Source organism: Glaciecola punicea, assembly GCF_001756615.1.
GTDB lineage: Bacteria > Pseudomonadota > Gammaproteobacteria > Enterobacterales > Alteromonadaceae > Glaciecola > Glaciecola punicea.
On record NZ_LZXY01000002.1, the window covers coordinates 173,015 to 288,357 of the forward strand.

The 115,343-nt window shown below is 43.3% G+C and carries 108 protein-coding genes, 1 tRNA gene and 4 pseudogenes (1 of these 113 cut by a window edge); 54 read left to right on the forward strand and 59 right to left on the reverse strand.

Going from position 1 to position 115,343, the window contains the following annotated elements; all coding sequences use genetic code 11:
- Positions 1 to 541 precede the first annotated feature (541 nt).
- From BAE46_RS03035 to BAE46_RS03070, 8 genes are all read left to right on the forward strand, one after another.
- Positions 542 to 1,264 carry a DUF1499 domain-containing protein gene (locus BAE46_RS03035; protein WP_070111714.1) on the forward strand — a complete coding sequence of 241 codons (723 nt, stop codon included), beginning with the start codon at positions 542 to 544 and terminating at the stop codon, positions 1,262 to 1,264.
- A 75-nt stretch (positions 1,265 to 1,339) separates the two neighbouring features.
- Positions 1,340 to 3,718 carry a TonB-dependent receptor gene (locus BAE46_RS03040; protein WP_070111715.1) on the forward strand — a complete coding sequence of 793 codons (2,379 nt, stop codon included), beginning with the start codon at positions 1,340 to 1,342 and terminating at the stop codon, positions 3,716 to 3,718.
- A gap of 12 nt (positions 3,719 to 3,730) precedes the next feature.
- Entirely contained in the window at positions 3,731 to 5,884 is a 2,154-nt protein-coding gene (locus BAE46_RS03045) for an FAD-dependent oxidoreductase (RefSeq protein ID WP_070111716.1), read from the forward strand.
- 4 nt (positions 5,885 to 5,888) lie between these two features.
- Positions 5,889 to 6,713 carry a DUF547 domain-containing protein gene (locus BAE46_RS03050; protein WP_083256791.1) on the forward strand — a complete coding sequence of 275 codons (825 nt, stop codon included), beginning with the start codon at positions 5,889 to 5,891 and terminating at the stop codon, positions 6,711 to 6,713.
- A gap of 21 nt (positions 6,714 to 6,734) precedes the next feature.
- Complete coding sequence (locus tag BAE46_RS03055) at positions 6,735 to 8,036, forward strand: ABC transporter substrate-binding protein (protein WP_425307094.1); 1,302 nt, start codon at positions 6,735 to 6,737, stop codon at positions 8,034 to 8,036.
- Complete coding sequence (locus BAE46_RS03060; protein WP_070111717.1) at positions 8,033 to 9,739, forward strand: ABC transporter permease; 1,707 nt, start codon at positions 8,033 to 8,035, stop codon at positions 9,737 to 9,739. The genes BAE46_RS03055 and BAE46_RS03060 overlap by 4 nt, the downstream gene beginning before the upstream one ends.
- A 3-nt stretch (positions 9,740 to 9,742) precedes the next feature.
- Entirely contained in the window at positions 9,743 to 10,405 is a 663-nt protein-coding gene (locus BAE46_RS03065; RefSeq protein ID WP_006007666.1) for an ATP-binding cassette domain-containing protein, read from the forward strand.
- The gene (locus BAE46_RS03070; protein WP_070111718.1) at positions 10,399 to 11,037 is read left to right on the forward strand and encodes a CDP-alcohol phosphatidyltransferase family protein; all 639 of its coding nucleotides are present in this window, start codon (positions 10,399 to 10,401) and stop codon (positions 11,035 to 11,037) included. Before BAE46_RS03065 ends, BAE46_RS03070 begins: the two co-directional genes overlap by 7 nt.
- A 13-nt stretch (positions 11,038 to 11,050) precedes the next feature.
- Here the strand turns inward: BAE46_RS03070 and BAE46_RS03075 are convergent, their stop codons facing one another.
- Positions 11,051 to 12,145, reverse strand: a complete 1,095-nt coding sequence (locus BAE46_RS03075) for an FAD-dependent oxidoreductase (RefSeq protein ID WP_070111719.1) — start codon at positions 12,143 to 12,145, stop codon at positions 11,051 to 11,053.
- A gap of 402 nt (positions 12,146 to 12,547) precedes the next feature.
- Here BAE46_RS03075 and BAE46_RS03080 point away from each other — a divergent pair, with 402 nt between their 5' ends.
- From BAE46_RS03080 to BAE46_RS03150, 15 genes are all read left to right on the forward strand, one after another.
- Complete coding sequence (locus BAE46_RS03080; RefSeq protein ID WP_070111720.1) at positions 12,548 to 13,444, forward strand: glycosyltransferase; 897 nt, start codon at positions 12,548 to 12,550, stop codon at positions 13,442 to 13,444.
- 12 nt (positions 13,445 to 13,456) lie between these two features.
- Positions 13,457 to 14,413, forward strand: a complete 957-nt coding sequence (locus BAE46_RS03085; protein ID WP_070111721.1) for a GumC domain-containing protein — start codon at positions 13,457 to 13,459, stop codon at positions 14,411 to 14,413.
- 1 nt (position 14,414) lies between these two features.
- On the forward strand, positions 14,415 to 15,665 hold the full coding sequence (locus BAE46_RS03090; RefSeq protein WP_070111722.1) for an O-antigen ligase family protein: 1,251 nt from the start codon (positions 14,415 to 14,417) through the stop codon (positions 15,663 to 15,665).
- Positions 15,666 to 16,075: 410 nt separating this feature from the next.
- Positions 16,076 to 16,999, forward strand: a complete 924-nt coding sequence (locus BAE46_RS03095) for a glycosyltransferase family 2 protein (protein WP_171901004.1) — start codon at positions 16,076 to 16,078, stop codon at positions 16,997 to 16,999.
- A gap of 122 nt (positions 17,000 to 17,121) precedes the next feature.
- A complete protein-coding gene (locus BAE46_RS03100; RefSeq protein ID WP_070111724.1) occupies positions 17,122 to 18,000 on the forward strand; it encodes a hypothetical protein in 879 nt (292 codons plus the stop codon).
- Between the two features lie 51 nt (positions 18,001 to 18,051).
- On the forward strand, positions 18,052 to 18,726 hold the full coding sequence (locus BAE46_RS03105) for a CatB-related O-acetyltransferase (RefSeq protein WP_070111725.1): 675 nt from the start codon (positions 18,052 to 18,054) through the stop codon (positions 18,724 to 18,726).
- A 248-nt stretch (positions 18,727 to 18,974) separates the two neighbouring features.
- Positions 18,975 to 19,946 (forward strand): GDP-L-fucose synthase, encoded by a 972-nt coding sequence (gene fcl / locus BAE46_RS03110; protein ID WP_070111726.1) that lies wholly within the window; start codon positions 18,975 to 18,977, stop codon positions 19,944 to 19,946.
- Positions 19,947 to 20,052: 106 nt separating this feature from the next.
- Positions 20,053 to 21,243, forward strand: coding sequence for a UDP-N-acetylglucosamine 4,6-dehydratase (locus tag BAE46_RS03115; protein WP_070111727.1), 1,191 nt, complete (start codon positions 20,053 to 20,055; stop codon positions 21,241 to 21,243).
- A gap of 20 nt (positions 21,244 to 21,263) precedes the next feature.
- Positions 21,264 to 22,424 (forward strand): LegC family aminotransferase, encoded by a 1,161-nt coding sequence (locus tag BAE46_RS03120; protein WP_070111834.1) that lies wholly within the window; start codon positions 21,264 to 21,266, stop codon positions 22,422 to 22,424.
- The gene (neuC, locus tag BAE46_RS03125) at positions 22,414 to 23,577 is read left to right on the forward strand and encodes a UDP-N-acetylglucosamine 2-epimerase (RefSeq protein WP_083256779.1); all 1,164 of its coding nucleotides are present in this window, start codon (positions 22,414 to 22,416) and stop codon (positions 23,575 to 23,577) included. The genes BAE46_RS03120 and neuC overlap by 11 nt, the downstream gene beginning before the upstream one ends.
- Before the next feature lie 103 nt (positions 23,578 to 23,680).
- Positions 23,681 to 24,757 carry an N-acetylneuraminate synthase gene (neuB, locus tag BAE46_RS03130; RefSeq protein WP_070111728.1) on the forward strand — a complete coding sequence of 359 codons (1,077 nt, stop codon included), beginning with the start codon at positions 23,681 to 23,683 and terminating at the stop codon, positions 24,755 to 24,757.
- Entirely contained in the window at positions 24,750 to 25,391 is a 642-nt protein-coding gene (locus tag BAE46_RS03135; protein ID WP_070111729.1) for an acetyltransferase, read from the forward strand. Before neuB ends, BAE46_RS03135 begins: the two co-directional genes overlap by 8 nt.
- A 1-nt stretch (position 25,392) precedes the next feature.
- Positions 25,393 to 26,448, forward strand: a complete 1,056-nt coding sequence (locus BAE46_RS03140; protein WP_070111730.1) for a nucleotidyltransferase family protein — start codon at positions 25,393 to 25,395, stop codon at positions 26,446 to 26,448.
- On the forward strand, positions 26,441 to 27,145 hold the full coding sequence (locus BAE46_RS03145; RefSeq protein ID WP_070111731.1) for an acylneuraminate cytidylyltransferase family protein: 705 nt from the start codon (positions 26,441 to 26,443) through the stop codon (positions 27,143 to 27,145). Before BAE46_RS03140 ends, BAE46_RS03145 begins: the two co-directional genes overlap by 8 nt.
- Before the next feature lie 250 nt (positions 27,146 to 27,395).
- Positions 27,396 to 28,643, forward strand: a complete 1,248-nt coding sequence (locus tag BAE46_RS03150) for a lipopolysaccharide biosynthesis protein (RefSeq protein ID WP_141729313.1) — start codon at positions 27,396 to 27,398, stop codon at positions 28,641 to 28,643.
- 12 nt (positions 28,644 to 28,655) lie between these two features.
- Here BAE46_RS03150 and gmd read toward each other — a convergent pair whose 3' ends face one another.
- From gmd to BAE46_RS03280, 27 genes and pseudogenes are all read right to left on the reverse strand, one after another.
- Positions 28,656 to 29,777 carry a GDP-mannose 4,6-dehydratase gene (gene gmd, locus BAE46_RS03155; protein ID WP_070111733.1) on the reverse strand — a complete coding sequence of 374 codons (1,122 nt, stop codon included), beginning with the start codon at positions 29,775 to 29,777 and terminating at the stop codon, positions 28,656 to 28,658.
- A gap of 189 nt (positions 29,778 to 29,966) precedes the next feature.
- On the reverse strand, positions 29,967 to 30,524 hold the full coding sequence (locus tag BAE46_RS03160) for a sugar transferase (RefSeq protein ID WP_070111734.1): 558 nt from the start codon (positions 30,522 to 30,524) through the stop codon (positions 29,967 to 29,969).
- 27 nt (positions 30,525 to 30,551) lie between these two features.
- A complete protein-coding gene (locus tag BAE46_RS03165) occupies positions 30,552 to 31,484 on the reverse strand; it encodes an NAD-dependent epimerase/dehydratase family protein (protein ID WP_070111735.1) in 933 nt (310 codons plus the stop codon).
- A 12-nt stretch (positions 31,485 to 31,496) separates the two neighbouring features.
- The gene (pssE, locus tag BAE46_RS03170; RefSeq protein WP_070111736.1) at positions 31,497 to 31,952 is read right to left on the reverse strand and encodes a PssE/Cps14G family polysaccharide biosynthesis glycosyltransferase; all 456 of its coding nucleotides are present in this window, start codon (positions 31,950 to 31,952) and stop codon (positions 31,497 to 31,499) included.
- The gene (gene pssD / locus BAE46_RS14245; RefSeq protein ID WP_083256780.1) at positions 31,949 to 32,458 is read right to left on the reverse strand and encodes a PssD/Cps14F family polysaccharide biosynthesis glycosyltransferase; all 510 of its coding nucleotides are present in this window, start codon (positions 32,456 to 32,458) and stop codon (positions 31,949 to 31,951) included. The genes pssE and pssD overlap by 4 nt, the downstream gene beginning before the upstream one ends.
- Positions 32,452 to 33,606 carry a glycosyltransferase family 4 protein gene (locus tag BAE46_RS03180; RefSeq protein ID WP_070111737.1) on the reverse strand — a complete coding sequence of 385 codons (1,155 nt, stop codon included), beginning with the start codon at positions 33,604 to 33,606 and terminating at the stop codon, positions 32,452 to 32,454. Before BAE46_RS03180 ends, pssD begins: the two co-directional genes overlap by 7 nt.
- A 175-nt stretch (positions 33,607 to 33,781) precedes the next feature.
- Complete coding sequence (locus BAE46_RS03185) at positions 33,782 to 34,927, reverse strand: polysaccharide pyruvyl transferase family protein (RefSeq protein WP_070111738.1); 1,146 nt, start codon at positions 34,925 to 34,927, stop codon at positions 33,782 to 33,784.
- A gap of 32 nt (positions 34,928 to 34,959) precedes the next feature.
- A complete protein-coding gene (locus tag BAE46_RS14905) occupies positions 34,960 to 35,442 on the reverse strand; it encodes a nitroreductase family protein (RefSeq protein WP_244884977.1) in 483 nt (160 codons plus the stop codon).
- Positions 35,388 to 36,035, reverse strand: coding sequence for a hypothetical protein (locus tag BAE46_RS14910; protein ID WP_216094979.1), 648 nt, complete (start codon positions 36,033 to 36,035; stop codon positions 35,388 to 35,390). Before BAE46_RS14910 ends, BAE46_RS14905 begins: the two co-directional genes overlap by 55 nt.
- Positions 36,036 to 36,038: 3 nt before the next feature.
- Positions 36,039 to 36,965 (reverse strand): Wzz/FepE/Etk N-terminal domain-containing protein, encoded by a 927-nt coding sequence (locus BAE46_RS03195; protein ID WP_070111739.1) that lies wholly within the window; start codon positions 36,963 to 36,965, stop codon positions 36,039 to 36,041.
- A 337-nt stretch (positions 36,966 to 37,302) separates the two neighbouring features.
- Positions 37,303 to 37,368: pseudogene (locus tag BAE46_RS15175) on the reverse strand (hypothetical protein); the annotation flags it as partial.
- Between the two features lie 338 nt (positions 37,369 to 37,706).
- Positions 37,707 to 38,885 carry a hypothetical protein gene (locus BAE46_RS03200; protein ID WP_342341482.1) on the reverse strand — a complete coding sequence of 393 codons (1,179 nt, stop codon included), beginning with the start codon at positions 38,883 to 38,885 and terminating at the stop codon, positions 37,707 to 37,709.
- Complete coding sequence (locus BAE46_RS03205; protein ID WP_070111741.1) at positions 38,789 to 39,067, reverse strand: hypothetical protein; 279 nt, start codon at positions 39,065 to 39,067, stop codon at positions 38,789 to 38,791. The genes BAE46_RS03200 and BAE46_RS03205 overlap by 97 nt, the downstream gene beginning before the upstream one ends.
- A 565-nt stretch (positions 39,068 to 39,632) precedes the next feature.
- Entirely contained in the window at positions 39,633 to 41,732 is a 2,100-nt protein-coding gene (locus BAE46_RS03210) for a type II secretion system protein D (protein ID WP_070111742.1), read from the reverse strand.
- A complete protein-coding gene (locus BAE46_RS03215; RefSeq protein ID WP_070111743.1) occupies positions 41,729 to 42,391 on the reverse strand; it encodes a hypothetical protein in 663 nt (220 codons plus the stop codon). Before BAE46_RS03215 ends, BAE46_RS03210 begins: the two co-directional genes overlap by 4 nt.
- Complete coding sequence (locus tag BAE46_RS03220) at positions 42,391 to 42,951, reverse strand: hypothetical protein (protein ID WP_070111744.1); 561 nt, start codon at positions 42,949 to 42,951, stop codon at positions 42,391 to 42,393. The genes BAE46_RS03215 and BAE46_RS03220 overlap by 1 nt, the downstream gene beginning before the upstream one ends.
- Position 42,952: 1 nt before the next feature.
- Positions 42,953 to 44,059: a hypothetical protein gene (locus tag BAE46_RS03225; protein WP_070111745.1), complete on the reverse strand. Its 1,107-nt coding sequence runs from the start codon at positions 44,057 to 44,059 to the stop codon at positions 42,953 to 42,955.
- A 105-nt stretch (positions 44,060 to 44,164) separates the two neighbouring features.
- Positions 44,165 to 45,088, reverse strand: a complete 924-nt coding sequence (locus tag BAE46_RS03230; RefSeq protein WP_006007727.1) for a type II secretion system protein GspK — start codon at positions 45,086 to 45,088, stop codon at positions 44,165 to 44,167.
- Positions 45,089 to 45,832, reverse strand: a complete 744-nt coding sequence (locus tag BAE46_RS03235; RefSeq protein WP_006007729.1) for a type II secretion system protein — start codon at positions 45,830 to 45,832, stop codon at positions 45,089 to 45,091.
- Positions 45,829 to 46,320, reverse strand: coding sequence for a PilW family protein (locus tag BAE46_RS03240; RefSeq protein WP_040521164.1), 492 nt, complete (start codon positions 46,318 to 46,320; stop codon positions 45,829 to 45,831). The genes BAE46_RS03235 and BAE46_RS03240 overlap by 4 nt, the downstream gene beginning before the upstream one ends.
- On the reverse strand, positions 46,307 to 46,774 hold the full coding sequence (locus BAE46_RS03245) for a type II secretion system protein (protein ID WP_006007740.1): 468 nt from the start codon (positions 46,772 to 46,774) through the stop codon (positions 46,307 to 46,309). The genes BAE46_RS03240 and BAE46_RS03245 overlap by 14 nt, the downstream gene beginning before the upstream one ends.
- Before the next feature lie 57 nt (positions 46,775 to 46,831).
- A complete protein-coding gene (locus tag BAE46_RS03250) occupies positions 46,832 to 48,034 on the reverse strand; it encodes a type II secretion system F family protein (protein WP_040521165.1) in 1,203 nt (400 codons plus the stop codon).
- Positions 48,034 to 49,707: a GspE/PulE family protein gene (locus BAE46_RS03255; protein WP_070111746.1), complete on the reverse strand. Its 1,674-nt coding sequence runs from the start codon at positions 49,705 to 49,707 to the stop codon at positions 48,034 to 48,036. Before BAE46_RS03255 ends, BAE46_RS03250 begins: the two co-directional genes overlap by 1 nt.
- A gap of 26 nt (positions 49,708 to 49,733) precedes the next feature.
- The gene (gene gspG / locus BAE46_RS03260; RefSeq protein WP_083256781.1) at positions 49,734 to 50,201 is read right to left on the reverse strand and encodes a type II secretion system major pseudopilin GspG; all 468 of its coding nucleotides are present in this window, start codon (positions 50,199 to 50,201) and stop codon (positions 49,734 to 49,736) included.
- 51 nt (positions 50,202 to 50,252) lie between these two features.
- Positions 50,253 to 51,575: a flippase gene (locus BAE46_RS03265; RefSeq protein ID WP_070111747.1), complete on the reverse strand. Its 1,323-nt coding sequence runs from the start codon at positions 51,573 to 51,575 to the stop codon at positions 50,253 to 50,255.
- 320 nt (positions 51,576 to 51,895) lie between these two features.
- The gene (locus tag BAE46_RS03270) at positions 51,896 to 52,549 is read right to left on the reverse strand and encodes an alternative oxidase (protein ID WP_006007752.1); all 654 of its coding nucleotides are present in this window, start codon (positions 52,547 to 52,549) and stop codon (positions 51,896 to 51,898) included.
- A 537-nt stretch (positions 52,550 to 53,086) separates the two neighbouring features.
- Positions 53,087 to 55,030 (reverse strand): aconitate hydratase, encoded by a 1,944-nt coding sequence (locus BAE46_RS03280; RefSeq protein WP_070111749.1) that lies wholly within the window; start codon positions 55,028 to 55,030, stop codon positions 53,087 to 53,089.
- A 352-nt stretch (positions 55,031 to 55,382) separates the two neighbouring features.
- On the opposite strand from BAE46_RS03280, the gene cysK reads away from it, so the two are divergent.
- The 6 genes and pseudogenes from cysK to BAE46_RS03310 all read left to right on the forward strand — a co-directional run bounded on the left by cysK (position 55,383) and on the right by BAE46_RS03310 (position 61,123).
- Positions 55,383 to 56,303 (forward strand): cysteine synthase A, encoded by a 921-nt coding sequence (gene cysK / locus BAE46_RS03285; protein WP_006007760.1) that lies wholly within the window; start codon positions 55,383 to 55,385, stop codon positions 56,301 to 56,303.
- A gap of 392 nt (positions 56,304 to 56,695) precedes the next feature.
- Complete coding sequence (locus BAE46_RS03290; protein WP_006007762.1) at positions 56,696 to 57,076, forward strand: hypothetical protein; 381 nt, start codon at positions 56,696 to 56,698, stop codon at positions 57,074 to 57,076.
- Between the two features lie 110 nt (positions 57,077 to 57,186).
- On the forward strand, positions 57,187 to 58,833 hold the full coding sequence (ushA, locus tag BAE46_RS03295) for a bifunctional UDP-sugar hydrolase/5'-nucleotidase UshA (protein WP_070111750.1): 1,647 nt from the start codon (positions 57,187 to 57,189) through the stop codon (positions 58,831 to 58,833).
- Between the two features lie 286 nt (positions 58,834 to 59,119).
- Positions 59,120 to 59,420, forward strand: a pseudogene (locus BAE46_RS15180) (tyrosine-type recombinase/integrase); the annotation flags it as partial.
- Between the two features lie 585 nt (positions 59,421 to 60,005).
- Positions 60,006 to 60,518, forward strand: a complete 513-nt coding sequence (locus tag BAE46_RS03305) for a mobile mystery protein A (protein ID WP_070111751.1) — start codon at positions 60,006 to 60,008, stop codon at positions 60,516 to 60,518.
- Positions 60,515 to 61,123: a mobile mystery protein B gene (locus BAE46_RS03310; protein ID WP_006007769.1), complete on the forward strand. Its 609-nt coding sequence runs from the start codon at positions 60,515 to 60,517 to the stop codon at positions 61,121 to 61,123. The genes BAE46_RS03305 and BAE46_RS03310 overlap by 4 nt, the downstream gene beginning before the upstream one ends.
- A gap of 34 nt (positions 61,124 to 61,157) precedes the next feature.
- On the opposite strand, the gene BAE46_RS15185 is transcribed toward BAE46_RS03310, so the two are convergent.
- A complete protein-coding gene (locus BAE46_RS15185) occupies positions 61,158 to 61,253 on the reverse strand; it encodes an Arm DNA-binding domain-containing protein (RefSeq protein WP_081483983.1) in 96 nt (31 codons plus the stop codon).
- Between the two features lie 337 nt (positions 61,254 to 61,590).
- On the opposite strand from BAE46_RS15185, the gene abiEi reads away from it, so the two are divergent.
- The 6 genes and pseudogenes from abiEi (at position 61,591) to BAE46_RS14720 (ending at position 64,560) form a co-directional block, all read left to right on the forward strand.
- Positions 61,591 to 62,130: a type IV toxin-antitoxin system AbiEi family antitoxin gene (abiEi, locus tag BAE46_RS03315; protein WP_006007771.1), complete on the forward strand. Its 540-nt coding sequence runs from the start codon at positions 61,591 to 61,593 to the stop codon at positions 62,128 to 62,130.
- Positions 62,127 to 63,023 carry a nucleotidyl transferase AbiEii/AbiGii toxin family protein gene (locus BAE46_RS03320; protein WP_051987359.1) on the forward strand — a complete coding sequence of 299 codons (897 nt, stop codon included), beginning with the start codon at positions 62,127 to 62,129 and terminating at the stop codon, positions 63,021 to 63,023. The genes abiEi and BAE46_RS03320 overlap by 4 nt, the downstream gene beginning before the upstream one ends.
- Before the next feature lie 225 nt (positions 63,024 to 63,248).
- Positions 63,249 to 63,473: pseudogene (locus tag BAE46_RS14970) on the forward strand (IS6 family transposase); the annotation flags it as partial.
- A gap of 142 nt (positions 63,474 to 63,615) precedes the next feature.
- The gene (locus tag BAE46_RS03325) at positions 63,616 to 63,945 is read left to right on the forward strand and encodes a type II toxin-antitoxin system PrlF family antitoxin (protein ID WP_006007776.1); all 330 of its coding nucleotides are present in this window, start codon (positions 63,616 to 63,618) and stop codon (positions 63,943 to 63,945) included.
- A gap of 20 nt (positions 63,946 to 63,965) precedes the next feature.
- Positions 63,966 to 64,397: a type II toxin-antitoxin system YhaV family toxin gene (locus tag BAE46_RS03330; RefSeq protein ID WP_006007779.1), complete on the forward strand. Its 432-nt coding sequence runs from the start codon at positions 63,966 to 63,968 to the stop codon at positions 64,395 to 64,397.
- 7 nt (positions 64,398 to 64,404) lie between these two features.
- Complete coding sequence (locus tag BAE46_RS14720) at positions 64,405 to 64,560, forward strand: hypothetical protein (RefSeq protein WP_006007780.1); 156 nt, start codon at positions 64,405 to 64,407, stop codon at positions 64,558 to 64,560.
- A gap of 27 nt (positions 64,561 to 64,587) precedes the next feature.
- On the opposite strand, the gene BAE46_RS03335 is transcribed toward BAE46_RS14720, so the two are convergent.
- Both BAE46_RS03335 and BAE46_RS03340 read right to left on the reverse strand, forming a co-directional pair.
- Positions 64,588 to 64,923 carry a helix-turn-helix domain-containing protein gene (locus BAE46_RS03335; RefSeq protein ID WP_070111753.1) on the reverse strand — a complete coding sequence of 112 codons (336 nt, stop codon included), beginning with the start codon at positions 64,921 to 64,923 and terminating at the stop codon, positions 64,588 to 64,590.
- Positions 64,920 to 66,239, reverse strand: a complete 1,320-nt coding sequence (locus tag BAE46_RS03340) for a type II toxin-antitoxin system HipA family toxin (RefSeq protein ID WP_006007785.1) — start codon at positions 66,237 to 66,239, stop codon at positions 64,920 to 64,922. The genes BAE46_RS03335 and BAE46_RS03340 overlap by 4 nt, the downstream gene beginning before the upstream one ends.
- A 329-nt stretch (positions 66,240 to 66,568) precedes the next feature.
- On the opposite strand from BAE46_RS03340, the gene BAE46_RS03345 reads away from it, so the two are divergent.
- The 7 genes and pseudogenes from BAE46_RS03345 (at position 66,569) to BAE46_RS03385 (ending at position 71,899) form a co-directional block, all read left to right on the forward strand.
- Positions 66,569 to 66,645, forward strand: a tRNA-Arg gene (locus BAE46_RS03345).
- 286 nt (positions 66,646 to 66,931) lie between these two features.
- Positions 66,932 to 67,294 carry a DUF4145 domain-containing protein gene (locus BAE46_RS15190; RefSeq protein WP_070111754.1) on the forward strand — a complete coding sequence of 121 codons (363 nt, stop codon included), beginning with the start codon at positions 66,932 to 66,934 and terminating at the stop codon, positions 67,292 to 67,294.
- A gap of 19 nt (positions 67,295 to 67,313) precedes the next feature.
- Positions 67,314 to 67,985 (forward strand): annotated as a pseudogene (locus tag BAE46_RS15195) (DEAD/DEAH box helicase family protein); the annotation flags it as partial.
- Between the two features lie 988 nt (positions 67,986 to 68,973).
- Entirely contained in the window at positions 68,974 to 69,174 is a 201-nt protein-coding gene (locus tag BAE46_RS03365) for a hypothetical protein (RefSeq protein WP_070111757.1), read from the forward strand.
- Positions 69,175 to 69,599: 425 nt separating this feature from the next.
- Entirely contained in the window at positions 69,600 to 69,851 is a 252-nt protein-coding gene (locus BAE46_RS03375) for a hypothetical protein (RefSeq protein WP_141567177.1), read from the forward strand.
- Between the two features lie 487 nt (positions 69,852 to 70,338).
- Entirely contained in the window at positions 70,339 to 70,599 is a 261-nt protein-coding gene (locus BAE46_RS03380; RefSeq protein WP_006002116.1) for a helix-turn-helix transcriptional regulator, read from the forward strand.
- A gap of 1 nt (position 70,600) precedes the next feature.
- Entirely contained in the window at positions 70,601 to 71,899 is a 1,299-nt protein-coding gene (locus BAE46_RS03385; RefSeq protein WP_070111759.1) for a type II toxin-antitoxin system HipA family toxin, read from the forward strand.
- A gap of 602 nt (positions 71,900 to 72,501) precedes the next feature.
- Here BAE46_RS03385 and BAE46_RS03390 read toward each other — a convergent pair.
- Entirely contained in the window at positions 72,502 to 72,795 is a 294-nt protein-coding gene (locus tag BAE46_RS03390; protein WP_070111760.1) for a hypothetical protein, read from the reverse strand.
- Between the two features lie 384 nt (positions 72,796 to 73,179).
- Positions 73,180 to 75,486 (reverse strand): DNA topoisomerase IV subunit A, encoded by a 2,307-nt coding sequence (gene parC / locus BAE46_RS03395; RefSeq protein WP_006002124.1) that lies wholly within the window; start codon positions 75,484 to 75,486, stop codon positions 73,180 to 73,182.
- Positions 75,487 to 75,660: 174 nt separating this feature from the next.
- Between parC and BAE46_RS03400 the strand changes: the two genes are divergently transcribed.
- Complete coding sequence (locus BAE46_RS03400) at positions 75,661 to 78,831, forward strand: hybrid sensor histidine kinase/response regulator (RefSeq protein WP_171901005.1); 3,171 nt, start codon at positions 75,661 to 75,663, stop codon at positions 78,829 to 78,831.
- Here BAE46_RS03400 and BAE46_RS03405 read toward each other — a convergent pair.
- The 3 genes from BAE46_RS03405 to BAE46_RS03415 form a co-directional block, all read right to left on the reverse strand.
- The gene (locus BAE46_RS03405; RefSeq protein WP_006002129.1) at positions 78,828 to 79,529 is read right to left on the reverse strand and encodes a DUF2982 domain-containing protein; all 702 of its coding nucleotides are present in this window, start codon (positions 79,527 to 79,529) and stop codon (positions 78,828 to 78,830) included. The two genes, BAE46_RS03400 and BAE46_RS03405, sit on opposite strands and share 4 nt — an antisense overlap.
- A 94-nt stretch (positions 79,530 to 79,623) precedes the next feature.
- Positions 79,624 to 82,788, reverse strand: a complete 3,165-nt coding sequence (locus BAE46_RS03410; protein ID WP_070111761.1) for an efflux RND transporter permease subunit — start codon at positions 82,786 to 82,788, stop codon at positions 79,624 to 79,626.
- A gap of 3 nt (positions 82,789 to 82,791) precedes the next feature.
- Complete coding sequence (locus tag BAE46_RS03415) at positions 82,792 to 84,051, reverse strand: efflux RND transporter periplasmic adaptor subunit (protein WP_070111762.1); 1,260 nt, start codon at positions 84,049 to 84,051, stop codon at positions 82,792 to 82,794.
- A gap of 174 nt (positions 84,052 to 84,225) precedes the next feature.
- Here BAE46_RS03415 and BAE46_RS03420 point away from each other — a divergent pair, with 174 nt between their 5' ends.
- A complete protein-coding gene (locus BAE46_RS03420) occupies positions 84,226 to 84,867 on the forward strand; it encodes a TetR/AcrR family transcriptional regulator (RefSeq protein ID WP_070111763.1) in 642 nt (213 codons plus the stop codon).
- Positions 84,868 to 84,904: 37 nt separating this feature from the next.
- Here BAE46_RS03420 and BAE46_RS03425 read toward each other — a convergent pair whose 3' ends face one another.
- Positions 84,905 to 85,807 carry a DMT family transporter gene (locus BAE46_RS03425; protein WP_216094980.1) on the reverse strand — a complete coding sequence of 301 codons (903 nt, stop codon included), beginning with the start codon at positions 85,805 to 85,807 and terminating at the stop codon, positions 84,905 to 84,907.
- 222 nt (positions 85,808 to 86,029) lie between these two features.
- On the opposite strand from BAE46_RS03425, the gene BAE46_RS03430 reads away from it, so the two are divergent.
- Positions 86,030 to 87,055: an aspartate carbamoyltransferase gene (locus BAE46_RS03430; protein WP_006002139.1), complete on the forward strand. Its 1,026-nt coding sequence runs from the start codon at positions 86,030 to 86,032 to the stop codon at positions 87,053 to 87,055.
- A gap of 74 nt (positions 87,056 to 87,129) precedes the next feature.
- Positions 87,130 to 88,416, forward strand: coding sequence for a glutamate-1-semialdehyde 2,1-aminomutase (gene hemL, locus BAE46_RS03435; protein WP_006002140.1), 1,287 nt, complete (start codon positions 87,130 to 87,132; stop codon positions 88,414 to 88,416).
- A gap of 311 nt (positions 88,417 to 88,727) precedes the next feature.
- On the opposite strand, the gene BAE46_RS03440 is transcribed toward hemL, so the two are convergent.
- Together BAE46_RS03440 and ggt are read right to left on the reverse strand one after the other, a co-directional pair.
- Entirely contained in the window at positions 88,728 to 89,684 is a 957-nt protein-coding gene (locus tag BAE46_RS03440) for a Dyp-type peroxidase (RefSeq protein ID WP_006002142.1), read from the reverse strand.
- A complete protein-coding gene (ggt, locus tag BAE46_RS03445) occupies positions 89,684 to 91,378 on the reverse strand; it encodes a gamma-glutamyltransferase (protein ID WP_006002144.1) in 1,695 nt (564 codons plus the stop codon). The genes BAE46_RS03440 and ggt overlap by 1 nt, the downstream gene beginning before the upstream one ends.
- Positions 91,379 to 91,549: 171 nt before the next feature.
- On the opposite strand from ggt, the gene BAE46_RS03450 reads away from it, so the two are divergent.
- Together BAE46_RS03450 and BAE46_RS03455 are read left to right on the forward strand one after the other, a co-directional pair.
- On the forward strand, positions 91,550 to 91,834 hold the full coding sequence (locus BAE46_RS03450; RefSeq protein ID WP_006002146.1) for a hypothetical protein: 285 nt from the start codon (positions 91,550 to 91,552) through the stop codon (positions 91,832 to 91,834).
- A gap of 94 nt (positions 91,835 to 91,928) precedes the next feature.
- On the forward strand, positions 91,929 to 92,372 hold the full coding sequence (locus BAE46_RS03455; RefSeq protein WP_070111765.1) for a VOC family protein: 444 nt from the start codon (positions 91,929 to 91,931) through the stop codon (positions 92,370 to 92,372).
- Positions 92,373 to 92,521: 149 nt separating this feature from the next.
- On the opposite strand, the gene BAE46_RS03460 is transcribed toward BAE46_RS03455, so the two are convergent.
- From BAE46_RS03460 to mrcB, 3 genes are all read right to left on the reverse strand, one after another.
- A complete protein-coding gene (locus BAE46_RS03460; protein ID WP_006002150.1) occupies positions 92,522 to 93,754 on the reverse strand; it encodes an ammonium transporter in 1,233 nt (410 codons plus the stop codon).
- 24 nt (positions 93,755 to 93,778) lie between these two features.
- Entirely contained in the window at positions 93,779 to 94,117 is a 339-nt protein-coding gene (gene glnK, locus BAE46_RS03465; protein ID WP_006002153.1) for a P-II family nitrogen regulator, read from the reverse strand.
- 182 nt (positions 94,118 to 94,299) lie between these two features.
- A complete protein-coding gene (gene mrcB, locus BAE46_RS03470; protein ID WP_141729314.1) occupies positions 94,300 to 96,654 on the reverse strand; it encodes a penicillin-binding protein 1B in 2,355 nt (784 codons plus the stop codon).
- A 318-nt stretch (positions 96,655 to 96,972) separates the two neighbouring features.
- On the opposite strand from mrcB, the gene BAE46_RS03475 reads away from it, so the two are divergent.
- The 4 genes from BAE46_RS03475 (at position 96,973) to BAE46_RS14555 (ending at position 101,707) form a co-directional block, all read left to right on the forward strand.
- Positions 96,973 to 98,265: a lytic murein transglycosylase gene (locus tag BAE46_RS03475; protein ID WP_070111839.1), complete on the forward strand. Its 1,293-nt coding sequence runs from the start codon at positions 96,973 to 96,975 to the stop codon at positions 98,263 to 98,265.
- Positions 98,266 to 98,314: 49 nt separating this feature from the next.
- Positions 98,315 to 99,166, forward strand: a complete 852-nt coding sequence (gene purU, locus BAE46_RS03480) for a formyltetrahydrofolate deformylase (RefSeq protein ID WP_040519890.1) — start codon at positions 98,315 to 98,317, stop codon at positions 99,164 to 99,166.
- 124 nt (positions 99,167 to 99,290) lie between these two features.
- Entirely contained in the window at positions 99,291 to 101,477 is a 2,187-nt protein-coding gene (locus BAE46_RS03485) for a M3 family metallopeptidase (RefSeq protein WP_006002164.1), read from the forward strand.
- Between the two features lie 83 nt (positions 101,478 to 101,560).
- Positions 101,561 to 101,707 (forward strand): type II toxin-antitoxin system prevent-host-death family antitoxin, encoded by a 147-nt coding sequence (locus BAE46_RS14555; RefSeq protein WP_141567178.1) that lies wholly within the window; start codon positions 101,561 to 101,563, stop codon positions 101,705 to 101,707.
- Here the strand turns inward: BAE46_RS14555 and BAE46_RS14725 are convergent.
- From BAE46_RS14725 to rpsJ, 14 genes are all read right to left on the reverse strand, one after another.
- Positions 101,657 to 101,824: a hypothetical protein gene (locus tag BAE46_RS14725; protein WP_006002166.1), complete on the reverse strand. Its 168-nt coding sequence runs from the start codon at positions 101,822 to 101,824 to the stop codon at positions 101,657 to 101,659. The genes BAE46_RS14555 and BAE46_RS14725 overlap by 51 nt on opposite strands.
- 72 nt (positions 101,825 to 101,896) lie before the next feature.
- Positions 101,897 to 103,342, reverse strand: a complete 1,446-nt coding sequence (locus BAE46_RS03495; RefSeq protein ID WP_006002168.1) for a 3-deoxy-D-manno-octulosonic acid transferase — start codon at positions 103,340 to 103,342, stop codon at positions 101,897 to 101,899.
- Positions 103,342 to 104,310 (reverse strand): GTP 3',8-cyclase MoaA, encoded by a 969-nt coding sequence (gene moaA / locus BAE46_RS03500; RefSeq protein ID WP_040519892.1) that lies wholly within the window; start codon positions 104,308 to 104,310, stop codon positions 103,342 to 103,344. The genes BAE46_RS03495 and moaA overlap by 1 nt, the downstream gene beginning before the upstream one ends.
- A gap of 178 nt (positions 104,311 to 104,488) precedes the next feature.
- A complete protein-coding gene (gene rpsQ / locus BAE46_RS03505; protein ID WP_006002171.1) occupies positions 104,489 to 104,746 on the reverse strand; it encodes a 30S ribosomal protein S17 in 258 nt (85 codons plus the stop codon).
- Between the two features lies 1 nt (position 104,747).
- A complete protein-coding gene (gene rpmC / locus BAE46_RS03510) occupies positions 104,748 to 104,939 on the reverse strand; it encodes a 50S ribosomal protein L29 (protein ID WP_006002172.1) in 192 nt (63 codons plus the stop codon).
- Positions 104,939 to 105,352: a 50S ribosomal protein L16 gene (rplP, locus tag BAE46_RS03515; RefSeq protein ID WP_040519839.1), complete on the reverse strand. Its 414-nt coding sequence runs from the start codon at positions 105,350 to 105,352 to the stop codon at positions 104,939 to 104,941. Before rplP ends, rpmC begins: the two co-directional genes overlap by 1 nt.
- A gap of 2 nt (positions 105,353 to 105,354) precedes the next feature.
- Positions 105,355 to 106,059, reverse strand: coding sequence for a 30S ribosomal protein S3 (gene rpsC / locus BAE46_RS03520; RefSeq protein ID WP_006002174.1), 705 nt, complete (start codon positions 106,057 to 106,059; stop codon positions 105,355 to 105,357).
- A 9-nt stretch (positions 106,060 to 106,068) separates the two neighbouring features.
- Positions 106,069 to 106,401, reverse strand: coding sequence for a 50S ribosomal protein L22 (gene rplV, locus BAE46_RS03525; RefSeq protein ID WP_006002175.1), 333 nt, complete (start codon positions 106,399 to 106,401; stop codon positions 106,069 to 106,071).
- 12 nt (positions 106,402 to 106,413) lie between these two features.
- Entirely contained in the window at positions 106,414 to 106,689 is a 276-nt protein-coding gene (gene rpsS / locus BAE46_RS03530; protein ID WP_040519841.1) for a 30S ribosomal protein S19, read from the reverse strand.
- A gap of 15 nt (positions 106,690 to 106,704) precedes the next feature.
- Positions 106,705 to 107,529: a 50S ribosomal protein L2 gene (gene rplB, locus BAE46_RS03535; RefSeq protein ID WP_006002177.1), complete on the reverse strand. Its 825-nt coding sequence runs from the start codon at positions 107,527 to 107,529 to the stop codon at positions 106,705 to 106,707.
- Positions 107,530 to 107,540: 11 nt separating this feature from the next.
- Positions 107,541 to 107,840, reverse strand: coding sequence for a 50S ribosomal protein L23 (rplW, locus tag BAE46_RS03540; RefSeq protein ID WP_006002178.1), 300 nt, complete (start codon positions 107,838 to 107,840; stop codon positions 107,541 to 107,543).
- Positions 107,837 to 108,442 (reverse strand): 50S ribosomal protein L4, encoded by a 606-nt coding sequence (gene rplD, locus BAE46_RS03545; RefSeq protein WP_006002179.1) that lies wholly within the window; start codon positions 108,440 to 108,442, stop codon positions 107,837 to 107,839. Before rplD ends, rplW begins: the two co-directional genes overlap by 4 nt.
- A gap of 14 nt (positions 108,443 to 108,456) precedes the next feature.
- A complete protein-coding gene (gene rplC, locus BAE46_RS03550) occupies positions 108,457 to 109,095 on the reverse strand; it encodes a 50S ribosomal protein L3 (RefSeq protein ID WP_006002181.1) in 639 nt (212 codons plus the stop codon).
- Positions 109,096 to 109,113: 18 nt separating this feature from the next.
- The gene (gene rpsJ, locus BAE46_RS03555) at positions 109,114 to 109,425 is read right to left on the reverse strand and encodes a 30S ribosomal protein S10 (protein ID WP_006002183.1); all 312 of its coding nucleotides are present in this window, start codon (positions 109,423 to 109,425) and stop codon (positions 109,114 to 109,116) included.
- A gap of 573 nt (positions 109,426 to 109,998) precedes the next feature.
- On the opposite strand from rpsJ, the gene BAE46_RS03560 reads away from it, so the two are divergent.
- Positions 109,999 to 112,227 (forward strand): GspE/PulE family protein, encoded by a 2,229-nt coding sequence (locus BAE46_RS03560; RefSeq protein WP_006002185.1) that lies wholly within the window; start codon positions 109,999 to 110,001, stop codon positions 112,225 to 112,227.
- A 32-nt stretch (positions 112,228 to 112,259) separates the two neighbouring features.
- Here BAE46_RS03560 and BAE46_RS03565 read toward each other — a convergent pair whose 3' ends face one another.
- Positions 112,260 to 113,693, reverse strand: a complete 1,434-nt coding sequence (locus tag BAE46_RS03565) for a helix-turn-helix domain-containing protein (protein ID WP_006002187.1) — start codon at positions 113,691 to 113,693, stop codon at positions 112,260 to 112,262.
- 209 nt (positions 113,694 to 113,902) lie between these two features.
- Complete coding sequence (locus BAE46_RS03570) at positions 113,903 to 114,478, reverse strand: HAD family hydrolase (RefSeq protein ID WP_006002189.1); 576 nt, start codon at positions 114,476 to 114,478, stop codon at positions 113,903 to 113,905.
- 291 nt (positions 114,479 to 114,769) lie between these two features.
- Here BAE46_RS03570 and BAE46_RS03575 point away from each other — a divergent pair, with 291 nt between their 5' ends.
- Entirely contained in the window at positions 114,770 to 115,057 is a 288-nt protein-coding gene (locus BAE46_RS03575; RefSeq protein ID WP_006002190.1) for a YebG family protein, read from the forward strand.
- A 119-nt stretch (positions 115,058 to 115,176) separates the two neighbouring features.
- On the opposite strand, the gene tldD is transcribed toward BAE46_RS03575, so the two are convergent.
- Positions 115,177 to 115,343 carry the 3' end of a metalloprotease TldD gene (gene tldD, locus BAE46_RS03580; protein ID WP_006002192.1) on the reverse strand. It continues 1,279 nt past the right edge of the window, so the window shows 167 of its 1,446 coding nt (coding positions 1,280-1,446); its start codon lies off the right edge, out of view; it ends in the stop codon at positions 115,177 to 115,179.

Consider the following 115,343-nt stretch of genomic DNA (forward strand, 5'->3'; position numbering starts at 1 on the left):
CCAAGTGTCAATTACTACCAAAATGCCACAATATTGTCGACATGTAAATTTTATAACGGGCTATAATAAAGAAAATATTTAATTAATCAAGTTAATAAAACAGATATTGTCGACAATATAGGCGCTAAGTGTTTTAAAATATTATGGGAAATAGTAGATTACGTACTGGAGCAACAGAAATGTAAATACGCATAAAAAAAGCTTTAAAAAAGTAGTTTGTTACCCTTATAGATATAAAAAACACAATAATCGGTTAAAAGTTACTGTTAAAATGCCGTTATTGTAGTTTATCGATAGCAAATTAGCTTATCCACAAAGATAGCGTTGTGAAGCTTGTAAACCAGACAGTCTAGCGCTTCAACCTGCCAGCAACTCGCATGCCATGGTAGATTTATCCACGCAGCTTATAAATCACCAAACTAGAGACTCTTGGCGATATCTTTGTGCACAGCCTCCTGTTTGTTCTAATTGCGCTGTGTTAGTGGTAATATGAATGAAAATGTTTTGCATACTAATCAAATAATTAACGGTGATATTTATTATGAGTAAAGTACTTAAATGGCTTGCAGTGCTAAGCGCTTTGGGCTTTCCCCTTGCATTAATCGGCTTTCGCATAGGTCTTTACGGATTTGGCACCGGTTTTCAGATCCTCAATTACACCTTTTATTTAGCCCTTATCGTACTCATAGCGGGCCTTGTTGTTTTTGTTTTGCACAGACGTGCTAAACCCGCTAGCGGCCGAAACGCTGTTATTGCCGTGGCAATAAGCTTAATCCCCATCGTTGGCCTAGGCATTCAGGTATACGTTGCCAGAACCGTTCCTGCTATCCATAACATTTCAACCGATGTACTTAATCCTCCTGGGTTTGACGCCATAGTAGCCATTCGCGGTGACAGCGCTAATCCCTTAGCCTACAGTATTGAAAACGGAAATTTAGCCGAGCTGCAGCAAGCGGCATATCCAAACATCAAAACCATGAACGTGAGTGCAAGTGTGCAAGACAGCTTTGATAAAGCGCTGGGCGTAGCACAAAGCTTAGGCTGGGAAATTGTTAATATAAATGCAGATATGGGTATTATTGAGGCGACACAAACAACCACGCTGTGGCAGTTTAAAGATGACATCGTTATTAGAGTGCAAGCTGATTCTGAAACGCCCAACACTACCAATGTCGATTTACGCTCAGTATCTAGAGTCGGGCGCAGTGACTTGGGCGCTAATGCAAAAAGAATTCAAGGCTTTAAAGACCAATTCAATCGCTAAAATTTAATGATGAATAGCAACTGGTCAAAAATCAGTTGCTAACGCCCAAAACCACCTATTCGGATATTATCAAACATGCAAAAAAATGCGTCTTCATTGCGCTGCACATTAGGGACCCTGTCGGTTTTGCTTCCGCTTTTTTGCGCGACAGCCTTCGCACAGCAAGAAAACGATAAAGAAAACGATAAAGAAATTGAAGTAATTGAGGTTACCGGCAACGCCTCTAACGCAGCATTACTTTCCCCTAAGCAAAGCTTAATTGACGGGCCTTTTGGAGATGGCTTATCTATCCAAGATATTGCGCGCTCGGTAACGCCTATTTCGGCGCAGATGATGGAAGTGCTTAACATTACCACTTTGCAAGATATTTTGGCTGTGAGCCCAAGCACTTATGCGGCAAGTGGTTTTGGCGCGCCTAGCCTACCCACAATTAGAGGGCAGCTAGGTGAGCTCTTGCAAGATGGCGTGAGACGTCAAGCCGGTAATAACGGATTTGGTGTGCCGCTGTCATTTAACGCTATTGAACAAGTTGACGTGGTGAAAGGGCCGCCTCCTGTAATGTTTGGCAGCAGTCAGCGTAACGGCGGCTTTGTTAACTTACAATCCAAACGTGCATCCATAAGCAAGCAAGACAGCAAAATGTCACTCTCCGCGGGCCGATGGGACAGCTACCGCGCCCAAATAGATACCTCCAAGGTCTTAGTTGACAATAAAAGCGGGCTACGGCTAAGCTATGAACGCATAGACAACGGTGATTTTTATGATTTTAGCGGGTATAAAAGCGACAGCCTTTACAGCGCTTTTCGCTTAGTGCCCAATAGTGACAGCACGTGGGATATCAACGTTGAATATTATGACGTGGAGTATACCGACAACGCCGGCATAAACCGCCCCACCCAAAACCTCATTGACAAGGGCTTATATATTACTGGCCAAGGCGCTCAGGCTAATGGCAGCTTAATTCCCAGAGCAGGCTCGGTTATCTCGCCAACGGGGGAAGTGCGCATAAACCGAAGCCAAGTGTTGACCGATCCAGGCAATATCAATACCGCCACAACTTTCCTAGTCCACAGTATTTACAGGCGCCAACTAAGCGATAATGCTCGACTTAAAAACACCACATATTATCAGTATCTTGAGCGTGAAAGCATCGCCCAAAATAGCTTTGTAGAAATTATTGACGCGGCTAATACCGCGCAAAACCGCACCGAATTAGCTTACGACTGGCACCACAGTCAGCAAAGTATCATCGCGTTTGACGTGCGCTATAACAGCGTATTAGGCTACAGTCAGTTCACTACCGAAGCCGATGCACCAATTGATCTAACCGGACCTATTATGAATCGGCGTATCCCCCTTACTAGCGAGCAACAAGCGCGCTTGGTTGAATTACGCCCAGGGGTATTTGTATCACCCGGCGGGCAATACGATATTAACGGCGACGGCGCAGGGGACTTTTCGCTCTCAGACACCACCGACTCAAGCAGTTGGCAAACAGGTTTAGCCGTGCAGCACGACAGCCAATGGACAGATGAACTAAGCACCAGCCTAGGCTACAGGCTTGATTATTATGATGTAAAAGCCCAAGACCCCATTGCACCTCAGGGGCAAGTAGCCGTGTCTGACAGCATTAATGAAATATTACAGTCTGCTCAAATTAGCGTGAGCTATGCTATTACTGCCTCGTTAACGTCGTATATTGCGGGCAGTTATAACGAAGCCACATCAAACAGTATGGCTGGCGGCAACGTCCTTGGCGGCGACAACACCATTAGCGAATTAAATTTTGCGACTAATAATAGCTTGTTTGAAGCGGGTATAAAGTATGCGCCCAGTGATAGCCATTGGTATGTAGACGGCGCATGGTTTAATCAAAGACGAAGCTTACGCAATCGCGACGGAAGCAACACAGGCGTGCGCGCAACAGGCCTAGAGCTACAAGCTTTTTATACCGCTGAGCGCTTTTGGTTTAACGCCGGGTATACCTATATAGATGCACGTTATGACAACAGCGCCACCAGCCAAGGATCGCGCCAAGTAGCTGATGCTTTTGACAACACCCGTGCTGATATTATTCAAGGCACAGGCCTTGGTTCGCCCAACTTCACCCCTTTTGCTGCGTCAAACACCCAAGTACAAGGGATCCCGCAGCAAAGCCTAGGGCTAAACGGCGGCCTTAATATTAACGAAAAATGGTCAGCAGGCTTCTCAGGTATTTATACAAAAAGCTACCCCTTGGACTTTTTGGCTACGGTGCTGATACGCGACCAGTTTACCCTCGATCTTAATACTCGCTATCTGTTTAGCGAGCAGCTCGCCCTGCGCTTTACCCTAAACAATGTGACCAACGAAAAGAATTGGCGGCCCGTGTTTGAAGGCGGATTTTTTGGGTCAACGCTGGTGTTTCCAGAGCTGCCCATTCACGGCGAAGTTAAGCTAAGCTACTCATTTTAAGGAAGAGTCTACGTGTATAAAAAATTAACCATTGCGGTGGTGGTAGCGGCGCTGATCGCCAGCTTCTTTTACTTCAATTTAAATACCTACCTCACCTTAGACGGCCTTAAAAACTCCATCGACGATTTCAGGCAGTGGCGCGATGCTTCGCCTGTTTTAGTCTTGGGTGGCTTCTTTTTAATATATGTGGTAGTGACAGCGCTTTCACTGCCCGGCGCCGCCATACTGACCATAACGGCAGGCGCGCTGTTTGGCTTGTTTGAAGGCTTGCTACTAGCCTCTTTTGCCTCAAGCATAGGGGCTCTTTTAGCATTTTTAGTGTCTCGTTATATATTAAGAGACACCATTAAGAAAAAGTTTCCTGAGCGCTTAACGGCAATAGACAAAGGCGTTGAAAGAGAAGGTGCGTTTTACTTATTTACACTGCGCCTAGTCCCTCTTTTTCCCTTCTTTTTAATTAACCTACTAATGGGCCTTACGGCGATAAAGCCATGGACCTTTTACTGGGTCAGCCAACTAGGTATGCTGGCAGGTACCTTTGTGTTTGTAAACGCCGGTACCCAGCTTGCCCAGCTTAACAGCCTGCAGGGTATTTTGTCGTTCGACCTTATTTTATCCTTTGTTCTACTGGGTGTTTTTCCGCTAATAGCCAAAGCGATTATTAACCTTATAAAAAAACGCCGCGTGTATAAAGGCTGGCATAAACCCAAGAGCTTTGACCGCAATATGATTGTGATCGGCGCGGGCGCGGGTGGTTTAGTCACCAGCTATATTGGCGCTGCAGTTAAGGCAAAAGTGACCTTAATTGAAGCAGGAGAAATGGGCGGTGATTGCTTGAATTACGGCTGTGTGCCCAGCAAAGCGCTGATTAAAAGTGCTAAAATCGTCAGCCAGTTTCAAGATGCCCAAAAATATGGACTTGATGAAACTAAGGTCAGCTTTTCATTTAAAAACGTGATGCAGCGCGTACACGATATCATTGCCGAAATAGCCCCACATGACAGCGTTGAGCGCTACACCAATTTAGGCGTAGAAGTACTTAAAGGCTACGCTACCTTTGTTGATCCGTGGACCGTAGACATTGCCCTAAACGACGGCAGCAAGCAGCGCTTAAGTGCACGTAATATCGTTATTGCCACCGGCGCTCGTCCTTTTATACCACCCTTACCCGGCATTGAAGATTCGGGCTATGTAACCAGTGACACCATGTGGCTTGAGTTTGCAAAGCTAGAAAATACACCTAAAAAGCTGGTTGTACTAGGCGGCGGCCCTATAGGCTGTGAACTGTCGCAGGCATTTGCACGCCTTGGCAGCGAGGTGTCTCAAATTGAGTTAGCCACGCGTATTATGTCAAAAGAGGACACCGAGGTGTCTGAGTTTGCTAAACAAAGTTTGCGCGACAGCGGTGTAAATGTGCTAACCGAGCACGAGGCTTTGCGTTTTGAACGCCACGACGGTAAAAAATTCATTGTGGTGAAACATCAGCAACAGGAACTGTTAATAGAGTACGATGAATTAATATGCGCTGTTGGCCGCGCCGCTCGCCTTGAAGGGTATGGTTTAGATGTACTGGGGATTGAAAGTGGTCGCACTATTAAAACTAACGCGTTTTTAGAAACCAAATACCCGAATATTTTAGCCGCCGGCGACATTGTGGGGCCCTATCAGTTTACCCACGTGGCCGCTCATCATGGCTGGTATGCGGCGGTGAATAGCTTGTTTGGCCCCTTCAAAAAATTCAAAGTAGATTACCGCGTGATCCCCTGGGTTACTTTCATCGATCCCGAAGTGGCTCGCGTAGGTATTAATGAACAAGACGCGATTGATCAAGAAATTGACTATGAGATAACGCGCTATGATTTTGAAGAGCTTGATCGCGCCATTTGTGAAAGCGCCAACAAAGGCTTCATCAAAGTCATCACACCCAAAGGCAAAGACAAAATTTTAGGTGTGACGGTTGTGTCACAGCACGCAGGCGATTTAATTGCCGAGTTCGTGCTGGCCATGAAGCACGGTTTGGGGCTACAAAAAATATTGGGCACTATTCATAGCTACCCCACGTGGGCGGAAAGCAGCAAGTTTGCGGCGGGCGAGTGGAAACGTGCGCATGCGCCTGAAAAAGTACTCCGTTTACTTGAAAAGTATCACGCGTTTAGAAGAGGATAATAGTATGCGAATATTCATGCCAGTGTGGGTAAAACGCTATGTAGCCGCCACTGTTGTGCTACTGACTATGTTGGCATTTTCTGCGCAAACAAAAACACTTCACGACGACTGGTCTGCACTGCTGGCTGAGCACGTAAGCCCAACCGCGCAAAACCACAATACAGTCGTTAACTATGCCGGTTTTTTAGCCCAGCGAAGCGCGTTAAAAAACTATCTTAATGCCCTTGAACAAGTCACCCAAGCTGAATTTGCTGCATGGGATGATGCCAAACAGTTAGCATTTTTACTTAACGCCTATAATGCATGGACCGTAGAGCTTATTTTAACCGAATATCCTAATCTTGACTCTATTAAAGACTTAGGCAGCTTTTTTCGCTCACCTTGGAAAAAATCCTTTATACCTTTACTTGGCAAGGTGCTTAGCCTTGACAATATTGAGCATGACCTCATAAGAGGTGACAACAAATACCAGGAGCCGCGCATACATTTTGCGGTTAACTGCGCCAGTATAGGCTGCCCGGCCCTGCGTGAAGAAGCGTATGAAGCAAGTAAACTCGATATGCAGTTAGCGCAGCAAACGCTGCGCTTTTTATCCGATAGGAGTCGCAATAACATGCAAGGGGAGGCGTTAAATTTATCGTCTATCTTTAAGTGGTACAAAAATGATTTTGAGTTAGGTTTTCGAAGTGCCAACAGCCTAGAATCGTTTGTACTGCTTTATGCTGACGCACTTGGCCTGAGCCCTGAACAGCGTGCATTATTGCAAAGTGAGCAAGTAAAAATAGATTACCTGGATTATGATTGGCAGTTAAACGATGTGAAACGATAGGCTGACAATACTGTGCGCGTGATGGAAAATAAGCCATCTTACCTAATCTTCATGTGGATACTGCTGTTGTTTTGTCCGCTCATTAGCGCTCAGGACTCACTTAAAACACTTAAAACGCTTGAGCCTGTCAAAGCCCCACTTTTAATCGACACCCAAGCAAGCGTTACCCAAACGCAGTTTACCCAGCTAGTACAACAAGCGCGAGGCCAGAGCGTTTATTTCTATGCTTGGGGCGGCGATCCACAGGTTAACCGCTACCTGCAGTGGGTAGCCCAGCGCGTTAACACCCTATACGCAATTAATATGCAGCACGTTAAACTCGCACAAACCAGCGACGCGGTCAGCCGAGTGCTTGCCGAGGCATCAGCGGGCAATACTACGGCAGGACAAGTTGACCTTTTATGGATAAACGGGCTTAACTTTGCCACCATGGCGCAAAACAATTTGCTTGAAGCGCAATGGCTTGGTCTTCTTCCCAATTTTGCACTCACCAACCCCGACCAAAACCCCGCGGTAACAATGGACTTTGGTATGCACACAAACGGTATGGAAGCGCCTTGGGGAAAAGCCGCCCTCACCTTTTACTATGACAGCGCGCATACTTCATCACCACCTAAAACACTGCCAGCACTGTTAAGGTGGAGCAAGCTTAACCCGGGGCGTTTTACCTACGCTAAACCGCCCGATTTTTTGGGCTTAAGCTTTTTAAAATACGCTTTAATTATACTTAGCCAGCAGCAAGAACCCGCTATTCTTGCACAGCTATACGAGCCGCCTACGGCCCAAAGCCAAGCACTTGTGCTCGCGCCGCTATGGCAATTTCTCGATCAACTTCACCCGTATCTATGGCGTAAAGGACAATACTTCCTTAGCAATGGCGCCAGCATACGACGCTTAGTAGACGACAGCGAACTGACGCTAGGCTTTACATTTTCTGGGGGCGACATACCCGGCGCAGTTGAACGCTTTGAGCTGCCCCTTAGCATTAGAAGTTACGCCATGAAAGACGGAAGCTTAAGCAATGTACATTTTGTGACGATCCCCTTTAACGCCCAGCACAAAGCGGCCGCCAAAGTAGTCGCTAATTTTTTAATGAGCCCAGAAGCACAGGCAAAAAAGCAGCAGCCAAGCAATTGGGGCGACCGCACAGTGCTAGATTTAAGCATGCTGTCGTCTGAGCAGCAGTTAATGTTTCGCCCTTCAAAGCGCCACCCAAGCGCTTTGCCTGCCAACAACAGCAGCCCTTCGCTGAGTGAGCTGCATCCTTCATGGAATGCGGTAATTACCACACAATGGGAAAAACGATATGGGGCTAAGCAATGATTATTCAGCCGTCGTTTTTCACGCGCTGGGTAAGTTTGAGCCCGCGAATACTAATAAGCCTGCTGCTAGTGCCTGTTGCTGCCGGCTTATTAGGTCTTATACTACCCGCTTTTGGTTGGCTGCCTGCGCTTGGTGAAAACACGATTAACCTACGCGGCTTTGCAGCATTTTTTCATACCCCAGGCTGGACTAATATGCTTGGCTTGAGTTTTTTTACGAGTTTTATAAGCACACTTTTTGCGGTCATCTTAAGTATCTTAATACTCGGCAATTATTTCAACTCTAGGCTACTTAACCACATACAGCGTATTTTAGGGCCTATACTCGTCATTCCACATGCGGCCGCCGCCATTGCGATTGGGTTTCTAATTGCCCCCTCAGGTTTAATTATGCGACTGTTTTCGCCATGGCTAAGCGGCGCTGAATTACCGCCTGATGTGCTGTTGCCCAACGACCCTTATGGATTGAGCATCATTTTAGGGCTTACTTTAAAAGAGCTGCCATTCATTTTATTAATGGCGCTAGCCGCCATGCAGCAAAACGAAATAAAGCAGCTTATAGATAAACAATATAAAATGGCGCTTAGCCTTGGTTATTACCCTTTTACAGCCTTTTGCAAAGCCGTTTTACCTAGCCTTTATCCCTTCATGCGCCTGCCTATTTATGCCATTTTAGCCTATTCCAGTGCCAGTATAGAAATCCCGTTAATTTTAGGACCCAATTCGCCCCCGACCCTTGCGGTTGCCGTTATGCAGTGGTTTAACGATGTAGACCTAAGCCTGAGAATAAAGGCCTCGGCAGGCGCACTGATACAAATTGCGCTAACGTTAAGCGTATTATTAACGTGGCGGCTGCTAGAGCAATGTGTAAAACGATTTGGGTTTTCCACATTCACAAATGGGCGCCGACAGTATGGCGATTTATGCTGGAAAATACTGACGCATACTACAACCTTTCTAGTGCTTTTCTTCATCGTTTTAGCGCTGCTTGGGCTTGTGCTTTGGTCTTTTGCAGGCTTTTGGCCTTTTCCAAATGTCTACCCTGACCAATTAGTCAGCCTACACTGGAACAGCGCTTTGCAGCAGCTTCCCCAAACCATCACCAACACGGTGTTGGTGGGCATTACCACCACGGCTATTGCGCTATTTTTTACACTGTTTGCCTTAGAGGCTGAGCAACAGCACCAAACCCAATTAGGCTCTGCTGCCAGCCTGATGGTTTATTTGCCCTTGCTAGTGCCTAGCGTTGCCTTCTTATTTGGCATTGTATGGGTAAAAGAGCTGCTGGGTGTTAAGGCAGTATTTGGCGCCGTGGTACTGGGGCATTTATTGTTCGTTATGCCCTATATGTTTTTGTCTTTAGCGATAAGCTATCGCAAGCTCGATTTGCGCTATGCCAAGGTAGCTGCCTCTTTAGGCTGTTCACCCTTTAAGGTTTTTTACGCCGTAAAGCTGCCACAGTTACTGCCGCCTATGCTGTTTTCATGCGCGCTTGGGCTAGCTGTGAGCTTCGGTCAATATTTGCCAACCTTGCTATTAGGCGGCGGACGCATCAATACACTAACCACAGAAGCAGTTGCTATTGCCAGCGGCGCCAGCAGACGCTTAAGCGCGGTTTATGTCATAATACAAATACTGCTGCCTGTTGTTGGTTTTATACTCGCATGGCTTATTCCTAAACTTATTTTTCGGCCAAGGCAATAAATAATGGATAACACAAGCAAGCTATTACGCATTGAAAACTTGCAAATTTATAAAGGCGACACGCTTTTACTTAGCATAGAGGCAAGCGTGGCCGCAGGCGAAATACTGACCGTTATGGGGCCATCGGGTAGCGGTAAATCAACCTTGCTAAGCTGGCTATCGGGCATGTTAGATCCCGCTTTTCGGGCTAGTGGTAAACTACTAGTAGGCGCTCAAGATATAACGCAAACTCCCAGTCATTTAAGACGCACCGCGCTTCTTTTTCAAGATCCGCTGCTGTTTAACCATCTAAGCGTTTCAGGCAATATTGAATTTGGCATGCAGCAGGGTAAATCAAGCAGTAAAAAGCAGCGCGTGTTAGACGCGTTAGCCTGTGTTGGCTTATCGGGAATGGAGGCACGCGCGCCTAAAACCTTATCAGGCGGGCAACAAGCTCGCGTTGCACTATTACGAGTGCTGTTAAACGAGCCAAGCGTGATTTTGCTAGATGAGCCTTTTAGTAAACTCGATAGCCAGCTTAGGCAGGCAACACGAGAATTAGTATTTGCGCAAATTCGCCAGCGCGGTTTGGCGGCTATATTAGTCACTCATGATCAAAGCGATGCCGATGCCGCAGGCGGTCGGGTGATCAATTTATCAACAACAGGAGCCGATAAACAATGTTAGATGCTTCTATCACGCCAGCGGTAAAAGTATTATTAACGCCGCTTGTTAAACAAATAGCAAAGACCAAGGTGACCCCTAATCAATTAAGCGTGGTGGGCTTTGCGATAGGCATGTTAGCCCTGCCTTTACTGGCCTTTCAGCACTGGTATTTAGCCTTAACGGCCATTGTAATTAATCGCATTTTAGACGGATTAGACGGGGCTCTCGCGCGCCATCAAGGCACTAGCAGCGCCGCCGGCGGCTTTTTAGACATTTGCTTAGACTTTCTTTTTTATGCCGCCGTGCCGGTAGGTTTTGCACTGGCCGATCCCGCCCAAAATGCCTTGCCCGCAGCCGTTTTATTAGCCGTGTTTATTGGCACAGGTTCAAGTTTTTTAGCCTTTGCAATTCCGGCTGAAAAGTATCAACTGAGCAAGCCGCAATTTGAATACAAGAGCTTTTATTATTTACATGGCTTAACCGAAGGCACGGAAACTATTTTAATCTTCGTCGCGTTTTGTATCTGGCCGCAGCATTTTTCTTGGTTAGCGTATGGCTTTGCGCTTGCGGGCAGCATAACCGTTTTTACCCGTGTTTATGGCGGCTACTTTACGCTTAAAAAAAAGGCGGTAGAGCCTACAAACGAAGAATAACAGCGTTTATAGTTTAATCTATCGTGTGTCGCCCCATGAAGCCCTTATCTAAATAATCCTTGTACATACCAAGTAATCGCCCACCGGCGCTGAACCGACCATAGTGCATAAGTGCGCCGCCATCAGCGGTAGCAAGCAAAGCCAGCGCGCGTGCTTGCGGCTTATATTCGCGCAAGGTGTCGCTGTCTAATAATGCCGGTATAATTTGGCTTAAGGCCGATCCTTGTCTGACCGCGTACACACCAGAATGTGCTGCGCCGGTTTGGTTGGCACAATCACCACTGGCCAAGACCTCAGGATGACTTAGACTTTGTAAGCTATCGCTAACTTCCACGAAGCCTGAATTGTCGCATTTCAACCCAGAACTAGCCAGCCAAGGCTGCGCGGCAGCGCCCGTTGCTATTACAAGCGCTTCGGCCTGCAGTATTTGCCGTGTGCCGCTAATTAGCCAACCGTTGGCGATACTATCAATTCGCGTATTTTTATGTCGTTTAATACCGCGCTCATCAAGAATTTTTATGGCTTTGTGGCGCAGGCCCCTCGAATAGCCGCTTAGCAAATCACCGCTACAAATTAACGATAGCTGTGCTTGTGGCAAGCTCTTTTGCAAGGCTAAAGCAAGCTCAAACGCAGCCGCACCACCGCCCAATACGGCCAGCTGCATAAATTCGTTACGCTTACGCCATGCTTGCCAATGCTCGTTAAAACCAGCGAAGGGCTTTGCCGGGGCTAGGTTAATACTGCCATCGTTATGCAATGGCTGAGGCGGCACCGAACCTACGTTTAATGACAAATAGTCATATTCTAGAACTTGCTCGTTTGTCAGCTTCATTCGGCGCTTAGCAGCGTTAAGATCAGCAATTTCGCCAATGACAAGCTCCACTTCGCAGGCTTTACACAAAGGAGCCAAATCAATTGCACATTCGTCACTCGTAAAACGTCCTGCAATAAGCCCTGGCATCATCCCCGAATACCATGCTTTAGGGCTGGGGCTGAGTAATATAGTACCCTGTGGCGGATTATATCCATTTTCTATCCAGCGCCGCATTGCCACTAAATGAGCATGACCGGCGCCTGCGAGAATGAGCGAATGCCGTGTTGGTTTCATAGGTTTCCATTGGTTGTATGACATGATATAAAACGCGTTTTCTCAGCGAAGCACTATAGTTTTGTCGCTATGGCAAATCTCCATTATCATTAAAGATACAATAAATCCTAAGCTAGGGACAGTCAAACTGACGGTTGACACTTAAAACAAAACCCGCTGTATTTGTTGATTACATAGATGCATTGCACTGTTGCTCAAACTCTTGAATTCCGATTACAAGGTGATTAAGATTGTAATTTTCCACTTCGGAGAAGGCTTTCGCAGCTTTTAGGAAAATTTAGATTGAAAGTTGAAAGTTGAAAGAGGTAAAATGCCTGGTTCAAGACTAAGGGAGGTTGGAGTCTATCGAAGGATTGCAGTCGATATCTCGCAGTAAATTCAATAGCAGAAACTAAAAATTCAATGATAAAAGACGCTAGCTTAACGGTTGAAAATGGCCACCATAAGTCAAACAAACCGCTTATATCTGTATATATGCCTACCCGAAATCGTGCTCGGTTAATAGACAAAGCTATTTATTCAGTTTTAAATCAAGCTTGGAAAAATCTCGAATTAATCATTGTTAACGACTGTTCTACCGACAATACACGTGAAACGTTAGAGAAATGGCAAAAGCAAGACCCGCGCATTAAGGTGCTTCATAACACCAAATTAATGGGGGCATGCGCTAGTCGTAATATCGCCATTAAAGCATCTCATGGCAAATTTATTACTGGCATTGACGACGACGACGAGTTCTTAGGCGAACGCCTTTGTGCTCTATTTGCAGCATACGACGAACGTTATTCATTTATATGTGCGGGTTACCTTTGGTTTGATGACAAAAAAGACCGAAAAGTGCTCTGCAAAGATGAAATTGTTAGTTTAGAGCAGCAGCTTTCATACAATAAGGTCTCCAATCAAATTTTTATTGAGCGGCATCGTATTCTTGCCATCGGTGGATTTGACGAGAATTTTGTTTCATTACAAGACTACGATTGTTTTACGCGACTGATTCACCGCTTTGGACCTGCTTATCGCCTTGGCATTCCGCTCATGCGTATTTATGCATTCAAAACTGAGGATAGAATTTCCAATAGCCAAAAATATTGGATGGGATTCCAACAGTTTATGGATAAACATGGAAAGCTCATGAGTCCAATGCAGTGTCGCAATATTAGTGTGATGATGGCTATCCAAAAGAACGAGAAAATAACCTTATTAGACATTTTATCAACCTACAAAGCAGGCAGAGTTCCGCGTAAAGTAAAGCATTACTTAACATGTATTTTAGGTGAGATGCAGTGGCTGAAGTCATAGATAGGTATTCCTTTGAATAACATTAAAAAAAGCACTACAGCCAGCGAAAAAAAAGCCCCGTATTACGCGAGTCTAGATATTTTGGATGTTGTTAAAATACTGTGGACACAAAAATACATCTTCTTAATTACTATTTGTCTGTCTATAGTTGTATCTGTCTGGCTTGCTTTAACGCAAGTCGAACTCTACACGGTAGAACTCAAGGCGATTCCTTCAGAGTCTAGTCTTGCTGCTACTGATAATTCGATAGAAGCAAATATTGCTTTGCGTTTGGCCGGATTTGGCAAAGCAACGAGCGAGTACGAGCAACATCTAGTGGCAGTGCAGGTTTTGCGTTCACCAGGCTTTATAGCTAACTTTATTGATAAACATAATTTAGTGCCGCTACTCTATGGCGTAGATAGCTGGAATAGCAGCGATGGTTCTCTGGTTTGGAATGATGAAATATATGATCCGGTAACTGAGTCTTGGATAATAGAAGAACCCCCAACGCTTCAAGTGGCTTCGAAAATGCTAATGCTTAATCATTTATTCATAGAAGACAACAGGGCTGCAAGAGTTTTAACCCTTAGATTTATCCACCAGTCTCCGATAGTGGCAGCGCAAATTGTCAATTCCCTAGTCATCGATTTAAACCAAAAAATGAAAGATAGAGAACTCAATGCCTTAGAAAGAAAGTTACACTTTTATGAGACTGAGTTAGCGACTGTTCAGATTGAAAGTTTTCGCGTGGTGTTATCCGATCTTATAGAACAAACAATTTACGAAACACTTTTAATAAATGCCGACGGTAACTTTCTTTTTGAGGTTATTGACCCGCCCATGATACCCGAAAAACGCTCTTATCCCAGACGTGGCCTTCTGGTTATCATTGGCACTATTTTAGGCGGCTTGCTTGCTTTAATCATTGCTTTTGGAAAGTCGCTACTCTATCCACCGAAGATCTCCCAACAGTCACTTAGGCGCTAATGTGGCGGATATTATAACCCCAAATGAAGTCTTAGCCGACAACATCAGCAAACAGCCTTCATCAAATCAACAGCAATGGCAAAAAGCACTGCTCGATTGGACAATATTGATGCTGTGTCCTTTCTCGATAGCCGTTGACCTAGTCAATGGCTTCTTACTGTTAAATGGTGCCGCTGCGCCGCTATCTCTTGTCTTTAAAGCAGGTATCCTAACCCTTGTCATTATTCGCATAGCGATTACCGATTTGAGGATTGCAACGGGTTTATTGGCACTTACATTTTTGCTCTCGCTTCCTTCTTTAAGGATATTTCTAATACGGGGCGAATTTTCGCTATTCTTTATCGATATCAGTTTAGCTATTCGCGTTTTATTCTTTCTTAGCTTTATGCTTTACATTGTTTTAACGCAACCAACAGTCGATAAAATCAATTTTATTTTAAAAGTACTAACCGTATCTATCGCTGTAAATCTTGCATTTGGTGTTTTAGGCTTCGGGTTTGCAACCTACTCTGTCGACGAGGGCTTCGGGATAAAGGGCTTTATATTCTCTGGAAACGAGCTAGCTATTACCATCATTGCATTATCATATTTTGTAATGTTTAGCTGGGTGAAGCATAAATCATGGCCAATTCAGATGACAGCCTTAATTCTAGTGCTGCTGTGTGGCGCATTAGTGGCAACCAAATCGGCAATGCTTGGTACAATAATAATTGTAGGACTCTTTCTATTTCTAAACTCGCGGAAAACATTTTTTGCGACACTACTTATCTGTATTTTTTCAATTATCTTATTCGCAGATGCCTTAGGTGAACTCATTAAAGTGTCAGGCATTATCGAGCGGTTCTTATTTGTGTATCACAAACGAGGCATAATATCGTTGATATTCTCTGCACGAGAGGCCTTCTTCTTAACCAACTTACAATTTACGCTCGACAACTTTGGACTGTTTGGATGGTTCTTTGGTTGGGGCCAAGGCGCCTATGTCGGCTTTGTCAAACCAAAGATTGAAATAGATATATTAGATATGTTCTTCTTATTTGGCATAACCGGCGTGTTATCGTTTCTTTTCTACTTTTATTTAGTATACCGACTAATTTGTATTCGAAATAGCTTCACCCACCTTGCATCCTTTACTCTTTGGTTTCTTATATTAGTTGTATCCTTTTTTGCTGGGCATGTAGTTTATTCAGGGCTTGCGGCCATTCCGCTCACGCTAGCGATATATGCCACCAGACATCGACAGGGGAAATAGCTATATGCACACTCAACTGCAAGACAAAATCAACAATTATCGGTGCTTTAAATGTAGTGAGAAGCAAATAGATATTTGTTATATTGATCGCGAAACAAGAAGCTGTTTGAATTATCATATTGGTCACATCGGTCCGATAGAATTAGGCTCTGCATTCCATGTTGGGTCCACAGCAGCTTTAAAAATATCGATAATAAGAAAAAACACACTCAACAAGACCGACCGCTATGTATTGGCCTTTCATTGAGGATAGGTCAAATCTTTTTTTAAGGCCGAAATGATCATGCGCTCACCTAGATGTTGTTTTATAAACTGGAAGAAAAATTTTAATGCATAATATATTTGAACTAGATTCTAATTTTAGTACTTCCCGTCAAGTAGTAAAACCTTGCAAGAAAGAATTCTCTGAGATGGTACGCCAATCTAATAGTCCTGACGACAAATTCGACACCGTTTTGTTTTTAGCGCAAGCAAGCGAGCGCATTGGTGAAGGTGGCTTACGCACGAAAGGTTATTTCAAAGTGGGTCGCGAAGCTTCAGTGCAGTCAGGCTCTGAACAACACCTTAGTCCTCTCATAACGGTGATTACAGTTGTGTTCAACGGTGAAAGTTTTTTAGAGAAAGCGATACTCAGCGTAATTAACCAAACCTATGACAACGTCGAATACGTAATAATTGATGGAGGTTCTACAGACAATACCTTAAACATTATTCGTAAATATGAACACCTTATTGACTATTGGGTGTCTGAAAAAGACAACGGCATTTATGATGCTATGAATAAAGGTTTGCAGTGCTCAACTGGCGGTTATATCGGTTTTTTAAATTCAGATGACTATATGTACAGTACGTCACTTGAGTCGTATGCAAATGAGTTATCAAGCTTTCCAGCTGATTTATATTTTAGTTCTGTAGACCTTGTTAACGAGCATGAGGAATATTACGCTCGCTTCCAACCAATTAAACATTTCTTCTTTGCTAATGTCCTAATAAGGATGCCGTTCGCACATCAAACTGTCTATCTGAATAAAAAGGTATTAAAAGCTGAAGGTGGATTCAACTTAAATTATAAGTTGAGTGCGGATTTTGAATTAGTATACAGACTGCTAAAAAAGAACTATAAGACGAAAAACGTCAACGTTGTTTTTGGCGCTTTTCGCGACGGTGGCTTAAGCGGTGATATTTATGCGTCATTAAAAGATTCAAAATTGGTTGTTAGAGATAAAACAAATTTAATTACGTCGAATATTTGGTATGGATACAGAATTATAAGATCGGTTATTGGGACTTATATCTTTAAAAAAGTCCTAAAGAAAATCAGGACTAAATCATGAATTGGCGCAACACTTACACGTGTAGCGGCCCATAATTGTAACATCAACAAAATTTGACCGCGTCAGATAATATTGCCATTGATTTATTTCGCGGCAACAAATTCTTGGTGCAAAGGAACTTAATGAAAAGATATATTTTAATTTTTTTGCGTTATATCGCTAAGATAATAGAGCGAACTCCTAGTACCGTGCTGATGTTCCTGCTTGCTGGTAAGCTTATATTCCAACGCTGCGATGCGAAATTTGAAAGTAAAAACGATCGTACAATCAACGTATTAGGAAATGGTCCATCTTGTCATTCCACATTTAATGAACATAGGAAAGCAGGGGAAGACATCATGGTGGTCAATTTTTTTGCAACTGCCAAGGAGTTTTTTGACTACAAACCCTCTCATTACCTCCTGATAGATCCTTTGTTTTTTAGCGATAATAGCGAAAGATTTATAAAACTTTATGAAGTAATAAATAGCGCAACGTGGCACATGGTTCTTTTTGTGCCCGCTAATTACTATAAAATTGCCAACAATTTAATTAATAGTCCTTTTGTTAAAATTGGCGCTATTCGATTTAATCATTATCCTGGTGAGAATAAGTGGTTGTACCGCCTGTACAAATCGAATTTAGTGACTCCTAAATTTCAAAATGTCGTAATTGCTTGCCTCTACTTGTCAGTGAATGAAGGATATTCAACCATAAAATTGCATGGTGTTGAAGCTGATGAGTTCAAACGGCTTTCTGTTAATAATAACAATGAGGTTCTATTAGAAACGGAACATTTTTATGGAAAATCATCCTTGAACTTAACAGCCGAGGGCAGAATAGAAAAAGGCGGATTGTGGAAGTACCTAAAGTTCTACTCTTTTATGTTTGAGGGTTTTTTAGAAGTGGAAAAATATTCGAAGTTTATGAAGTGTCAAATAATTAACTTCACTGAAAATTCGACTATCGATTCTTTTTATAGAAATGCAAAGCCCTACCCGATTAAGTTAAAACAAAAGTAGAAATTAGAATAATGCTATGAAGTATAAAACGTTAGAAAGGAGTTTCTTTGTATGTATGCATTACTCAAACGAGTTGTAAAATATATATATTTGAGCATAAAACATCGGGGGGAATTGAAGCTATCTTTTTCCGTTAATATTCTGCTTGGCTCTACTTTTGAAGGAATGAACCAAATATATTCGCAGAGTAATTTTTCTGGAGAATTGGGTTTCGGTTCTTATATCGGTGAAAATTCACGAATAAATGCTTGTATTGGGAGATACACTTCTATCGGCTCTGAGGTGAAAGTTATTCAAGGAACTCACCCTTACACCTATCCATTTGTATCGACAAGCCCCGTTTTTTATTCTTTAAAGAAACAAAATGGATACACGTTTACAGACAAACAAAGGTTCAATGAAATATTAGTTGTAGATAACCAAAGTCGCTACGGATGCAAAATAGGAAATGACTGTTGGATAGGCGATAGAGCGACGATAATAGGCACAGTGGTAATCGGGGATGGTTCAATTGTGCTAGCCGGAGCTGTAGTGACTAAAGATGTTCCAGCTTATGCAATTGTAGCAGGGGTTCCTGCAAAAGTTATAAAGTATAGATACAACGAGGACACAATTGCTTTTCTGTTAAACTTTAAGTGGTGGGGAAAAGACCCTGAGTGGCTAAAAAACAATGTTGACCTGATGAATGATCTAAAAAGATTGGAGTGTGAACATGGTTTACAGTAGCTTTTAACGAGCAATTAGCGGCGGCTCGATACGCGGCAGATAATGGTGGCCAGCACATTTATATTTGCAGCGCTTGTGCGACATGTTGGGGTCATGTTAATCACTACTTTTTTATGCAGTGATAGCCTTGAAGCAAGATGGGACGGACGACTTTGTCATTGCCACCGATAAACAAATAAAATCAACATGTGCTATTAAAAAATATGCTTACAATATAGCGATTTCAGTTGTAAATCAGGAGTAAAAATATGTTATCTCAAGATCGGAAAATTTTTGTAGCAGGTCATCTTGGAATGGTTGGGTCTGCAATCGTTCGGCAATTAGAAGCTGGGAGATGCGCTGAGATAATAACCAGAACTCGAAATGATTTAGACCTAACTAACCAACAAGCGGTCATCGATTTTTTTCAATCAGAAAAAATTGACCAAGTTTATTTAGCAGCAGCTAAAGTGGGTGGAATAGTCGCAAACAACCGCTACCCAGCAGATTTTATTTATGAAAATCTCATTATCCAATGCAACATTATCAATAGCGCACACTTAGCAAACATTCAACAATTATTATTTTTGGGTTCTTCGTGTATTTATCCTAAGTTCGCAGACCAGCCAATGAAAGAAAGTGCCTTATTGACTGGCACTTTAGAAGAAACGAATGAACCTTATGCCGTTGCAAAAATAGCTGGCATTAAATTGTGTGAGTCATATAACCGGCAATACTCGCGAGATTATCGTAGTGTTATGCCGACTAACTTATATGGCCCTGGCGATAATTTCCACCCGGAAAATAGTCATGTTATTCCAGCATTACTTCGTCGCTTTCATGAGGCTAAACTAAGAGGCGACAAAACAGTGGTTGCATGGGGAAGTGGCAAAGTGTTGCGAGAGTTTTTGTATGTTGATGACATGGCAGCGGCATCAGTTTACGTTATGAATTTAGATAAACCAACGTATGACGAAAACACACAAGCGATGCTAAGTCATATAAATGTTGGCACTGGTGTAGATTGTACCATTAAGGATTTGGTCGAAACCGTAGCTAAAGTAGTCGGCTATAAAGGTAAAGTTAAATTCGACTCTACTAAGCCTGATGGAGCACCCCGCAAATTGATGAACGTTGAAAGACTTAAAACTTTGGGTTGGGAATATTCTGTCGACTTGGAGCTTGGTTTATCAAAAGCGTATCATTGGTTCCTTCAAAACCAGGATACCTTTAGAGAATAATAAGGACTCAATAAAGCAGGCTTTTTTCTCGTTAGGATTGCTGGACTTTATTATTTATAAGTATTAATTACGCCATACACTTGCGTAAATATAAGGATGGCTACAAATGACCTCAGTCTTGTCTCTAATAGGCCGTGAGAAAGATTTATTTGCTTGCGATATAGCAAACAATGATTTAGAAATGACAGATATCGTCTCTCGCTCAAGTTTTCTTGTACTGGGTGGCGCTGGCTCTATCGGTCAAGCTGTAACGAAAGAGATTTTCAAGCGCAGTCCCAAAAAGCTTCATATTGTAGACATTAGCGAAAATAATCTTGTTGAGCTAGTGAGAGACGTTCGAAGCTCCTTTGGTTATATCAAAGGAGACTTCCAAACATTTGCGTTGGATATTGGCTCTATAGAATACGATGCCTTTATTAAAGCTGATGGAAAATATGACTACGTCCTTAATTTATCGGCGTTAAAACATGTTCGTAGTGAGAAAGACCCTTTCACACTAATGAGGATGATTGACGTGAACATTTTTAACACCGAAAAAACTATGCAACAGGCCATAGAAAAGGGTTCCAAAAAATATTTCTGCGTCTCTACTGACAAAGCAGCAAACCCAGTAAACATGATGGGAGCGTCAAAACGTATTATGGAAATGTTTTTAATGCGGCGCAGTTTGGACATTGTAATATCTACGGCTAGGTTCGCTAACGTCGCTTTTTCTGACGGTTCATTGCTACACAGTTTTGATCAACGTATTAATAAGCGCCAACCCATTGTGGCGCCTAAAGATATTAAGCGTTATTTTGTAACCCCTCAGGAGTCTGGACAACTGTGCTTAATGTCTTGTATCTTTGGCGAAAATCGAGATATCTTTTTCCCTAAATTGAGCGAGTCACTCCACTTAATAACGTTTGCTGATATTGCAGTGAAGTATCTAAGTGATTTAGGCTATAAACCCTATTTATGTGATTCCGAAGACGAGGCCAGAGAATTAGCTAAAACCTTACCTGACGAAGGTCGATGGCCGTGCTTATTTACCGATAGTGATACTACCGGTGAGAAAGATTTTGAAGAATTTTTTACTGACAATGAAGCCCTTGATATGGAAAGGTTTGAAAATTTAGGGATCATTAAAAATAAACCGATATTTGTGCCAGAACTAATTTCTGAATTTGAAGAAACTATCTTACAGTTGAAACGAGACAAAATTTGGGAAAAAAATGATATTATTGCGCTGTTCTTAAAAATGCTTCCTAATTTTGGCCATAAAGAAACCGGTAAATACTTAGATAGTAAAATGTGAGAGTACTCAAAAATAATATTATGCAGAAAAAACTAGTTAAATTTGTTCGAGAACTTTATCAAACGGAAAAGTTTATTCCACTTCACGCGCCCACTTTTGGTGGTAATGAACGAAAGTACGTGAATGACACTCTAGACAGTACATTTGTGTCCAGCGTTGGGAAGTATGTGGATCAATTTGAACATCATATAGAAGCCTATACTGGAACGTCCAAAGCTGTAGCGACAGTTAATGGAACAGCAGCGCTGCAAACAGCACTATATATGGCTGGCGTTAAATCTGGTGACCTTGTTATTACACAAGCATTAACGTTTGTTGCAACTTGCAATGCCTTATATCACATGGGTGCAGAACCTGTATTTGTCGATGTGTCTAGTATAAGTATGGGTTTGTGCCCTAGAGCCTTGGATATATATCTTGAGGAGAATGCCTTTGTTAACAATGACGGTATAAGTCAGCACAAAGTTACTCAACAAGTATTTCGTGCTGTTGTCCCTATGCATACCTTCGGTCATCCTGTCGAGCTAGATGAATTGGTAGCGGTATGTGCTAAGTGGAATATACTCCTCGTGGAAGATGCGGCTGAGAGTTTGGGGTCATTTTACAAAGGCCAACACACTGGCACATTTGGGGCGTTTGGTGCTATTAGCTTTAATGGAAATAAAGTTATAACCACCGGTGGTGGTGGCATGGTTTTATGCAAAATTTATGATGATGGGATGCGCACTAAGCACATTACGACGACGGCTAAAGTGCCTCATCCCTATGAATTTTTCCATGATGAAGCTGGTTTTAACTTCCGTTTGCCCAATTTAAATGCGGCATTAGGTTGTGCACAAATGGAAGTCCTACCTATGTTTTTATCACAAAAGAGAGCATTGGCGACACACTATAAAACTTTTTTTGAAAATTCAGACTTTCAATTTGTTGAAGAGCCCGAATACGGACATTCTAATTATTGGTTAAACTCAGTAATATGTCCCGATGAAGCTAGCCGTGAAACCTTAATTAAAGAAACCAACGCAAACGGTGTAATGACAAGGCCCATTTGGAAGATGATGCATAGGTTACCTATGTTTGAAAAAGCCTTTAGAGGCTCTCTAAAAAACTCTGAATTTATTGAAGCTAGATTAGTCAATCTACCTAGCTCTCCCATTGGAGTTGATAAAAATGCTACGTAAAATTGCTGTCTTTACAGGCACTCGTGCCGAGTATGGCTTGTTATATTGGATTATCAGGGGCTTACATGAGTCAACAAAGGTTGAGCTTCAGCTTTATGTGGGCGGAATGCATCTGTCGCATGAGTTCGGTTACACAGTAAGTCAAATTGAAAAAGATAACTTCCCTGTTACAGAGCGCATGGAGTTTCTATTGTCTTCTGATTCTGCCGTAGGAATCTCTAAGTCAATGGGCCTTGCGCTCATAAATTCAGCAGAGGTTCTAGAGCGTAATAAGCCTGATTTAATTGTACTTTTAGGAGACAGATTTGAATCCATGACGGTGGCACAGGCTGCGATGATTGCGTGTATCCCTATTGCGCATATACATGGAGGAGAGACGACCGAAGGCGTCGTTGATGAAGCCGTCCGTCATTCTATAACCAAAATGGCTCATTTACACTTTGCAGCTACCGATAATTATATGAAAAGAATTCAACAGCTCGGTGAGCAGCCCGAGAGGATTTTTAATTTTGGGGCGCCCGGAATTGACAATATTGTAAATTTGGAATTGCTAAAACGAGATGAACTTTCTAATTCGCTAGAGTTTATTCTTGAGAAACCATATTTTATCGTCACTTATCATCCTGTTACTCTAGAAATTGATGGTGCAGCAAATTCATTGATTAATCTGCTCAAAGTACTTGATGAATATCCAAATCATCAATTAGTTATTACCTATCCTAATGCGGACACCAATGGCCGTAAATTGATTGAGATTTTAGATGAATATCAGTGTGCAGACTCTAAACGTATACTATTAACAAGATCTTTAGGGCAAATTCGCTACCTCAGTGCTATGAAGTACTGCGACGCAGTTATCGGTAACTCCTCTAGTGGATTAATTGAATCGCCAACATTCTGTGTGCCAACTGTAAATATAGGCAATCGCCAAAAAGGTCGTATTGCCGGCGATACAGTACTTCATTGTGCAGACTCTGTGGGAGCTATAAGAGAAACAATTGAAAAAGCCTTATCAGAAGAGTTTAAAATGCATTGTAAAAAAGCTATCAACCCTTATGGCCTTGGTGAGTCATCAAAGCGCATAGTTGATGTATTGATAACTTATCCTCTAAAAGGGATTGTTAGTAAGAAGTTTTACGACTTAATCTTATAAACTGAAATAACAATTTATAGCTTGTGTTCACACATCTAAACATTGCACAGTCTAATGAAAACAGCACAGCTGTATTCATGTTGATAAAGGAAATTAATTAAGTATGAACGTATTAGTTATTGCTGAAGCCGGAGTGAATCACAATGGACAAGAAAATTTGGCCTTTGAATTGGTTATTGCTGCAAAAAATGCAGGCGCAGATATAGTTAAATTCCAAACTTTTAAGGCTGCAAAGCTTGTGACGGCTGATGCTGAACAGTGTGAATATCAAATCAGTAACACAGGAAAAAAAGAAAGTCAGTTATCTATGCTTTCTCGTTTAGAATTAAGCTATGAGGCTCACCATAAACTATTGGCTCAGTGCAATAAACTAGGCATTGAGTTTTTATCCACGGCTTTTGATTCACAAAGCCTTAACTTTTTAGTGCATGAATTGGGATTGAAAAGGTTAAAGATCCCTTCAGGAGACTTAACTAATGCCCCTTTAATATTAGAGCACGCTAGAACAGGTTGTGATTTAATTGTTTCTACAGGCATGGCGAGCCTAGCAGAAATAGAAACCGCATTAGGGGTTATCGCGTTTGGTTATACTTACGGGGATATTGAGAAACCAAGTATTCAAGCTTTCGAAAAAGCCTATTATTCTGAGCTGGGACAAAAAATGCTGAGGGAAAAAGTAACAATTCTTCACTGCACAACTGAATACCCGGCTCCTTTGAAAGATATTAATTTAAGGGCAATGAACACTATTGCCAATGCGTTTAAGTTGCCCGTTGGTTATTCTGACCATAGTGCAGGAATAAATATCCCCATAGCTGCGGTAGCTCGCGGTGCGAAGATTATAGAAAAACATTTTACTTTAGATCAAAACATGGAAGGACCAGATCACAAAGCCTCTCTAGAACCAGACCAGTTGAAAAGAATGATTGAGGGAATCCGCGATATTGAGATTGCTTTAGGCGATGGTCTTAAAGGTCCTAGGCCATCCGAAATAAAGAATAAATCAATGGCAAGAAAAAGTTTAGTTGCTGAACAACTTATTAAAAAAGGAACTATTTTTAATGAAGATAACTTGGTCATAAAACGACCTGGATTAGGGATAAATCCTATTCATTATTGGGACTTAATAGGTAGTAGCGCAAAAAAAGATTACAACGTAGGTGATTTCATTAATGAGTGATGGAGTAGTCTTAATTGGTGCTGGAGGACATGCATCAGTACTGTTAGATTTACTAATTGAGCAGCGAGCAAACATTCTAGGGTATATCTCAATCGATATAGCGTCTAATGAACAGTTATTTTCAGACTTTCGTAGGTTCAAATCAGATGAACAGATAAATCAATTTGACAGGTCAATGGTTAAATTGGTAAATGGTGTCGGTTCTATACCTGGCAATACCTTAAGGCATGATATTTATAATAGATACAAGGAACTGGGATATCGTTTTGCCACTATTGTGTCTCAAAACGCGATTGTTTCAAAGTATGCTCAACTTGCCGAGGGTGTGCAAGTTATGCATGGCGCAATTATTCAAGCAGGCGTGAGTGTAGGTTGCAATAGTATAGTAAATACCGGTGCAATCATTGAGCACGATTGCACAATCGGGAATAATAATCACATCGCGCCAGGAGTAACCATTAGTGGAAACGTTACTTCTCAATCAAATGTCCATTTTGGTACTGGATCCTCAGTTATACAATTAGTAGATATTGATGAGAATGTCATTATTGGTGCTGGAGCTACTATCACCAAAAATGTAGAAAAAAATAGTATTTGCTATCCAGCACGTATTTTCAAACAGGCCATTGAATAATATGAGTAATAATTGGAAGAATATTCTTATTTCACCAAACCACACGATACAAGAGGTATTAAAGATCATAGACAGTGAAGCTCTCCAGCTTTCATTAGTCGTTGATGCTGACAATCGTCTCTTAGGCACTGTCACCGATGGTGATATACGCAGAGCATTGATTAAAAATATTTCGTTATCCCAACCAATTTCAGAAATAATGTTTACAAGCCCTACTGTAGTAGAAGTTACCACCCCTAGAGCTAAGGTTTTGGAGTTGATGAATGCTAGAAAGCTTCATTCTATTCCAATTATCGATAACGGTGTTGTGGTTGGATTAGAAACAATTCACAGTGTGACGCAGAAAAAAAAGCATGATAATCCTGTGTTTTTGATGGCTGGCGGTTTTGGAAAGAGACTAAGACCGTTGACGAATAGCTGTCCTAAGCCTTTACTAAAAGTGGGTGGCAAGCCAATACTAGAAACCGTACTTCTACAATTCATTAAATCAGGCTTTCATCAATTTTATATATCAACTCATTATTTGCCTGAGATGATTAGAGAGTATTTTGGAGATGGGAGCAATTGGGGTATATCCATAAATTATGTGCATGAAGATGAGCCATTAGGCACCGGAGGCGCTCTAGGATTGTTGCCGACAAATCTAAACGACCTGCCGATCATAGTGATGAATGGTGATGTACTTACAAAAGTAGATATAGAAGCATTACTTACCTTCCATAATAAACATAAAGCCAATGCCACAATCTGTGTTCGAGAATATGAATATCAAGTTCCGTTTGGTGTTATTGAGAGTGAAGGGCATGCCATTAAAAGTATGATCGAAAAACCAGTGCACCGGTATCATGTTAATGCTGGCATATACGTGGTAAATCGACAAATTGTTAATGAAGTTAATACTAACGAAGTCATCGATATGCCTACGCTGCTGGAAAGATACTTAGATAAAGGCGTCCTTATGTTTCCATTTCATGACTATTGGTTAGACATTGGACGTATTGATGATTTCAAGCGGGCACAAATAGACATAGAAAACTTGGACTTTCAAAATGAGTAGCGGCAAGAAAATTTTAGCCATAATACCGGCAAGAGGCGGGAGTAAAAGGCTTCTTAATAAAAATATTTTGCTGTTAAATAATAAGCCCTTGATTGCATGGACAATCGAAGCCGCTACTAGTTCTGAGTACATTACAGACGTCGTGGTATCTACCGACTGCCAAGACATTGCAAATTCAGCAAGGCAATATGGGGCAACAGTCCCATTCATGAGGCCTGCAGAACTCTCTACAGACACCTCAACTAGTAATAGCGTTTTACTTCATGCATTAGAGTACCTAGGCGCTCATAATTATGACATCGTTGTGTCACTGCAACCTACATCTCCATTAAGAACTTCACAAGATATTGATAGCGCCATTGAATTGTTGAATAGCCGCAATGCACAGGGTGTGGTTTCAGTTTGCCCTTGTGAACACAGCCCTCTTTGGTGCAACTTGTTACCCGATAATTTATCTATGGGAGATTTTTTACCAAAGAAACATCTGACGTCTCGCTCACAAGATCTGCCTGCCTACTTTCGCCTCAATGGGGCTATATATGCCTTTAGAACCGATGAGATTTTAAAAAATTCTGGAATTACATATACAGAACATACACTTGCCTACGTTATGCCATCAGAGCGTTCAATTGATATTGATACTAAATTAGACTTCAAAATCTCAGAATTTATATTGAAAGATAACGAAAAAATATAGTAAAACCTAAAAAATAATGAATTTCGACAAGGCATAAATTTTCGGTTGTCATTTATTTAAATAATCTAGGCAAAGAACGTCCATGTAGATATTTTTTATTGATTATTTTATGCGTTTTTGCTCATTTATAACTGTTTAACACATTACTCCTAGAAAACTAAAGGTGCTTACTGGTTTACACTTAACAGGAAAAAGTAATTCGAATGTGTTGTAAATGTAGAATTAAATATACAAAAATGAGGAAATAAAGTTGTTCAAAAACTCAATGATTTACACTTTAAGCTCTATCTTAAGCGCAGCTATTCCCTTCTTACTATTACCTGTTTTGACCCGTTACCTTTCACCAGAGGAATATGGTCAAATTGCAATGTTTATGATACTTACAGGAGCATTAGCCGCGGTAATTGGTTTAAGCGCGCATGGCGCTGCAAATCGTCGCTTTTTTGACAATGACGTTTCAAATTTTGAACTAGCAAGATTTAATGGCAATTGTTTTTTTATTTTATTGGCGAGCTCGTCTATTATCTTACTTGTAATAGCTTTCCTTGATAACACCTTATCTAATTACTTGGGGATCCCCGTTTACTGGGTTTATCTGGCTATTATCAGCGTTAACTGTAGCTTTGTAATGAACTTGAGATTAGGACAATGGCAAATAAGGGGCAAAGCGAAATCTTTCGGTATATTTCAGGTAAGTAATTCACTTATAGCTTTATCATTTAGTTTGTTACTAGTTGTTGTTCTTCTGCTTGGGCCCGAAGGTCGTATTTATGCCATTGTGATCACCAGTGCGTTTGTGGGGTTAGTCTCTTTTTACACTCTTAGAAATGATAACTTAGTTTGTTTTAAATATAACCGCCAAGATATTAGAGAAGCGTTATTCTTTGGTGTGCCTTTAATTCCTCATGTGCTCGGGGCATTTTTGCTGTCTTCAATAGACCGCTTGGTCATAAATAAAGAACTTGGCTTAGAAGTCACTGGTATTTACATGGTGGCGGTGAGCTTAGGTGGTGGACTTAATGTCATTTTCAGTAGTGTAAACAGGGCCTTCTCACCTTGGTTATTTGAACAATTAAAAGCAGACAATTTAGAAAAGAAAATAACTATTGTAAAAAAAACCTACATATTTTTCCTATGTATGTTTCTACTATCAATTCTAGTTTTCTTTATCGCACCACCAATCTTGAGGTTAGTCGTTGGAGAGCGTTTTCACCAGGCCGCTGAAGTTCTTCCTATTATACTGTTAGGGCAAATATTTTTAGGCATGTATTTTATTGTGACTAATTATATATTTTATGTCAGGAAAACTAAGTATTTGTCTTATGTGACTATTTCTTGTGGCGCAATTAATGTTGTTTTGCTTTTATTACTCATTCCTAATTACGGTATAACCGGCGCTGCAGTAGCTTTTCTGATTGCCAACATTTGCCAATTTATATTTACATGGATGTTAAGTTCAAGGGTCTACGCAATGCCATGGGCTATATGGCGAGCTTAGAGTCTTGCTTAATTAACTCTCAAACGTTACCGCAATGTTATAGCCGTGCTTCTTAAGTATTGCGTGCTGTTTCGCTTTATTAAGGTCATTTTCAACCATTTCCGCACACAATTCTTCAACAGTAATTTGAGGGACCCAGCCTAACTTCTCTTTCGCTTTAGATGGATCACCTAACAATGTTTCAACTTCTGCAGGTCTAAAATATCGTGAGTCAACTTTAACCACTACGGCGCCTACTTTTAGTGCCGGCGCGTTTTCACCAGTGATTGATTTAACGGTGCCTATTTCTGCAATTCCTTGCCCTGAAAACTCAAGCTCTATACCCGCTTCCCTTGCTGACAATACAACAAACTCACGCACAGAGATTTGTTTACCTGTTGCAATTACAAAGTCATCTGCGGTGTCTTGTTGCAGCATCATCCACTGCATTCGTACATAGTCTTTTGCATGGCCCCAATCGCGTAAGGCGTCCATATTACCAAGGTACAAACATGATTCTAAGCCTTGCGCAATATTTGCAATGGCTCGTGTTATTTTGCGTGTTACGAAGGTTTCACCGCGGCGAGGCGATTCATGGTTAAACAAAATGCCGTTACATGCATACATGCCGTATGATTCGCGATAGTTAACCACTATCCAGTACGCATACATTTTGGCAACTGCATAGGGCGAGCGAGGATGAAACGGTGTGGTTTCTTTTTGCGGAATTTCCTGTACTTCACCATATAATTCTGAGGTTGACGCTTGGTAAAATTTAGTCTTCTTTTCTAAGCCTAAAAACCGGATAGCTTCCAACAAACGCAACGTGCCCATAGCATCAACATCGGCCGTGTATTCAGGACATTCAAATGAAACCGCAACATGGGATTGCGCACCTAAATTATACACTTCGTCAGGTTGTACATGCTTTATAATTCGCGTCAAATTAGAAGAGTCAGTTAAATCACCGTAGTGAAGAAAAAATTTCTTATCACTTTCATGAACATCTTGGTAAATATGATCGATGCGTTCGGTGTTTAGAGAAGATGCACGACGCTTTATGCCATGAACTTCATATCCTTTTTCTAACAGAAACTCTGCTAAATATGAACCATCTTGACCCGTTACACCGGTAATTAATGCTACTTTTTTCATTATTTCCTCTTCACTCTTGCTGCAGGATAAATATGCTATTTACTTATTCTTCTAAAATTAATATTAACATTGACTACGTAAGATCAATTGGAACAAGTGACGCATTTTCTATTAAAAAATTAAAGTCTTTTCGTGATAACTATTTTCTCATATTCTTATTCATGCTTAATTTATAATTTTCAGCGGCGCCTATTTCAAGGGACGAACACGATCTCCACTGCCCTTTCCCACAGCCGTGAGAAAAATATACTTGAAGTAATTCTTTATGCTCATCATTCGTATCATTTCGCCATCAACTTCAGCTAACTTTTTCGGCGTAGACATATCGATTTGATTAATTTGTGCGAGGCCAGTAATACCTGGCCTAACCTTATAAACCAAGTGCTCATCACGCGCTTGCGTTAACTCTGTTTGATTAAATAAGCCAGGCCGGGGGCCAACTAAACTCATTTCACCTTTTATCACATTGTATAGTTGGGGGAGCTCATCGAGTTTGGTTTTACGCAAAAAGCGGCCAAATTTTGTAATTGCGTTTGCATCCGCTAAATGGCTCGCCATAGATGCCGTATTAACATTCATGGTTCGAAACTTATATAACGTGAATTCCTTTTTGTGTAAACCAACGCGCTCTTGTGAAAAGATAGGTGAACCCGTATCAAAAAGGCCAATTACATACAAAATAAGCATGACCGGAAGCAAAATTAATAAGCCCAAAAACGCGACCGCGATATCCAGTATACGTATCATTTTAATCCTTGAATAAGCGTTATTGTTTTATTTAGGGGCATCATACGCTACCGCCGCATTAATCGCATCCTCGAACGAAACTGGCGGTTGCCAAGCTAAAGTGTTTATTGAGTGTTTTACATCAAGCTGCAGATTTCCAAACAGCCTTTGGGCAATTGTTTTTTTACCTAGAATTTCGGCGCAGGTGCGCATTATCGACACAGGAGCGGGTAAAAGCCTTGGATTTTTGCCATAGGCGCGTGTCAGTGCCACTAGAAGCTCTTTCGTGGATACGTCAATGCCATCGCTTATCAGGAATATTTCATTTAGTGTGTCTGGATATTCTACACACGTAGCTATGAAGTCGTTTAAATTATCTAAAGCTATAAAACTACGCTTATTCTTTACCGACCCAAGCGGAAGCGGCAAGTTACGCTGAGCGATATTCATTAGTGCTCGAAAGTTCGCTTTAACACCAGCGCCATAAACTAATGGTGGACGAATACAAACCAGTTCAGTATTGGAGCCTAAAAGTTCTTGCTGGATTGCGCGCTCAGCCGCCAACTTTGACTCCCCATACAAATCTTCTGGGGCACAATCACTGAGAATGCTAAACGGCGCGTTAGGCTCGGTCTGCTCTCCCATTGCCTTTGCTGAGCTTAGAAATACAAAGCGCGTTACACCGCTATCTTTTGCTTTTCTAGCCAATTTTTGCGCCGCTTCCACGTTCACTTTCCAAAATTGAGCTTTGGCATCTTCATTAGTTACCGCATCTGAGAGTGAAATTCCTGCACAGTGAATGACTGTATTAATACTGTCTAATGTGAAATTCCATTGACTGGATAACAGATCAATGTTTAAGACATCGGGCTGGGGCACATTACTCCGCGAAGACCCCACAACACCGTGCCCGCGCGCGCGCAAAGCTTCACACAAGCTATTTCCAATCCAGCCTGAGCTGCCTGTCACAAGCACTTTCATCGTAATATATTCCTACCCGAAAAAATCTAGAATTTCTTTTGTTTTAAAAAATTTATCAGGACAATATTCATTTGGCTCAAACGCTAAGGCCTCATGAATAATTCCTTCTGTTGATGATTTAGCTACACTAGATAAGCTAAGCACATAAGCCAAGCCATTTTGTGTTAAATATTCAGCTAATTCTAACTGATGCTTGTCGCTGCGCTCTAAGTTTGGCACAACGCATAATGTGATTTTACGCTCTAACAAGCTATATACATTTCCGGCTCCACAGTGCGTTATGACCAAATCGTAGTCGTTAACCTTGCTCTTGAAATCGTCAATAAAATCGATTGCGGGCCAGTGTTTAGGCTGCATGCCATTTTTAGGACATTGAAAAAGCAGCTCGATATTGTCTGATGCCACATCAAAAAAGCTTATTAAACCGTCAAAGCGTGTGGTGCCTAAAGAAACAAGCACTTTAATCATAGTCTACCCGCATACTTGCCGCCAAATTTGTCATAAAATGAAGCTAAACTCTTATTCTGATAAAAGCACTTAATGCCAAGCTTCGCTATAATCCGACCTGTTCTGGTGGGCGCAGTAAACCGAGACCACGTTTCTATATACACAACAGGTACTCGCATCAGTTTACCAGCCACTGCAATGGGAATGCAGACTAGCGGGCCAAAAAGCACAAGGCCGTCAGGACGAATGACAATAAACATACATACAAACCTTATTAGCTCAATGCAGAATAAAAAGTATGACCATATTCTCGACAGTTTATTTGTTTGCTTAGAGTATTTAGATACCGGAAGTAAATACTTTGCAGGTATTCCTGCGCTTAACTTTTGGTGAGAGGCGTCTGTGTAAATAACAAACCGACTAGCCTGAGAATGTTCAGCCGCAGATGCTACGAAACGTTGGGCCTGCTCTAAATGCCCTCCTTCGCCAGCACAAACGTATATACGCCCTGACAACCTTGCTAACATCGACTTTTATCTACAAAAACGTCAATTAAGTCGCGCTCTGCTATTAACGACGAATAGCTTTGCTGTACGGTGTTTCTAGCGGCCTGCCGCAATTCCTGCTGCCGCTCGAAAGGCCAGCTACAGAAATCCTCGACTTTACCAATAAACTCTTCTTTAGAGCTTATTAAAAACCCGTTTTTACCATCCTCAATAAATTCTTCAAATGCTGGAATTTTACTCAGAAACACAATACAGCCACTCGCCATCGCCTCTAAAGGCGCTAGGCCTAAGCTCTCTTCCTTTGATTGCAAAATAAACGCATCGTTGTCAGCAAATAAGCTGGGCACCTTATCACTTGGCACTGCATCGTAACATTTTACTTTTTCTGATGTCATCAGCGATTCTGCTATGCCACTGTTGAGCTCTTGTGTTAGCGAACCATAGCCATAGAACTTTGCACTTGAGAAATATTCTGGTTTTTGTCTGTACAATTCATCCAAATAATTCAGTGTCAATAATGGTTGTTTTAGTGGTTCAAATCTTGATAAATATACAAACTTAAGATTTTTTGATGCAATCCCACTTTTAGTGAATGAGACACTGCCGAATTTCGTTAGATCTACCCCAGCGCTGCAAATCACGCGAATGTCGGAGCTGTGTTTATCAGGTGCAAAACCACCAATTTGTTGTTTGCCCATTAATAGTTTTCTAACAATGTCTGCATAGCGGTGAGAAGGGCTTATAATTACGTCACTGCGATGCAAAATTTGCTTGGCAAGTAGCCTCTTCACAGCAAAGAATAGTTTGTTCTTGTTTGTCTGGAAGTGAACATCACCGCCATGTACGTGACTAACGATTATATGCGGAGACTTTCGAAGCAACTTACGCAATGCTATTACGAACAACACCGGAACGGCGGTGTGTGATACAAAATGAATATAAACATAAGACGCGGGTTGTAACAAAAGCTTACGAACGACCCTACTATAAAAAAGAGCATACTCAAGCATTTTAGTTTTGATGTCTTTTAAAGTTACCACCTTTACTTCAAAACCGGCGTTAACTAATTGAACAGCCGAGCGCTTCACAAAACTACCTTTTGCTGGAAATCGGTCAGTGGGGTACATATTTGTCAACAAGAGGATCTGCTTATTTGTTGCTTCTAACATTGATGAATTTCACTCTTGTTCAAGCTCTTAAATTCCAATTTTACGATATTGAAAGGTTTAAATTTTACCACTTCGAAGAAGGCTTTCACAACCTTTATCAAGATTTAGATTAAAAGTTAAAAGAATTAAAATAAGGACTCACAAATAGAGACTACACCTGATTCAGAGCTTGCCGTTAATATTTAGCAGTAATAATAGCGAAAATTTCATCCCAAGCAGCCTTTACCCGTTGTTTATGTTTAGCCGCGTTAGATTGAATTACCTCTACCACTTGGTTGTAAGTGCTGGCCTGTGTCAACAAAAGATTCGTTTTCGTTAACGCTCGTTCTGTATCACTAGCAACATCAAACAACCATTCACCCATCTCGTAGTCATTAAGTAATTCTTTATATTTATGGCTCCAACCTGTCGCCACAACGGGAATTCCTTGAGAAAGTGCACTAACCAAGCCATGAAAACGTGCGCTGACAACCACGTTTGATTGCCCAATGATCCATTTTATCTTAAGCGCGTGTTGGGGATCCAACACTGGAATTCGCTGGCTCAAACGCTGTTGAATTGTTTCTGCTAAACGTCTGTCAGCGTCTGCTTCATGAATCAAAATAAAGGGTGAACTGTCTATTACGTTTTCAATTAGCGCTATTACAAACGCAATATATGCTTCGCCGTCGGTGCGCATTTCAAGCATTTTGGAATTGGGAATAAAGCAAATTTTATGCATATTGGGATCAAAATTATCATCGGCTAATCCAGAAATTACATTCGTAAAATCACCGCACTGGGCTAATGTACCCTGCTTTGTACTAGTCTTAAGTAGCGTGCTAGCATAAGCAAATGAGTTGTCATCACGAGCAAATACCTTATCAGCGGTATTTAAAATATGGCCAAAGTATTTTTTTTGCGCAGCTGATTCAAATGGACCAAGTGCTTGTGGCATAACAATGACTTTGGTACCTCTGTTCTTCATACCAGAAATAGTACTTGCTAAGCGATACTTGGCAACTAGCGGTGACCATTGCTCACCATAGGAGAAGCCTGAGGCATCGAGCACTACGTCTATTTCGTTTTCGTTGATTAACCCTAACATTTTGCGCATAAATGAAGGTAATAAAGAAAATGGAAACAAGCAATTTATTTTGCGTTTTATATATCGCGTCTTTTGCCATAGTCCAAAATTGCAGCGACGCTGATAATCGCCAATAGGTTCAACAACAAAGCGAGCATCTACTTGTCGTTTAGCAAATTCTTCCTGAATTGCATGCAGCATCAATTCAGCACCTTTGTTTTGGAAAGAAATACCCTTTACTTCTACGTTTAACATAAATTAGGCTTTAACTCTTCTTCAGATTTTTGTTATACATTACGAATTAGCAATGTATTGTTCTTCTTTTGCGAAAAAGGAACACCTCCATCTGGATCGGGATAACCAACGGCAATAAGCATGACAGGTCTTTGATCAACACTGAGTGAAAGTTCTTTTGCAAGCTGACGCTCGCGCGCTTCAATATCTGGCCAGTTAATTGGACAAGTTGCTAATCCTAATGTCTCAATAGCCAGCATAAACTGCATTGCAGCAAGCGAACCGTCAATGTAGATACAGTGGCGATCTCGCTCGGCCGGATAGGCGTCTAAATTGCCAACCACCACAATAATACATGGCAAATTATCAGCAAATCCAGTGGTTCCCATCGCGCACTTAGCGATTATAGGAGCTCTTTGCATATCATTAACAACATAAAACTCATATGGCTGACGGTTGCAGGCCGAAGGCGCTAAGCTTGCTAAATTAACCGCTTCAATAATTTTTTTTGTGGAACCGGCTTGGGTAAATACCACCTTACCGAGCGACGACGCAAAAATAAAGCTTCTAATTGTTCGGTAGCTATATCAAGCTCTGGATAACTAGAACGATCCCGCGGAATCGATTGCTGTGATACAGCACTGGCTTTTAAATCTTCGCTTTCGATGGCGGCCTCAAACAGCGCCTTTGCCTTTGCGATCACTTTGGTGTGGATCACAACGGAAAAATATTCCTTTAATACATCTGTGGCCCATTTTTTTTCTTCGATGCAAAGACCGAGAGTCATAATAGCTTTGTGATAACAAATTACAGTTTCAAGAATATAAGCTTCTGCAAATACAGGGTGTCTTGGCTGCATAATTAAGCCTTTCTCAAGTCGGTGTGTATTACGTCGCAGTAAGGCTGAGCTTTGCCCTATATCATTCAAGGAGCGATAATACTTCAGGCGCCCCTGCAAAGCCGCTTGATGCTCCCTACGAAACTGGGAGCTAAAAAGAAAATAGTAAACACTAGAAAAAAAACGACTGCTTGCAAACAAAGTGATAAATTTCCGATTACTCGATTCTCGAATTACCTTGTAAAACTGTATAAATTGGTTTGGTATGAGCTTACGAATTTGTCGTTTCATAATTTAAGTCGTTTTGTTGTTCCACAGAAAATATTTGATTAAGGCGGCTAATACACCAATAAAAATGCCTAAAAAGCCGAATAAAATAATAATTACGGGGCGATGTGGTGATGCTTTTGTTTCAGGGGCTAAAGCAGGATCTAGCGTTGTAAAGATATATTCAGCTCTGGCATTGGCCAACATCATTGTTTGCATTTGCTTTTCAATTAGTTGTGAAAATACTTGCTGCATACTTATCAAAGAGATTGTAAGCATTTGTTCTTCCAAGTATCGGATACTTTGTTCAGATTCCTTTAGGTCTCGTTCACGCATAATTTCATTCAGATCTTGAAGTATTGCACTTACCCACCGCTGCGCCAGGTCGGGAGAATAAAATTCGACGCTTAATCTAATAATTCCGGTTCGTTGGTCTTGCTCAACATATAAAATACGATCTCGAATAAGGCTTGTCATTTCCCAAGCTGTTGGTTGTGAAGACCGATTATTTTTTGGCTCTCTGAGCCATTCATTGGTAGATTTTAAGTATATGTCTTGGTCAATAATTAACTCGTTTGTTTCTGGATCCCAACCTTTAGCCGCCATTAAAGACACTGCTGCATCGTGGCGCTTTATAAAGTCATATAGAAACTGGCGAGACTGCAAAATTTCTAGGGCTTGAGCTGCTTTATCAACTTGCCCTTGGCCAACGTTAACCCCAGCCAAAGTAGCTAGCCCGCCTAGTTGCCCAGACAGTTGCCCTCCTCCCTGCGCTTCTTCGGTAGGCGCTGCTACAATTTCGGCGCGATAAATATCAGGAAGCGACATAGCATAAAAGGCACCAATTGCAACAGCACACACAACACTGACCACTATCCATAACTTTCCTTGCCAGCACGCCTGGAAGAATGGTGTTACATCAAAGCGCTGCGCTTCACTCTTAGCCTCTGGCATTGCAGGTTCCCTTTAGAAACTGTGTTAACAAAAATTGCGGTACATACTACCATAAGTCAATCAATTCAGGAATATTTAGTATCAGTATTATAAACGCCGAAGAAGCAAGAACACCTGTTTTTACCTCCCCTATTTGCTATAAGTCTAATTCATCAACCCAACTGTTTGGCATTGCGTAATTCGCTAGTTGACTGGCACTATTATGCCACGCGTTCAGCTTGCTGAACATAAAAGGGGGCTTGTACTTAAGTTGCGTTAATCAGCGATGTAACTTTGTTGCCTTTTTCTACTGATTTAGGTGCAGTCCTTGTAGGCGACGCCTTTCCCAAGTCGCTAATCATTTCGATATACGGCTTATATTCACTATTTTGAAGTAGTTAACAAAACCTCTAAGCACTGAATTGAGTCCTTAAAGTGTCGTCGCTACATTAACTTCGAAGTGACGTTTGCTGATTTTTGCTGATGACTTGATGACAGATTCTACTCACACGATACCCATAACTGGGTGGATGGAAGTGGGAGTCAAAAATGGGTGGCATGATATTGCGTTGTGTACCGCTAACTTCCAATGACTTCCTTTACACCCCACCGTTAGCCAGTAAGGCCCTTGTTATTCGGATTATCTTCTTCGTAGTTAGGGTGACTTAGGTTTCTTTTTAGTGGACGGGTTTGCTTGCTTCACTGAGCAAACATAAAAAAAGCGGTCATGCGACCGCTTTCGAACTAATCAACCATTAAATATTACGGTGTTACTACAACGTTCATTAACTGACGGCCAGTGCCTACAACTTGTGTAAAGCCAGAAAAACCTATTGCTTGTGCGGGTGCATTGACAATAGCGGAGACTGACAATTTAGTACCAACTGGCACAGTTAACAATGTAATGAGCTCGTCTCCAGAAATCTTCATGTTGCTGGTGGGGGCTAGCTCATCTGCAAGCGTTACTGGGCCATATGTATTGCCAGCTTCGTCAAATGCTTCAAGGACTACCGATCCACCACGAGTGCCAGAGTTGCTAATTGTTAGCGTGTTTTGTAAGCCAGTAAAGCCAACGGCTACGTAATTATATAAAGCTTGAGCACCGTTTAACACCCACTCACCGCCAACTGCATTAGTTTGAGCTGTAAACGTTGCTGCAGCCCCTGCATCCGTATCATAACGAATCGTTGTATTAACGATATATGTAGAGACTGGTATAATAGCGTTGTCGACGCCCACGCCATCAACAGTGAAAGTATTAGTTGAGACTTCAATGTCAAATCCGCCTCCATCAGTTAATGTAACAGTAATTAAATCAGAAGTCGCATTTATAGTAGAGACAACTACATCATCATTACCGGCAGTTCCTGTAAATGCATTCGCTAATTCGGCTGCGCTTACACCAGCAGTAGTATCAGTGTCCATCCATGAGAAATCACCAGCAATTGTAATCGTCGCGCCGGTATAATCAGCATCACGATTGGCAGCGGCGGCTTCTACTGGGGTAACTACTAATACATCGACCACCCGAGTGGCATTAGCTAGAACAAACTGTTGACGAGCATTTTCCACGTCAATCACCCCGTCTAGTAGAGTGGTAGTTGTCGCTGTGAATTGATTGACAACAGTATGGGCTACATCTGTTAACGTGCCAGTGTTGTCAATAGGCAGTCCAGCGCTTGTTGCCGCAGAATAAGCAACTGAAATGTTACCAGTTGCGTCAATGGTAGATGCAGTTGTTAACTCTACACCCGTTAAGGCGAACGAACTGCCGGTTGTAGTCGAGTTAGCGGCGCCCGCAGCAATGTTTGTAATCCGAAAGGTTACGGAGTTGGCTGTTCTGCTTAAAACTCCTGCTGTGATAGTACCTGCAGCAGCTGTAGAAGGCGTATGCGTATAGTAGGCGTCGCAGTGTTTAACAAGGCTCCAGTGACTGTAAATGTTACTGTGTCGCCAACTGTATAATCGGCTTGGAGTGTCACATCAATCTGTGGAGTAATAATAGTAGTGGCACCGGCAGCGCCCTCAATGGATACTGCGGTGGGTGTAATTGCGACAACAGCAGCCATTGATCCAAAAGAGGCCAAGGTTATTGCGGTAGCTATAAGTGTTTTTTTCAACATTTTTTTATTTCCTTTAAGTTTCATGAGACTAGAATAGTGATACGATCAATATCCATAGTAGATTTTTATTATGCACCTAAGCCGGCACTTAAGCGACTTCATGTGAAGTTTAAATATTAATAGCAGTTATTGTCAAGTGTTTTTTAACTCAATATTAACTTGCAGATCTCAGTTGGTATCTGAAGTTACAGATCAAGCTAAGTAGACAGTAACGTACAGTTGACTGTTTATCAAGTTAATGTTTGGTACCAGCGGTAAATAAGAGGTATTTTTTAACTCCTTGTTTATTTCACAAACATCACGCTCATTTACCATGTATGTAAGCCGAAAACTGCTGTAACACTACCTGCATTTATGTTGCTGATGTTTAAGGCGCTTGTTGTGCAGTTTTTAGCTTGCTTAAGCCTTCAGTTGTGCACGCGCGCGTTTCGGTCCATAAGTTCACACTATCAAATTTCTGGCGCTCTAATAGATGCTATGCCAACAGCACCTTCTTATGATACAGAAGCCGGTGGGTAAATCTTGTCGTTACACTTCCTTTTCTGTTACCCTTTTTTATCGACCATTATTCGGCAATCTTTAGGTTTATTAAGCCTTCAGAGATGCGTGCACGTATCTCGGTCCATTGATCTGCTCTTTCAATTACCCGTGGGGTTATAAAAATAACCAACTCAGTTTTCACTTTAGACTCACTGCGGCTCTTAAATAAGTGTCCCACTAAGGGCAAACTGGCAAGGCCGGGCACCCTCGCATTATTGTTGGTCGTGTTTTCAGAAATCAAGCCGCCTAGTAAGACGGTTTGCCCACTTTGCGCTAATACTTCTGTTCTAATTGAGCGCTCAAAAATAGAAGGGGAACCGGCAATATTCGATCCACCCTCTGATTCATTCGATATTTGCTGCTCAATTTTCAATATCACTAAGCCCCTGGCATTAATAGTGGGGGTTACCGTTAAGTCAACGCCCGTTTTACGATAATTAACTACGGTGGTTTGCCTGTCGCCTTGAATAGGATCGGATACCGTAGCACCAACGGTTGGAATATCATTGCCCACACTAATATTTGCTGACACCCCATCGCGCACCACTAAAGTAGGGTTTGACAGCACATTAACTAAATTCGTACTGGCCGAAAGACTAGCTAAAATATCGCCTATGCCGTCAGACCAATTCAGGCCAACACCACCGCCTGGTAGGCCTAATCGGCCCAATGTTCCGCCCGTTAAGCGCCCGCTTCGAAAGGCAAATTCGAAGCCTAAGGCAAATTCATCGGTAAGCGTCACTTCTGCAATAGTCGCGTCTAGTAAAATTTGTTTTGGCATTATATCGAGTCGTTGAATTATAGGGAGTAATGATGCGTAGGTTTGGCCTGAAGTAAAAAATATTATGCTGTTTGAACGTTCGTCTACGGTCATGCGCAAATCCTCACTTACTACATTAACAACCTGAGGGCCCTGATTATTGCCCTGCCCACTGCGCGGTTGTGAGCCTGCTACCAACTGCTGGCCCCCTTGGGCTGATTGAGTATCGCGGCTTTGGTTTGCATTTGCGCCAGCATCTCCACTAAGTAGTGGCGCTATAGATGCCCCTAAGTCTGATGCACGGGCGTATTGCGGATGATAAATATAGTAGCGTTTTTCAGCACCTTGCGTTGGCCTATCAATTTGCTTTGCCCAATACTCAACGCGCTGCAGTATAAAATCTTCGCCCGCAAATAGCGCCACTGCGCCGACTTGGTCAATTGGCACCATTAGCAGTGCATTGCCTCCTGAAGCCGATGTAGAAGCCCGAATACCCTCGGCGGCGAGTAACTGGCTGGCTTTTTCGGTAAATTCCTTAGTTGTTATGTAAGTAAGCTGTAGCAAGCCCACAAATTTCCCTCGATGCGCGCGCACATCGAGTAGATTAACTAAATCGATTACGCGCAACACTTCATTGCGTGGCCCTTGCACAAATAGTGCGTTTTGATCAAAATCAGGGGTGATAACAGCACTGCTTAAACTACGCAAGGTACGCTCAATGCTAAGGGTTATGCCGTAGCGTAGTGGAATAATTTGTAATACCGGCAGCACAGTATCGGGCACGTCTGCGCGCTCACGGCCGCGACCGATAATGGCGCCGCCGCGGCTGTTGTTTTCTTTTTGGGTAACATAAAATACGTTATCACGGCGCGTGAGGCTAAGCCCTCGCTCATCTAACAATTCTGACGCCAGTACAAATAAACGGCGTGACGATACTGGTTCAGCAACATTTAGGGTAACGCTGCCGCCTACTCGCCGCGCTTCATCGGTAATAATATAATTGACTGCTAGCACATCGCCCAAGATTGTTTGCACAAAGTCGCTAACCGCGAGTTCATCGGCTGAAACCTGCTGCTGATCGTTATCAGAAAAAAATTGCGCGGCATTTTCGTGCTGCTGTAGTTCTCGCTCTTCAAGCACTAGCGGGGTTAAACGTTTAATGCCTGCCTCTGCGCGCTCTAGGGGGGTAGTGGTGCCCACATCTGACTGTTGATTATCAAAGCGTTCGTCGCTTGCCATACGTGATGGGTCTACAGTGTATTGGCGCGGTGTTTGCGCGCATCCCGCAAGAGCGGCTAACACACTAATAACCGCCGCTGCTTTTATTACTCGCTGTAATTTAATTGTTGGTAACACCACTTTCATTCTCCAGAGCCAGATTTTTTATTATGTGTAAGCCCATTGTTTGTTGGCTCGTCAGTTTTGTGCGCGCTAGCTATTGGTTCAAAAACGTATAGTGCAATTTGCGGCGCACCTGCAGCATCTTCTGCCGCGTTGTTTTTAGTTAGCAGCACTTGGTTAACTTCAATTAGGCTGACTTTCCAAGCCGAAATAGTATCGGCAGTGCGCAATAGCACCCTGCTTACTTCGCCTGTTTCAGTATTTTGCACTTCGGCGACAGCGACCGCTTTAGATTTTGTATTATTTGTGATGTTACTGCCGCCTTTACTGCCACCTTTATTACCACTTATAAAAATAGCGCGAATTCGCACATTTTCATTATTAAGCGCTGTGCTACCCGGCATAGCCACAACTTCTGCGGCTAATTCACTGTCGTTATTGGTAATAACGTCAGCTTGGTCTTGCTCTTGCTCATTGCCTTGCAGCCATTGCGCTAGGTAGGCAGGCTGTTTAAAGGCGGTTTCTACTTGCGTAGCATTTTCAGAAAACTGGGAAATATTCGCTTCTTGCGGGTTTAGCGGGCGCCAAACACGCTGCATAAAGTCAACGAAAAAAACCAATAACAAAACCCCAACAACAATGATAAAAGGCAGGCGGGTGTATTGGGCTACATGTAAACGCATTATCTTCGCACCCCTGTCATTTCAATTAACATTGTTAAGCTAGCTGAGCCTTCGCGCCTAGCCCTTGCACGTTGTTCGCGCAAGGCAAACTCTAATACTTTTAAACCGCGCACCTGCTGTTGAATAGCAAGCTGCGCTTGCGCGACGTTTTGCGAAGTACCCTGCAGCACAATACGCGCTTGATGTACTTGTAAATATCCTTGCTGGCGCTGTTCACTGCTTAACCAGTCAAATAACTCAAGCTGCGTGGAATAAACGGCGGCGGCTTGCTGTATAGCAGTTTGCGCCTGCAAACGAAATGTATTTGCTTCTAGGTGCTGAAGAAACTCGCTCTCGTTGGCTTGCAAACTCTCGCTAACTTGCCTAACACGCTCTTCGCTGATATCGTTTTCTAACAAACGAGTAGCGCGCTCGAGCTGCTGTGAAGTAAGATTTAGCTGCGTAATTTGCTCGGTTTGCTTAGCTATAAACGGCACACCAAAAAAACGCATTACAGCCAGCACTGCTAATAATGAAATAAGCAGTTTTTTTTGGTTACTGCTAACCGCTGTCTTTGCCATATTAATTTGCTACCAATTGAATACGTAAACGAAAGGTTTCTCCGGCGCGCCCTCTTCTTACCGGTGAAATAAATTCGATTCGCGCTACGCCGGCTAAACTATTAAGTTGGGTTACTAAGTCAGTGGCGCTGTTAGTTTCACCACTAAACTCTAAATACTCGTTATTCGCACTTATTTGGTTTATATCAATGTCGTTTATATTTAAAAAAGCAATGATATTCCATGCGTGTAGCTGCTGAGCTTCAATTTCACCAGCCTTTTTTAAGGCGCTTAATTTGCTAAGGTTACCATCAAAGCTTTCACGCTCCCCTAGTCGCTGGGTAACATCATTGCTCATATTCACCAACTGCTTTGCGCGCCATTCATTTGCAAAGTGCAGATAGCTAGAAGAAGCAAGCCCATAGACAATCGAAATTACGATGCCAGCACCGAATAATTTAGGCCAAGGTAAAGGCTCTTTATGTTCTTGCACATTACGTGCGGCCAGCCACCAGCCCAATGGTAAACGCCACCAATTTTCACTGATAACATTAAGATACTGCGAAAAATGCCACTGCTGAGTGGGCGCGGCGCTGCTAACCCCAAGCATTACGCGCGCTGCGTCTTCAGTTTGCACCAAGCCACCTTGCAACACCGACAAGCCCTGCTTTGGTCCTTTGTAGTACCACAAATGCTGTGCCGAAATAACCGTTTGTGTTGCATACAAGCTTATACTGGTGAAACCTAATGGTGCAAACTCACCCAGCAAAACCGTTTCTGGCACCAGCAGGCGCGCAGCACTTGCTTGAACGGCGTAGTTGGGGTCAATAAAAATCCTGTACACTAGCCGCTGATTATTAATGTAAGGGCCAATGAAATAACGGGTAAGAGCGTCTTTAGGGCGCTGCAACTCGAGTAATTGCTTTAACTCACTGGCTGATTTAATGGGGAACGACTCAATCTCTTCTTGATAACAAGACTTAGCCAGAATAAGTAGCCAGGGCTTGGCCACATTGCAAGGGCTAGCATCTAAGCGGACTTGTTCTTGGCCACTAAAGTAAACCGCAGCGCTAAGCGCTAAGCGCTTAGCCCCATCCGCTACTTTTTTATCCATTCGCTTGCCAATCATTCGTGTTCCTGTGGTCACTTATTGTTATTTGTTGGTTTGTTGGTTTGCTAAAGCGCTAGCTAGTAAATCCTTTTTGGCGCTTTACAACGGCGCTCACTTAACTTATTAATAGCCCCAACCTTGATAACGAAATTCAACAGCAGTGGGTTGATAAGGCAATAATCGTGCTTCAAGCACTCTTACAAAATCGGGAGAGCTGTTGTGCCAAACCTCAATGCGAAAATCGGGGCCAACAAAAAAACTGCGCAGCTCATCTGCCAACAATTCAGTCACGGCTTCAAATTGTATACTATTAAAGCTACCTTCAGCACGCATTAGCCGGATTATATCAGCCTGAGATTTAGTTACCATCATTTCCAGCATGGTATTGGGCATATAGGCTTCGTTCAAAAGTCGTGAGCTGTAGGTAGTAACATAAGGGGTGACGCGCTGCATTAATTCTTTATCCCAGCCCGGGAGCAGTGATAATTCATGGATATGCTGCAGCGGCAAAAAATCTTCTTGCTGCGATTGCTCCGAAGGCAGTTGCATAGGCCCAAAGCTACTGGTTGTGGCAAATGGTGTCGGTACCTGATTTGCCAAACTTACTGCCTCAGCCTCAGCGTAACCTAAATGTTTTAGCAATAAAACCATGGGCCTGCCTGCGGTTTGTATGCTAACTAAGCTATTCAAATTTGTGATCCGCGCTGAGTAATCGTTAAGCGCAAACGAAGATGCATAAAAATTCCAATGCTCGTGCCAAGCATTTACGCCGCCGCTCTTATTGGCAGCGCTTTGCACTATAGTAGAACCGCTCGCGCTAGCTTGTGCAGATCTATTCCAACTATGCGTAAGCAAGCTATACACCATATCATTGCCTGTAGAATACAAACGAAAATGCTGGTCAAGCTGCGCTTGTAAGGCAATAACCTGCTTTTGCTGTTGCTGGGTATTCGCTGTCATAAGCAGTAACAGTATTGATAGCATGGCCACGAGTAAGAGCACTTGTACTAAGGCTAGGCCCTTATGTTTTTTAGTCTGCTGAGTCATTTATTCTTCGCCAACAAAGCGTCTGTTGAGAAGTTCAGATGACAAATCAAGCACTGGTATTGGCCACAGAAAATCTTCAATCCTGACTTGGACCACAAGGGGGTGTTGAACTCTTTCCATACCATCGTATTGTTTGAACCACTCGGGCGTAAACAGCTGCGTACCTACTTCAGGATTGGCATTCATTCTTATGGTTGCTGACGCCCAGCCGTAATATTCAAAGTTTAGGCTGTTTAGCTCAGTTGCCACCGTTAGGCGAAAAGAAAATGGAAGATTTTGCTGAGCGCGTAAAAGAAGCACGTCATTTAACATTGCCTCTTCATAAATTAAACTGAACTGGCCGTTTTCACTCTGCTCGCGAAATAAGCGATAAACGGCGGGGTAAGCCGGATCTTGGGCGGCTGAGTGAGTGTAAGCGGTAAATCCATTATCACGCCCTAAAAAATAAAAACCTGTGCGTGAGCTTGCGCCTTGCAAACTTGCAGTGCCTTCCCCTTTTACTATTTTGGGCTGAGTATGAGCCACTGCGCGATATACCAAAGTGGCGCTTTTATACTGCGCTAACTCACTTTCATACAGCTGCTGGTTGCGTTTCCAATTTTGGGTAATGTAGTTATAGGCATAAGTTGCTGTGAGCATGAGCATGCTCAAAATAGCCATGGTAAGCAATACTTCAACTAGGGTAAAGCCATGCGCTTTGTTTTTTGGGGCCAATGCCCTAGAACCGTCGATTATTGTGTTCACGACTGGGCTACTTTTAATTGTTTAAACCACGCTAACTCAGTATACGTAAAACTTTGCGCGCGCTTATTTAAAGTTAAGCGTAACGTTACTTGAAACTTGAAAAAGCGAGGTTCGAAATCTGCTTCAGCGCCAATATTTTCGTCATACCGGCGCGGCGGCGAACCGCGCTCAAAAAGCACCGCTTGCCAATTAATGGCAACCTCCATTAAGTTAGTTTGACCGGCAAGTTCATTAATTTGTCGCCCTGTTTGCTCGGCGTCTTGCACTTCATCGTTAATGGCTTTGTGAATGTGCGCTTGCACAAACTCAGTTACCTGCAGCATTTTTAAATGCTGGGCGGCGCGATAGCTGCCATTCATGGCCACCTCATATGCTCGTAGCCCTGCCCCTAACGTGAGAAAAAGGATCAGGCCAGCCACTAACACTTCCACAAGCGTGAAGCCTTGGTTTTTTTTGAATGCGCGTATATTTTGACTAGTCAGTTGCATTAACACTAGCCCCAAACCCAGCTGTAGCATTTGCCTTACTGCCGGTAATAAGGCCAGTGTTCACAATGTTAAGGGTAAATTCTCGCTCGCCCTGTAAAAGCTGTAGTTGATCATAATTTGCATAACCATGGGCGTTCACAATTATCGACTGTGACGGAAACTGACTAAAAGCGAACTCATAGCTTGCTATTTGGCTTTCAAGCTCTACCTGAGGTCGATTAATAGCGCTACCGCGACTCACTAATAACTGGCTACCCGAAAACCCTAGCTGAATCGTGCGGCGCTGATTAAACGCCCTAAACTGCCATTCATTGAGCAGCAGCCTTATTTCTTCACGCTCTTGTGCGCGCTTTACCTTGTCGAGTTGATTAATAGTAAAAGGCCCTACTAAGCTTAGCGCTATGCCTAATATTGCCAATACAACCAGTAATTCAACTAAGGTAAATCCTGCCACACGCCTGACATTTAAATGCCTTGGCTTTGATCCTAATGTAAGCACGCTAGCCACGACTTAAAAGTCCACGTTGGTGATAGCAGAAATGCTCAGCATCATGATAACTACCACAGTGCCCACTATTGTGCCCATCACTAAAATTAAAATGGGCTCTAATAAGGTGGTGAACCGAGTAACCCAGTTATAGAAATCGGTGCGTGAACGGTCGGCTATTTCGGTGAATACGCGCTCTAATTTGCCGCTTTCTTCGCCAATGCTCAATAACGACGCGTAATAGGGGGGGTATATTCGGGTTTCACTCATACTTTGCGCTAAGCCTTCGCCGCGCTGAACACTTTCGCAGGCAACACCCACTTCATGACGCAAAGATTTACTGCGCAACGTTCCTTGCGCAAGCTTTAGCGCGCGATCTATGGCCACGCCTGACGAAAGCATGGTGGCAAGGGCGGCGTTAAAGCGAATACGCTCAACTAACAAATTTGCGCTTGACACCACCGGCAGGCGATCGCGCATAGTGTCAACTAAGCGCTCAACCCAAGCGCTATTGCGCTGCTGGTACAGTAAAAAACCGGCGCCAAGAAACAAAACAAGCAAGTAAAGTTGAAAATCTTGCATAAACTGGCTCACGTTGAGTAAGGCAACTGTATATAAAGGCAAATCATCTTGCGCACTGAATAATGAGGTAAGATTTGGTACAACGAAATTAAAAATAAAGACCAAAGCCAGTACACACACGGCAAGAATAACGCTCGGATAAATTAAAGCCTGCTTCACTTTATTGGCTAACTCAAGCTGATATTTTAGTTCGGAAGCAAGGCGCTCAAAGGTTGTTGCTAGCTCTCCGGTTTCTTCTGCAATGCGCAGCAGGCCGATATAAAGTGCATCAAATATAGAAAATTTTGCCAGGGAGGAGGATAAGGTAAGGCCTTGTTTTACGTCTTGATAAACTGAATCAAGTAAATTCTGCAGCGCTGGCTTTTCCACGTTATTACGCAAAATGGTTAGGCCTCTGTCGACTTTAAGACCGCTGTGGAGCAAAAGCGCCATTTCAGCGGTGAAAAATTCGACATCTTTTGTATTGAGCGTACTGCCGCCAGGCATACTTATACTGAAGCTGTCGTTGTTGCGAATAGCAAGAGAAACCAACAAAAGACCATCAGATTCAAGTCGCTTTCGGGCCTCAGCAATATTCATCGCATTAATCAACGATTCTTGCCTAACGCCCGATTTATTGTACGCTACGTAACGAAATTGATTCACTATCCGGCCACTCTAACCACTTCGTCTATAGTAGTTATGCCTTTCATCGCTTTTAAAACGCCATCTTCTAACAGCGTTCTTCTGCCTTTACTCTTATTCAGCTGGCGCGCTTCTATCAGAAAATTCTTATTACCAAGCAAAGCCCGCAGATCGTCATCACAGCGCATGTATTCAATGGCGGCTATACGGCCATTGTAACCGGTATTTGCACAATGTTCGCAGCCTACTGCTTTTTTATAAGTGGGTTGCTCTTGTAATAATGTTGAAAGCCAGCTCATTTGTAAATTTTTGACTATGTCTGCTGCAGTTTCATCAAGCTGGGCGCAGTGTGGGCACAATTGACGTACTAAGCGCTGTGCCACAATGGATTTTACGGCGGCGCTCAATAAAAACGGCTCTACGCCTAAATCGAGCAGTCGAGTATATGCACTTGGGGCATCGTTGGTATGCAGTGTTGAAAATACTAAGTGACCAGTAAGCGCCGACTGCAATGCAATGGAGGCGGTTTCAAAATCGCGTATTTCACCTACCATGATGACATCAGGATCTTGGCGAACAACGGCTCTTAAAGCGCCGGCAAAGGTATACCCAATATCGGATTGTACTTGCACCTGATTGATCCCTTCAAGTTGGTACTCTACCGGATCTTCAATAGTAATGATCTTGATGCCAGATTCGTTGCGGCGCGATAAAAAGGAATACAAAGTGGTCGTTTTGCCCGAGCCAGTAGGGCCGGTAAGTAATACCACACCGGAGGTGGAGGCAATGTCGAGCATTAAATCGGCTTCAATATCGGCCTCAATGCCCAGTTTGGCAACATCGTACTCTAACGATTCTTGTAATAAGAATCGCATTACAACGCTTTCACCGCCAGATACGGGCAATGCCGAAACGCGAATGTTTACATCTTTACCGTCTACTCTTAATTCAATTTTGCCATCTTGGGGGCGGCGTTTTTCTGCTATATCCATGCTTGCCAGTAATTTTAAACGGGTAACGATTGGCAATACCATGAGTATGGGGATTGAGTCGGTTTCATGCAAAACCCCATCAATACGGTAGCGCACTCGGCCTCTACCGCTGCTTGGTTCAATGTGCATGTCGGAAGCTCGTCGCCTTAGGCCACGCGAAATGAGGGTGTTTAGCAGGTTTACCGTGGGCGCTTCTGACGCCATTTCACGCAAGCGATCTTCTTCAAATACACTTAGCCCAGAGGTGTTTGAAACCGGCGCGTGCGCCTGCAGCTGTTTTTTAATGCGTTCAAATACAACTTCAGAGGCCAAACTGACCTGCAGCTCATTCACGGGTACATCGGCCTGTGACAAGAGCTTAGGTAAGCGAATTAAGAGCTCATTTAAAGCCGGCATGGTCGGGTCTTGCACCAACAGCGTTAGCTTTTTATCGGTATTGTGTAAAGGTAAGATATTATGGGCAAGCAATGATGACTGCAGCTCTTTGCTAAGTGATCCCCAAAGCTCTTCACTTGCTTGCGCGTCTTCGTAAAATGGCAGCGCAAAAACCTTGCTATAAATATGGGGGAGTTGCTCAGAAGATAACGCGCCCAAGCTCACTAATATTTTTTCTAAATTACCACCATTACGCTCCTGATAAAGAACGGCTTTGCGTAATTCATCTTCAGCGATTGCAAAATCATTGCGTAATAAACTTTCCATCTCACTCCTGTCAAGTGCGCTTGTCGTTAGTTTCGGATAACGTCTTCACTGGCTTCTTGCCCTTCAGGGCCTAATGACATGAGTGCAAACGGTCTTCCATCTTCGCCTGGCACTCGGTAAACATAAGCGTTGCCCCAAGGATCCATTGGCACTTCTCGCGGCAGGTAGGGACCGTTCCACATTGAATGCTCGCTTGCGCGAAGCTCTGCAAGGTTTTCGGGAAATCTGCCGGTATCGATTCGAAATGTGTTTAAAGCGGTTTCAAGCATTCGCATTTGCGTTTCTGCGGTTTGCACTCTTGATGAATCAACTCTGCCAAACATTTGCGGCGCTATTAACGAGGCTAGCAAGCCTAGAATTAGCATAACGATGAGAAGCTCAACGAGGGTAAAGCCCCGCACAACTCTTATTTTATTCATATACACCTGTGTTATTTTCCATGCAAAAATGTAAGTGCCGCCACGGGGGTAAACCGGCGGCGCATTACTCAGCATTTTACTTGCCCTATAATACTTAGCAAGTCATTTATCGACATTACAAGTTCTTTATTTAGCCATGTTTAGCAGCAAACGAATTGGGGAAACCATCGCTTTGCTCATCATAAAAAACGCAGGTCGCGTTTTTTGATGCACACAAAGGCTAAAGTAAGACGCTACCGCGTACGAAATTATAGTCGCGTACGCCGCGCCTTCGCCACCAAAACGAGGAATAAGATATAAATTCAAGCCCACATTCACAAAAGCGCCTAAGCCTTGGGTTACCAGCGAAAATACAACGAGCTTTTCAATCAGTATCCACTTGCTAAAAGCCGCGCGCATAAATATGAATAAGCCTGCCCATATATGAATAATTAAGATATCTGCAGAGCCTGCATAATCACTTCCAAACAGACTACTAATGATTGGCCCAGCGAACAAGGTGACTAAAATTGCGATGGACACTGCAATTAGAAACAAAACGTCATACAGCTGCTGCATTGAGGGCGCATAGCGTGGGTCGTTCTGTTTTTGCATATTAATGAGCTTTGGAAAAAACGATGTCACAATTGCAACCGGCACAAAATACCAAGCTTCAGACAAGATCGCGGCAACGGCGTAAATACCCACTTCTTCGGTGCCAACGAGCCACTTCAACATTACCTGATCGGTTTTAAGGTAAATTATCGCAAAAATAGAGCCAAGAAATACCATCCAACCCTCAGAAAACAGCTGTTGGGCGCGTTTCCTAGATGCTTGCCAACTGAAAAGCGACAGCTTACTTTTATGTTGATACAAAACGATGAGTAACACAGATGCAAGCACAACTTGCAATGTATTGGCCAGCGCAAAATAAAGAATATGCGCACCCATATATACAAATAATACTTTTAATCCAGCAACAATGAGCATGGCGCTTACTTTAGCGTAAGTATTGAATTTAGACTTAAGCTGTGAGGTAAACCAAAAATCGATAACATCAAAGGGTTTAAGTAGCATTGTAAACGATAAAATAATGAGTATATAAAACCCGTCGCTACCCAGCTCTTCAGTACTAAACGTAAATATTAGCACTAACGCTATACCCACTAAATAGCCAATTGCCTTCATCACTAGGCTGGTGCCCAAAACTTCATGGATTTTATCGGGATTACGCACTAACTCGCGCATAACCAAACCGCTGAGACCCGCATGCCCGGCCACACCAAACAGGGCCGTTAACGACATAGCATACGCCAGTAGACCGAACTGTGAAGGCCCCAAATAACGAGCGACTAGCAGGGTAACTAAAAAGGTTATACCAAGGGAGAGGATCTTCTCGAGCATTATCCAGCCCGAGTTAAACAAATATCTTCGCATTTTGGCGACAAACGCAAGCACTTCTTTAAACATTTTACGCCTGTTTAATTACTGTTGACGCAATCATGAATACCCTTAGTGATTTTTGTAAAGTCTTCATTTTCAAACTTGACCGCTTGTTGCACTAGATAATTGCCGATGAGTATACTTGAGACCATATACAAGTAAAGCAAGGGTAAATAACAGATACAGTTAGCGCGGCAAATGAGACTATTATCTACCAACTTTGTAAGGACTATTTTGAATATGGGGGTGTTGCCTATCTACAAAAGAAAACCTCAACTTTTCGAGCTTGAATGAGGTTTTGTATAATTGGGCGAGTAATCTAGATTAAGGGTGAGCCTGAACCGAATTTAGGACTCCTGATCATAATTATTAGCAAATTGATGATTTGCGTCTCTGTGGCCAGCTTCATCTTGTCTAACCACAATAATAACGTCGCGAAGTCTTGCGTCTTTCGGCAAATTCCAATAGTCGATAGCAATATCAGGAGCCGGCACGTTTTCCAATAGACCACTGTCTACTGCAGCTAAATATTCGGTATAGCTATATACCGCTTCTTCTTCGAAATACCCTACTAGCCTATGCGCGGTTCGGCCAGAAACTACGTATAAAATGAAAAAACTAGCAAAGAAAAACCCTTGTGCAAGTATAATCAACCACCGCTCAAATAAGCTGGGCTGGGCAATTTTTATAAAGGTCATCAAATGCATGCGCTCATTTTCAGCTTCTTCAAGCAATGTATGAATCGCTTCTCTGTCGTCTTTCATTCGACGCAATGAGCGCATATGGCGGACCATGCCAGCAACCATGCCAGGCACAGCTGCTACGGTTTCAAGTACAACGGCACGATGCCCGTAGCGTTTCGCAAAAAAATGGTCGGCAAAAAAACGTAATAACTTAGTTAAGCGAAAGGCGAATCGATCAGAGGTGCCAGCCGGCATATGATGTTTACTAAGCGGATCTGCGACTTCTTTTTTGAATGAATATTCAAGTATTTGGCTCATGGTAATTACCCCTTTAATAACAAATTTAATAGGCGTTTTAAAACGTTTCTATCAGTCATAACAACTACTATATTGTAACTTAATTACGCGTAGGATATGCATTGTGACCCTTATGTTACGCGAGTTTCGCGCTGCTCCGTAAATAAATATTTACGTTAATTATTCATTAACAAAATAGTCCATAATAGGCGACATGCGCATAACAAAATGCACACTTTTTCATCAGTAAATAAGACGACATCTTTGATATTGAAAAACATTGAGAGTACGGGTAGATCAGACTTGTCTGACTGCAAGACAAAAGGCTATGTGAATGGTCGTAATGACCTTGTTGTGGGCGAAGATGAAAACATGCGTAAGTTCTCAGGTTCTGCTTATAAACTTAGTAATAGCGGTTTTTTTAAACCATAGAATAAGCGCGAGCCGTGCAATTATAAGCGCGCGGCTCGCAATTTACGCAGACTACTACTTTAAAGAGGATTCATTTTTTGGCAAACCCAGTGCGGATCCAACAATCGGTTCGCGTTGATTATTTTCCTACTGTCGTGAGAGGCGCTCTTTCATCCAGCTAATTAATCCGCCACTAAGCAAGAACTGTACTTGTCGCGGTGACATGTCATGACGCACCTGAAACGTGTGCTGCTGAGTGACGTTTTCGACCACCAGTTCACCCCCCTCAGATAGCACGCGCCGAAGGTCAGTCAGGCGCAGCACGTCGCCGGCCTGAATCGCATCGTAATCAGCAAACTCGGTGAAGATCAGCGGTAACACGCCGAAGTTGATTAGGTTTTGCGCGTGTATTCGTGCAAAGCCCTTAGTCAAGACAGCGCGCAGCCCAAGATACTGCGGGCCTAGTGCGGCATGCTCACGGCTCGAACCTTGTCCGTAATTACTTCCTCCCACCACAACGTGACCCGGCATCTGCTTGGCTCGCTCGGCGTAGGTAGGATCAATTCTGTCGAAGGAGAACTCAGCAATCATGGGAATGTTGCTCCGAAACGGCAGCACGCGCAACCCTGGCGGCATTATCTCATCGGTAGACACGTCGTTCGCTGTCTTAAGTATCACCGGCACTTCAATCTCATCAGGCAGTGGCTCAAAGTTCGGCAGCGAAGCAATGTTAGGGCCCTTCACAAGGGCTACTTGCTGCGCCTCCTCAAGCGGCAACGGCGGCATAAACATCGCGCGGTTGATAATAGGATCATCTGGGTCTGCAATTCGAGGATAAGGGATGCCAAGTGTGCGTGGATCGGTGATCACGCCGGTGAGCGCAGACGCCGTGGCGGTCTCTGGGCTGACCAGACAAACCTTGTCCTCGCGCGTACCGGAACGACCGGGAAAGTTGCGCGGCACTGTACGCAAAGAAAGTTCATTGCTAGCCGGCGCCTGACCCATGCCAATGCAGCCATTGCAGCCAGCCTGATGAAGCCGTGCACCAGCGTGCAATAGATGAGCTACGTGTCCATCACGCACCAAGGTTTCAAGCTGCGCGCGAGAGGTGGGGTTAATATCGAACGAAACTCGGTCATTCACCTGCCGACCCTTTACCATCATAGCGGAAACAGCTAAGTCACGATAGCCGGGATTAGCTGACGAACCAATGTATGTTTGATAGATCTGCTCCCCCGCTACTTCGCTAACCGGACGCACGTTGCCCGGGCTGGACGGCATAGCGATCAGCGGCACCAAGCTGGCCAGATCGATCTCTTCATATACATCGTAGGTCGCGCCCTTATCGGCAACTAATTCGATCCAATCTTCTTCGCGCTGCCAGGCGCGTAAGAAACGGCGCACCTCCTGATCGGATGGGAAAACCGTACTGGTCGCGCCAAGCTCGGCACCCATGTTGGCGATCACGTGCCGATCCATCGCACTTAATGTGTCTAGCCCTGGTCCATAATATTCGATGATCCGGCCATGACCTCCTTCCACGCCGTGGCGGCGTAACATCTCTAGGATCACGTCCTTGGCGCTCACCCAGTCCGCCAAGATGCCGGTAAGCTTCACTCCCCAGACCAAAGGCATACGTGTAAAGAACGGTTCACCCGCCATTGCTAGCGCCACTTCTAGCCCGCCAGCGCCAATAGAAAGCATGCCAATAGCGCCGGCCGCCGGGGTGTGACTGTCAGAGCCAAGCAGCGTCTTGCCTGGCTTACCGAAATTTTCTTGGTGGCAGGGATGACTCACCCCGTTTCCAGGCCGCGAGTACCAGACGCCAAATCGCTGACATGCGCTGCGCAGAAAAAGGTGGTCGTCGGGGTTTTTGAAGTCCTCTTGAATGATGTTGTGATCAACATACTGGACGCTCACCTCAGTTTTCACTCGGTCCAGGCCCATTGCCTCCAGCTCAAGCATAACTAGCGTGCCGGTAGCGTCCTGCGTCAGAGTCTGGTCAATGCGGATACCAATCTCCTCGTTCGGTTTCATATCACCGTGCATCAGATGCGATTGGATCAGTTTCTGTGTGACGTTCATGTTCATGTTCATCCTCCCAAGTGCGAAAAGGTAGCGACCCCCACTCCATGTCGTGCCGTATAATATCTAAAACAGCTAAACCAGTATCGATCCAAAGCTATATTCTTGTCAAATGCCAATTGCAATAGCCAATCACTAGACTGCCTTGAACAATCTTTCAAGGTCTCGTTAGATGAATTTGCTTTTGTCCTGCGCTTTTGTCCTGCGCTTTTGTCCTGCGCTTTTGTCCTGGGTAAGTTTTTAGCAATATTGTACTTGCATATATTATTTATGAATAAAAAGGTACTTGTTTTGTCGTCAGTGTGGCTTTAGAGTTAATACCATTCTATTTTTAAATATAATAATTGGATAACAAGTTATGAAAGTGCAGTCAGTTTTAGAGACTATTGGTAATACCCCGCATATTAAAGTTCAACGTTTGTTTGGAGATAAGCAAAACGTGTGGATTAAAAGTGAGCGATCAAACCCAGGTGGTTCAATCAAAGATCGTATTGCTTTGTCAATGATTGAAGCTGCAGAAAAAAGCGGCTTATTAAAGCCCGGTTCAACTATTATCGAGGCAACCTCGGGTAACACCGGTGTGGGTCTGGCGATGGTAGCGGCAGTAAAAGGCTATAAATTAATATTGGTAATGCCAGAAAGCATGTCGGTAGAACGCCGTCGCTTAATGTTAGCCTACGGCGCAACATTTGCATTAACACCAAAGGAAAAGGGCATGAACGGTGCAATTGCTAAAGCAGAAATGTTAGTGGCTGAGACTCCAAACTCGTGGATGCCGCGACAGTTTGAAAACCCAGCCAACATAGATGTGCATGTTGATCATACCGCACAAGAAATTCTTGCCGATTTCCCCGATGGTTTAGATGCAATTGTGACAGGCGTAGGCACAGGCGGGCACATTACGGGTTGCGCGCGAGCGCTTAAAAAAGTATGGCCACAACTAAAAATATTTGCGGTAGAGCCATCAGCATCACCTGTAATTTCAGGTGGCGATCCTAGCCCACATCCTATTCAAGGTATTGGTGCAGGTTTTATTCCTAAAAATTTAGACATTACACTTTTAGACGGCACTATTAAAGTCGATGCTGACGATGCAAAAGATATGGCAAGACGCTCCGCAGCAGAAGAAGGCGTGTTAGTCGGTATTTCATCGGGTGCAACGCTAGCGGCTATTAGCCAAGTGCTACCTACGCTAGCGCAAGGGGCACAGGTGCTAGGGTTTAATTATGATACCGGTGAGCGTTATTTATCTATAGATGGATTTTTGCCGCAAGAATAATTATGAGCTTCGAAACAACAAATTAGCACTTATTGTCAACTTACACATTTTACTAGAAGAAAAAAAGGCATCGTGGAAGATGCCGCAAAACGCACTAGGGAAAACTAACAACTGCTAATGAAGCAATAACTATATTGAAATAGATCTAATCGGTTAAAAACTTGTGCCAGGCGGACCGTTTGGCACAAGGTGATATCGAGTATATGTGCCGGTAAATGGCTCTCATATACCGTGATAGTCATTTGTAGCGTGATAGCATTTAGCGTATTTACAGGCCTTTATGACTTCTATTAGATATGTAAGGTACACGTAAACAAAATTTACACTTGACGTCGAATCTAATACCCCCTAACCTTAATGCTAACGATTATCATTAAGGTTAGGAAATGAGCATGTATTTATACCAACTTGCCTGCTACGAGCGAGCAATACGAGCACAAAACCACCACCAAACACTCGATATTATAAACTGTTATTTCAATTCAGGCTTGCAGGCTGCGCAACAGTGTCAAACACCTGCAGCAAGGGAAAAAGTATATTTCAGGCTTCTACGTACCCTAGAAGAAACCATGTGTGACCTTCTTATGTCTGAACATTGGCGTATACACTGCTTCAGAGTTATTAAAATACTCACGCCGATTATTTTTGAGTTAGTAGACACCAAGCAGTATGAAGCTATTATGGCTAAATTAAATGCGCTAGCCACATACTTTTTGCCTACTCAACAGTTTCAGGCAGCAACTAGTGCTGCATCAACAAAAACGCCCCGTTGAACTACGCGTTATCCTGCTGCAATAAGAAAGCCCTTCAGCAACACTAAAAGCTGCCGAAAGCTGAATTTCGGTATATCATGTGTGCGAAACTCAATAGGACACATGATATTATGCGCGCATTTGTTACCACTATAGTGCTAGTCAGTTTCACTCTTAGTATTACTGCTTGTAACACTGCACCGCCGCTAAACGAAAGTATTGACGGATCACAGGTTCGCTTTCTAACCATACTGCACACTAACGATAACCATGGTCGCTTTTGGCACAATGAAAAAGGCGAATATGGAATGGCAGCGCGTAAAACGCTAATTGATGAACTTCGTAATCAAGCGCAGGCACAAGGGCATGCGGTCTTATTGTTATCGGGCGGTGATATTAATACTGGCGTGCCGGAGTCTGATTTACAATACGCCGAGCCAGATTTTAAAGGCATGTCATTGATTGGTTATGACGCAATGGCCCTTGGCAATCACGCATTTGACAATCCCCTTAGCGTGTTAGATTTACAACAAACATGGGCAAATTTTCCGTTTTTGTCGGCCAACATATTCTTTAAAGATAGTGGGCAAAATGCGTTTAAAGAATATGCAATCTTTCAGCAACAAGATTTAACCATCGCCGTTATTGGCCTTACCACCACCGACACCGCTAAAATAGGTAACCCACAATATATCAATAACTTAGAGTTTAGGGAGCCGATTCAAATCACGGCCGCACTCACACAAAGACTTGAGCAACAATATCAGCCCGATATTACCATTGCCGTTACGCATATGGGCCACTATGTAGATGCATCTTACGGCAGCAATGCCCCAGGAGATGTGACGCTCGCACGTTCTTTACCCAACAATACTTTGGATGTGATCATTGGTGGGCGTTCTCAAAAACAGGTATGTATGGCCTCCGGCAACATCAACGACGATAATTTTAAGCCTGGAATGAGTTGTAAGCCAGACCAACAAAACGGTACGTGGATCATGCAAGCCCATGAGTGGGGTAAATATGTGGGTAAAGCTGAATTTAAGTTTGCAGATGATCAGTTAACGTTGCTTGATTATAAGTTGTTACCGGTCAATTTATACCTTGATAAACCACAATCCGATGGCTCCATCAAATTAGAATTGGCCACGAGTTATATCCCCGCTGACACTGAGCTAAAAGCTTTTCTAATGCCCTTTCAAGCTAAAGGTGCTGCGCAAATTGAAGGTACGATTGGCTATGTAGATGCAAAGCTTGAGGGTGACCGGGATAAAGTGCGTGTGCAACAAACTAACTTAGCACGAGTGATCATCCAAGCACAAATGAATGTTGTCGGCGCTGATTTTGGTGTCATCAGCGGTGGTGGCATGCGCAACAGTATAGCGCTAGGAGAGGTTAGCTACAAAGATGTATTACAAGTGCATCCATTCAAAAACACAATTAGCTATATGGATTGGCATGGCCAAGCGCTATGGGACTACCTTGAAGTACTCACTGCTTTTGAGCCAGGCTCAGGCGCGTATTTGCAATACCACAAACTGAGCTTTGAACGCGAAAATGGCGTGCTTACTACTGTTTATATAGACGGTAAGCCATTTGATAAAAACCAAACATATCGAATGAGCATTAATAGTTACAATGCCGCAGGCAGCGACGGCTACCCAATCTTAGATCAACTTGCCGGATTTGTGAAAACCGAAGAAACTGATGCCCAAGCACTTAGACGCTTTTTTGTTGAAAATAGCCCCGTAAATGCTGCTGAATTCAGCCCTATTTAAGGTTGGTTAAGCGGTATTGGGGTGAAATTATTCACAGCAACCCTTTTTTCATGAGTACTCTATGCTTAATGTCTTGGGCGGTTGATTGACTCAAACCGCTGTCAAACCCTTCTTTTAGTAGAGCCCGCAAGGTGTTTACACTGGAGTTTGCTTTTTCTTCTCGGAGCAGGCGTAACGCTTCTCGATGTAAGAACTACTCTTATAAAGACTACATTTAGCAGTACATCAAAGCAAGTTTTGTCTAGGTAATTTGAGTGATAAAACGGTTTATCCATTCTTTCAAGCGGCTGTGCAATCACGAGCGATGCTGGTGCAACAAAAACGGGGAAACCTGTTCAATTTGAAATAATGCCAAAAACTAAAGCGACGATTATCTTTTTGGTAGTAGAGTCAAGAACCATGAGCATATTTCAACGCGCCAATATTCCAAAATAGTAAAACGTTGGGTGTCTAGCATTGGCGTCGATACTACTGCTTATGGAACGCACACGATGGGAAGAACTAAAGCACCGCTTATTTATAAGAAAACAAAGAACCTTCGGGCAGTCCAGACATTGTTAGGTCATCGCAAGCTAGAAAGCACGGTAAGTAGCGCGGCAGATACGATTTCTGTTGTAGCAGCAAGTGCAAATTCTGTGCCGGTAGCAAATGCCGGTAATGACCAAAATGTACCCGCGATTACTACTGTGTATTTGGACGGGAGTGGGAGTACCGACGCGGATGGCAATCGCCAGCAGGCTGTCGCGCGGGGCAAAGTCAAAAGAGGAAAAACAACATGAAAATGCCAAATAGCTAACTATCAAAATGTTCAAGATAACTTCAACATGTTCAAGCTTTTTCCCCATCTGATTTAACACTATTACGAATGCTAAAAAGATTCGGTTGCTCTTTATAAATCTCGTCGGCTACTTTTTCAGTAGCGATAATATCCATATCGCTGAATTGATTAAGCACCTTACCTATCTCCTTTAAATTTAGTCACTGTGACTAGAAAAAAAAGTGGGTGACATTTACCCAATTTTGACCCCTGCAAATTTTTCATGCTGCTAGGTATACCAAAATAAGATTACATTAACTTAATATACGTAATCTTTAATGAATACATTAATTTTGTATTAGTAACCTTATTAGATTACAATATTAAATTCTCTATTACAAATAGCACTTCTAACATGCCTATATCTAATACTAAAAAGTCTAGTAACACTGTTCGCTCAATGATTAAGGAGCAATATAAGGATATTGCAAACTCAGCAAGCGCTTTGAAAAAACTCCCAACAACACCGGCTGAGGGTTGGATACGGAGCATTCGAAAAGCCTTAGACATGTCCGGTGCCCAATTAGCCTCAAAGCTGAACCTGAGTCGTAACCGTATTTCCGTGCTAGAGCGCAGGGAAGTTGACGGTGACATTACCATCAAGCAGTTAACCGAAATAGCACATCAATTAGGATGTGATTTAACCTATGCCTTGGTACCCAAAAAAGATATCAATCAGGCTCTAGAAGAGCGCGCTGAACAATTAGCAAAAATGCGCCTAGCGACTAACTCTCAAAACATGCTTCTAGAATCGCAATCGCTCACACCGCAAAAGAAAGCATTTCTGATTGAGGAATTAAAAAAAGAATTTCTACAGGCAGGTGGCCGTGCGCTTTGGAAAACCAATAAGGGCGAGACCGAAGCGTGAGCTTATTAACCGATAATCCAGACGGTGCAACACCGCTATCGCCAGACGACCTTATAGGTTTGAAGCTGCCGCATATCCAGTCCAATAGCCAGCTGAATGAAATTGAGGCGGCAAACATACTACAAGGCCAAGCTTGGGTAGCCAGCCACAATACACTTACCAGGGATGAGATATTTAGCCGTGAATTTGTTGTTGCACTGCATGAAAGCTTATTAGGTGATATTTGGACATGGGCTGGCACATTTAGGCAGCGCGGAGTAAATATTGGGGTCGATCCAGTCAATATCTCTGTCGATTTACATAACTTTCTTGAAGACGCAAAGTGCTGGGTAGAGTTTAATCACTTTACCCCTCTAATGCTTAATGCACGCATTCAACATCGGCTGGTACAAATTCACTGCTTTGCCAATGGTAACGGTCGCCACTCTAGGATTTTCGCAGATACAGTCACCATTTTTTTGCTGAAAAAAAAGCCATTAAAGTGGGCAAATGTCGAGCTTGAATACGTTTTAAATGAGCGAAATGCGTATATTGGCGCTTTAAGAAAGGCAGATGCTGGCGACTTTACTCACCTCGAAAGCTATCTGCTTAACATTGGTAATTAGTGACTACGACAAAGTCGCCTCGTATTAACAATCGTCAGTTGCAATACGTTTTCTGCAAGCTAGTCTGTTCACGACAACGAAAATTCTGGTACTGAAAATCAAAAACAATTTGCCCGTTTCTTTGCGAAATCTAATATGCCCCATTGCTCATGCCTTAGAAAAAGCTGCTTAACCAGGGTGTTCGAAAAAGGTTGACCACGTCATTACTGGGCGGTAGCGCAAACACGGCGGATGTGGGCAGATTAACGAACATTGGTAACGGAAGCTTGCTATAGGCCGCCTATAGATTTAGCAAAACCATGATGTTGGAAGAAATTAATTTTGTGTGGAAAATCACCTCAGTAGTATTGTACTTGGTATGACTACACTCACATGTAAACAGGCAGCCTTTCTAAAAGATAAAATCAGATTAACAAGGTAACAAAACACTGTTATTATATAAATGTTTTGTTAACTTAGAGCTGTTTGTGAAAAGTGATTTATTGAGGCTTCAAAAAGAGATGGTCTGTGCTATACAAAAAGGCCATACGGGATTTTTTAACACTAGTGATATTGCTTACTGGGTTAAAAAGAGCTCTCGTGATGCATTAACGTTATTTATTCATAACGCTATTAAAGCAGGTGTATTAGAGCGTGTGTGTAAAGGTGTGTATGTTGTTAGTATTTTCAAGCCATCTGGGGAAGGAACATTAGAAGCCTTAGCGAAAAAAATTAGAAGCGACTATTTTGTGTATGTTACCGCCGAAACCGAGTTATCAAGACTTGGGGTGATATCTCAATTGACGATGGGGTATTTAACGGCAATGACAAACGGGCGCTCAGGTGTATTTAAAACATCTTTTGGAACGGTCGAGTTTACCCACACAAAAAAGAACATTCACGCTGTAATGGACGATATTTGGTATGACACTGACACTGGCATACATCGCGCTAGAGAAGCGCTTGCGCTAAGAGATTTAAAACGGATAGGTAGGAATGTCGGTATGTTAAATGAAGGGCTTGAATGATGATATTGCCAATAGTGCAAAGTGTGTTGCAACAAAATCCAGAGTACTCTGGTTTCGAGAATGTGATAGAAAAAGAAATATTTCATCATGACATCATAAGTGCGCTTCACCAAAGTGGCTTTTTGGAAAATTTGACGTTTATAGGGGGGACCAGTCTTAGAATGTGCCACGGCTGGAATAGATTGAGCGAAGATCTTGACTTTAATGGCGGTATGGATTTCACGCCAGAGAAGTTTTCATCGCTAGCGAACATCGTGTCTGATGCATTATCAAAAAAGTACATGCTAGATATATCTGTCGCGCAGCCCAAGCCGATGAAAGGTGACACGGCGACGTGGCGAGTTTCTATAGAAAAAAATGCAGCAAAGCCAGGTGGTGCTAAGCAGAAAATTCATATAGACATTTGTCGTTATGAGACTATAAACCCTATCATGAAAACCACCATGAATTTCTACCCGTTCAAATCTCCAATAGAAGGTTTGCCAATCCCCTGTCAGTCCTTAGATGAAATATTAGTGGACAAAATCATTGCCTTTGCGATGAGGGAGTATAGCAATAGGGTCATTAAACCGCGTGATCTTTGGGATATTACCTTTCTCAATAATAGGCATGTTCAGCTAGATAATAATGTGTTGATGCAAAAGCTGTTGCAAAGGGGGGTTCCCTTTGATGTGTTTTTTGACAGGACGATAAGCAATCTCAACGGTGTTAATGTTAACGAGGAAATTAAACTAGATTTTCATAGGGAAATGTCAAGATTTGTATTGCCAGAGCTTGCGAAAAACACCTTGGAAAATGCGCATTTTTGGGGGGTAGTAAAAAATGCCGTCGCAGAAGTGGTGTCTTCCATAAAGAACCTAAATGACGCCCCGAAAACCCCACCTGAAATATAGAAGTAAGTATCATATAGCGGCATAAGTGAACATCGTTCTTGCGCTAAAACCTGATACCTAAACTTCCGCCGCGTTAGCTTATGTTAAATTATCAAACCCGAAGAGTTTGCGCATATTGAGCTTTTGCATTCTCGGAGGTACTGTCAAGTTATCGCAGACATCAGTAACTATCAGATAATCCAAGTATGAAAAACACTAAAATGTACGCGGATCTTCACCGGCGCTAACAATCGCTGTGAATTGTCTCACCAACCGGGTAGGCAACATGAACGGCAAATGCGGCGGTTTACATCACAAGGGCAGGCTCAACGATTTCTATCGTGTCATGGCATTGTAAATAATCTGTTTAGGCTTGGCCGCCATAAAATGCAAGCCGATAATGACAGGATACTGCGTGAACGAGCATTTAGTGAATGGACTAGGGTTAGTTGCGTCGAGAATTTGGCATGAACTACTGAAAATTCGTTCTTACCATCTTAATTCAATAAGTTGACAATGCCAGCGCTTGTATTAGGCAGTGCTCGTAATAAAGCTGGCAATAGTAATGCATTTGCATTACTATTGCTGGATAACATAAGTTAAGGATAAACAAATGCCACAATTACCTTTACAAACAGAGTCAACATTAACTGACCGTTACCAAACGACTGTGCCCAGTGTTGTGCGTAAAGCATTGCACCTTGGCAAAAAAGACAAGATTAAATTCACCGTTGAGTTAAATGGCAGTGTGACTTTATCGCGTGCTGAACAAAGTGATGCTGACCCCGCATTAAATGCCTTTCTAGAATTTTTAGGCAATGATATGCAAGCCCATCCAGAAAATATTCAAACGCTCAGCGCAGAAATGAAGCAAAAAGTTGATGAGCTAATTCAAGATGTTGATATTAATTTAGATGCACCGCTTAATGACGAAGACGATTAACATTGAGTAATAATAAGCCCATGATTGTTAACGGTTGGACACTTTACGCCCATCCCTTGTTCATCGAGCAATATCAATTGTTGACTGAGGAAGTTGAAAAACTCAAAACAAAAGACCCTAAAGCTTACGCGAAGAAAAACGCGACCAAGCGATTAGCCGCGATGCAGAAACTCGCGTTTGACATCATTCCTCAGGACCCAACTAAGGCCGAGTATCGGCAAGGCACGACACTTGGTGATAACAACAAACACTGGTTTAGAGCAAAGTTTTTTCAGCAGTACCGCTTATTCTTTCGATACCACCAAGCATCAAAGGTAATTGTTTATGCGTGGGTCAATGACGGATCCACAAAACGCGCCTATGAAAGTAAAAGCGATGCTTACAAAGTATTCACTAAAATGCTAATCGCTAGTAGTCCCGCATTGACGCGCTATACCTATGCAAGCTTATGAGCATTTCATGCGTCATGGATTAAGTCGTAACTATTGGCTAGAATTTATCTTTTTGTCTTACATTAACCATGAGGGTGGCGCTATCTTTCTTGGCGGTTACCCTGATATTCGTGAAAGTTTAGCGCACGGGGAGCTGTCTTCGCCAGAATCGTCTGGAATATGACTAATATCTTTCGTTATTTACCAAAACTTATTTCGCTGTATCTGCAACATTAGTTTGTTTGGTAAATGTGCTTTCAAGGGCTACTAGCTCACTGCGTTCTCGCGGAAGCACCGCTAACTCAAGCCCCATTAATGTGAAGTAAGCCTGTAAGCTGTCTAGTCTAGGATTGCCCATGTCGTTTTCAATATCACTTACTACTTGTCTACTTAAGCCCGTTAATTTGCAAACATTCGTCTGAGACATTTTAAGGGCATCAACTCTCAGTGCTTTACCAACCTCGCCCATCGTTTTAGTGCCAGCTAGCATATCACCCACTAGCTTTTGTTTAATTTCAAAGCGATCAACATCATATTTGCGTTTCATGGTATTAACTCCCATTGCCCCAATTTATCTGTCAAATGTTTAAAACCCATTACCGGCATAGTTAAAATACTACTAGGGACACCTCGTTTTGCTAGCCGATCAGGTAAATTTTCAAGTTGAAGCGCCAGCTCCCGCAGTTCATTTTTAAAGTAAGCCGGATCACCGTAAGCTGATAGTGACTCACACAAAGCTAACCAATTTATGTTTCCTGCCTGTTGGAACTCATTATTCCAATTTGTTGTTCTTGGAATGGTTTCAGGATCAGCTTTCATTGGAGCGAAGTCGTAAATTGGCGCTAAATATATTTTGTCGTCCTTTTTCAAAACTGACGTATTGCGGCCATGATTATCTGAATTACCAAACACTATATTTAAGAAATCACGTTTAAGGTATTGTGCAGCAAGCTCAGTTGCTGTCATAGTATTTATTACCGTGGCTAACTTTGCTAGTACGTCTTCATGTTTAAGATAGCTGCCAGATGCCGCGTTAACTAATGAGTAAACAGATTCAACACCATAGCGATGAACGGTACCTTCAACCATCTCCCTATCGAATCTAGGGAGCCAGAGCGAAGGGTTTCTAATCCCTTCATGTAATTCCATTGCATTAGTGCTTATCGTATTAAATCCAAGTGATGCCAATTCATGGTAATAGTGATATTCAGTACGTAAAATATCCTTATCTATTTCCCCTTGATTACGTGGAAATTTTACTAAATAATACCGATCCGTTGTGTTGTCATTTTGCTCAGTATCTACCCAAACTTCATTCAAATCATTTTGTCTTAATAGAACCTTAGGAGCGGCGCCGCCAGCACCCGTTGCACCACCTGATACTGCGCCACGCTGGCGGGAGTAATCAAGAAAATCAGTATCTCGCTCAATAGCTTTATCTTTGTTAAACCGCATCTGCTCTAATTGACCCACTTGTTCATTTAGAGCGGCTTCAATTGATTCCTTTATTCGCATATTGCCAATTGGTGCAATCGTACCTAGCGTTAATAGCGCTATATTTTGTTCCGATACGGGGCTGTTTTGCAGATTAAGCATATTTAGCCATATTGTTTGTGCATATCCCATCGGCATAATGTCTTCAAACACGGCTGGCCAACTTGAATAAGTCTTTGTGTCCATTGGATTTACACTGACCTTTGCGGTAAAGCTTCGTGATCCTGCCTCACCAAAATAATTAACCGCATAATCAAATAAGGGTTTCAGGGTTAGCTCGCTGAGTTTACCTAGTTCAGGCGAAGCAATGTCTATTTCAAATGCGTCTTGCCAACGGTTTTCATTAAATAGTTGTAGGGTCAATTTCATAGTTCACCTTGCAAAGCACAATGTCTAACATAACTTGCCATTAGCGCTGTAATTACAATACATTGTCTAATATAACGTACATATAATTTATTTTCAACATAATTCTGTCTAGTATAGTAGACATTTATTATTTGGCATCAGTAAGCTAATTATCAAAGTTGCCGGACGTTTACGCTTCAAGTTGCTGAATACGTCGATGCTCATCTGTTGTGGTGTTGGCTATGCCACGGCTTCGGAGACGGAAGGTCATAAGCATAATTTGCAATTGGGGGTAAAGGTCGTAGCAACTTTTCTATGACCTGTGATATTATACTGCTCTCAAAATCGTTGCACCTTTAGCTCAGCTGGATAGAGTATTGGCTTCCGAAGCCAAGGGTCGCAGGTTCGAATCCTGCAAGGTGCGCCATTTTTTGTCTTTTTGACTATCGGCTTAAGTAACTGCCTTTAGCAGTTTTTCGATGCTGTGGTGTATATGTGACCAGAATAGTCACTACAATAAAATTTTTACTGTCCATTTATCTAACACTCAATCAAAACAATTGTCTTAGTTGTAATAATCAATAGAATGGTTATTAGTGTATTTTTTGTGCGTCACTGATACAATAACAGTATTACAATCATCATATTATGAGTATATTAGATACGGTTATCATGAGGCTATGACTTAAGAATTACATGGAGAGTATTTTATTGTGAATATAGGCGCGTCATTTAATTTCTCTTTCCTAAAAGAACATGACCCTATCTTTGAGCATCTAGCTACAAATGCTGAGCAAGCTTTCGCGGCTGATCCTAACACTACCTTAATTAAACTGCGCCAACTTGGTGAAGCCTTCGCTCAGGAAGTTGCCGCGCGTTGCGGTGTTTTATTTGATGACACTACCTCACAATCAGATTTATTTTTCAAAATTCACCGCCAAGTAGCTTTTGAGCCAGAAATTAAAGAACTGTTCCACACCTTAAGAGTTGAGGGAAACCGAGCTATACATGAATTTAAAACGAAGCATAAAGAAGCAATGGACGGTCTCAAAGTAGCACGAGATTTAGCTGTGTAGTTTCACCGAGCTTTTGGTGAAAATACGCACTATTCTCGGCCTAATGCATCGTTTTCTAAAAACAGAGCAATTTAAGCGCATCTTGTTCTTGGTCGATCGAACTGCATTAGGTCAGCAAGCCATCGATACCTTTAAAGAAGCGCCTCTTGAACAAAACCTAACGCTTTCTAAAATATATAATATCGTACTTTTGAGTGATATGGCTGCCGAGGCAGAAACGCGAATCTAGGTAGCTACAGTACAAGTCATGGTTAAACGGGTTTTCATGTCAGAGAATCCACCTCCCGTGGATCAGTTTGACTGCATCATTGTTGATGAAGCCCATAGAGGTTATACCCTCGATCAGGGTATGACCGAAGGGGAACTCGCGACTTGCGATGCCAGCCAGTACCTATCAACATATCGCCGAGTTTTAGATTATTTCGATGCAATAAAAATAGGGTTAACGGCTACACCGGCCAAGCACACTAGCGAAGTTTTTGGTAAGCCTGTATACACCTATTCTTATCGCGAAGCGGTCGCCGACGATTGGTTAATCGATCAGGAACCCCCGCTCCGCTATAAGACCCTTTTAACACAAAAAGGTATTCAGTTTGAAAAAGGCGCTGTTGTTAGCAGTATCAATATTGGCACCGGAGAAGTGGAAACCGACGAACTGGAAGACGACATAAGGAAATTCGAACTATCAGCCCATATTGTGCGAAAAATAATGGTCAGATTAATCCAACCTGACTGTCCGCAAGGAGCGAATAGGGGCCAGTCAGAGGCTCATTGTAAAGTCAAGGCAGTATCTCGCTCCTTTTGCATACAAAAACCGTCTAGTGACCAGTCTGAAAGCTTCTTACCTTCTGCCAGACTCTCGTCCAAGTAGGTCAATCAAGGATGATTACCTACTAGTCGAATTCCCCGCTAGTATGCCATTTTCGCGCCAATTAGCGATATGAGAGCACAAGTCGCGGTATTTCAACGTCTGCTTCACAGCGAGGAAAAAACAGCCCTAAGCTTGTTACAAAAGGAGATAGTCAATCTGATAACTAGCAGGTAATCTGCCGTACCATGCTAAGTGCATGACATGGCTAGCAGGGACTGATCAGAGACCGGTGACCGGCTAGTTAGAACGCGACTTCAACTTTGGGGCATATGCTACCCACTCGACACAATACTAAGGATTAGACTATTTCATGGTAGGAGCGGTTGCAAACGACTCTCAAGATTTCTGTTCCAAAGGACTACCAACATAAGAAATTAACGGCCACTATTTTCACTAAAATTACATCTAACTCCCTTAAGCAATTTTCAATCTAACCTGAAAGACAGCTGTAACGATGGGTAGTGCATAGCGTTAATTTGTCCTATACTCCACTAAGCCGTATGAACACCTATTTTTTCCGCCGTTTGTAAAGCCTTGTAGGTTAAATGCTAGATCACGAGACAGTTCAAAGGATCAGTTTCGCAAGCCTAGGTCTTTTGTTAATCTTTATGGGTAGGCAAGGAATTACAGCTTACCCAAAAGCAATCCAACGGTAACTAGGAATGCTATAACTTTGGGTTTAGGGCGCGCAAACTTGGCGTTTCAAAAACTCATCTTAATGAACGGGTTACTTGAATCGACATTAAGCTTAAATGAGGAGTATGCGCCCATAAAACTTTAATTTTAAATAATTTCAAGGAGAGACAATATGCAAGAATTAAAATTTGATCAAGTAGAGAATGTAAGCGGTGGATTTTATCAATACATTGTAGGCTGGGCCGTTGGAGAGGCAATAAACCATGCGATAAGGGGCTCTGTGAGGCACGCACAGGGGTTTAGCGGGAGAGACCATTCCGCAAGCAACGAGTATTTCAAAAAAAATCAGCATAAATTTAATGCAATGATCTAATATTAAACGGATGTAAATAGGGCAAGCTTTTGCCCTATCTTTTTACAGGATTTATAAAGGTAAATACCCATGAAAAGTGCACTTTTAGTAGTCAGTGGATTTTTAACATCAATTATACTGAATAGATTTTTTGATTTTTCATTTGTAACTGAAGTCGTCATAGTCTGCGTTGTTGCCGCATCTATATACTTCATCGACAAACGTGTCGTCAAAAAGAAAACATAATGGCGAATAATTTAAAAGTCGAATGTCTGTTTTTTACAAACGCTTTAGTCTCAACTGTGGTTTTTAACGATTATTAAATGTCAATTACCTTGGCCGGTCGCATTGCCTCACAAAATACCACACTACCCATAGGTCGTTGCCTCATCTAAGATGACACTACTTGTACATTGCGATGTAGGGGATATTTGATGATGAGAACAATGAGCTTAACAACAAGGCGCGAGTTGCTAGATAGTGTTAGGCAACGATATGAAAATGCTAATCGGATTGATAAAGGGCGAGTATTGGACGGCTTTGTTGCTGCCACTGGATATGAGCGCAAATACGCAACACGACTTCTCAATAATGATGAAACAACCACAGCGCTCAGAAAACGACACGACTCCCAGAAGTACGACGAGCAAGTTAAGCAAGCGCTGATTTCCCTTTGGTGCGCGGCGGATCAAATTTGACACGGCTTCGGAGACGGAAAATTTCTTGCGCATAAGCATGGTTTTTAAATGGGATTATTTGATATTTTTCGGCCAAATTATTTTAACCAACTGATACCAATGAATATTAATAGAACGTTTTGTACCTATTTAGCCCAAGTAGGCCTTTCACAGTTTTATAATCGACAGATTTCTATCTACAATTTATGTTTGTTATTCGTGATTTTCGTCACAGAAAAATCATATATGTATAATAAATGTAACTACAAGTTAAAAGACGGTTAAAGGCTTAGGTTAATTTCTTTTGTCTGAACAATTGCTCAGTATGATTTCTTTGCCCTTTGATGTTGACCTAACTTCGCATTAGTTCAAGTTTGTACAGTACATGGTAATACCTCACAAGGTATAAGTTGACACATATACCGGCTAGGGTATAGTTAAACCTATATACCTCTTGGGGTATAGGCTTTTGCTTATACCTTCAAGGGTTTAATAGTGGAGAGGCTTAATGAAGCTTAACAACTCAAAAGAGCTGGCAGATTATATAAAGCGGCATCGAAAAAAGCTTGCTCGGACGCAAGCCGATGTGGCCGAGCATGTTGGTTTAATGCAAAAAACCATCTCGGCTATTGAAAACTCGGCGGGTAGCTCGCGTATTGATACATTATTTAAAATTGCACATGAATTAGGTCTATCAATTGAGTTGAAGCCGAAACATCCATCACAAAGCGACCACAAGGAAAGCAGTCGCTGGGATAAGGAGTGGTAATATGGAAATGATGGTAAGCCTTAACGGGATCAAAGTAGGTACACTCTCAAAAGATAAGAACGCAGGACTACATTTCTCCTATACCGAACAGTGGATGGAGCGCCCCGGCGCACGTCCCATTTCTTTGTCGTTGCCTATCACGAAACAAAAATATTCTGGCGATGTGGTTTATAATTTCTTTGACAATTTGCTTCCAGATAGTTCTGACATCCGAAATAAAATACAAGCCAGATTCAATGTAGGTTCTGGGCATTCGTTCAATCTTTTGGCGGCAATAGGCAATGACTGTGTGGGTGCTATTCAGTTGTCTTCAAAACAGCCTGCGTCAGTAAACAAAATTTGCTACAACGTATTATCAGCGCAAAAAATTGAAAAATTATTGCAAGGCTACAAACATACGCCTCTTGGCATGGAAATCGACGATGACGATTTTCGGATTTCGATTGCGGGTGCTCAGGAAAAAACCGCTTTACTTAGAATTGGTAAACAATGGACAAAACCAATAGGTGCTACACCAACCAGCCACATATTAAAATTACCAATGGGCGAGTTGCCGCAAGTAGGTATCGATTTAACCGATAGCTGTGAGAACGAATTTATTTGTTTGGAGCTTGCTAGAGCCTTCGGTTTTAGTGTGGCCAATTCAGAGGTGCTATACTTTGGCAAGCAAAAAGTATTAAGCGTTGAGCGCTTTGATCGCAAATATTCATCTGATGGTTCATGGCTTATGCGCCTCCCTCAAGAGGATTTTTGTCAGGCAATGGGCATTTCGTCAGCGCAAAAATATCAATCAGCTGGTGGCCCCAGCATCGCAGACTGCATAAATTTACTCACTGCTTCGTCTAACGCTAAAGATAGAGCAACATTTTTTAAGGCTCAGATCTTCTTTTGGTTAATTGCCGCGATTGACGGCCATGGTAAGAATTTCAGCATATTCTTAGAGCCTGAAAACCGATACCGCATGACCCCATTGTATGACATCTTGTCAGCGTTTCCTGTCATGTCGAAAAAAGCCTTACAGCCGCAAACGATCAAAATGGCAATGTCTTTAAAAGGTAAAAATATCCATTGGAAATGGAACAACATTCAGCCTCGTCATTTTGTATCGACTGCTGAGCACGTAAAGTATCCTGTAGACAAAGTTATATCCCACTATGAATACTTTATTGATAATGTGGAAGATGCCATCGCTAAAGTCGAGGGTAAAATTACAAAGAACTTTCCAACCTATGTTACAGAGGCTATATTTAAAGGGCTGAGGAAACAAGCAACCAAAAAGTTGTTGATTGATAAACGCTAAAGGTATTGTCAACTTATGCAACTGAGCCGACTAAATTCGCCGAAATAAACATTAACCTAAGTTTTGGACACAACTCACCCTATCCCATTCTGCGAAGGAGCGTTCACAGAAAGCGCTCCTTGGTTCCTGTTGTCACTTTTGCGGGTACTGTCAAGTTATCGTAGACACCAGAACAATCTAGGGTGTCCGAAAAAGGTTGACCACGTCAAGAGCAACTGGACTCGAAAAGATCATCATATCCTCAGGGTAATAAAATCGATAATAAAACGGGTTGGTTGTTTGCTACAATCGCGCGTCATTTACAAGATAACTATAAACTACAGTATAAAAAGCTGGAAGCAGGTCGTTCTATAAATCAGGTAATTAAATCGATTGTAACTACTGACTAAGAGACTCGTCATTGTTACACCAAGCAATTAAATCGGCTTCGGAGGCAAATACTCTATCCAGCTGAGCTACAGGTGCATAAACAACAAACATCAACAACCTAGCGGCTGCCCGACAAAATATGCAAGGTCAATAAACTAACCCGAAAGTCATCACAAAACATATCGCTGGCCAGTTTAAAGATTTACACTCGTTTTTCCAGTCTTATTTGCGACTTATGGATTTTTCTTATCGTCTTCACCTAGCTCAATCACAATCGGCAGAATTACTTTAGGCTTTGCCTTTTCAGCCTCTATTTCCTTACTTTTTTGATAATCACGAAAATCATCTTTATAATCTTCGATGGTCACCGGTTCGCCCCGAAGGCAGCGATCGCGGTCTTGTTCAATGTATTGATCACAGCGCTGCATACGCTGTTGCTGTTCAGTAAAATCGACGTCTTTTGCGATACAGCCCGTTAATAAAATAGCGCTAACTATAATAGCCATACTGTAGTATTTTTTTGCCATGATGTTTTATTCTTCCTTTCAATATTCTCTTACGTTTAAATACGTGTTCAGCGTAAATAAATATCATAAATGATTGCTTATTAACCACTTACGCCATAGTACGAGAATGAGTTTATCTGACACTGCGACTAAGCGCTTATCTTAATACATAAGCCGATGAATAATTAAGTTGAAGACAATAAAATTATAAAAATAGCCAAGCAAGGCGACATAAAAATCAGTGACAGCATCTAAGTTATTGAGCTGCCTGACCAGGTCTTATTGCCCGGCGTAATGGATATGCACGTCCATTTAAGCTCTGACGCAACCGGCAACTTCCTTGCTTCGCGCAGTAATTCGATACCACGGCAAACCGTAAAGGCGGCTAAAAACGCTGAAATTACATTAATGGCCGGACTCACCTTCCGTTGAATCGCCTTTAACGCCACCTTTAGACACTACCACTTCAATCTCAACACTATCAACGCGCTGCAATCCCCTAGGCAATTTATTCCCACGGCGCCCCCTTTCCCCGTAGTAATGACTCAAGTCAGCAGGCGACAGCAACATGCCGCGCTTACCCGCCACCACTTTTACGCTAGCGCCTTCAGGTACAACCATAAGCTGAGTTAAGTACTCTTCGCGCGTTTTTGCTTTAGCAGAAGGTATATTCATCAGCTTATTGCCTTTGCCCTTGCCTAAAATCGGCAAATCGCGCATTGGAAATAACAGCATACGCCCGTCGTTTGAAATACTTAAGCACCAGTCGGTAGCCACATTGCTTATAGCGATAGGCGCCATTATTTTCGCCGCCGTAGGTAATGACACATAGGCCTTACCCGCTTTGTTCTTGGTCAGCATATCTTCAAAGCTAGACACAAAGCCGTAGCCTGCATCGCTGCCAATTAAAAACTGTTGTTTGTCTTGTGCCATCAGCACAAATACCGCGTTTTCACCCGCAACAATCCCAAACCGCCCGGTCAGCGGCTCGCCTTGGCTGCGCGCAGAAGGTAATGAATGCGCATCACAAGAGAAACTGCGCCCGCCCGAATCGAGGAACACCACGAGTTGATTACTTCTGCCTTTAGCGCTGGCTAAAAAGCCATCGCCCGACTTATAACTAAGCCCTAATACATCAACATCGTGCCCTTTCGCGCAACGCGCCCAGCCTTTGTCAGACAGCACCACGGTAACAGCCTCTGACGGTATTAGCTCTTTTTCAGACAGTGCTTTAGCTTCACCACGATACACAATGGGGCTTCGGCGATCATCCCCGTAAGTGTGCGCGTCGGCCAATAGTTCTTTTTTCATGAGCGTTTTTAAGCGCCTGTCAGATCCTAACAATAGTTGCAGTGCATCGCGCTCTTTGGCGAGTTCGTCTTGCTCGCCGGTAATTTTCATTTCTTCTAGCTTGGCCAAATGACGAAGCTTAAGTTCTAATATCGCTTCGGCCTGCCTGTCAGACAGCTTAAAGCGGCTCATTAGCACTTTTTTAGGCTCGTCTTGAAAGCGAATTATTTCAATGACTTCGTCTATATTTAGAAAGGCAATTAACAAGCCCTCTAATATGTGCAGACGTGCAAGAATTTTATCAAGACGATACTGTAGCCTGCGCGTGACGGTGTTTTTACGAAACACCAGCCATTCGGTTAAAATGGTCACTAGGCCTTTCACTTTAGGACGCCCGTCTAGCCCTATCATATTAATGTTAACGCGGTAGCTTTTTTCTAAGTCGGTGGTAGCAAACAGGTGCTGCATTAGCTGTTCAATATCAACTCGGTTAGAGCGCGGCGTAATCAGCAGGCGTGTTGGGTTTTCGTGATCAGACTCGTCGCGCAGGTCTGACACCATAGGTAGCTTTTTAGCCTGCATTTGCGCCGCAATTTGTTCCATTATTTTACCGCCTGATGCCTGATGCGGAAGAGCGGTAACAATAATATCGCCACTGTCTTGATGATAAACGGCGCGCATTCTAATAGAGCCGCGGCCACTTTCATAAATTTTAGCAATGTCGCTTTTAGGCGTAATTATTTCTGCGTCGGTGGGGTAGTCTGGGCCTTGCACAAACTCAAGCAATTCGCTTAGTTCAGCCTTGCTGTTATCCAGTAAATGCGCGCACGCGTTAGCTACTTCACGCACATTATGCGGGGGTATATCAGTTGCCATGCCTACGGCTATGCCGGTTATACCATTAAGCAGAATATGCGGTAAGCGCGACGGAAGCACTAAAGGTTCGTCTAAGGTGCCGTCAAAATTTGGCTGCCAGTCGGCGGTGCCTTGGCCAAGTTCGCTCAGCAACACTTCACTAAATTTAGACAGCTTGGCTTCGGTATAACGCATGGCCGCAAACGACTTTGGATCATCCGGCGCGCCCCAGTTACCCTGCCCGTCTACCAGCGGATAGCGGTATGAAAACGGCTGTGCCATTAACACCATCGCTTCATAACAGGCGGAATCACCGTGAGGATGAAACTTACCTAATACATCACCCACCGTGCGCGCCGATTTTTTATATTTCGCATTGCTATTTAGGCCCAACTCAGACATCGCATAAATAATGCGCCGCTGCACAGGCTTTAAGCCATCGCCAATGTGCGGAAGAGCCCGGTCCATAATTACATACATTGAATAATTCAGGTAAGCGTCTTCGGTAAAACGCCCCAGCGGCATTTGTTCAATACCATCACTATTAATAGTGGTGTCGTTATTCATATTGCTCGACTCTTTATAGTTCTATTTATTGTAAAAGTGCTTGTAATATAACTAAGGCTTAATCTGTGTTAGCCAGCATGGGCAAAGTATTCTTTTTATTGTCTATACTTATTACAGCGTACATTTTATATTAAACCCATGGTAGCGTATTTTAATCAAAAGCATAATAGACCCTTGCACAAACATAAGCGACTCATTCAGTTTTTTTTGCTCATTTGCTGTGTAAGTGTTCAGTTCGTGGCGATTGCGAGTAAAAAGACCATTATTGTTGACGACAGCTTTACCTCGCGCCTGCTATCGCAAGAGTTTTCAATATACTATCAAGCGTCCAGAGCGCTCAGTTTTGACGAGTTTAAAAAGTCTCGTCATTTACTCCCCTATCGTAGCTTTAACACGCCAAACTACGGCTTCGTTCAAAAAGGTGCATGGCTGTATGCGAAAATTGAAAATCGCAGCGATATCAGCCGATGGATGCTCGAAATTCGGTTTTCCCAAATGCAACACGCACAAGTATTTATCACGTCACAAGGTACGTTAATACAATACCTTAACGACGGTATCCAGAACAAGACAAGCCCCTACCCGCTGCCTTCTTTTGAACTCGACTTACCCAGTAACACACCGCTTGAAATGTATATTTATATTAAGTCGAGCAGCATGGTGCTAGTAGCACCTATATATTTGCACACCGACAAGGCCCAACGTACGCAGTCTATGCTCGACTTCAGTATATGGGGCGTGTTTTACGGCGTCTTATTAGTACTTTTTGTGTATGCGATTACATTTTTTGCGTATAAAAACCGCCTTATCGGCGCAGTGTACATTGTGCACTTGTTCATAATGCTGTTGTTTCAGCTTTTGTGGAGTGGCCACACGGCATTATTGTTTGATTGGATAAACACGCTATTTTTGTATGTGCGGGCCGAATCAATGGTTATTGCAATGTGCATAAGCGCCACCTTGCTAAATTTACTGCTCGTGCCAAGCAAAATGCATCGGCCAAAAATCCGCATTATGCTGCGGTATTTACTGTATGTTAATTTACTCTTCTTTTGTGCTTTTTTGGTGCCCGGCTTTTTGCCTCAAATTAAGCTCGGCATTACTTATGCACTATGCTTTGCCACCCTTTCAATTAATTGTGCTATATGTATTAACGCCTTTATCAACGATTATTTTCCCGCACGAGCACTGCTAATAGGCTGGGCGTCTTCAATAATAGGTTCAAGCTTGAGTATTTTGTTTATCTTTGGCATCTTACCCAACAACCCTTTTCATCAGCATATATTTCACTTTACCTTACTTGTGCAAACAGGCATATTTTTACTGGCAATGGTACTGCGCAATCAATACAACTTAGAGCTTGAAGTAAAAGAAGCTGAAAGCGACGCACTAAGTAATTTCGATGTTATTGAAGAACAAAATGTCCGCTTAGATTTAGCGCGCAAAGAAGCGATTAAAGCAAGTGAGATTAAATCGCAGTTTTTAGCCAACATGTCGCATGAAATAAGAACCCCACTTAATGCTATTATGGGCTTTAGTAAAGAGCTTGAAAACAATCAAAACATGCTTGAGCGCGAAGAGCATGTGCGCATTATAAACTCTGCTGCGACCGACCTATTAACGGTGGTTAACGATATTCTTGATCTTTCGAAAATGGAGGCTGGCAAACTAACCTTAAATACACGGCCTTTTTCACCTCGCAACTTGCTTGAAGATGTGGCTGCTTTAATGTCTAAAACGGCACACTTAAAACAGTTAGAGTTTATATTTGAGATCCATGAACTGCCACATTCTTTGCTCGGCGACGCCTTTAAAATAAAACAATTACTGATTAATTTACTGAGCAACGCACTCAAATTTACCAACTATGGTTACATAAAGCTAAGCGCTAGAGTGAGGGAGCAAACACAAAGCCATGCGACCCTAGAGTTTGAGATAAAAGACAGCGGTATAGGTATCAATCAAAGCGATATAAGCAAGATATTTACCGCGTTTCAACAGCTTGATGACGACTTAAACCGCTCATTTCAAGGTACCGGTTTAGGCTTGGTTATTTGTAAAGAACTCGTGAATTTTATGGGCGGTAAAATCACTGTATTAAGCGAACCTGCCCAAGGCAGCACGTTCACCGCTAGCATTGGATTTGGTATAGACTTCAGCACAAAGCGGCTGAATAAAACGCGTAGATTTGAAGATAAAACGGCGTATATTATTGACGACTGGAATGAATCGAGCCGCGCTTCTAAACTACAGCTAGCAGCGCTTGGGTTCTTAACCGTAACATTAAAAGAGGTTTCCCAGTTAAAAAATTACGCCATTGGCAACGCGTATGTGTTTATTTTTTTACCCTTTAGAAATCTGCAAAACCGAAACCACGTTAATAAACAGCGCAACGAAATGCGCATTGTTAATACTGTATTTGTGTATTCGGGCCCTGAGCCAAACCAACTAGAGTTGGATGCCACTTTAGCGCCACCTAAATTTATACGCATGCCATTGACGAGTCGCAAACTCAAAGATTTAGACACTGCTGCGCATAAACCAAATGAAGGGGCTTCACATGAACATGTCAAGAAACTTCCCGCAATTCGAATGCTGGCAGTAGACGATATGGCGCTAAACTTGCGCCTGTTGCAAACGTGGCTTAAGGCATCCCCTGTTATTTTGGATGTGGCCTATGACGGCGAAAGCGCTATTGAACGCTGTACAAATACCGATTACGATTTAATCCTAATGGATATTCAAATGCCCGATATGGACGGTCTAAAAACCACTCGCTTTATTCGTAAAACTGAGCTAAATATAGGTACACCCATTGTTGCAGTAACGGCACATGCAATGGAAACTGAGCAGCAGCACTTTTTAGACTCTGGGATGGATGATTTTTTATCGAAACCAATCAGTATTAATAACGTGGTTGCATTGATTAATACGTGGTGCGAGCAAGTGCCAGATAGTAAACAAAACGCCGTAATTAACAGCGCTGTCACGAATTCAATTGATTGGGAAACTGCGTTAAAGCTTTGCTACCATAATCACGACTCGGCTATTGAGTTCTTAGATGCATTCACGCATCGATTAACAACACATGCCGCACAAATTGAATCAGGATTAAAGCAGCAGCGTAACGATTTAGTATTAGCGAGTATTCATAAACTCCACGGGGCATGCTGCTACACCGGGGTTCCACGTTTACAAGACTTCTGCCAGCAGGCTCAAAACATCTTAAAAACCCATCAGGATGAAATACTTCCTGAAACAATTACCTTCCTACTGCTTGAAATAGACAATATTATTGAAATATGGCCAAAACTCAGAAAGAGCTTGCTTACGTCACCCCACTAGTTAGGTTGAGTTAACTGCAGGCTGTCTTGACACTCGCGCAAGAACTTAACGAAATCTCTACCGTCGCGGTCTAGTTCGTTTACCGACAGGTAAATCTCATACCCTATGCCTTGCTGTAGTCTGCGCATTCTGTTGGCAAACATAGCGCTTACACCAGTGATCATGACGCCGTCTAGGCGCTTGTATTTAACGTCGTTAATAATGTCATCGCCAGGACAGTGGCCAGTGGCGCAGTCACTCATGGCTATTTGCGTCACGAGTGGACGCTGCTCCATTAGCAAATGCGTGATTAAGCGCATCGAAATATTACCCAGAAAACGTTCGGGGTCTTTCAACTTAAAGCCAACCATTTCTAAGTCAATATGCTCTAAGCCTTTGCGCACTCTCGGTACGTCTATTCTTTGAATGTTTTCCCATTCAAGGCGCCATTTGCCTTTACGGTGGTGATACACAATGGCCTCTTTGGTAATTTCAAGGCTGTGTTTAGGCTCGCGCAGCTTGTAAAAGCCAATCACAAAAGCCACTATGCTACCGCTTAAAAACATAATGCCCACTAAAAAAAATAACTGCGGCAGCACCAGAATAATAACGGTGCCAAATAAGGCCACAATACCGCCTACCAGCAGGCTGGTAATGCCATTGCCAGCGGCTGCCCCTTTGATAAAAATTGCTTCAGGCTCTACATTAGTACCAGACATAAAAATATAACAACATTATGATAATTGCGCGTACAACAATATACCGTGATCGCTTGCAAAAAGCACAGTCTGTGTCACCGTTTATGAAATTTATTCACGATGCGTGTAAACCGATTTGTTGTGCATGCGACGACTGGCGTCTAAAGCGAGCCCGACATAGCGTTGCTACTAGCACAGGTGTAAACACAAGTGAGAGTATTACCGAGAAACCCACGCCACCGGCAAGCACCACTGCTAATGGCGGCCAAAATGTCCCTTCACTGAACAAGAGCAAAGGAATTAGTCCGCCCACTGTGGTGAAGGTTGTTGATAAAATATGCCTAGAGCAACTCATGGTTTCGTTTACTATGGCCACCGTATTGCCTTTCATTGCATCAGGGTTTGCTGCTATTGCAGCAATAACCACAATAGATCCGTTAATAGCCACGCCTATTAGGCCGGCGCTGCCTAGCAGTGGGTTAAAACCAATGGGTAAACCCGAAAGCCACAGGCTTAAAAAACCTAAGCCCACAGACAATACCGCCACAACCGCGATAACCGCGGCAAAGCGCACACTGCTAAAGCTCAAAATTAAAGCCGTTATCATGAGTACCAGCAACACCGGTAGGTAGGTGGCCAACTGGCCTAATGCCTGCTGTTGCTCGTCTGCATCACCTGCCATTTTTATGCGATAACCGGGGGGCAAGGTAATGCTACTGTCAATAATACTGCGAAGCTGCTCGCTTACGCTTACCGCAGCGATACTAGGTAATAAATACGCTTGTATTTTATTTACGCGCTCACCGTCTACCCGCGTTATACCGCTAATACTGGGATTTATTGTGAGTGTGCCCAGCGCACCTACGCCAATTACTTGCTTGTTTTGACCTTGTCCGCTTATAAGCGGTATGGCGTCTAATTGGGCAAGAGTAGCGCGTTTTTCTTCACTTATACGTACTCGAATATCAAGCTCTTCGGTGCCTTCTAATATTGACCCACCGGTGCGGCCGATAAGAGACGCCTGCAGCTGTTGAGATATTTGCGACAGCGAAAGCTGCGATAAGTAAGACTGATTTTCGCTCACCTCTAGGACTATTTCAGGCTCACCCGACGTAATCGACACCAAGGACTGAGTAATCCCTGGTATTTTGGTCATAGCGACACGCACTTGCTGACCCAGTTCATCTAAGACCGCTAAGTCGGTCCCATATATGTCAACTTCAAGAGGGGCTGCTATGGGCGGACCTTGGCCAAATTTACGCACCACTATTTTAGCATTTGGCAGGCTGTCCTGTAGCTCATATGTTAAGTCGACTATTAGGGTTTCAGCTATCGCAACCGATTCAGTGGTAATAACTGCATTAGCAAAATTTGGGGCATTGTCGCGGCTCATTACTTGGTTGTAATACACCGAAGGAGTAGACGCGCCTATCAGCCATGTAACCTGCCGTATACCTTCTTTTTTGGCGATAAAAGCGTCGGCTTCAAGCACAGTTTTATAGGTGTTTTCAATACTACTACCGTCGGGCAATATGACATATATTTCGAACTGGTCCCTATCTGCGCTTGGGAAAAACACATTCGCTAACTGCTGCGATAGCACAAAACCCATCAGGCAAAACCCCACCACAATAGGCAACACCAGTAATGGTCGTTTAATCGCTTTGCCAATTACCTGACGAAAGGCCTGCGACACCTCTGGTAGTTGATATCCTCGCTTATACCACGGTGCACTGGCATCTGCCTCGCGCGGCAAATAACGTGCTGCTAAAGCTGCAATAAGGGTTAATGAAATAGCTAAGGATCCGATAAGTGCCATCACTACACTTATGGCAATAGGCCCTATAAAATCGCCAATATTACCTGCCAGTAAGAAAATGGGCATAAACCCCAAAATAGTGGTTAGGGTTGACGCTAGCAACGGTGAGAATAAGTGACTGACACTTTTTTGCAAAACAGCTAAGCGCGACATGTGTTTGTCAAGCAGATTTAAGCGTATTTCGTCGGTAATAACAATAGCATTGTCTATGAGCAAACCAATGGCGATAATAATCCCAAAAATAGACATTTGGTGTATTTGCTGATTAAAGAAAGTCAAACTAAACACCGCAAAGCTAGCGCATAAAGGCAAGGCTAGGCCTACAATCCAAGACGCTTTGGCCCCCATAAAAAACAGCACCACTAGCATTACCACGACGCTGCCGAGCAAAAGATTGCCGCTGAGCTCGCCTAAGCGAGCTTCTGTATATTTGTTTTGTTCAAATATTATCTCACTGGAAATTGAATTACCAAATTCTTCATTGAACTGCGCTAGTTTATCCTTTACGCCTTGAGTCCACTGGTCTACTCGCACCGAGGTTTGCATGCGCGCTGCAATCATAATGGTGCGCTGTGAGTTTAATAAGGCTATTTCAGAAAAAGGCAGTGCGGGGCCTTTTTCTATGGTGGCAATGTCTTGCAAACGCAAATAATTACCGTTGACGACCTGCAATGGTATTTGCGCGAGCACTGCGGTGCTTGCTAAAGGCTGTGACACCTGCAGGCGCATTTCTTTATAAGGATTACGAATAATGCCGGCAGGTGACTTAGGATCGGCTTGCTCTATACGCTGGCTGACCTCACTTAACGATAGTCCGCTTAGTGCAAGCTGCTGTGGGTCTATCACCACGGTAATTTCTTCTACCGGCTCGCCGTAAATCAGTACAAGCTCGGTGCCGCTTACATTTCGGATACGATCTGACAGTTCGCTGGCCATTCGCCCTACTTGCGTCAACTGGGTGTTTTCAGGGTATTTCGCAGTGACTGACAACAAGACAGTAAAGGCGGTTGCACCGCGCTTGTCTTCTAGTACCGGGGCGTTTGCGCCTGGGGGAAAGCGTTTTGAGGCGTCGTCTATGGCGTCACGTATTTTAGAAAAAACCTGCTGGTTACTGCTGCTGTCTATTGCGTCTTGTAGTTCTACGAAAACAGAGGAGAAACCTGCTTTGGAGGTCGACTTTATTTCCTTTATTTCAAACAACTGGCGCAGTTCATCTTCTAGTACATCACTGACTAAGGCCTCTACCCGCTGCGCTGAAGCACCCGGGAAACTGGTTAGCACCGCCACGTTGCGTAGGTCTATACGAGGATCCTCAAGGCGCGGCAAAGTATTAATAGCTGACAAACCTGCCACTAAGATGATAATGATACTTAAGGCTAAGAGGTGACCCTTACGAAAAAAAGCGGTGTACCACGGATAACTGGTTGCACTATTTTGTTCCTGCGGTGATGGTGAACTCATCGTTTATAGCCCTTTTACTGCAGTGGCTTTTGAACGGGCCGATGCATGCGTAAACTGGTTTTCTACCTCAACTACATTGCTCACACTTTGCTGAGGCACTAAGCGATGAATACCCGATACCACTACTTTTTCGCCGTCGTTAATAGCGCCGCTAACAAAAGCATTTGTGTTGTCAGCATATTCAATTGACACTAAGCGTGTTTGAATAGTGTTGTTAGCGTCAACCACATACAGCGTCCACAAGCCTCGCACACTGCTGGCTAATGCAGAAAGCGGCACCCATGCACCGCGCGTTTGCATCGGTATGTCAACGGTGAGCGACACCAAATCACCTGAGATTATCAGCGCTTTTTGCTGCGCGCTTAAAAGGTTCTGGTCTATACTAAACACTGCATCGATAGTCCGAGTGGCTTGATTACGCTGTTTAGCAACTGAGGCAACTTGCGCCATAAATATCTGATCATGCATAGCCAACTGCCGGTTTTCGCCAATGCTAAGACCAAAGGCGGTTTGCTCAGGCAAGCCTATGCGTGCTTCTAGCGCATCTTTGGCTAAAATAGAAAATACGGCTTGCCCGGCATTAAGCACGGTGCCGGCGTCTACATACTGGCGCACAACTTGGCCAGCAAATGGGGCCTTAAGAGATGATTTAGCTAATTCTACGCCCAAGCTAGCTAAGCGAGCCTGTGCCTCACTTGCTGCTGCGTTAGCGGCGTCTAACTGCGCCTTAACTTCATCTAAACGTTGCTGCGGCTCTAGACCCTTTTCGACTAGCTGTACAATACGCGCTTCGGAAAGCTTGGCTAAGGTAGCGTCGGCTTTAGCGCTTTGCAGTTCACTGTTAAGTTCGTTTTCGCGCGCTGCTAAGCGAGCAGTATCAAGATTAGCAAGGACTTGACCTTTCACCACCGAAACACCTTCAAGCACCGCTAGCTGACGTAAAGTGCCGTTTAGCTCAAAACCAATATCTGATTGTTGCACCGCGCCAATTTGTCCATATACCACACGCGGCTTAATATAGCTGGCGTGCATCTTAATTATGCTTACTTCCACCTTCGCCTGCTGCATGACCAAGAGCTTGTCTTCATCTAAAGCCAGCGCCGATTGATTGCCTGAAAATATCATGAGTATCGCTAGCAGCGCAAAGCTCACCACGGTAATAAGCGCTAATAGCAGTCTATTGGGCTTTACTGGTTCAATACCAGAAGGCGCAAACTTTGGGGGGTTCGATTCTTGGAGGTTATCGCGATTAGACTCTGGCATGTATTATTTTCCGAAAAAAAGCTCAAAGCAAGTTTGCCAATCCTTGTTAAAAATGGACATTGCTTGGGGTAGAATGGCATACTAGAATAAATATACTAGACTGTACAGTCTAGTAATGTTAAATTTTCGCCATCAGAAAAAAAAGCACCAACTTGAGCAGGTAAGTATTTAAAAATGACAGTGTCAAACACGCCAAAACAGCCCGTGCTTGGACGGCCTAAAAGCGCGGCTAAACGTCAGCAAATTTTACGTAGCGCTGGTGAACTGCTGTTGTCGCTTGGCTATAGCAACACCTCTATGGATGCGCTTGCAAAGCACAGCGGCGTGTCAAAACAAACCGTTTACTCACACTTCAATAATAAAGAAGCGTTGTTTAACGCGGTGATAGAAAGCAAATGCAAAATGTACCAGGTAGAAGAGGCAAGTGTGTGTATTGACACCCAGCCTTTACGGGCCATTTTGAGCAGCATAGGCCTTTCTTTAATTAGCTTACTGAAAGACGACAACGTTATTGCGATGTATAAAGTGGTGATTGGTGAGTCCAAGCAAGACTCATCCGTTGGGCAATTATTTTACGAAGCTGGGCCGCTGCATAGTATAAATATGGTGTCTGAACTGCTGCAAAAACATCCGCAAAGTCAGCTTAGCGAGGCACAGGCTTATGAAGCGTCAATCGATTTTTTTAATTTACTGAAAAGTGATTATCATATGCGCGGCATTTTACACTTGCCATATGAACTAACTCAGACGCAGCAACAAGGTTTAGCCAATACGGTTGCTCGCAAGACTATTGCTTTATTGGCTGTAATGACATGAAAAAGGCAACTATGTTGGCACCGTAGTCCTAGTTTGGTCAATTTTTCTGAGGCACGACCTTCACTTTTATCATTACCATAGCAATACCGCCCAGCACCATAGCCTGCGCAATTAACAGTGGTAGCGTTATCGCTTCACTTACCCATATAAGACCACCAAAGGCAGCAATTACCGGCACCATTAACTGCACGGCGCCCGCCTGTACGCGGCTAAGGTTGGGCAACGCAACATACCAAATCGCATACCCCAACATAGATGTGACTACGCCCGATACCACCGCCAACCCCACACCTTGCGCCGACAGCACCGCAGGCATTAACAAATAAATCAATAGCAATGGTATGCAAAAAACAGCACTAAGGATAAAATTACTACCTGTATCGAGAAAAGGAGCCGAAGATCCTCTGCCTAGCAAGGTATATACGCCCCAAGCAATACCCGCAATCGACATGCATATTAAGCCAAATATCGACAGGATGACATCCTCCCCTACAAGCTGGGAATACACGAGTAAAAACAGGCCGCAAAAAGCAATAAACACACCCACAATATGCAGCCAAGGCAAGTATTCTTGTTTATAAATGCTTACCCCAATCATGGTTAATTGCACCATGCCAAACAGCACCAAAGCGCCCACTCCCGTGCTTAGCTGCACATAGGCAAACGAAAACCCCGTAGCATATAGCAACAGCATCATCGCACCCAGCCATCTTTGGCTTATAGCCTTAAACGCTTGTTTTAACGTACATATTGCATTAATGTCATCGCGTCCACTTAGCGCTAAAATAATAACAAAGACTACGGCGCCTGACATTAAACGAATAATAGTAAAGCTAGTCGCATCTATTTGGCCCTCGCCTAGGGCTAGCCGGCACAGCACTGAGTTACCCGCAAAGGCCAAAAGCGCAAAAACGGTCGTAATTAAAGTTTTGATGGTCATTCTTGTCATGTCAATAGTTTACTACACAAAGGTGGGTGGCTGCCTTGGGCTTTTTGGATTAAAAATAAGCTTGAATAGCGAAAATTTGATATAATGCGGCGCGCCTTATTGGTCATATTTATTATATTTTGAATATCGCACTAGTAAAGTGTCAGTTTATGACCACCCTATTGACACGCGGTATTTCTAAGTACCACTATTAAGCACTATGGATAAACTAACATGAAGTCTTTTATTGGGGAACATATACTCAGCGTTGATCAGTTTGATCGCAGCGCGGTAGAACATGTTTTTGCCGTTGCCGACAACATGCAGCCATATGCATTGCGTAAAAAACGCACCACCGTGTTAGACGGCGCTATTTTAGGCAACTTATTTTTTGAACCAAGCACTCGCACCCGTGTAAGCTTTGGCACCGCCTTTAATTTATTAGGCGGTGAAGTACGCGAAACCACCGGCATGAGTAATTCAGCGTTGGCAAAGGGTGAATCACTATACGACACTGCGCGTGTATTAAGTGGATACAGCGACATTATTGCAATGCGCCATCCAGTGTCAGGCTCGGTGGCTGAATTTGCAAAAGGCAGTCGAGTACCGGTTATTAACGGCGGCGACGGTGCAAACGAGCACCCCACCCAAGCGCTGCTAGATTTGTACACCATCGCTAAAGAGCGTGCCTCCTTTGGACACGGCATAGACGGTTTACACATTGCCATGATTGGCGACTTGAAATTTGGCAGAACCGTGCATTCACTTGCCACCATGTTAAGCTTGTTCAAGAATATAAAGTTTACGCTCATCTCACCAAAAGATTTAAGCATGCCCAGCAAGGTATGCGACGTAATAAGCTCTGCGGGGCATTCACTCACCATTACGCAAAAACTCGAAGGACTGGTTGAAGCTGACATTTGTTACCAAACGCGTATACAAGAAGAACGCTTTGCCACGCAAGAACAAGCCAATCAGTTCAGGGGGAAGTTTAGACTGAACCAGCAAATTTATACGCAGCACTTTAAATCGCAAACGGTCATTATGCATCCGCTACCACGAGACTCTAGAGCTGAAGCGAATGAGCTCGACAACGATTTAAACGTTCACCCTAATCTAGCCATATTTAGGCAAACCGACAACGGCGTATTGGTAAGAATGGCCTTATTTGCACTTACATTAGGGGTACACAACATTGTCAAGGATTATGACCGCAGCGTGCACTGGTTTAGCAACAAAGGGGCACCTGCCAAGACGTGACAGCCAAATTGTAGCAGCCCTTATACTGCTACAAACATCTTCAACCTTATTAAACAAAAGAGAGCCAAAGATACATGACTAATTCTGAAACTTTATTTGCTAGAGCACAGCTTACTATTCCAGGCGGCGTTAACTCTCCGGTGCGCGCGTTTAAAGCGGTAGGCGGTACACCGCGTTTTATCGCCCGTGCTGACGGCCCTTACATGTTTGATGTAGATAACAACCGCTATATCGATTACATAAACTCATGGGGCCCTATGGTACTAGGCCATAATAATCAGGCTATTCGTGAAGCGGTAATAAAAGCGTCTGAAAACGGCTTGAGCTATGGTGCGCCTACCGAGGCAGAAATACAAATGGCCGAATTAGTGTCATCTATTGTGCCGTCTATGGAAATGGTCAGAATGGTAAATTCAGGCACCGAAGCCACCATGAGCGCAATACGTTTAGCACGCGGATACACCGGCAGAGACAAACTGCTTAAATTTGAAGGTTGCTACCACGGCCACGCCGACTCGCTGTTAGTAAAAGCCGGTTCTGGCGCGCTCACGCTTGGGGTGCCAAGCTCACCAGGCGTGCCTGACGATGTTGCCAAGCATACGCTCACCGTCGACTTTAATAATATAGATTCGGTTAAGCAAGCCTTTGTTGAACACGGCCATGACATTGCCTGCATTATTGTAGAGCCGGTTGCTGGGAACATGAACTGCATTTTGCCTGTGCCCGGATTTTTAGAAGGCCTACGCACTATCTGCGATGAATATGGCGCGGTGTTAATTTTTGATGAAGTGATGACGGGGTTTCGCGTTTCCTTGGGCGGCGCGCAAGAACGTTTTAATGTGATGCCCGACTTAACCTGCTTAGGCAAAGTGATTGGCGGCGGCATGCCCGTAGGCGCCTTTGGTGGCAAACGTGAAATTCTCACGCATATTGCCCCCACGGGACCTGTGTATCAAGCGGGAACGCTGTCAGGTAATCCTATTGCTATGGCCGCTGGTCTGTGTGCACTAACGCAGCTAAAAGCAGAGGGCTTTTACGACAGTATTTTCAAGAATACCCAAGCCATCGCTGATGGTTTTCAGCAAATGGCCGATAAAAATGGTATTGCACTTTCAACCAATGTAGCAGGCAGTATGTTTGGTATCTTTTTTACGGATGAAAAAGTAACGAGTTATAAGCAAGCGACAAGCGTTAACCAAGCTCAGTTTAATCAGTTTTACCACAGCATGCTAAGTGAAGGCGTTTATATGGCGCCGGCCTCATATGAAGCAGGTTTCGTCTCAAAGATGCACACCAGTGACGTTGTCGACGCTACCATAACTGCCGCAGACAAGTCGTTTGCTAGGATTACTGCTAAATAAATGACATCCTTTGCTGTTATCTCTGTCATTTTGGCGCTTTATGCGGTATCCACTGCCGCGCTTTGGTACATGCAAAAACGCAATAATAAAGTGCACATTTAGAAAGTGCACATTTAGCAAAACGATGCGGATAAGGCTGAAGATATCGTACTTATCCATCATATTACTACCTGCAAAAAAATCGCGAATGAAACAGACTGAGATGGAAAAGTACGCGTTTAGAAAAATTAGCACTTGCACAGATACATTGCATTCTTGCCAGCGCTGATTACGCTCACAACAGCGACAGACATTACGACCTCAAATAGCCGCTAACCTTTTTCAGGCTCGTTGCTTTGGGTTTCACTTGCAGCAAGAGTACTTTGACTTCGGATAAAGCCAATAGAGGGCGCAAAAAAAGCAGCGCCCGTTTCCGCGCTTGAATAATCAAGCAGTTTGTCGTAATGACCATTGTCATCACCATAAATCCGGCTATGAAGTAAATTTTTGAAAGCCTGGGGGTGATTGCTACAGGCGATAAAATAGAGGCCTTGAGTGGTCATATCGCCATACGGCATACTCTGATTCAAAAATATAGGATACTCACCGCCTGGGCCCACAATTTTAGTTCTAAAAGCGTGTGAGTCTAAGCCAGATCCCATCACATCCATATTATGCTGTTTGGTTTTACCCATTACTTGCTGCTGATGCTTGTCTGACAGCTTACTCCATTTTGACATATCATGCCGATAGCGTTGAATATGAATGTAGGAGCCATCGGCAAAGGCCTCATCGTCATTGCCCACTAAGCTAATAGCAAATTTTTTGCGTCCGCGGGGATTTTCATCAGCAATTAAGAAACCCGTCCAGTTGCGTCCATCTAAATATCTAAAGGCTTGTACTTGTTCAACTAGCTCAGTATGTAGTTTCAAAGACTGCATAACTTCCATGCCCAATGCTTGACAAATGTCTAAGCGATCGGCGCGTATTTGCACAAACAAATCACACGGCAATACTGGTGCACAACGATCTTCGCACTGCATATCAGGGAAGGGTCCAAGCTGCGCTGGTCGATTACTAGGATATAGATCATCCCAAAACGCGCTGCCTACCCCAATTACGCCCGACACCATCGCCTCGTAGTGCTCCTCGTTAAAGTGTTCAAACAAATCTAGCAGCGCTGCCAGCTTTAGGCGCACGCTTGATACGTCATCGTCTACCACATTGAAGAGTAGATACAGTGCGTGCAAATTAGGTTCCGCGCAAACACCTTTTTGAGCTTGAGTCATTAATAACCAGCCGCTTGACCATCTTTTCGAGATTCAGATGCGCCATAGTAAACTTTATTTTTACTATCGAACATGATTGCCTGATAGCCGCCAAACGAGCCTAAACTGTCCCGCATTGTGTGGCCTTTTTTTATCAACTGCCGGCGCGTTTGTTGGCTAAAACCGCTTTCTAAACTAACATAGCCGCCGTCTGTCATAAGCTTGCCCATTGGTGTGCTAGACCCGGTGTGCAGTATTCGCGGCGCGTCGCCTGCCTCTTGTATATTCATACCAAAATCTACCATGTTAATAACAATTTGCGCATGCATTTGCGGCTGAGTACCGCCGCCCATAACACCAAAACTCATTAGTGGTTCGCCGTTTTGGGTAATAAACGCCGGAATTATAGTATGAAAAGGCCTTTTGCCCGGTGCGTATTGATTAAAATGCCCTTCCTCCAAGGCAAACATTTCACCCCGATTCTGTAACACAAAGCCCAAGTCTGTTGGGATCATGCCCGAGCCCATGCCGCGGTAGTTACTTTGAATTAACGACACCATGTTGCCTTCTTTATCTGCCACAGTTAAATAGATGGTGTCACCTTCATTTATGCCGGCATCCACGCGCTTGGTCGCTGTTGTAGGCGAAATAAGCGCTTGGCGGGTTTTGGCGTATTCTTTGGAAATTAACCAATCCACGGGGATTTGATTAAACAAAGGGTCGGCATAAAATTTAGCACGATCGGCAAAGGCTAACTTTTTCGCTTCAACAAAGGTATGCACGTACTCAGGCGAGTCGTGCCCCATGCTTTGGATGTCGTATAACTCAAGAATATTTAAAATTTGCAGGGCCGCTATGCCTTGGCCGTTTGGCGGTAGTTCCCACACGTCATAGCCTCGGTAGTTGCTAGACACCGGTTCAACCCAGTCAGAATAGTGGGCAGCCATGTCTTGATAGCTTAAAAACCCGCCTTGGTCTTGCATAAAGGCACCAATGGTGCGAGCAATATCGCCTTTATAAAACACATCACGGCCACCGGTGGCTATTTTTTCATAGGTGTTCGCCAGCGCTGGGTTTTTAAACACTTGGCCTTTTACGGGTGTTGTACCATCAATGGTGAACGTGTCAGTAAAGCCTGGATATTGACCAATGCGCTTTTGGTTACTTTCAAAGTAATAAGCGATAAGTTCAGAAACAGGAAAACCGTTGCGAGCATAGTTTATAGAAGGCGCAAGCAACGTTTTCATGGGTAAAGTGCCAAAGCGTTCACTTAGCATAAACCAGCCGTCTACCGCGCCGGGCACTGATACCGGCAGTGGACCAAATTTTGGAATTTCAGTGATGTTGTTTTGCGTGAAGTACTCTAAGGTTAAAGACTGCGGAGAACGACCTGATGCATTCAAGCCATAAAGTTTTTTAGTTTTAGCGTCCCATATAATAGCAAATAAGTCTCCGCCAATACCACTGCCCGTTGGCTCCACTAAGCCTAACATAGCATTTGCTGCAATAGCTGCATCTATAGCATTGCCACCGCTTTTTAAAATATCAAGCGCAACTTGAGTGGCTAAGGGTTGGCTGGTCGCTGCCATGCCGTTTTGCGCAATAATCTCTGAGCGACTCGCAAAAGGAGCACCAGTTATGCGATCATAAGAAAAGGCGGTGCCGGCAAGGCCAATACTCAGTACCGTAAGGATAGAAAAAATACGTAATGTCATAGCAAACTTACCTCTAATTTTTGAGTTATACTTATAATAGAGAAGAACATAGAAGAATATACAAAAATACCGTTTTATTGCCTATTTGGCTATGTTTGTTTGAAATTTAAAGGCGTCAACAAAATATACGCATATGCTATGGTAAACTATCACTATAAACAAGGAGGCTCTATGCACATAGACAAAGCAAAAAAGAGAATAGCCAAGCAAGTTAATAAAGGCTTTAGAGGCTTCCCGCTCATTGCCATTGAGTATTTTGGCAACACCGCTAACGTTGCTACTGAAGTTGTTGTCCAATTTACTTTAGAAGAAGAAAGCCAGGCGCAAGAGGAGCGATTTGCCAGCCAAGGTGACGCCAGAGAAAATGAAACTATTCAAACATCCTTAGTCAAAATAATTGAACGCGCAGGTGCTAATTCAGTTACGCAAGTAAGCGGCGTTACGCTTATAAAATGAAAGGTTAGTCAATTACAGTAGCGAGCAGCAGCACTATTTTTCACAATTCATATATGTCTTTACACAGTTTAAAAATAGGAAAAAGGTTTACGTTATGCAATATTTGCACACCATGATAAGAGTGACCAATTTAGAAGATTCACTGCATTTTTACTGCGATTTACTGGGTTTAGTAAAAACAAGTCAGTATGACAGCGAAAAAGGTCGGTTTTCCTTAGTATTTTTAGCCGCGCCCGAAGATGAAGCGCTCGCCAAAAAACGCAGCGCACCTTTGCTAGAACTTACTTATAACTGGGATCCGCAAGAAGATTACACAACGGGACGTGCATTTGGTCATTTAGCCTTTAGGGTAGATGATCTTTACGGCTTATGTGACAAACTACAAAGCAGCGGCGTGACCATTAACCGACCGCCTCGCGATGGCCACATGGCCTTTGTAAAATCACCTGACAACATTTCAATTGAGCTGCTGCAAAAAGGTGACTCCCTAGATCCAGCTGAGCCTTGGTCGTCAATGCAAAACACAGGAACGTGGTAGCTACACATATTTATGAAGAAAAAAAAGCCAGCTAATGCTGGCTTTTCAATAACATACGGCAGTTTATTCTATATTATTATCATTATTGATTGTTGTATTACCGCACCTTTCTTCAAACTCACTTCTTTTCAAGCGCTTTATATAAAGGCTTATTTAAACTCAGGGTATGCCTCTAAGCCACATTCACTTATATCCACGCCTTCGTATTCTTCTTCTTCAGATACTCTTATGCCCATAATCGCTTTGAGTGCTAACCACACTAAGAGACTGGTCACGAATACCCAAATAAAGATAGTAAAGGCCCCTGCAAGCTGACCCGTAAATTTAGCGCCTTCATTGGTGATAGGCACCAGCATTAGTCCTAAGAAGCCTACTGTGCCATGAACAGAAATTGCGCCCACCGGGTCATCTATTTTTACTTTGTCTAACGCAAGAATGCTTAACACCACTAATATTCCGCCCAGTGCCCCAAACAATGTGGCCTGTAAAGGAGTGGGTGTAGATGGTTCAGCAGTTATGGCAACTAGTCCGGCTAATGCACCGTTTAAGGCCATGGTTAAATCTGCTTTACCAAACATGAGGCGAGCTAATAATAGGGCAGACACCAAACCACCGGCTGCGGCCATATTAGTATTCATAAATACTACAGCGACTGAATTAGCATTTTCAACCGAAGAGGTCGCCAGGACCGAGCCGCCGTTAAAGCCAAACCAACCTACCCATAGTATGAATGTGCCTAAGGTTGCAAGCGGCAAATTTGCCCCGGGAATTGCATTTGCTTTGCCGTCTTTTGAGTACTTACCCGCTCGTGCGCCTAACACTAATACCCCAGCAAGTGCTGCTGATGCGCCTGCCATATGCACAATCCCTGAGCCAGCAAAATCGCTAAAACCCAATTCTGCTAAGGAGAACAAACCAAGTACCTTCTCACCGCCCCACGTCCAACTGCCTTCCATTGGATAAATGAAGCCTGTTAGCACCACCGTAAACGCTAAAAATGCCCATAGTTTCATGCGTTCAGCCACCGCACCTGACACTATCGACATGGCGGTGGCAACAAACACAACTTGAAAGAAGAAATCGGCCGAAGGTGCATAGCCTGCTGGTTCCTCAACACCGGTTGCTCCGTCTGCCGTAATGCCGCTTAAAAAGAGGCTAAAATCATCGCCGCCATACATTATGCTGTAGCCACAAATCATATACATGATAGAAGCGACTGCATACAAAGCCACGTTTTTAGTTAAAATTTCGGTGGTGTTTTTTGCACGCACTAGGCCCGCTTCTAACATCGTAAACCCTGCGGCCATCCACATGACTAATGCGCCGCATATTAAAAAGTAAAAGGTATCTAGCGCATACCCTAATTCAAATGTAATTTCCATTGTGGTGTTCCCCAAAAAATTTACTTATAAGGCTTCGTCGTCAACTTCGCCGGTTCGAATACGCACGGCTTGTAACAAGTCGTACACGAATACTTTGCCGTCACCGATTTTGCCGGTTTTTGCTGCGCCAACAATAGCTTCTATTAAGCGCTCTACCTGATCGTCTTGCACCGCTATTTCAAGTTTTACTTTGGGTAAGAAATCGACTTGATATTCAGCGCCTCGATAAAGCTCGGTGTGGCCTTTTTGGCGGCCAAAACCTTTTACCTCAGTAACCGTTAAGCCATCTATACCGATGTCAGAGATGACTTCTCGAACATCGTCTAGCTTGAAGGGTTTTATGATGGCAGTGACTAATTTCATGTGTTGCTCCTGCGTGATTACACGTTAATGTGATGTGTTAACACAAAACAATACAAAAGGAATGCCAGAAATTAATAATCTTATTTTTCATAAGCTTACATTGAGAAAGGGATGGTTATAAATAAATAAGAGCACTGCAATGGTGCAAGTGCCCTATCTTGAACATTTATGGTGCGCCTATGCTAAGGACCAAATAAACGCTCCCACCACGACTTTTTACCCTCGGTGGGTTGAATAACAGGTTTGGGTTGACTAAGGCAGCCGCTTGGCTCGCCCAAGGCAGACTTAATCGCTGGCACACTAATCACGTCAGGGCAGCCTGGCAGTGTTTGCTCGCCCGTAACTTGATTGAAATGGGCGATCGTTAAGCTACGCGGAAACCGTCTTACCAAGGTTTTTGGCGACTGCTGCTTTTGCAGGGCTATAAATATAGGTAAAGCACCCGTTGCACCCGACATATTAATAGGCGTGTTGTTGTCATTACCAAGCCATACAGTGGTCACTAGATTTCGGTCGAAACCTGAAAACCAGCTGTCACGGTAGTCATCGGTGGTGCCGGTTTTTCCTGCCATATTAATGTTAGGAAACTCAGCTTTTATGCGTCTAGCAGTGCCGTGGGTAGTCACTTTATGCAACGCGTAGTTGACTAAATAAGTCGCGTCTTCGTTAGCCCGTATTTGCTCACGATTGGTACGTTTCCATAAAAGCTGGTCTTTATGTGTGGTAACCGCATACAACGAGTACAAAGGCTTGAATACACCGTTGTTTGAGATAGTTTGATACACCTGATTCACCTGCAGTGGCGAAAGCTCCACCGCGCCTAATGCAACCGACGGAAGCGCTCTTGTTTGGGTATTAGCACCTAGCCTGTTAAGGCTTCGAACTACTTCATCAAAGCCTATTGCTGCGGCCAAGTTTACGCTAGGCACGTTGTATGATTTTATCAGCGCATCGACTAATAATACTTGTCCTCTAAATTCTTTATCGGCATTTTGCGGCGCCCATTTTTTGCCATCGGCATCGTCAAAGGTGATTGGCTTGTCATCTAGCAGCGTGGCTAAGGTAAACTGACTGGGATCTTCAAGCGCGCTTAAAAAAGTTACCGGTTTAATCAGGGAGCCAATAGCCCGCTGCGCTCGCAGTGCTCGGTTAAATCCTGCAAAGGCGGTATTTTTGCCGCCTACTATTGCTCTAATCCCGCCTGTTTTAATGTCTGACATGACCAGTGCCGCTTCTAAATTCGGCTGCTTGTAGGTTTTTGACTTAGCTGAGACTACTTGTGTGACCGCATTTTCTGCCCGTCTTTGGGCGTTTATATCCAGCGTGGTAAAGACTTTTACCCCCGACATTCTCGATTCTTTAGTTTGTACCACTTCGCTAAGCTCTGCGCGCACTTTATCCATAAAAGCAGGGTGCTTACCCGAAGCAAGACTAGGGCTGTCATTTGTTACTAAGGGTCGACTCACCGCCGTTTCATATTCTTGGGGCGTAATTTCACTCGCTTCCAGTAAAAGCCGCAGCACTAAGTCTCTGCGCTTGGTTGTGCGTTCAATATGCCGTTTAGGATCAAAATACGACGGACCTTTAACCAAACCTACCAGCGTGGCAATTTCTTCAATCGCCAGCTCGTTCAAGGGCTTGTTGAAAAAATAGTGGCTGCCCAAGCCAAATCCATGCACCGCTACGGCGCCATTTTGGCCTAAGAACACTTCGTTTATATAGGCGTTTAGAATTTCATTTTTGCTATAGCGTGCGTCAATAACCAAGGCCATGGCGGCCTCTTTAAGTTTTCTGAGATAAGACTGTTCGCGGGTTAAAAACAGGTTTTTCACCAGCTGCTGGGTAAGAGTACTGCCGCCTTGCACCGTTCTGCCGGCGCTTATGTTAGCCATAAGAGCGCGTAAAATAGAAAGAGGCGCGACGCCATGATGCGTGTAAAAGTTTCTATCTTCAACCACCACCAGGCCTGCTTTTAATAGGTAAGGGATGTCGGCGTCAGCCATTAACATGCGGTCTTCGTCTAGGCCGCTAACCAAGCGTGATACCAGCCAAGGCTCTAAACTCGTGCGCGATAAAAAATTGCCGTTATCAAGTATTTCAATCCGAGAAATACGGGGGCCTTCCCAGCTTATTTGCATTCTCTGGGCAGGGTATAAAGTATCGGGATAATTAAATTCACGGCGATAAATAACGAGGCTATTGCTGCTTTGTGAGTATTCGCCTAACTCACTAATGGTGGACTTTTTACGATATCCTAGAAAGGAAAGCTCATCCACGACTTCTTGCATGGTAATTTCTTGTTTAACATCCATGGTAAGCGGGCGTGCATATATTTGCGCCGGTACTTGCCACTTATTGCCTTCAAATCTTGGTTTAATTTGCGCGTCTAAATAAACAAGATAGGCCACTACAACTGCAGCAGATAGCAGTATTAGTTTACCAAAATGACGTTTTAACCATTGAAACGGCGTGAAATTTATCCGCTTTTTGTTCACTTGTTTACCTTTTTTTCGCATTTTGTTACCAATATTTGCCATTCTTAGGATGTTATATTACGGTAAAGTTCCCGGATGTTATTCATTGTATGCAACATGATTGAGAACCGCTTTCTGCGCTATACTTTAAGCTGTACCCGCATGAACTGATACGCCATGAAGATAAGGTAATTAAGCTCTTCGTTATGGCTGCATGTTATAAGAGCTTGATCGTCTTATTCACCTTTATTTGATTGTTTAAGGAAGTAATTCTCGGTAGAGTATACCAAGCCTTTGTTACCAATACCTTATCCAAGGATGCGCTTTTTGAAAACTAACTTGAATACATTACCTTGCGTTACACTCGTGGATCAAGCTGCGATGAAGCAGACGCATAAATCTCGCGCTCCATTATCGTTGCACGCCTTATTAAACAAATGTAGTTTTTCGAAACCCATAAATCTATTGAGCGCTATCGCTGTTCTATGCAGTGTGTCTTTTACCACACTCGCCCTTCAAACCCAAGACGTAGCGTCGCTTGTAGCTCAAAACAAGGCCAATTTTGGTCAGTGCCTTGAAGGCAAAAAAGTGGAAGCCCTAAATGCAGGCGTCAGTCAGTCTAGAGTAAATGCTGAGTTTGACGGCTTCACTTTTATTCCACGGGTGATTGAATTAGATCGCAGCCAGCCTGAGTTTGTATCCACCTTCCCTGACTACTTTTCAAAGCGTGTAAACGAGTGGCGCATTACTAAGGGCCGTGAAAAATACGCAGAGCATCGCGAGTTCTTAAGAACATTAACTGATCAGTACGGTATACCAGGTCATTATTTGATTTCATTTTGGGGCCTTGAAACTAACTATGGCGGCTTTAAAGGCACAATGTCAACGCTTGATTCCTTGGCCACCTTGGCCTGTGACGAACGCCGCTCTCGCTTTTTTTCCAACGAGCTGTTTTTAGCCTTAAAGCTGATGGACTCTCAAGACTTAAAGCGTGAAGAGATGCAAGGTTCTTGGGCCGGTGCCATGGGACATACCCAATTTATGCCTACCACCTACACGAATTATGCAATAGACGGCGACGGCGACGGTAAAATAGACTTATGGGAAAGTGAAAAAGATGCCTTAGCATCAGGTGCGAATTTCTTGTGGCAGTTAGGCTGGCAACCAGGACTTCGTTGGGGACGTGAGGTGAAACTTCCACAAGGGTTCGACTTTCAGTTAGCTAATAACGAAGTGAAAACCATTACTCAATGGAAAGCGCTGGGTATTGTGAAGGGCGACGGTAGTTCACTGCCCAACAGTGACATAGAGTCACGCTTACGGGTGCCTGCGGGTCATCAAGGGCCTGCATTTTTAACCTACGCTAATTTTCGCACCATTATGCGTTGGAACAACAGCGAGTTTTACGCCATTGCAGTGGGCCAGTTAGCCAATCAAATCGCGGGCGGCGCAGGTTTGCATGCCACACTGCCTGATTTACCCAGTTTCAAGATAAGTGATATTGTTAAGCTTCAAAACAAGCTTAATGAATTAGGCTATGATGTGGGCGGCGCCGACGGTATTATGGGGCCAGCAACACGCGAAGGTATAAGGCAGTTTCAAGCTCAAAATGGCTTGGTTGCAGACGGTTTTCCAAGCCCTTCTACCGTCGACACGGTGCTAAGCACACGGTAATTACCCCTAGCGATTTTGGAGATGCGTTTTGCCTAGTGCAGAAAATAATATGGATGCAAGTACCTATAGAGTAGTCATAGATTGCCCTGACCAAGTAGGGCTTGTGGCAGCGGTTTCTCAGTTTTTTGCGTCGGTAAACGCAAGTATTCTTGAAGCCAGTCATCATACCGATGTAAAGCTGGCGCGTTTTTTTATGCGCCATGAAATAGCCGCGAATTCGCTCAAGCTAAATCACACTGACTTTAAGCAGGCCTTTGCGCAGCTTGCACAAAAGTATGATATGCGATGGAGCCTCAACAGCTCTCGTTCTAAACCTAAAGTAGCCTTGCTGGTGAGTAAAGAAGAACACTGCTTAAATGATGTGTTACACAGATGGCATACTGGCGAATTAAACTGCGATATTCCCTGTATTATTGGTAACCACAAAAGTATGCAAAAGTATGCTGACTGGTATGAAATACCTTTTCATTATATCGACTTTAGCAACAAGACTGAGGCCTTTGCTCACATTGAGGCGCTTATTCGCGACTACAAAGTTGACTTGACCGTGCTAGCCAGATTTATGCAAATAATCCCGGATGACGTATGCCAGCGCCTTAGCGGTAAAATCATTAATATTCACCATAGCTTTTTACCTTCATTTGTAGGCGCTAAACCCTATCAACAGGCCTACGACAGGGGCGTTAAGCTTATTGGCGCAACCTGCCATTACGTGACCAGTGTACTAGATGAAGGGCCTATTATTGAGCAAGAAGTAATGCGAATATCGCATAGCGACAGCAGCGATGATATGGTCAGAAAAGGTAAGCGATGCGAAATAAACGCCTTAGCTAACGGCCTTCGTTACCATATTGAAGACAGAGTAATTGTATTTGAAAGCAAAACAATTGTGTTTAACTAAGTCAGTCGTATTGCTAATTACAGCATTATAATTAAAGCATTAATCGTATAGTAAAAGCAAAGTGCGCCCATTAATGGTGCTACTTGATAAATCAAAATAAACGTTCATATTTAAGGAAATACTTTTGAAAAAAATAAGTACTAGCCTGCTCGCCGCAAGCATCGTATTGGCATTATCAGCGTGTTCGCCACCGTCTAACAATTCTACAAGTACAGGTTCAAGCATTGAGCAAAGCGCTGCCTCGGCTCAAAGCGCTCAGTACGACAACATTTTATTAGCCGAATTCAAAGGCCCTTATGGCGGCGTGCCTGCTTTTGATAAAATGGATTTGGGCTCACTCAAAGACGCCTTAACCATAGGAATGAAAGAGTCCTTAGCGGAATATAATGCAATAGCGAATAATCCTGAGCCTGCAACTTTCGCCAATACCTTCATTGCCATGGAAAGAGCCGGCAGTGCCCTTAACCGCGTATTCACCTACTATGGCATTTGGAGTTCAAACAAATCAAGCGCCGAATTTAGAGATATTCAACGAGAAATGGCGCCGTTATTGTCGACCTACCGCTCTGAAATATCACAAAATAAAGCGCTATTTGAACGCATAAAAGCAGTGCACGACAGCGATGAGATAAACACGCTCACCATGGAAGAACAGCGCATAGTTACCAATGGCTATCAAGGTTTTGTAAGAGACGGCGCACTATTAAATGATGCGGATAAAAAGCGTTATGCTGCCATTAATCAAGAGCTTTCTTCACTACATACTCAATTTGGCAACAACGTACTGGCAGATGAAGAAAACTACGTTTTATTTTTAGACAAAGACCAGCTAGCAGGACTACCTGATTCTTTCGTTAAAGCGTCAGCCTCTATGGCACAACAGCGTGGCCAAGCCGGTAAGTTCGCAATCACTAACACGCGTTCTTCTATGGATCCATTTTTAACCTATTCAAGCAATCGTGAACTGCGCCAAAAGGTATGGGAAACGTATTATAGCCGCGGCGACAACGCCGATGAATTTGACAACAATGCGCTAATCAAGCAAATATTAAAGCTTCGCCACGAACGCATACGCTTACTCGATTACGACAATTATGCGCAGTGGCGTTTAGAAGATCGCATGGCGAAAACGCCTGAAAACGCGATGAATTTAATGCAGCGCGTATGGCCTTCGGCCATTGCCCGCGTTAAAGAAGAAGTTACCGACATGCAGGCGATAGCCGACGCACAAGGCGCTGACATTACTATACAACCGTGGGACTATCGTTTTTATGCAGAGCAGGTTAGAAAAGACAAGTTTGCGCTAGATTCAGACGAAGTAAAACAGTACCTGCAGCTTGATAACCTGCGCGAGGCTATGTTTTATGTGGCTAATCGCTTGTTTAATTTCGAATTCACGCCAGTACAAGACGGCAAAGTACCGGTGTTCCATGAAGATGTAAAAGTGTGGGAAGTGGCCGACAAAACCAGTGGCAAGTTTATTGGTCTATGGTATTTAGATCCCTTTGCACGTCAAGGCAAACGCTCTGGCGCATGGGCAACCACATATCGTTCGTACACGACATTTGACGGCGAAAAAACGGTTTTATCGTCAAATAACTCTAACTTCGTAAAAGGCGCTGACGGCGAACCAACACTAATATCGTGGGATGATGCCGAGACTTACTTCCACGAATTTGGGCATGCCTTGCATTTCCTTTCAGCAGATGTGGTGTATCCAAGCTCGCACTCAGGCGTTCGCGACTACACCGAGTTTCAGTCTCAGCTGTTAGAGCGCTGGATTTTAACCGACGAAGTCATTAACAATTATTTGGTGCATTATAAAACAGGTGAGCCTATACCAGCCTCTTTGGTTGAAAAGATAAAAGCGGCATCAACCTTCAACGAAGGCTTTAAAACAACCGAATATATGGCCTCGGCAATAATGGATTTACGTTATCACACTACCGATCCAGCCACTATTGAACCTGACAGCTTTGAAACAGAGCAGCTTAAAGCACTCGGCATGCCAGAAGAAATAGTAATGCGTCACCGCTCACCCCACTTTGGGCACATATTCAGAGGCGAAGGCTATGCTTCAGCCTATTATGGCTACATGTGGGCCGAGGTACTCACCTCCGACGCTGCTGAAGCCTTTGCGCAGTCACCGGGTGGTTTCTACGACGAAGAACTAAGTGAACGTTTAGTTAAGTACTTATTTTCCGTTAGAAACGCAATGGAGCCAAGCGAAGCCTACCGTAAATTCAGAGGTCGCGATGCGAAAGTGGAAGCCTTATTGCGCGATAGGGGTTTTCCAGTCGACGGTGAGTAAAATCACCATCGGGAATTTATAAGCCCAGCCTCCAAAAGGAGCTTGCTTACTTTTAGCAAGTTTCGACCTATTGCGGTCATAAGATGAGTGCTCAATCCGAGCCAGTTTGTATTACGAGAAACGGAAAAGAACAGGGCGTGCTTTTGTCAAGCCATGAATATGCAGCCATAAAAAGTCAATTATTGCAGGCTGCCGCCCAAGGAGATCGTGCTAGCGGTATTGGTGGCTAAAACTGCGGTATGCTCATTCAAATTAGCATCCTGAAAATCAAAACTAATATCGTCTGGGCAATAACGTTTGAAGAAATCTCTATCGTAATCCTGACTGCTAAAAACAGTAACTTTCATAAACTATCTTAATTAAATTAGCGCTATGTAATTAGTATATTAAAAGAAATTCTTTCTTGGCGACACTGGGCATTAATTTTTCTGGTCGAGTATGGGCCGCAGTATACTCATGGTGTATTCAACGGCGCCGGCGTTTTTAAGCAGTACTTGCAAGCCTCGTTCACCGTCTTTGGTAGCGTCTTGTGGTCGCGATAGCCAATGTTGGAACACTTCTGTTAGGGCCTGCTCACTGTGGGTCACCATGAGCGCATTTTGTAGGGCAAGATGTTGGCAAATGGAAGGGTTGTTAAAGGTACTGGGGCCCATTGCGATTGGTTTTGCATAGAGCGCCGCTTCTAAAGCGTTGTGACCGCCTTTAGGGGCAAAACTACCGCCAACAAAAGTCACTGTGCATATGCTGTAGCAGGCTTTAAGCCAGCCCATTGTGTCCACTAACAGGCAATCAATTGGCTTTTCTGTTTGCTTTTCTGGGGCGTCTGGTACTGAGACCTTACTTGATACAAATGCCAAACTCGACTTGTCCACACATTTGCCACTTTGCGACACCCTTGCCACATTAAATCCCGTCGCGCGCATCAGATGATGCACGTCCTCGAAGCGATGGGGGTGGCGCGGCACCATAATTAAGAGTAGGTCTTGGTGGCGCTGTTTAAGATGCTTATAAGTATTTAGCAGCATTTTCTCTTCAGGATCATGCGTAGACGCCGCTAGCAATATTGGCCTAGTGCCTAATTTATAATCGCTGAGTATTTGCTTACCTAACGCTTCGTCGGCTAGATTAGGCAATAAATCAAACTTCATATTACGCGTCAGTTTTAGCTTGTTCTTATAAACTCCAAAGGCCACAAAGTTCTCAAACGACTCTGAACTCTGGGCGCAGATCAAGCTAAACTGCCGAAAGGTAGGTCTAAAAAGCCATGAAAATTGTCTGTAGCGGCGCAAAGATTTAGTCGTCATGCGGGCGTTTATAAGTACCACCTGCACGCCTCGTTTAGTGCAAACATGCAGCATATTGGGCCACACTTCAACCTCGGTTATCAAGACCAAACACGGCTTAAGCTTTTTATAGAATCGATTAATAAACAAAGGAATGTCTACGGGTAAATAATTATGCGACACCCTGTCCTTGAACATATTATAGGCGTGAACACCGCCGGTGGTAGATGAAGTGGTCAGCGTAATGGGTATATCGGGATATTCTTGTAATAAAGAATGAATGAGCCCACTTGCCGCGTTAATTTCTCCCACCGATACACAGTGAATATGAATACCGCCGGTTTTGCTTAAATGGCCCACTTTGCCAAACCTTTCCAAAAACGAACGATTTTCAAGCGGCTCTACGTCAGCGTTTGATTTTTTCTTGAATAACAGCAACCCTATGGGCAGCAAACAGCATAGTAGCAGAGTATAGGCATAGCGCGCCATATTGTATATAAGCGACGCATAGGCAGAGACGGGATATTTTTGTGTCATAAATAAGGTGTAATTAGTTGTCGTTGAGCATATTTGAAAAAGCACTAACCGCCTAACATGGCTAAATGCGTAGTGGCGCCGGTTTGTCGTTCGTGTAAAAAATGTGACGCTTTCTTTGTTGCCACGACCGACTGTAAATAAGCAATAAGGTTTTCTCGCTTCTCATCGTTTAGGCCCCAGCGTAAATCGTAACCTTGCTCTCCAAATAAACACAAATGCAGTTTGCCGATAGCCGATACACGAAGCCTGTTGCAGCTATCACAAAACCCAGTTTCATATGGCGAAATTACGCCAACCTTGCCGATATAATTAGGGTGCTGGTACACCTTTGCGGGGCCCGATAGCTTGTCTGTTAACACCCTTGTGAATCCGTTTTCTTGTAACGAAGTTTCAATATTTGAGGCGCGCATATGCTGTTGCTCAAAGAAAATAGGATTGTCGCCTGTTTCCATTAGTTCAATAAACCTGAAAGTAATGGGCTTGTCTTTTATAAATACCAGCACGTTTTTAAGCACGCTGGCATTAAACTGCTTCATTAGCACCAGATTAAGCTTTATTTCTAGCCCAATATTAGCAGCAATTTCAACGCCTTTGAGTATACCCGCTAAATCGCTATAGCCGGTAATAAGTTGGAACTGCTTAGGGTCGAAACTGTCAATACTCACGTTGACACTATTTAGGCCTGCATCTTTAAGCTGTGCGGCCATTTTAGCCAGCCTAAAACCATTCGTAGTAAGCGCTATTTTCTCTACTGCGTCTTGCTTGCGGACAAGGTCGATAACACGTGGGAGATCTGAACGTAGGCAGGGCTCACCGCCGGTGATCCTGACTTTCTTGGTGCCTAACTCGGCAAAAACCGAAACCACCTGCTGTATTTCATCTAGACTCAAAAATCGCTGCTGATGAGATCTCTTATAGCCGTCTGGCAGGCAATATTGACAGCTAAAGTTACACACGTCAGTAACAGAGAGTCTCAAATATTCAAATTGCCGGTTAAATTTGTCTGACAACACCATAGCGCTTAATCATTATCCGAATAAAGTAGTCATTGTTAGAGGTTAACATTTTAATCGTGCCACGGTAAATATTAGCATTTAGTTTTGCACTCTAGTTTATGTCTGTATAGCAGACATAAAAAAAGCGCTATTCATAACAAATAGCGCTTTTTGTGGTGCTTAGAAAAGATCTGCGTTATACGCGGGCTTTTTCTAAAACGTCAACTAACATCCAAGTCTTAGACTTTGACAAAGGACGGCATTCAGTAACAGATACTAAATCGCCTTCGTTACAAACATTAGCTTCGTCGTGTGCATGTAACTTAGTAGAGCGCTTGATAAACTTTCCGTAAATTGGGTGCTTAACAAATCTCTCTACCATAACAGTAATGGTTTTATCCATTTTGTTACTTACCACACGACCTTGGACTGTACGAATTTTTTGTTCAGACATCTTATTCTCCAGCTTTCTGAGTCAATATGGTTTTAACACGTGCAATACTACGACGTACTGTTTTGATTTGGGCAGTTTGTTCTAACTGACCGGTAGAGTTCTGCATACGTAAGTTAAACTGCTCGCGTAGCAAGCTAGTTAACTCAGTGTTTAGTTCTTCTACACTTTTTGCTCTCAGTTCTGTCGTATTCATTACATCACCGTCCGAGTTACAAAGGTGGTTTTAAATGGTAATTTAGACGCGGCCAAAGCAAACGCTTCACGAGCAATTTGTTCTGGTACACCTTCCATTTCATATAAAACACGACCTGGCTGAATTTGGCAAACCCAGTATTCAACGTTACCTTTACCTTTACCCTGACGCACTTCAAGAGGCTTCTGAGTAATGGGCTTATCAGGAAACACACGAATCCAGATTTTACCTTGACGCTTAACATGACGAGTCATGGCACGACGTGCAGCTTCAATTTGGCGAGCAGTCATGCGACCACGGCCAACTGATTTAAGGCCATAGGTGCCGAAACTTACTTTACCACCGGCAACAGCAAGTCCACGGTTACGACCTTTATGCATCTTACGAAATTTCGTACGCTTTGGTTGTAACATGATTAACCCTCTCGCTTAGGATTACGACCTTTCTTCTTCGGTGCAGATGGAGCTGGTTGCTCGTGTGTAAGTGGTAAACCACCTAGCACTTCACCTTTGAAGATCCAAACCTTAACACCAATGATTCCATAGGTAGTTAACGCTTCAGATGTGGCGTAATCAATATCTGCACGGAATGTATGCAATGGTACACGACCTTCACGATACCATTCAGCACGTGCGATTTCAGCACCACCTAAACGACCACTGACTTGAACCTTGATACCTAAAGCACCTAGACGCATTGCGTTTTGTACAGCGCGCTTCATAGCACGGCGAAACATAACACGACGCTCTAACTGGCTAGAGATTGAATCTCCTACTAGCTGTGCATCTAACTCAGGCTTCCGAACTTCGGCAATGTTCACTTGTGCTGGTACGCCAGCAAGCTTAGTGATGTGATTACGTAACTTTTCTACGTCTTCACCTTTTTTACCGATTACTACACCAGGGCGGGCAGTGTGTACAGTGACACGTATGCTTTTCGCTGGGCGCTCGATCACGATTTTTGAAAGTGATGCATTCTTAAGTTCTTTAGTCAGATACTGACGAACTTGATGGTCACTGTATAAATTGTCGGCATACTCTGCTGTATTAGCGTACCAGGTTGATGTCCATGGTTTGCTGATACCCAGGCGTATACCGGTAGGATGAACTTTCTGTCCCATTATCTACTCCTAGTTATCCGCTACAATCACGGTTATGTGACTGCTACGCTTAAAAATACGATCAGCACGGCCTTTCGCCCGTGGCTTAATACGCTTCATAGTTGGGCCTTCGTCAACGAAGATTTTAGACACTGATAAGTCATCAATGTCTGCGCCTTCGTTGTTTTCGGCATTCGCGATGGCAGACTCAAGAACCTTCTTGATTAAACCAGCGCTTTTCTTTGGGCTGTAAGTAAGCACTTCAAGCGCTTTCTCGACGTGTAACCCGCGGATTTGATCTGCTACCAAGCGTGCCTTTTGAGCCGACGTGCGAGCATGACGATGTTTAGCTAATGCTTCCATTTCTTACTCCTCTTATCGTTTGGCTTTCTTATCTGCGACATGGCCGCGATAAGTACGCGTTGGAGCAAATTCGCCCAACTTATGACCAACCATTTCGTCACTGACAAATACAGGAACGTGCTGGCGACCGTTATGGACTGCAATGGTTAACCCGATCATATCAGGGCTAATCATGGAACGACGAGACCAAGTCTTAATTGGTTTCTTGTCTTTCTTTTCCAATGCAGCTTCTACCTTCTTCAGCAAGTGCAGGTCAATGAAGGGACCTTTCTTGAGAGAACGTGGCATGGTGAATCCTCGCTTTTACTTGTTACGACGACGTACGATAAGTTTATCGGTACGCTTATTGCTTCGGGTTTTCTTACCTTTAGTAGGAACACCCCAAGGGCTTACTGGATGACGACCACCAGACGTACGACCTTCACCACCACCGTGTGGGTGGTCAACTGGGTTCATGGCTACACCACGAACAGTTGGGCGAACTCCGCGCCAGCGTGTTGCGCCAGCTTTACCTAGTGAACGAAGCATATGCTCAGAATTACCCACTTCACCGATTGTTGCACGGCAGTCAGACAAGACTCTACGCACTTCACCTGAGCGTAATCGTAAGGTCACATAAGAACCTTCACGCGCTAAGATTTGTGCATATGCACCAGCAGAACGTGCTATTTGAGCACCCTTGCCAGGCTTCATTTCGATCGCATGTACTGTTGTTCCAACAGGCATGTTACGCATAGGCATAGCATTACCGGCTTTAATAGGAGCATCAGCACCAGATTGAACTGCATCGCCTGCTTTAGCGCCTTTAGGCGAAAGCATATAACGACGCTCGCCGTCTGCGTAAAGCACTAGTGCGATATTTGCAGAACGGTTTGGATCATATTCTAAACGCTCAATTTTGGCTGGAATGCCGTCTTTGTTGCGTTTAAAGTCTATCACGCGGTAGTGATGCTTATGACCACCACCAATGTGACGTACTGTAATACGACCTGTATTGTTACGTCCACCAGACTTGCTGTTTTTTTCTAATAAAGGCGCGTAAGGCGCTCCTTTATGTAGATCAGGATTGATTACCTGAACAACATGACGACGACCAGCGGAAGTAGGTTTTGCTTTTAACAATGGCATGTCAAATCCCCTTATTCAGCGCCACCGACGAAGTCGATGTCTTGACCTTCTTTAAGCACAACATATGCTTTTTTCCAGTCGCTGCGTTTACCGAACGACTGACCGTGACGCTTAACTTTTCCTTTAACATTTAAAGTGCGTACGCCTTGAACTTCAACTTCGAAAAGTTTCTCAACGGCCGCTTTAATTTCAGCTTTCGTTGAATCAGGTAACACTTTAAATACAAAAGAATTGTTAGTCTCAGATGCCATAGTCGACTTTTCTGAAACATGAGGTGCTAGTAGCACTTTTAATAAACGTTGTTCGTTCATGCTAATGCCTCCTCAAGTTGCTTAACTGCGTCGGCTGTTATTAATACTTTTTCAAAAGCAATTAAACTAACAGGGTCGATACCTTGAACGTCACGAACGTCTACCTTGTAAAGATTGCGTGAGGCTAAGAACAAGTTCTCATCTACTTCGCTCGTTACAATTAACACGTCTTTAAGTTCTAGTTCATTAAGTTTGGCTATTAGTTCTTTAGTTTTTGGCGCATCTACACCAAACTTTTCAACTACTATCAACCGGTCTTGACGTACCAATTCAGATAGAATGCTCTTAAGCGCTCCACGGTACATCTTTTTGTTTACTTTTTGCTCGAAGTCACGAGGCTTAGCGGCGAATGCGCGACCACCACCAACCCAAATTGGGCTTCGGATAGTACCAGCACGTGCACGGCCAGTTCCTTTTTGACGCCATGGCTTTTTACCACCACCACGTACTTCAGCTCTTGTTTTTTGTGCTTTAGTACCTTGACGAGCACCCGCACCAAATGCAACAACCACTTGGTGAACTAGGGCTTCGTTAAATTCACGACCAAAAGTGGCGTCTGATACTTCAAGAGCGCCTTTGGCGTCTTTCAATGTTAATTCCATCAGTTCACTCCCAGTTACGCTTTGCCAGCTGGCAACACGATCACATCGCCGCCAGTAGCGCCAGGTACGGCACCTTTAATTAACAAAAGGTTGTTTTCAAGATCTACGCGTACAAGTTCTAAAGACTGAGTGGTGATACGCTTGTTACCAAGCTGACCGGCCATTTTCTTGCCTTTAAACACTTTACCAGGTGATTGGTTTTGACCAATTGAACCCGGTGCACGGTGAGACAGTGAGTTACCGTGTGTCATACGCTGAGAACTAAAGTTCCAACGTTTAATTACACCCGCAAAACCTTTACCTTTAGATGTGCCTGCTACATCGACTTTTTTAGTGTCGTTGAAGATTTCAACAGTTAATTCACTGCCTACTTCAATATCAGCACCCTCGTTATCTGCAAGACGAAATTCCCATAGTCCACGACCAGCTTCTACGCCCGCTTTAGCAAAATGACCTGCTGAAGCTTTGTTGACGCGATTTGCTTTCTTGGTACCAGCGGTAACTTGTAGTGCACGATAACCATCGGTGTCCTCAGTACGTAACTGAGTCACACGGTTCGGGGTCGCTTCGATAACAGTCACAGGAATAGAGACGCCATCTTCAGTGAAGATGCGTGTCATACCTACTTTACGACCGATAAGACCAATCGACATTGTTATTACCCTCTTCTATTAGCCTAGGCTGATTTGTACATCAACGCCCGCGGCTAAATCCAATCTCATCAAAGCATCAACTGTTTTATCAGTTGGTTCAATGATATCTACTAAACGTTTATGTGTGCGGATTTCGTACTGATCGCGCGCGTCTTTGTTTACGTGCGGAGAAACCAAAATAGTATAACGTTCCTTGCGGGTAGGTAATGGAATTGGTCCACTAACCTGGGCGCCTGTACGCTTAGCTGTTTCAACGATTTCCGCTGTAGACTGATCGATCAACTTGTGATCAAACGCTTTTAAACGAATACGAATTCTTTGATTTGGCATCGATTAAGCTCCAATCGAAAGAACAATAAAAATCATCTTTTCGTATCCCTTACTTCTCGGTAAAGAGAACTGGGAGAAAAGATGTGCGTAAACCAATGACCTCTTATTGAGGTCCTGTTCATGGGTAGTGTGTATACAAACTTGCAAGTACTTTATGCAAAACTTCGATTGCTAACTAGCAGTTACCTAAAGTAGCGACAAGCGCTGATTGACCTAGATAACCACCCACTACAATGTGCTAAAGACACGCAATTTAACTTAGTGCATCGATAACATTGGGCGCAAAGTATACAGCCTTATTGACTTTTGGCAAGTGAGAATATGAAAAAAATCACTTAGTTCTATTATTGAGGACCCGCAAACTCAAATTTTAAATATTAACGATAACCAGATAAAACCTATACAAGGGTCAGCTTTTATCTCGCATTAATAAAGGTATGCTAACTACTTATCCTAAACATAAAGCAAATACTGCATCAAGAAAAAGCACGCGTTAGCCGATAAACGTCTATATCAAATCTGTTTTAGCGCTTAACAGCACCCTTTTGTAGCATTAAGGAAATTTCTCAGTTTATGGTCGACAGTACGCAACATGCCACTATGCTTCAAACCTTGCACACTCAGTTGAATGAGTCACATAGCTTAATGGCGGCATATCAACGAATAGAACCCTTGATTTTGCGAGTTTTTAACGCTAAGCGCATGTCCTTATTTCAGCGCCGGCTGCAGCATCAAGACTTAGTAGCCCGTTTTAAAACGGGCGAAGAAACGCGCGAAATTAAAGTATCGATGAGTCCGCAGTCTATTGTCGGCTATGTTGCCATAGCGCAGCAAGCCCTCATCATTAACGATCCCTATAACGACGAGCTCCTAGAAAACATACATTCCAGACTACGCTTTGACGAAAAGTTTGATCAGAGCAGCCAATTTAAAACCAATAACATTCTGTGTATACCGGTAATGAACGCGGGTGTGTTAATGGGTGTTATGCAAATAATAAACACCGACAACAGCGCTGGGTTTAGTGACAGCGATCTTAGCTTGGCACTTGCAATAACTGACAAGCTTGGGGATAAGTTCCGATATGAACTTGGCGGCACTAGCAAGCCTTTTGATTACTTAGTGCATAAAAACTTAGTCAGCCGTAAGATTATAGAAGAGCTCAGTCAAGACTCAACCATGAAAGAGTCGGTGCAGCGCCTAATATCGGAACATCACGTTGCTGAGAAAGAGATTGGCACTGCAATAAGCGTGCATTATCAGGTACCGTTTATACCTTACTTTCCTGACAACTATCACTTATATCAAACCGACACTAAGCTCAACCTACCTTACTTGAAGCGTAATTACGTTGCCGTATTAGCCGATATGCGCGATGTACGCGATATGCCTATTGTGCTTATGTCAGAGCCTAACAACGCTTCGCTGCTAATGGAAATAGAAAGTGCATTAGGGATAGATAGTTATGAAATAGCGGTAGGTCTACCCAGTCAAATTTTACAATATTTAGGCGAAAACAGCAGCGGCGCAGGCCCTGGTGAAATGGATGAGATACTCGACGAAATAGGCATCACGGGCGATGACGACGACGGCAATGAAGACTTAGCAGAAGATGCACCAGCCGTTGTTAGGCTGGTGAGTCGAGTACTTCACGACGCAAAAAAACTAAACGCATCTGACATTCATATTGACCCAGAAAAGGGCGCAGCAACACGCGTCAGAATGCGGGTGGACGGCGTGATACGTGACTTCACGCAAGTACCGGCTTCGCATCATAGCGCGGTTATTGCGCGTATTAAAATTATGTCAAGTTTGAATATTGCCGAAAAACGGGTGCCACAAGACGGCAAATTAGCCTTTAAGATGTCTGGGCAAGCGGTAGAAGTGCGCGTTGCCACTATTCCTACTATTGCTGGAGAAGGCGCCGTCATGCGTATTTTGGCTGCAGGTAGCGCCATGCCTATAGGTAAAATGAACCTGTCGAAACGTAATCTTGATATGCTTGAAAACATGGTTAAAAAACCACACGGTATATTATTAGTGGTTGGGCCTACCGGCTGCGGTAAAACAACAACCTTACACGCAATATTAGGCTACTTAAATACGCCGAATAAGAAGATATGGACTGCTGAAGACCCAGTAGAAATAACCCAAGCCGGCCTGCAGCAGGTGCAAGTAAATCCTAAAATCGGCTTTACATTCGCCAATGCACTGCGCGCATTTTTACGTGCCGACCCTGACATTATTCTTATTGGTGAAATGCGCGACAAAGAAACAGCGCATGCAGGGATTGAAGCCTCGCTGACGGGTCACTTAGTGCTGTCGACCCTGCATACAAATTCGGCGCCAGAAACCATTGCGCGTTTATTGGATTTGGGCCTTGATCCTGTTAATTTCTCAGATGCCTGCGTGGGTATTCTAGCGCAACGTCTTATTAGAACCCTTTGCCCAGATTGCAAGAAGGAATATCCGGCCTCACAAAGCGATATGTCTTTTCTTAAACGTCAGTATGGCGATAAGTTCTATGCTGAGTTAGGCTTAGCCGATGAGATAATGCTGTATAAAGCAGCCGGATGTGGCAGCTGCGGTGATAGCGGATATAGAGGGCGAACCGGCGTTCACGAGCTGTTAGCGATGACTGACGATTTACGGGCCTTGGTCTATCAAGAGTCTGCAGCCAGTGAAATGAAAGCTCAAGCGATACTTGACGGCATGAGAACGCTGACCCAAGACGCTGTTTTAAAAATCCTCAAGGGCGACACCGATATTTCTCAGATAAAAATTCTAAGCGGTCACGATTAAGCCTATGTAAGGCATCAAACTTAGCCCACAGCCTAACTAGCCCCTTGCACCGTCATGTATTTAAGCAACATTGATGGTGCAAAGCCAAACTCAAGTTTAAAACACTGCGCAAAATAAGAAGGCGAGCTGAAGCCAGTATCAAGCGCGACATTCGTCACACTGTCACCATTTAACAGCAGGTTTGTTGCCTTGTGTAGCCGAAACTTTCTAAGCGTTTCAACAAAGCCTAAATGATAATGCTGGTGTAACCTTCTTGTCAGTGTTTTATCTGTCATTAACATTATGTTTGCGGCTTGGGGTTTATTAAAAGACTCCTCGCAATAATGGTCTAGCAAAAGTCGATTAAACTTTTTAATAAATCGGCTCGACGCAAGATCACCCACATCTTTTGATGGAGCAGCATAAGTATTATAAGTCGAAATACAATCTTCAACCTGCAGACTTATTTGTGAGTCACTGCTGCAATTTGTTGGTGCATCGTTTTTCTTTGCTTGCGAAAGTGGCGTTGAGGCGCATGAAATTGATGAGGCACTGTTAGGCGCTTGCAGTATTTCATCTTGATCAATCTCGCCTGCTTTGGTGCTTATATTAGTGGCAGTAGGTTTATCCAGAATCGGTAGTTTTAGTGTAATTTTGGTTAAAAACTGACGCGCACTCGTAACCTTTAATGAACCCCCTACTTTGCGAAGTAGGGATTGCATGCTAAGTAAGTTAATCGGGCCATAGAGCTGAGCATAAACTATCTGTGGGCATTGACTAATAGCATTAGCTGCGCTTGAGAGTGCATTGGTAATTGTGTCAGATATGCCAGCCCCATTGTCAGACACACTGACAGTAAATACCTTATCTTCTATAAAAGTGTTGATAAATACTGTTAAATTAGATTTATTATGGTTGTGCTTGAGAGCATTGCTGAGTAGTTCATGAATGGCCTTGCTAAACCAGATTGGGCAGACGCTAATATTTGTGTTGTTAACATCGTCAATATGATTGCTGAAATTGATAGTAACAGGCTTATCCGCTAGCCAGCTTAGCTGCTCAACGATAATGTTGGTGGGCAAACAAACCCAGCTTTCGCTGATGTAATAATGACTTAAGCTAACTTCATAACGACTATGGTCTTCAATAAGCGAATCTAGCACACACCGTGGTGTTATATTATTAGGTGCATTATGGCAAACAGACTTACACTGTTTTGCGCTGCGCAAAGATATGCAAGATTTGTGTGCAGTTAGATTGTCTAGACATAAAAAGCTATACCGCAAGCGCTTGGCAAATACCCCTAGTATAAAAGCCAGAATAGCGGTAACACTCATCATTAAGACGGAAGTGCCTAGACCAAAAAATACAAACTGTGGCAAAAATACTTCGTATTCGACGCCTGTGTCTGCTCGCGCAACACAGGGCGATATATAACATGTGCCGACTACGCATGACACGGCGCCATTCCTTAAAATAAATCTCATACTACATCCTTTTAATACTACTTCCTTTTAATACTACATCCATTGGGCATAAGGATATTAAGTGTTTGTATATTGACGCTTTACGATAATACCTTTTTAAATATTCTCCACTCAATGTATACAATCCACACTTATTGCACAATCAAAAATAGGTCGGCGACTGTCAATTTTCGGACGTTTAAATGTGTTGTTTGTGCTTGTAAGCTAGGTTAATCCTGCTGTGCAGCAATATAACGTAGATTCTTACCGTAGTCATATAAATGTTCATTGCTTTCTTGCTTATATAACCAAGCCTGCATATTAGCGTTGTGAGCGGCTTGAATATCATAAATGTAGTCGCCTATGTAGGCAATATCAGGCGGCGCGATTTGCCAGTTCTTGGCAATGCTGAGAAGGCCAGTAGGGTCGGGCTTCGCGGGTGCGTCATCTCGTGTGAGTACTATATCGATGGGAATATTGTTATTAGCAATTTTAATTTGTGTCGCTAGCTGGCAGTTACGAGTGACTATCGCTAGAGGCAGGCCCGTTGCCCTAGCCTGATTGACAAAGGTTAACGCGCCCGGCAGCCAGACAGAGGTATGCGCGTCTTGTATTTCATGGTCCAAAACTATTTGATTTGCACTAGCACGCTCTATGGGGCAATCAATGCGTGCGATATAGCTCAAAATATCATCTTCTTTAGTGCAACCAATCTCTGCTTTTAAGGTGACAAAATCCAAGCTGGTTTTGACTAAGGTATCGTCCAAATCAAAGATAATGGCCCTCACATTTGAAAAATTAAACATGCTGCTTATCCTTAGGCCTGAAAATTACTGACGTCGACCAATGCCAATTTAAATAAACTGTTTATTTATACAGTATAAAACGTTATATTAGTCAAGCAGGGTGGTTTTTAATCCAGTGTGAGCATAACATGCTTTGCTAATAGCGCTGTGAACAACTTTATACAGAACGCTTTTAGCTCAGAGTATTATTTACAAACGCTTAATAAGAAAACCTGATACGGTATTTAAACATTCATCAGGTAATTTAAGACCACAAATTTTTCAACAACTCATCAACCATTGGAGTGCAACATGGCAGTCATTACGCAATATGTAGTGCAACATAAGGGAGTCGACAAATTGGTCACCACCGACAAAAAAGAAGCCGATCAATACGATAAAATGCTAGAAGTCGCCGACAATCTTACCGCCTATATTCAAGCAAAAGGAGTAAAACTTAGCGAGGAACTCGCAGAAGAGTTAGGTATATTATTGGCAAAAAACAAAGAGTCAGTCAGCAAGATCTTTAAAGGCACTTCAGCAGACAGCTTGCTAGAGCAAGAAAACGCTGAAGTGATAGAGTTGAAAAAGGCAAAGTAATGTTTATTTTACCTAATTAGGCTTATAAGAAGGTCAGTACTTACCTTCAGTATCATGCTCTTTAAGCCTGTCACTCATAATGTCATCATCCGTAAGTATCGCTTAGCTGTTATACTCAGTTAAGCGGTCCCGCCTACCGTCATTTGATCTACTTTAAGGGTAGGTTGGCCCACACCAACAGGCACAGATTGACCATCCTTACCACATACGCCAACGCCCGCATCTAAGGCTAAGTCGTTCCCTATCATAGAAATCTTTTGCATCGACTCGGGGCCGTTACCAATCA

Coding starts and splice junctions, on each gene's coding strand:
- BAE46_RS03035 (WP_070111714.1), top strand. CDS start 542: ATGAGTAAAGTACTTAAATGGCTTGCAGTGCTAAGCGCTTTGGGCTTT.
- BAE46_RS03040 (WP_070111715.1), top strand. CDS start 1,340: ATGCAAAAAAATGCGTCTTCATTGCGCTGCACATTAGGGACCCTGTCG.
- BAE46_RS03050 (WP_083256791.1), top strand. CDS start 5,889: ATGCGAATATTCATGCCAGTGTGGGTAAAACGCTATGTAGCCGCCACT.
- BAE46_RS03055 (WP_425307094.1), top strand. CDS start 6,735: ATGGAAAATAAGCCATCTTACCTAATCTTCATGTGGATACTGCTGTTG.
- BAE46_RS03060 (WP_070111717.1), top strand. CDS start 8,033: ATGATTATTCAGCCGTCGTTTTTCACGCGCTGGGTAAGTTTGAGCCCG.
- BAE46_RS03065 (WP_006007666.1), top strand. CDS start 9,743: ATGGATAACACAAGCAAGCTATTACGCATTGAAAACTTGCAAATTTAT.
- BAE46_RS03070 (WP_070111718.1), top strand. CDS start 10,399: ATGTTAGATGCTTCTATCACGCCAGCGGTAAAAGTATTATTAACGCCG.
- BAE46_RS03075 (WP_070111719.1), bottom strand. CDS start 12,145: ATGAAACCAACACGGCATTCGCTCATTCTCGCAGGCGCCGGTCATGCT.
- BAE46_RS03080 (WP_070111720.1), top strand. CDS start 12,548: ATGATAAAAGACGCTAGCTTAACGGTTGAAAATGGCCACCATAAGTCA.
- BAE46_RS03095 (WP_171901004.1), top strand. CDS start 16,076: ATGGTACGCCAATCTAATAGTCCTGACGACAAATTCGACACCGTTTTG.
- BAE46_RS03100 (WP_070111724.1), top strand. CDS start 17,122: ATGAAAAGATATATTTTAATTTTTTTGCGTTATATCGCTAAGATAATA.
- BAE46_RS03105 (WP_070111725.1), top strand. CDS start 18,052: ATGTATGCATTACTCAAACGAGTTGTAAAATATATATATTTGAGCATA.
- fcl (WP_070111726.1), top strand. CDS start 18,975: ATGTTATCTCAAGATCGGAAAATTTTTGTAGCAGGTCATCTTGGAATG.
- BAE46_RS03115 (WP_070111727.1), top strand. CDS start 20,053: ATGACCTCAGTCTTGTCTCTAATAGGCCGTGAGAAAGATTTATTTGCT.
- BAE46_RS03120 (WP_070111834.1), top strand. CDS start 21,264: ATGCAGAAAAAACTAGTTAAATTTGTTCGAGAACTTTATCAAACGGAA.
- neuC (WP_083256779.1), top strand. CDS start 22,414: ATGCTACGTAAAATTGCTGTCTTTACAGGCACTCGTGCCGAGTATGGC.
- neuB (WP_070111728.1), top strand. CDS start 23,681: ATGAACGTATTAGTTATTGCTGAAGCCGGAGTGAATCACAATGGACAA.
- BAE46_RS03135 (WP_070111729.1), top strand. CDS start 24,750: ATGAGTGATGGAGTAGTCTTAATTGGTGCTGGAGGACATGCATCAGTA.
- BAE46_RS03140 (WP_070111730.1), top strand. CDS start 25,393: ATGAGTAATAATTGGAAGAATATTCTTATTTCACCAAACCACACGATA.
- BAE46_RS03145 (WP_070111731.1), top strand. CDS start 26,441: ATGAGTAGCGGCAAGAAAATTTTAGCCATAATACCGGCAAGAGGCGGG.
- gmd (WP_070111733.1), bottom strand. CDS start 29,777: ATGAAAAAAGTAGCATTAATTACCGGTGTAACGGGTCAAGATGGTTCA.
- BAE46_RS03160 (WP_070111734.1), bottom strand. CDS start 30,524: ATGATACGTATACTGGATATCGCGGTCGCGTTTTTGGGCTTATTAATT.
- BAE46_RS03165 (WP_070111735.1), bottom strand. CDS start 31,484: ATGAAAGTGCTTGTGACAGGCAGCTCAGGCTGGATTGGAAATAGCTTG.
- pssE (WP_070111736.1), bottom strand. CDS start 31,952: ATGATTAAAGTGCTTGTTTCTTTAGGCACCACACGCTTTGACGGTTTA.
- pssD (WP_083256780.1), bottom strand. CDS start 32,458: ATGTTAGCAAGGTTGTCAGGGCGTATATACGTTTGTGCTGGCGAAGGA.
- BAE46_RS03180 (WP_070111737.1), bottom strand. CDS start 33,606: ATGTTAGAAGCAACAAATAAGCAGATCCTCTTGTTGACAAATATGTAC.
- BAE46_RS03185 (WP_070111738.1), bottom strand. CDS start 34,927: ATGTTAAACGTAGAAGTAAAGGGTATTTCTTTCCAAAACAAAGGTGCT.
- BAE46_RS14910 (WP_216094979.1), bottom strand. CDS start 36,035: ATGAAACGACAAATTCGTAAGCTCATACCAAACCAATTTATACAGTTT.
- BAE46_RS03195 (WP_070111739.1), bottom strand. CDS start 36,965: ATGCCAGAGGCTAAGAGTGAAGCGCAGCGCTTTGATGTAACACCATTC.
- BAE46_RS03205 (WP_070111741.1), bottom strand. CDS start 39,067: ATGTTGAAAAAAACACTTATAGCTACCGCAATAACCTTGGCCTCTTTT.
- BAE46_RS03210 (WP_070111742.1), bottom strand. CDS start 41,732: ATGAAAGTGGTGTTACCAACAATTAAATTACAGCGAGTAATAAAAGCA.
- BAE46_RS03215 (WP_070111743.1), bottom strand. CDS start 42,391: ATGCGTTTACATGTAGCCCAATACACCCGCCTGCCTTTTATCATTGTT.
- BAE46_RS03220 (WP_070111744.1), bottom strand. CDS start 42,951: ATGGCAAAGACAGCGGTTAGCAGTAACCAAAAAAAACTGCTTATTTCA.
- BAE46_RS03225 (WP_070111745.1), bottom strand. CDS start 44,059: ATGATTGGCAAGCGAATGGATAAAAAAGTAGCGGATGGGGCTAAGCGC.
- BAE46_RS03230 (WP_006007727.1), bottom strand. CDS start 45,088: ATGACTCAGCAGACTAAAAAACATAAGGGCCTAGCCTTAGTACAAGTG.
- BAE46_RS03240 (WP_040521164.1), bottom strand. CDS start 46,320: ATGCAACTGACTAGTCAAAATATACGCGCATTCAAAAAAAACCAAGGC.
- BAE46_RS03255 (WP_070111746.1), bottom strand. CDS start 49,707: ATGGAAAGTTTATTACGCAATGATTTTGCAATCGCTGAAGATGAATTA.
- gspG (WP_083256781.1), bottom strand. CDS start 50,201: ATGCTGAGTAATGCGCCGCCGGTTTACCCCCGTGGCGGCACTTACATT.
- BAE46_RS03265 (WP_070111747.1), bottom strand. CDS start 51,575: ATGTTTAAAGAAGTGCTTGCGTTTGTCGCCAAAATGCGAAGATATTTG.
- BAE46_RS03270 (WP_006007752.1), bottom strand. CDS start 52,549: ATGAGCCAAATACTTGAATATTCATTCAAAAAAGAAGTCGCAGATCCG.
- BAE46_RS03280 (WP_070111749.1), bottom strand. CDS start 55,030: ATGAACATGAACGTCACACAGAAACTGATCCAATCGCATCTGATGCAC.
- cysK (WP_006007760.1), top strand. CDS start 55,383: ATGAAAGTGCAGTCAGTTTTAGAGACTATTGGTAATACCCCGCATATT.
- BAE46_RS03290 (WP_006007762.1), top strand. CDS start 56,696: ATGTATTTATACCAACTTGCCTGCTACGAGCGAGCAATACGAGCACAA.
- ushA (WP_070111750.1), top strand. CDS start 57,187: ATGCGCGCATTTGTTACCACTATAGTGCTAGTCAGTTTCACTCTTAGT.
- BAE46_RS03305 (WP_070111751.1), top strand. CDS start 60,006: ATGCCTATATCTAATACTAAAAAGTCTAGTAACACTGTTCGCTCAATG.
- BAE46_RS03320 (WP_051987359.1), top strand. CDS start 62,127: ATGATGATATTGCCAATAGTGCAAAGTGTGTTGCAACAAAATCCAGAG.
- BAE46_RS03325 (WP_006007776.1), top strand. CDS start 63,616: ATGCCACAATTACCTTTACAAACAGAGTCAACATTAACTGACCGTTAC.
- BAE46_RS03330 (WP_006007779.1), top strand. CDS start 63,966: ATGATTGTTAACGGTTGGACACTTTACGCCCATCCCTTGTTCATCGAG.
- BAE46_RS14720 (WP_006007780.1), top strand. CDS start 64,405: ATGCGTCATGGATTAAGTCGTAACTATTGGCTAGAATTTATCTTTTTG.
- BAE46_RS03335 (WP_070111753.1), bottom strand. CDS start 64,923: ATGAAACGCAAATATGATGTTGATCGCTTTGAAATTAAACAAAAGCTA.
- BAE46_RS03340 (WP_006007785.1), bottom strand. CDS start 66,239: ATGAAATTGACCCTACAACTATTTAATGAAAACCGTTGGCAAGACGCA.
- BAE46_RS03365 (WP_070111757.1), top strand. CDS start 68,974: ATGCAAGAATTAAAATTTGATCAAGTAGAGAATGTAAGCGGTGGATTT.
- BAE46_RS03375 (WP_141567177.1), top strand. CDS start 69,600: ATGAGCTTAACAACAAGGCGCGAGTTGCTAGATAGTGTTAGGCAACGA.
- BAE46_RS03380 (WP_006002116.1), top strand. CDS start 70,339: ATGAAGCTTAACAACTCAAAAGAGCTGGCAGATTATATAAAGCGGCAT.
- BAE46_RS03385 (WP_070111759.1), top strand. CDS start 70,601: ATGGAAATGATGGTAAGCCTTAACGGGATCAAAGTAGGTACACTCTCA.
- BAE46_RS03390 (WP_070111760.1), bottom strand. CDS start 72,795: ATGGCAAAAAAATACTACAGTATGGCTATTATAGTTAGCGCTATTTTA.
- parC (WP_006002124.1), bottom strand. CDS start 75,486: ATGAATAACGACACCACTATTAATAGTGATGGTATTGAACAAATGCCG.
- BAE46_RS03405 (WP_006002129.1), bottom strand. CDS start 79,529: ATGTCTGGTACTAATGTAGAGCCTGAAGCAATTTTTATCAAAGGGGCA.
- BAE46_RS03410 (WP_070111761.1), bottom strand. CDS start 82,788: ATGAGTTCACCATCACCGCAGGAACAAAATAGTGCAACCAGTTATCCG.
- BAE46_RS03415 (WP_070111762.1), bottom strand. CDS start 84,051: ATGCCAGAGTCTAATCGCGATAACCTCCAAGAATCGAACCCCCCAAAG.
- BAE46_RS03420 (WP_070111763.1), top strand. CDS start 84,226: ATGACAGTGTCAAACACGCCAAAACAGCCCGTGCTTGGACGGCCTAAA.
- BAE46_RS03425 (WP_216094980.1), bottom strand. CDS start 85,807: ATGACCATCAAAACTTTAATTACGACCGTTTTTGCGCTTTTGGCCTTT.
- BAE46_RS03430 (WP_006002139.1), top strand. CDS start 86,030: ATGAAGTCTTTTATTGGGGAACATATACTCAGCGTTGATCAGTTTGAT.
- hemL (WP_006002140.1), top strand. CDS start 87,130: ATGACTAATTCTGAAACTTTATTTGCTAGAGCACAGCTTACTATTCCA.
- BAE46_RS03440 (WP_006002142.1), bottom strand. CDS start 89,684: ATGACTCAAGCTCAAAAAGGTGTTTGCGCGGAACCTAATTTGCACGCA.
- ggt (WP_006002144.1), bottom strand. CDS start 91,378: ATGACATTACGTATTTTTTCTATCCTTACGGTACTGAGTATTGGCCTT.
- BAE46_RS03450 (WP_006002146.1), top strand. CDS start 91,550: ATGCACATAGACAAAGCAAAAAAGAGAATAGCCAAGCAAGTTAATAAA.
- BAE46_RS03455 (WP_070111765.1), top strand. CDS start 91,929: ATGCAATATTTGCACACCATGATAAGAGTGACCAATTTAGAAGATTCA.
- BAE46_RS03460 (WP_006002150.1), bottom strand. CDS start 93,754: ATGGAAATTACATTTGAATTAGGGTATGCGCTAGATACCTTTTACTTT.
- glnK (WP_006002153.1), bottom strand. CDS start 94,117: ATGAAATTAGTCACTGCCATCATAAAACCCTTCAAGCTAGACGATGTT.
- mrcB (WP_141729314.1), bottom strand. CDS start 96,654: ATGGCAAATATTGGTAACAAAATGCGAAAAAAAGGTAAACAAGTGAAC.
- BAE46_RS03475 (WP_070111839.1), top strand. CDS start 96,973: ATGAAGCAGACGCATAAATCTCGCGCTCCATTATCGTTGCACGCCTTA.
- purU (WP_040519890.1), top strand. CDS start 98,315: ATGGATGCAAGTACCTATAGAGTAGTCATAGATTGCCCTGACCAAGTA.
- BAE46_RS14555 (WP_141567178.1), top strand. CDS start 101,561: ATGAGTGCTCAATCCGAGCCAGTTTGTATTACGAGAAACGGAAAAGAA.
- BAE46_RS14725 (WP_006002166.1), bottom strand. CDS start 101,824: ATGAAAGTTACTGTTTTTAGCAGTCAGGATTACGATAGAGATTTCTTC.
- rpsQ (WP_006002171.1), bottom strand. CDS start 104,746: ATGTCTGAACAAAAAATTCGTACAGTCCAAGGTCGTGTGGTAAGTAAC.
- rpmC (WP_006002172.1), bottom strand. CDS start 104,939: ATGAATACGACAGAACTGAGAGCAAAAAGTGTAGAAGAACTAAACACT.
- rplP (WP_040519839.1), bottom strand. CDS start 105,352: ATGTTACAACCAAAGCGTACGAAATTTCGTAAGATGCATAAAGGTCGT.
- rpsC (WP_006002174.1), bottom strand. CDS start 106,059: ATGGGACAGAAAGTTCATCCTACCGGTATACGCCTGGGTATCAGCAAA.
- rplV (WP_006002175.1), bottom strand. CDS start 106,401: ATGGAAGCATTAGCTAAACATCGTCATGCTCGCACGTCGGCTCAAAAG.
- rpsS (WP_040519841.1), bottom strand. CDS start 106,689: ATGCCACGTTCTCTCAAGAAAGGTCCCTTCATTGACCTGCACTTGCTG.
- rplB (WP_006002177.1), bottom strand. CDS start 107,529: ATGCCATTGTTAAAAGCAAAACCTACTTCCGCTGGTCGTCGTCATGTT.
- rplW (WP_006002178.1), bottom strand. CDS start 107,840: ATGAACGAACAACGTTTATTAAAAGTGCTACTAGCACCTCATGTTTCA.
- rplD (WP_006002179.1), bottom strand. CDS start 108,442: ATGGAATTAACATTGAAAGACGCCAAAGGCGCTCTTGAAGTATCAGAC.
- rplC (WP_006002181.1), bottom strand. CDS start 109,095: ATGTCGATTGGTCTTATCGGTCGTAAAGTAGGTATGACACGCATCTTC.
- rpsJ (WP_006002183.1), bottom strand. CDS start 109,425: ATGCCAAATCAAAGAATTCGTATTCGTTTAAAAGCGTTTGATCACAAG.
- BAE46_RS03560 (WP_006002185.1), top strand. CDS start 109,999: ATGGTCGACAGTACGCAACATGCCACTATGCTTCAAACCTTGCACACT.
- BAE46_RS03565 (WP_006002187.1), bottom strand. CDS start 113,693: ATGAGATTTATTTTAAGGAATGGCGCCGTGTCATGCGTAGTCGGCACA.
- BAE46_RS03570 (WP_006002189.1), bottom strand. CDS start 114,478: ATGTTTAATTTTTCAAATGTGAGGGCCATTATCTTTGATTTGGACGAT.
- BAE46_RS03575 (WP_006002190.1), top strand. CDS start 114,770: ATGGCAGTCATTACGCAATATGTAGTGCAACATAAGGGAGTCGACAAA.